This window comes from Pseudomonadaceae bacterium SI-3 (genome assembly GCA_004010935.1).
Lineage (GTDB): Bacteria > Pseudomonadota > Gammaproteobacteria > Pseudomonadales > Pseudomonadaceae > Stutzerimonas.
Genome location: CP026511.1, coordinates 4,420,398 through 4,533,226, shown reverse-complemented (window position 1 = coordinate 4,533,226; position 112,829 = coordinate 4,420,398). Strand labels below are relative to the sequence as shown.

The following is a 112,829-nucleotide window of genomic DNA, read 5'->3' as shown; positions in this document are numbered from 1 at the left end:
TGGCACCTGCTGGCGGTGGTCGACGAAACTGCCGTTTTTAGCCAGACCAACGCTTTGGCCAGTCGCTTTCAACAGATCGGTTATCTGCTGATTGCCGGGCTGGTGTTGTTTTATCTGCTGTTCTTCGGGTACATGTGGCTGCGCGCGCGCCAACTCAGCCAGGCACTGCTGAAGCCAATCGCGGGGATCTCGCAGATGATGGGCCAGATCGGTCTCGGTCGGTGGCGGCCAGATCCCGTCTCGTCAGAAATCCGCGAGCTTGACGATCTGGCACAGCACACCCAGGCCATCGGCGCCCAGCTGGAAGACAGCGAGGCCCAGCGTGCGGAGGCTCAGGAGCGTCTCGAGCTGGTTCTGGAAAGCGCGACTGAGAGCCTCTGGGAAAACGACATGCGCCGCGGGGTGATGCAGCTTCGTGGCCGTCTGCCTGCGCGCTTCGGGTTGTCTTCGGCGCAGCTGAGCGAGGCTCAGTTTCTGCAGCGTATCCATCCGCTCGATGTTGCTCAGGTGCGGGCCGAACTGGACCGGATGCATGAAGGCCAGGCGTTGCATTATGAAAGCGAGTTCCGTTTCGCGGATGCACTGGGCGAGTATCACTGGCTGCTCAGTCGCGGCCGCGTGCTCGAGCGGGATCCTCGAACAGGCGAAGCGACGCTGGTGGCCGGTACTCATGTGGATATCGATGCGATCAAGCGGGTCGAGGACGATCTGCGCCAGGCCATCCAGCAGGCGCACGCGGCCAACGAGGCCAAGACTCATCTGATATCCAGCATCAGCCATGAGCTGCGTACGCCGCTGAATGCGATCCTCGGGTTTGCCCAGCTGATGCGTATGGACTGCTCACCGGATGCGCAGCCGGAAGCCGCTGATTACCTCGATGAGATCCTCTTGGCCAGCCGGCACCTGAACCAGCTGCTCGGCGACATTCTCGACTGGTCGAGCCTACAGGCCGAACGGCCCCGGCTGACGCTCAAGCCTGTCGAAGTCACCGCCTTGATGCGTGAGTGCGCCGAGCTGGTGGCGCTTGATGTTCAGCGCCACGGGCTGCGGTTGGACTTCGATCTGCCGCCAGGGCCCGTCGAGGTGCAGGCCGAGTCACGCCGGTTACGTCAGGTGCTGCTCAATCTGCTTTCCAACGCCATCAAGTACAACAAGCCAGGCGGGCAGATTGTGCTGCGGATCGAGACGGTTGCCGGCCAGGTGAGGCTGGTGGTCGAAGATACCGGTCTCGGAATCGACGAAGGCCTGCAGGCGCAGCTGTTCGAGCCGTTTCGCCGGCTTGGCCGTGAGAGTTCGAATATTCAGGGCGCGGGAATCGGCCTATCGCTATGTCTGGAGTACGCCAAACTGATGGGCGGCAGTATCGGTGTGAAGAGCGCGCCCGGGATAGGCAGCCGCTTCTGGATAGCCCTGCCTCTGCTTGCCACGCACAGCCCACGGCCGCTTCGCCATCGGCCCCGTATTGTTTATGTCGAAGACGATCCGGCCAGCCAGCTGCTGGTACGCAAGGCGCTGGCCGATCTGGCTGAGGTCAGCGTAATCGGCAACGGGCGGATGGCGTTGGAGCACCTGCTGGCCGATCCGCCGGATTTGCTGTTACTGGACCTCAACCTGCCGGAGCTTGACGGGGAGCAGCTGCTGCGTTTGCTGCGTCAGGCCCCGGCTACCCGGTACCTGCCGGTGATCGTGCTGAGTGCGGTGAGCGAGTTGAAAGCCAAGCTCGAATGCCAGGGGTGGCTGAGCAAGCCACTGGACCTCGACGAGCTGCGCCGGCGGGTCCAGGACTGCCTCCAGGAACTCGATCTCAACCCGAGTTGAGCCACCGATCAGTCGACGCGTTCACCACAGAGGTCCAGGGCAAACCAATGGCCGACCTCGGTTTGCGACAGCCCGGCACCGAGCAAGGCAAACAACTTGCCCAGCGCGGCCTCCCGGGTCATGCCGCCGCCTGACATCAGGCCGCTGGCTTCCAGCTTGCTGCCGGCGGCGTAGATGCCGAACTCTACGTGACCCTGCGGGCATTGGCTGATGGCGGTCAGGACGATGCCGCGCTGATGGGCGTCCTGTAACGCCTGCAGCAGCTCGGTGTCATCGGCGGGGCCGGTGCCGCTGCCATAGCACTCGATCAGCACCCCCTGCACGCCACTGGACAGCAGTGCTTGCAGCTGCGCCGCCTGGATGCCTGGATAGAGGGGAAGCACCGCCAGGTTCACCTGCTGACGGGGTTGGCGATAGTCGAGCGCTGCGGGAATGCTGGGTGCGCGTTGGCCCTGACGCAGCCGCGGCAGCACCCCGAACGCATCAAGGCTGGCGGTACCCAGTTTGCTGACCCGGGCGCCGTGCATGAGTTTGCCGGCGAAGTAGAGGTGCACATCCGGCTCGACGCCAGCGTGCAATGCCTGCATCGCACCGAACAGGTTGTCCCAGGCGTCGCTATCGGGCGCACCGGCGGGCAGCATCGCCCCGGTCAGCACTACCGGCACCTCGAAGCCCAACAGCAGGAAGCTCAAGGCCGCAGCGCTGTAGGCGAGGGTGTCGGTGCCATGCAGGACCAGTACGGCGTCACAGCCATCTTGCTCGACGCCGGCCCGAATGGCCTCAACCATCGCCAGCCAGTGGGTCTGGTTCATGTTGGCGCTGTCGATGGGCGGTAGCAATTCACGGAACTGCCATTCCGGCACGGCCAGTTCGGGGTGCTTGTCCTGCTGGTCGCGCAATCTGCTGGCGAAGCCAGAAGCGGGCATCAGCCCTTCGGCGCTTTGTTGCATGCCGATGGTGCCGCCGGTGTACAGCACCAGGGTGTTTCTGGAAGCCGACATAGGGGTCTCCTATATGAAAACAGGGGCCAGCGGCCCCTGTTCAAGCGACGCGGACCAACTTAACGCTGAGGTGCCTGACTGGCGGCGGTGGCGTTCATGACCGGCGATTGGTCGCCCACTCTGGCTGGCCAGACGCTCGGGTCCAGATCCAGGTCGGCAAAGTTCTTCGGATCGAACACCGGTGACTCGACACCTGCCTTACGCTGGCTATCGTAATCGCGCATCAGGCGCAGGCCTATCTTGAACAGCAGCGCCAGGGCGATCAGGTTGCAGATTGCCAGCAGACCCATGGTGACGTCGGCAAAACCGAATACCGTACCCAGGTCCTGGATCGAGCCCCACATCACCAGACCAATGACCATGACCCGGTAGACCAGAACCGGCCAGCGCTTGCCGGTGAAGAAGCCCAGTGCGTTCTCGCCGAGGTAGTAGTTGTAGATCAGCGTGGTGAACACGAACAGCAGCAGTGCCACGCTGATGAACACCCGGCCCCACTCGCCGACGACGGCGGCGACGGCGGTTTGCGTCAGTACAACGCCGGCCATCTCGCTGCCCGGCTCGAACACGCCGGAGAGGATGATGATCAGCGCGGTGCAGCTGCACAGCACGATGGTGTCGATGAACACGCTCAGCGACTGCACGATGCCCTGCGCCACCGGATGCTTGACCTCGGCGACTGCCGCGACGTTCGGCGCGCTGCCCAGGCCGGCCTCGTTAGAGAACAGGCCGCGCTTGACCCCCATGATGATCGCCGCACCGATGCCGCCGGCGAAGGCGGGCTCAAGACCAAAGGCGCTGCGGAAAATGGTGCCGAAGGCTTCAGGAATGGCGCTGGCATTGCTGCCGATGACGAAGACGGCCATGGCGATGTAGGAAAACGCCATGATCGGCACCAGCACGTCGGCGAACCTGGCGATGCGCTTGATGCCACCAAAGATGATCAGGCCGATCACCACCATCAGCACGATGCCGCTGATATAGGTCGGCACGCCAAAGGTGTCGTTCATCGAGCTGGCGACGGTGTAGGACTGCACGGCATTGAAGCCGAAGCCGAAGGTCACCAGCAGCAGCAGCGATACCACGATGCCCAGCCAGCGCTGGCCGAGGCCGTGCTCGATATAGAAGGCCGGGCCGCCGCGATAGCCACCGTCGGTCTCGCGGCGCTTGTACAGCTGGGCCAGGGAACATTCGAAATAGCTGGTGGCCATGCCGACCAGCGCGACGATCCACATCCAGAAAATCGCACCGGGTCCGCCAAGCATGATGGCAACCGAGACACCGGCGATGTTGCCGGCGCCGACGCGACCGGCGACGCTGAGCATCAGCGCCTGGAATGAACTGAGTTGGCCCGGCTGCCGTTTGAAGGCCTCGCCGAAGATCTGAAACATGCTGCCGAAGTAGCGGAACTGGACGAAGCGCGAGGCGATGGTGAAGTACAGGCCTAAGCCAATCAGCATCACGATGAGCAGCTTGCTCCAGATGAGATCATTGAGAAGATCGAGCATGACGGAAGGGTCTCTCTTGTTGTTTTGACAAATGTTGAAACACAGGGCCGGAATGGTTGGCCAGACTCGATGGTCATGCAATTGCGCGGGTCGCGGCGATCTGGCGCGAGGTGATGCTAGAATCGCGCCGCTCGCATCACAGGGATCGACCATGCAAGACCACCTCGGCGCCAATCTCAAGCTGCTCTGCAGCCATTACCGCTCGATCGCCGAGGTCTGTCGCAAGCTCGCGATCAACCGCGCTCAGTTCAATAAATACCTGAATGGCCAGAGCCGCCCCACCGCTCACAACCTCAAGCGCATCTGTGATTTCTTCGGGGTCGAAGGCTACGAGCTGAGCCTGCCCAGCGACCAGTTCACCCAGCTGATCGGCATGCGCAGTCATGACCAGGAGCGCATCGCCGGCAGCGACCCGCTGCTCGAGCTATTCCAGCCGATGCGCGACAACGCCAACAGCCTGTCGCGTTACTGCGGCTACTACTTCGAATACGCCAACTGCATGTCCGTGCCAGGGCAGATCTTGCTGTCGCTGGTGCATTTGCGCGAGGACCGCGGCAGCTACGTGTTCGAGCGACAGGAACGTCAGGAGCAGTCGCGCCCCGACAATCCCAAGCAGGAGGACTGGGTCGTGCGCTGCCGCTACCTGGGTGCGGCGTTCTATCTTCAGGACCGTTTGTTTCTCATCGACTACGAGTCGCTGACGGGAAATGAAATGAGCCAGACCATCCTCATTCCCAGCTTCAAAAGTCGCATCAGTCGTCTTAACGGACTGAAGACTGGCGTTTCCAGCGGTGACCGCCGCACCCCGGCCTGCACCCGAGTGGTCTGGGAATACCTGGGCCGTGAGATCAACCGGGTCAATGCCTATCGGCAGGTGATGCTCTATGGCCTGGATGATCCGCGCATCGACCCTGAAATCCGCGACCGACTGGCGGCGGTATCGTTGCGGGACGGGCTGTTCGAGATCGAGTGAGGGTGGGGTGCGCTGGCGGGCGATCGATCAGGGTTGATCCAAGGCCGGCTGGAATCTGGAGCGAAGAGCGGCATGGTGGGGTGTTGCACGCTGCGATGGCGCGCCTCGCGCCATCGACCCGGTGCTGGGTTCAGCAGAGTTCAGGATGCTTGACGCAGGTGCCGTAGCCTTCGGTCTTCATCTCGTCCAGGGCGTTCTGCAGGCGGGTAACCACCTCATCCGGCGTTTCCTTGTTAAGCGCCAGGTACAGCGGTGCGGAGTTGAACACCAGCACGGTATTCAGCCCGCCCACCCCTTCCTGCTTGGCGTAGTAGCGCCAGACCGGGTCGGAGGTGGCCCAGAGGTCGATTTTGCCGCTGAGCAGCTTCTGCAGATTTTCCTGGTCACGCAGCGAGTTCACCGGCGTCAGGCCCTGCGCTTCGACGCGTTGGCTCACCGCGCTGCTCTTGTAGGCACCGATGGTGTAGTCCTTCGCTTGTTCGAGGCTGGTCAGCTTGAGGGTCGAGCCGGGTGCCGAAAGCAGGACGCTTTCGTACTGGGCGATAGGACCCACCCATTTGAACAGTGGGCGCCGGGCATCGGTCATCGACGTCGAAAACAGGCCGTGATTCGGCGAGTCCAGGGTCGCCTGGTAGATGCGATCCCACGGAAAGCGCAGTGTCATCGAGTAGGCGATGCCGGCGCGCTTGAACATTTCCTGAACGGTTACCGCGCTGATGCCCTGGATGTGCTCTTCCTTGGCGAAGTTCTTGCCACCGTCAGCCATGTTGAAAGGCGGGAAGTTCTCGGTCTGCAGTACCACTTCGTAGCCTTGCGGGAGCTCCGCATGAGCGAGCGGCGCGCCGATGATCGAGCTGAACAGCAGGGTGATGGCGAGTAGTTTGCGCATGGGGCCTCCGGGAAATCGGCGGAGTCTACGCAAGGACGGAAAACGGCGGCTTGTGCCGCATCACGCTTTGGCGGGTAGGCCTGCGCCGCTTCGTCCGAAGGCGGCGCAGGCAGTGCTGGCGGCGTTACGCCTTCAGCGGCACCAGCCGTGGCGCAATCATGTTTTCCGGACGCAGGATGTCGTCGAGGGTGGCGTCGTCCAGCAGGCGTTCTTCGCGCACCAGTTCCAGTACCCCGCGGCCGCTGAGCAACGCCTGGCCGGCGATGCGGGTGGCGTTTTCGTAGCCGATGTAGGGATTGAGTGCGGTGATCAGTCCGATGGAGCTTTCCATCAGCTGACGGCAGCGATCCTCGTTGGCGGTGATGCCGACGATGCAGTGCTCGCGCAGCATATCCATGGCGCGCTGCAGCAGGCGGATCGAGTCGAACAGTTTGAAGGCAATCAGCGGCTCCATGACGTTGAGCTGCAGCTGCCCGGCCTCGGCGGCCATGGTCAGCGCCAGGTCGTTGCCGATGACCTCGAACGCCACCTGGTTGACCGCCTCGGGGATCACCGGATTGACCTTGCCCGGCATGATCGAGCTGCCGGGTTGACGCGCTGGCAGGTTGATCTCGTTGATGCCAGTGCGCGGACCGCTGGAGAGCAGGCGAAGGTCGTTGCAGATCTTCGACAGCTTCACCGCCAGGCGCTTGAGCATGCTGGAGAAGGTGACGAAGGCCCCCATGTCGGAGGTGGCTTCGATCAGGTCAGCGGCGGGCTTCAGCGGGTGGCCGCTGATGGTCGCCAGGCGCTGCACGGCCAGCGCCTGGTAGTTGGGATCAGCATTGATGCCAGTGCCGATGGCGGTGCCACCGAGGTTGACCTCGACCAGCAACTGCGGCGCGATCAGGCGCAGGTGTTCGAGGTCTTCGCCTAGGGTGGTGGCGAAGGCGCGGAATTCCTGGCCGAGGGTCATCGGCACCGCGTCCTGCAGCTGGGTGCGACCCATCTTGAGGATGTGCGCGAACTCGGCGGATTTACCGGCGAAGGCCTGTACCAGGCTGTCCAGGCTGGCGAGCAGGGTGTCGTGGCCGAGCAGAAGGCCCAGACGAATGGCCGTGGGGTAGGCGTCGTTGGTCGACTGCGCCATGTTCACGTCATTGTTCGGGTGCAGGTGGCGATACTCGCCTTTGGGGTGACCCATGTATTCGAGCGCCAAGTTGGCGATCACCTCGTTGGCATTCATGTTGGTCGAGGTGCCGGCGCCGCCCTGAATCATGTCGACGACGAACTGGTCATGATGCTCGCCGCGGATAAGGTGCGCGCAGGCCTGGCTGATCGCGGTGTGCTTGGCATCGCTGAGATGGCCTAGCTCGCGGTTGGCGTCCGCCGCCGCCTGTTTGACCATGGCCAGTGCCACCACCAGTTTCGGAAAGTGCGAAAGCGGCACGCCGGAGAGGTGAAAGTTGCGTACGGCGCGCAGGGTCTGGATGCCGTAATAGGCGTCAGCGGGGACTTCGAGTGGGCCGAGCAGATCTTTTTCGAGGCGGAACGATGCAGCGGAGGACATGAGGGTTCTCATCCGAGAGAAAAGCGGCGATTGCCGCGAAGGCCGCTACCATAGGGGTTGAGCGGCTTTATCGGCCAATGCCGTTAAACACTGGGTCATGCCAAATCGGCATAGCCGTGGTGTGACGCGGTTGCGTTGCCGAGCGTTATTTCGCTGTGTGAGGGACCATCCCCAGGCCCGTCAGGAGTCGGCATGAACATCGAAACCAAGTGGCTGGAAGATCTGGTCGCCCTGGCGGCGACGCGCAGTTTTTCTCAAGCGGCAGAGCGGCGCTTCGTCACCCAGCCCGCGTTCAGTCGACGTATCCGTAGCCTGGAGAGCTGCCTCGGCCTGACCTTGGTGAACCGCGCCAAGACGCCGATCGAGTTGACCGAGGCGGGGCAGCTGTTTCTCGTCACCGCACGCAACATGATCGATCAGATGGGCGAGGTCGTTCAGTACCTGCACAACCTTGAAGGTCAGCGCGGCGAGGTGCTGCAGATCGCCGCCGCGCATTCGCTGGCGCTAGGCTTCTTTCCAGAATGGCTGGCGCGCCTGCGTCAGGATGGGGTGCCGGTGAACAGCCGTCTGGTCGCAACCAATGTCGGCGAGGCGGTGCATTCGCTACGCGAGGGCACCTGCGATCTGATCCTTGCCTACTACGATCCGGATGCCGCGTTGCAGATGGACCCCGAACTGTTTCCGTCCCTGTCGCTCGGGCGCACTGAAATCGTTCCGGTGTGTGGCGTCGATGCCGCTGGCGAGCCGTTGTTCGATCCGGACAGCGGCCAGAGCGTCCCGCTGCTGGCCTACAGCGCCGGTGCCTCGCTGGGACGTTCGGTCAACCTACTGCTGCGCCAGCGCGGTCTGCGCTCCTCGACGGTGTACGAAACCGCCATGGCCGACAGCCTGAAAAGCATGGCGATGCAGCGGCTCGGCCTGGCCTGGGTGCCGCGGTTGAGCGTGACGGCCGAGCTGGAACGCGGGGAGCTGGTGGTCTGTGGTGGCGAACACTGGCGGGTGCCGCTGGAAATTCGCCTGTACCGCTGCGCACTGGTGCGCAAGGCGCCGGTCCGCCTGCTTTGGCGCAAGCTGGAAGCGGGAGCGGGGCAGGGCGTGGATGGGTTGCTTGTGGAGTGAGCCGCCGTCCGCTGGCAGCGTTATGTTTACGGCGGCGATTGCCCAACCGTAGGTCGCTCAGTTGCGTTTATCGCCAGCGAGCTGGGCTCCTACAGGCTGGCGCTAGGGCCGTGCGGGCCTAGCGCGTTGCTACATGCTCATCACGATCCGGCCTTCGATGGTGCCGGCGCGCATCTGGTCGAAGATCTGGTTGATGTCGTCCAGCTTGCCGCTGTGGATGGTCGCCTTGACCAGGCCTTCGGCAGCGAAGTCCAGTGCTTCCTGCAGATCCGCGCGGGTGCCGACGATGGAGCCGGTGATACTGATCGCCTTGAGCACCACGTCGAATATCGGCGTTGGGAAGTCGCCCGGCGGCAGCCCGACCAACGCGACGGTGCCATGCCGCCGCGCCATGCCGATGGCCTGGCCAAACGCGCTGTTGGACACCGCCGTGACCAGTACGCCATGGGCACCGCCAATATCGCGCTGGATGACTTCGACCGGATCTTCCGTTCGCGCGTTGATGGTGAGACTGGCGCCCAGTTTTTTCGCCAACTCCAGCTTGGCGTCGTCGACATCGACCGCAGCCACGTGCAAGCCCATCGCCTTAGCGTACTGCACCGCAACATGCCCCAGCCCGCCAACACCGGAAATCACCACCCACTGGCCTGGACGGGCGTTGGTAACTTTCAGGCCCTTATAGACCGTCACGCCGGCGCAAAGGATCGGAGCGATCTCATCGAACGCCACTTCCTTGGGCAGGATGCCGACATAGTTGGGATCGGCCAGGACGTACTCGGCATAGCCGCCATTGACCGAATAACCGGTGTTCTGCTGCTCCGTGCACAGCGTTTCCCAGCCGGTCAGGCAGTGTTCGCAGCAGCCGCAGGCGCTATACAGCCAGGGCACGCCAACGCGGTCGCCTTCCTTGACGCGGCTGACCCCACTGCCGACGGCTGCGACATAGCCGACGCCTTCGTGACCTGGAATGAACGGCAGGGGCGGGCGTACAGGCCAGTCGCCCTCGACCGCGTGCAGGTCGGTGTGGCAGACGCCGCACGCCTCAATCTTCACCAAAATCTGTCCTGGGCCGGGTAGGGGCACCTTTACTTCTTCGATGCGCAGCGGTTCACCGTAGGCATGGGCCACGGCGGCTTTCATGGTCTGGGTCATGGCTGTCTCCTTGCGATCGGAAGGCCGAGTCTGCACCCGGTCAGACGTCGTGGCCATTGACCTCCGGCAATCCCGGAACATTTTCCAGCCGTTTCAGATGACCGGTCGCAGGTGCTGGGGGCGGGGGCCTGCGTTATACTGCGCGGCCTTTGGTCGGACCGGTTCCGACCCTGTTCCTGCACGGCCGCGCTGTTTTCAGCGCGGCCGTTGTTCCTGATGCGCCCCTAGGCGCCGAAGAGAGGCACGACGATGACCGCACTGGTAGGCGTGATCATGGGCTCCAAGTCCGATTGGTCCACCTTGAGCCACACCGCAGACATGCTGGAGAAGCTCGGCATTCCGCACGAAGTCACCGTGGTGTCCGCACACCGCACGCCCGACCTGCTGTTCCAGTACGCCGAACAGGCCGAAGCGCGCGGTTTGCGGGTAATCATCGCTGGCGCCGGCGGTGCTGCCCATCTGCCGGGCATGTGCGCGGCCAAGACGCATCTTCCGGTGCTCGGCGTACCGGTGCAGTCCTCGATGCTTTCCGGTGTCGATTCGCTGCTGTCGATCGTGCAGATGCCGGCCGGCGTACCGGTCGCCACCCTGGCTATTGGCAAGGCAGGCGCGATCAATGCCGCGCTGCTGTCGGCCAGCATTCTCGGCCACGAATTCCCTGAATATCATGCCGCGCTGAAGAAATTCCGCGACGAGCAGACCCAGACCGTGCTCGATAACCCGGACCCGAGGGACGCGTAAATGAAGATTGGCGTGATCGGTGGCGGCCAGCTGGGCCGCATGCTCGCCCTGGCGGGAACCCCGCTGGGCATGAACTTCGCGTTTCTCGACCCGGCCCCGGACGCCTGTGCCGCGGCACTCGGCGAGCATCTGCGTGCGGATTACAGCGATCAGGATCACCTGCGTCAGCTGGCCGATGAGGTCGACCTGGTGACCTTCGAGTTCGAGAGCGTGCCGGCTGAAACCGTCGCCTTCCTGTCGCAGTTCGTGCCGGTTTATCCAAGCGCCGAGGCGCTGCGTATCGCCCGCGATCGCTGGTTCGAGAAGTCGATGTTCAAGGCGCTGGCAATCCCGACGCCCGAATTTGCTGACATCCAGTCCCAGGCCGATCTAGACGCCGCGGCCGCCAGCATCGGCCTGCCGGCCGTACTCAAGACCCGCACCTTGGGGTATGACGGTAAAGGCCAGAAGGTCCTTCGCAAGCAATCCGACGTCACCGCCGCCTTCGCCGAGTTGGGCAGCGTGCCCTGCATCCTCGAAGGCTTTGTGCCTTTCACCGGAGAAGTGTCGCTGATCGCGGTACGCGGGCGTGACGGCGAGACCTGCTTTTATCCGCTGGTCCACAACACCCATGAAAACGGCATCCTGCGGTTGTCGGTGGCGAGCAGCAACCATCCGCTGCAAGCGTTGGCCGAGGATTACGCCGGGCGCGTGCTGACAGAACTGGAGTACGTCGGCGTGTTGGCCTTCGAGTTCTTCGAAGTCGACGGCGGGCTCAAGGCCAATGAGATTGCGCCGCGCGTGCACAACTCCGGTCACTGGACCATCGAAGGCGCCGAGTGCAGCCAGTTTGAAAATCATCTGCGAGCGGTAAGCGGTTTGCCGCTCGGCTCGACAGCCAAGGTTGGCGAGAGCGCCATGCTCAACTTCATCGGTGAAGTGCCCGCCGTGGCCAAGGTGATCGCCGTCGAGGACTGCCATCTGCATCATTACGGCAAGGCGTTCAAGGTCGGACGCAAGGTCGGCCATGCCACGCTGCGCTGCCCGGACCGCTCCACGCTGGATCGGCAGATCACAGCCGTTGAGTCGCTGATTGCCCGCGATTGACCGTCCGGCCGTCTGGCTTGCTGCTGTTGGCGGCGAACTGGCTGGATCGCCTCAGGTCCGAGAATATGCAACGCTTATTTTCGGACTTGAGGAGATTGCCCATGGGCATCATCGGAACCATTATCATCGGCCTGATCGTAGGCCTCATCGCTCGCTTCCTGAAGCCCGGCAACGACAGCATGGGTTGGATCATGACCATCCTGCTGGGTATCGGCGGTTCGCTGCTGGCCACTTACGGCGGACAAGCGCTCGGTCTGTATAAAGCCGGAGAAGGTGCAGGCTTTATCGGCGCGGTCGTCGGTGCGATCATCCTGCTGGTCATATACGGCATGGTCACCAGCCGTAAACACTGATTCGCCACGGGGCGGTGCCCTGCGGCCCCGTTCTATCTACTCTCGGTTGTCATGCGTACCTTAATTCTGTCCCTCCTGCTTTGCTGTGCTTCCATTGCCCATGCCGCCCCGGCGGAGCTCGACTGGCTTGAGCTGATGCCTGCTGAGGATCGCCAGGCGCTGGAAGAGATGCCGGAAATCGAGCATGACTCGCCGGAGAACGACGGTTTCAGCGATCAGGGTGGTCTCAAACAAGGGGCTGGTCTGCCCGCGGTGATGTATTCAGCCAAAACCGTGCCGTCACTCAACGGCAAGCAGGTCCGTCTGGGTGGCTACCCGGTCCCGCTGGAAACCGACAGCCAGGGCCGCAGCACTGAGTTCTTTCTGGTGCCTTATCCGGGCGCCTGTATTCATGTCCCACCGCCACCTCCCAATCAGATCGTGATGGTCCGCTACCCGGCCGGGATCATGCTGGACGATATCTACGCGCCGCTCTGGGTCGACGGCGTGCTGCAGATCGAGCCCGTGAGCAATGATCTGGCCGATGCGGCCTACGCAATCTCGGCAGCCGAGGTGAAGCTGGTGGACGAAAGCGACCTCTAGCCGATGTCCAAGCCGCTGCCCGTTAAACCGTCACTGCGCCAGGCCTTCCGCGAACTGGCAGTTGAAACCGAGGGTATCGACGAGGCGGTCTACGAGGCGTTCGATAAAGACCCACTGGAGCCGATCATCGGCCTCGGACCGGCGGACGCGCCCCTTGCGTTCTTTGGCCGCGATCCAGGGCGCGAAGAAGTGCGCCACGGTGAACCCTTCATTGGCGGCGGTGGCCAGCTGGTCCGCCGTGCTCTCTATCGGCATGTGCATGGCGACGAAATGCCGGATTTCGAGGCCAGCCGCGCCATCGGTGACGGGTTTTTCTGGATCAACACCGTGCCTTACAAGCCGCTCGGTAATCGCGCATGGTCGATGGCGGTCAAGCGTCGCTTTCATCCACTGATGCGCCAGTTGTTGCTCGACCACTGGCAGGGCCGCGACATCATCACGCTCGGCCGTGAGGCGTTTCTCTGGTTTGGCCTGGAGCAGCCCCACGACGTGCGTCAGCAACTCGAGGCGTTCTGGCGGCGAGACGATCGTTTCACAGCGCATTTCGAGCTTGAGCTGGCCGCGGAAGAGGGCGGTCAGAGAACGTTTCACCTGCATCCACTGCCGCATCCCTCGCCACGCAACCTGACCTGGTTCAAGCGTTTTCCAGAGTTGCTGGAGGCGCGTCTGCAGCAGTTACTCGGCTGACCCCTTAGTTCTCGGCGCTGTGACGGCGCACGAAGCGGCGATCGAGATGATCCTTCAGGTCACCGAGCATCCGCCCTTCGACCGCCACCCCGCCCCAGCTCAGCAGCGCGCCATGTTGGCCATCGGCCAGCAATGCGAGGCTGTGCGCCTGCGGATGATAGTGGCGCAGCGGTTGGCCGATCGACACACGAGCGAGGTTGGTGGCCAGCACGCGCGCCTGGCGCACCGCATGTACGCCGTTATGAACGGCGCCGGGTAGGCTGGCGCAATCGCCGCTGGCGAACACATGGGGGTGTGAGCGGCTCTGCAGGGATGGGCAGATCTCGATGAAGCCACGTCCGTCCACGCGCAGGCCCGACTCGCGCAGCCAACCCAGCGGGCTGGGACCTGTGGCGACGATCAGGCGTCGCCCGCGCCAACGCACCTGGCCGTCGCCGATCAGGGTACTGCCATGTACGGTCTGGATCGGGGTGTGCTCATGAACGTGCACCTTGGCATCTTGCAGGTGCCGCAGTGCCAGCCTTCTGAGGCGAGGCGGATGACCGGCAAGCAGCTCGTCTGCGCAGAACAGATCAGTCGCTGGTACACGCCTGGCCACGGCCAAAGCCAATTCGATGCCCGCCGCACCGCCGCCAACTATACCCACCGCTTCGGGAATTTCCTGCCACTGTTGCCAGCGGCGGATGAAGTCGGCGAATGGCTTGACCGAGAGCAACTCCATGCCGTCATCGGTCTGTTCCGGCAGCCAGGGCAGGGAGCCCAGGTTCAACGACAGCCAGGTGCTGCGCAGCGTCTCGCCGGTCGCCAGAAGCAATTCAGGCGTTTCGGGAAGCAGTGCGACCAAGGTGCCCTGGATGAATTCCACTTCGGCTGCGGCACACAGCTTGGGCAGCCCAACGCGGCAGTCGCGCGTCTGGTAATGCTCGGCAACCAGCCCGGGCATCATGCCTGAATACCAGGCGTGGGGTTCGGCCGAGACCAGTCCGATCCGGCCCGCTGGCCGGTCGCGGCTGGCCCACTGGCGCAGCACCCCGAGATGGCTGTGTCCGCCGCCGGCCAATAGGAAATCGAAGTCGGCGTTCATAGCGCATCAGAGCAGGGCTGATGCAGACGCGGCGCGGGCTGGCGGGGGACCGTCTTTAGCGGCGTGGCTTCCATGGCAGAAGTCCTCCAGAGCATTGCAACTGGCCGGCAGGCTTGCATCAGCGCCCCCGGTCGTCGACCGGGTGGGGATGGTGCTCGCTTGCAGTATAGATTCAATACGTCTCGTTGCCCGGATCCTTGGCCAGCCGTTCGCTGCCGGTCGGGTCAGATGCTTTCGGCGCTGATCGAGACGCTCAGCGTGTGGCTGGCGCTGGGCTCGAGCCGGATCACATCATCCATGACGTTGGCCGTCTCGATGCAGAGCATGCGTTGCCAGGCATCGTCGGCAAACTGCGACAACCGCTGTGCCTTGGCGATCCAAGGGTTCCACAGGATGGCCGAGCGTGAACCTCGCGTCTCGAGAAGGATTTGTCGCTTGAGGCCCGGGTCGCGCAGGCTCAGCCTGGAAGGCAGATTCAAATAAATGCGATCGGTCTCGCCGCCGAATACCAGGTCGCCCTGTTGCTGTCGCTGCTGCCAGTCGTCCAGGGTTTCGATATAGGGACGCCCATCCAGTCCCTCGACCGTCACCTGCTGGATGTCGCTGATGGCGAAGTAGCTGTGTAAGGCCTGAGACAACGCGATTGTCGTGTCGCCGCGGTTGTGGCTGGTCAGCGACAGGTGCAGGCCCTTGCTGTCCAGGCAGATCTTCAGGCTCAGCTCGACGGCATGCGGCCAGCCGGGCAGCTCGCGGTTGCAGGCAAACACCAGGGTGACACTCTCGTCATTGCTGTCGCTGCGTGCCATCACCCAGTCGATGTTGCGCACCAGCCCGTGGGCCGGCGCGGGCTGGCTGCCCTGGTAGGTGTCTTGAACCGGCTGCGGGTTGCGCGCCAGATCGCCAAACCAGGGCCAGCAGACCGGCACGCCGCCCCGCACCGCCTGTCCAGCTTCAAACGCCGCTTCTTCGCTGAGCCAGATGATCGGTGCCGCCTCGCCCTGTCGATAGCTAAGTACCTGGGCGCCTTGCTCGGCGACGATCACTTCGGCGTCTCCGTGACGAAGGCGCCAGCAGCTGAGTTGGTCCTTTTCGATGCGCTGAATGTCGACGGGCATGGGCTGTCTCGTTGGCTATGGGATGGTGTGTTGAGACCCTGCCGTGGCTCAGGGATTCCGCGAACGGCCGAGCGTGGCGAGCGAGGGGGCCGGGCCTGTGCCGACCGGCCCGCGGCGCAAGGCCGCGGGCTCAGGCGAGTGGGGCTGCGGGTTCAGCGCCCTTGGCAGGCGTCGACACGCAGCCAGCGCTCCAGCAGCTTGAAGCCCTGCATCAGCACGAAAGCAATGATGAGGTAGATCAGGCCGGCGGTGAGGAACATCTCTTCGTGCATGTAGGTGCGCGCAGCGATTTTGCGCGCCATGCCGGTCAGCTCCAGCAGGGTGATGGTGCTCGCCAGGGCGCTGGCCTTGAGCATCAAAATCACTTCGTTGCTATACGCGGGCAAGCCGATGCGGGTTGCCCGCGGCAAGATGATATGGCGCAGAGCCTGATAGCGCGACATGCCTAGCGCGCGGGCCGCCTCGACTTCCCCGGCCGGTACGTTCTGGATCGCCCCACGCAGGATCTCCGCAATATAGGCGGCGGTGTGCAAGGTCATGGTGATGATCGCGCACCAGTAAGGATCGCGCAGGAACGGCCACATCCAGCTTTCGCGAACGGCCTCGAATTGGGCCATGCCGTAGTAGACGAGGAACAGCTGGACCAGCAGCGGCGTGCCACGGAAGAAGAAGATGTAGCCATAGGGCAACGCGCGCACCGCCAGCAGGCGCGACGACCGTGCGATGCCCAGCGGCAGTGCGAGAAACAGGCCTGCTACCACCGAGACGCCAACCAATTGCAATGTCAGCCAGGCACCTTCGATAAAGTCGGGCAGCCACTTGATGAACAATTCCCAGCTCATGCGGCGCTCCTGATAAAGCCACGACCTGCGCGTTTTTCAAGGAAATACATGCCAGCCATGGCAATTACCGTCAGCCCCAGGTAGATGCAGGCAGCCACCACGAAAAAGACGAAGGGTTCTTTACTAGCCGTCACGGCGATTTGTGAGGTCCGCATGATCTCTTCCAGGCCGATGACTGAGACCAGCGCGGTGTCTTTCATCAGGATCATGAACAGGTTGCCCAGGCCGGGCAGGGCCAGGCGCCACATTTGTGGCAGGATCAGTCGCAGAAAAATCCGCCGTTTGCCCAGGCCCAGTGCGAGACCGGCCTCGCGATGGCCTTTGGGAATAGCCAGCAAGGCGCCACGGAACACCTCGGTGGCATAAGCGCCGAAGCACAGGCCGAGGGCGATAGTACCGGCAGCAAATGGGCTGAGAGCCAGATTCTCGATGCCGAAGAGCTCGCCGATGCCGCGTACCAAGCCGATGGTGCCGAAATAGATCAGCAGTACCCAGAGCAGTTCGGGAACGCCGCGAACGATGGTCGAATAAGTGCCGCCCACCCAGCGCAGGGTGGCGTATGGCGATGTCTTGGCAAGTGCGCCGAGCAAGCCGAGCACCAGGCCCAAGGCCAGGGATGCTACGGCCAGCTGAATGGTCATCCAGGTACCGGCGATCAGCGCCGGACCGAATCCGTGAAGGTCGGGAATCATATAGGCTCAAACACCAAAGCCCGGCCTACCATTATTGGTGGCCGGGCTTTGATTCAGACGGATCAGTAGATGTTGAAAGGGAAGTACTTGGCGTTGATCTTCTCGTAGGTGCCATCGGCTCGGATTTCAGCCAGCGCCTTGTTCAGCTTTTGGCGCAGCTCATCGTTGCCCTTGCGCACGGCGATAGCGATCTTGTCGTTGTCGAAAACCGGCTCACCCTTGAACTCGAAATCCTTGCCGGCATCGCTCTTGAGCCATTCCCACTGCACGAAAGAGTCTGCGAGGATGCCGTCGACGCGGCCCGAGGCGAGGTCGAGGTAGGCATTTTCCTGGGTGTCGTAGAGCTTGATGTCGACTACGTCGTCCATGTTGTCTTCGAGCCAGGTGCCGGCGATGGTGGCCCGCTGAGCGCCGATGGTCTTGCCTTCCAGGTAGCTTTCGTCAGTCTTGAAATCGACCGACTTCGGCGCCACGAACTGCAGCTTGTTGGTGTAGTAGTGATCGGTGAAGTCGACAGCGTTCTTGCGTTCCTCGGTGACGGACATCGAAGCCGCGAGGAAATCGAACTTGCCGGCGTTCAGGGCGGGGATGATGCCGTCCCAATCGGAGGTGACCACTTCGCATTCCACTTCCATCTTGGCGCACAGGGCGTGAGCGATGTCGAGGTCGAAGCCGACCACCTGACCGCTGGAGTCGATCAGGTTGAAGGGTGGGTAGGCACCCTCGGTACCGATGCGCAGCTTGTCGGCGGCGAAGGCGTTGGCGCCGAGCATCAGGGTGGCGGCGGCAGTCAGCAGAATCTTCTTATAGCTTTTCATGCGGTGTGTTGCTCCATTAGCGATGGCTGGACATGAACTGTTTACAGCGTGCCGATTGGGGGTTGTCGAACACCTGCTCCGGCGTTCCTTGCTCTTCGACCAGGCCCTGGTGGAGGAAGACCACCTCACTGGAGACCTGCTTGGCGAAGTTCATTTCATGAGTGACCAGCAGCATGGTTCGGCCCTCATCGGCCAGCGACCGGATCACTGCAAGCACTTCTTGTACCATTTCCGGATCGAGCGCCGAGGTGGGTTCGTCGAACAGGATTACCTGGGGCTGCATCGCCAGGGTGCGCGCAATCGCAGCGCGCTGCTGCTGGCCACCGGACAGCTGGTTCGGGTAAACGTGGCGCTTGTCGGCTATTCCCACCTTGGCCAGCAGTGCCTCGGCCGTTTCGGTGGCTTCGGCCTTGCTCTGGCCCAGGACGCGACGCGGCGCCTCGATGATGTTGTCGAGCACGCTCATGTGCGGCCAGAGATTGAAATTCTGGAACACGAAGCCCAGCTTGCTGCGCATCTGGTTGATCTGCTTGGCGTCTGCAGCGACCAGATCACCGTCTTTGGCGCGCTTGAGGCGCAGCTGCTCGCCCGCGACGATGATCTCGCCCTCGTTGGGGTTTTCCAGCAGGTTGATGCAGCGCAGGAAGGTGGATTTCCCAGAGCCGGACGAGCCGAGGATCGAGATGACGTCGCCATCGCGGGCGGTCAGCGAGATCCCTTTGAGAACTTCCAGATCGCCGTAGCGCTTGTGCAGATTACGAATTTCCAGTGCAGGTATGGCCTCGGCCATAGAGCTTCCTCTTCTCGAACCCGGTCATTGCCTGGCTCGTTTCTATGTAAATTGCGCTCCGGCCAACTGCTCGCCGTCCTGGCGAGGCGCAAACCTAGCATGCGAGGGGGCATGCGCCAAGCGCGGCGCGGCCCCGAGCGCAGTGACCGGCTGGTCACGGTATCTGCCAAGGCCAATGTGCCCTTACCTATATAGATGAAATTGACGTCACCCGCCTGATATGGCGGCAGGTTCGGGTGACAAACGGCTGGCCGGCCCCTGCTTGGTGGGCCGGCGACTAGCTGTTCGAACCCTTTAGGTCGGGTCGCTCTTCGGCAGATCGGGATCGCCGGTGAGCATCTCGTCGTGCTCGCCCATTTTCCACGGCAGGCTGCCGGGCGAGATATGCAGGAAGTGCAGGTACTTCTCGAACTGATCGAGGATGTCGCTGATGATGTCAGCCTGGTCGTACCCGTAGATGTCGTAGTGCTGACCCCCGCGGCGCAGGAACACCTCGGCGCGGTAGTACTGCTCGTCCGTGTCTGGTCCCTCGGACAGGGCGAACGCCGGCATGGCGTAACCGACCGCGCGGATCTCATAGACGAAGTCCACCTGGTCCTCCTTGATTACTTCCAGATACACCCGCGAGTTGGCTTCGTCGGTATGCACCTCGGCGTTCCACTCCTGGCCGCCAAGCTCACGCTGCACACGGCGCATGGCCTTGAGGACGGTACTGCTCATGAACGCGTCGACGTGCTCGCGATCGGGAAAGCTGACCATGCCGGCCAGACGCTTCTTCCACAGGCCCGGACCGGCATTGCTGGCCAGTCGGCTGCTCTGCATATGATTTTGCAGACTGGTTTCATGGTGCCCTTCGATTACCAGCGCGCGCCACATGCCCAGCGCCGCAATCATCATGATGATGGCAAAGGGCAGGGCACTGGCGATGGTCATGGTTTGCAGGGCGCTGAGCCCGCCCGCCAGGAGCAGCGCAGCGGCGACCACGCCTTCGATACTGGCCCAGAACACCCGCTGCCAGACCGGTGTGTGACTGGCGCCGCCTGCCGCCAGGGAGTCGATAACCAGTGAGCCGGAGTCGGACGAGGTGACGAAGAAGGTAATGATCAGCACCACCGCCAGGAACGAGGCGATCGACGTCATTGGCAGCAGCTCGAACAGCTTGAACAGCGCGATGGCGTTATCGGCCTGCACGTCAGTGATCAGTGATGTATAGCCTTCGACCATGATCAGATGCAGCGCGGTATCGCCGAATACCGAGAACCAGAGAAAGGTGAAGATGGTCGGCACGAACATCACGCCGAAGACGAACTGGCGGATGGTCCGGCCGCGGCTGATCTTGGCGATGAACAGACCAACGAAGGGCGACCAGGCGATGGTCCAGCCAAAGATGAACAAGGTCCAGTTGCCGATCCAGTCACTTCGCGAATAGGCCTGGAGGTTGAAGGTGCGTTCGATGATGTTGTTCAGGTAACTGCCGGTGTTCTGCAGAAAGGTTTCAAGGATGAAGATGCTCGGACCGACCAGAAAGACGAACAGCATCAGGCCGATCGCCAGGATCATGTTCAGCAGCGACAGGTTCTTCACGCCCTTGTCGAGACCGGCGACCACCGAGCAGATCGCCAGACCGGTGATGATCGCGATGGCGATGATCTGCACGTTGATGCTGATCGGAATCGAGGGCCAAAGGTAATTGATACCTGCGTTGATCTGAGTGACCGACAAGCCGAGCGTCGTGGCAATGCCGAACAAGGTGCCGAGAATGGCGAACACGTCCACCACGTGACCGATCGGGCCATAAATTCGCTCGCCAATGATCGGGTACAGCGCCGAGCGCATGGACAGCGGCAAGCCGTGGCGGAACGAGAAATAAGCCAGCACCAGCCCCGTCAGCCCGTAGATGGCCCAGATGTGGAAGCCCCAGTGGAAAAACGCGATCTGCATCGCCTGCTTGGCGGAGTCTACAGTCTCCGCCGCGCCAGCTGGAGGCGAGGCGTAGTGCAGCACCGGTTCGGCTACGCCGAAGAACAGCAGCGCGATGCCGTAGCCTGCGGAGAACAGCATGGCGAACCACGCCGGGAAGCTGTATTGCGGCTCTGCGTGATCCGGTCCTAGCTTGATGTTGCCCCAGGGCGTCATCGCGATGCCGACGATGAACACCAGGAAGAACGCCACCGAGAGCATGTAGAACCAGCCGAAGTTGGTGGTGATGAAGGCCAGCGTCGAGCTGAACACCTCGCCGGCCAGGTCCGGGTTGCTGATCGTGCCGACGACCAGCAGCAGGGTGACCACCACCGCTGGAATGAACACGGGAAAGAGAATGATGGACCTGGGTAGCTTTTTGTCTGCTTCCATGAGGATGCTGGCCTCCGGTTGGCGGGTGGGATGGAAAACGCGCTATGGCTCCCAAAGCGAAACTGCTATCTGAAAGGGTAGACGGCGATTTGGCTGCGAATACTCACCAGATCATGTTCATGCGGAGGAATTGTCTTGCAGATTGCAGCACTGACGACGTAGTAGGCCGGCTCGCCTGCGACGTCACGTCGTTGCATCGGCTGAGCTGCTAGGGTTTGGCTCAGTAGGCGGGTTCGAGCTGGTGACGACGCAAGATCGCGGGCACCGTACCGTCGGCAATCGCCTCATCCAGTGCTTGCTCGAACGCCTTGAACTGCGCCTCGCTTATGGTGCTGCGTGACAACCCGATGCCATAGGTGATCGGGCCCATCTCGCCAGCCTCACGCACGCCTGTAAGCTGCTCATCATCGATCAGGTGCCAGGCAACATCCTGATTGAGCACCGCCAGACCCTCCTTGCCGAAACGTCCGGACTGCAACATGCGCAGCAGGCGACGGTTATCGGCAGTGAGGTGCAGGCGTACATCAGGTACCGACTTGAGGCGCTCGGATAGCACATAGGACGTCCCGGAAGGCCCGTAGACCCCGACCAGTCGGCCAGCTAAGTCGCTCGGTTGATTGAAGACAAAGCTGCTGTCGGTGCGGGCGAAGACGCTGTAGCGTGACGTGACCAGCATCCGACTGATGTGGAAAATCTGCTCACGTTGCGGTGACCGTACCAGCGTGAAAATGCCATCCGCCTGTCCCTGCTCGGCCAGCCGCAGGGCACGCCGCCAGGGGTATAGAGCGATTGAGCAGTCCTGCTGCAAACGGGCGCAGACTGTTTGTACCACCTCCACCAGCGGGCCGCCGGCATTGGCTCCTGCAGCGGAGCTGACCGAGCCTTGCGCAGGGTAAGTAAAGGGCGGGAAGTCCTCAGTCACGAAGCGCCACTGCGCCGCACCGGTTTGAGTGGCGATCGACAGCAACCCGATCAGCAGAATCGAGAGAACCCTTTGCATGGCTTGCTCCTTGCGAGGTGTCCGGCCTTTCCTTGGCGGCTGCATGGCAGCCGGGGCAGGTTTGCGACCTGCGCTGTCGTCGCTGTTAGCCTAGCCGAGATTAAGTCGGCGCATCTATGTTTGGTGCGATACCTGCCCTCCAAGCAGGCAGCAGGCCTGAAGCAATGGGCGCAACCAAGCGGGCTTCCAGGCAAGGGTCAGCGCGAGGCTAAAGGCTGCCGCGCTAGCCAGCAGTACCCACAGGACTGTACCGAAGCCCCCGCCCTGTCCGGCTAGCAGCAGCGCCAATGCCGTGAACAAGCACAGGGTCGCGCAAAGCGCTCGCATTCGTTGGCCGCCCGCAGTCGGGATGCAAGCGCTGGGGTCGACTCCCTTGCGATGCGCCTGCTGACAGAGCGCTAACAGTGCGAAAGCGAGATAGCACAGGAAGAACGCCAGCACTGAGCCGAGCCAGTCAGGCATGCCGCTGCGCCTCAGGTTCGGGAGGACTGTTCGACTGGCGTGCCTGACAGGTCAGGCGAATTCGTCGTGCCGCCAGCAGGCAGGAGCCAGCGAGTGCCAGCAGCATCAGGTCCATGCCGGCGATGGCAGCCTTGCCGTGCCACAGGCTATGGAGCAAATGATCGCCGGTTGTGAGCCCATTCAGCAGTACGCAGGCGATGGCCAATCCGCCGACGGCCTGCAACTGACGGCGCCAAGCCTGGGCCGGGTACCACGCGGCGTGAGCCATGGTCGTGAGCCAGCTCACGAAGAACACCCAACCCTCCAGCACTGCGCGCTGATTGCCGGTTACCGGCCCGTCCAGTGGCAGCAGGCGATTGGCAACAAAAAAGGTCAGGGTGGCAATGATTAGCCCGGGGCCCGCCGTCACACTCAGTGCTTCGACCAGGCGCACCCCAATCCGTCCTTGACGCTCGTGCCTGGCCCGCCGCGAGCCGGTCCAGAACAACAGGCCGCTACCGATCAGCACACAGCCGGCCAGACCGCCGGCGAAGTACAGCCAACGCAGCGTCCAGTGATCGAACTGGATGAAATGCAGGCCCGTCAGGAAGCGTTGAACCCCGGCGATGGGCGCCGCCGAGTGCTGGTGAAGCAGCGCGCCGGTGGTCACATCGAAGGTCAGCCGGTCGGCATTCATCGTTACAGCCTGGCTATGAGCACGGCGGATCTCGACATGTCCGTTGCGATCAAAGGGATTCCGGACGCGGACCAGATAGGCCCCGCCGGGCTTGCCTTGGCTCGTCCAGATCGCCTGTGCGCTGGCCAGCATCGTGTCTAGCGACGCGATGTCAGTGGATAGGCCGGACGGCGGGCGGGAATAGGTGCCTAATGCCTCAAGCTTCAGCTGCGCCTGGTCGTTCGGGTAAAGGGCCTGAGCGACGCTGGGAAAGTAGATCAGGCAGAAAATGACCAGTCCGGACAGGCTGATCATGAAATGAAAAGGTAGTACCACTACGCCGGTGAGGTTGTGCAAATCGAGCAGGCTGCGCTGCAGTCGCTTGCGGGGGCGAAAGGTGAAGAACTCGGCAATCAGCTTTCGGTGCGCTACAACGCCCGACACCAGCAGCACCAGCATGCCCATTGCAGCGGCACCGACCAGCCAGTAGCCGACGCTGCGCCAGTTCAGATGCAGGCTGAAATGGAACGGGAAGATGAAGCGGGTACCGCCCCAGCTGCCTTGGTCGGCAATCAACTCGCCGGTGTGCGGGTTGATGTAGCGGCGCACCCGCCCATGCTGCGGGTCCTCATAATCGAGTTGCAGCACCGGTACGCGTGGGGTCGGCAGGTTAATCGTCCAGACTGGCGCGTCGGGGGCCAAGTTTTTTGCATGTGGCAGAACCAGCCGATCGAGCGACACCTGCGGTGGCGGTTCCGCCAGGCGGGTACCGGGTTGCATCCAGCGGTCGATTTCCCGATCGAACACTGACAGCGAGCCGGTCCAGAAGATTGCTAGCAGCAGGCTACCGAGCAGTACGCCCGCCCAGGTATGCAGCCAGCTCATTGATTGGCGAAAGCCTTTGCCTGGCGCCATCTCAGTACTCGACCAGCGATGGAGCCAGCCCGTAAGACAGCCCCACGCCTATCACGATGCCTACCGACAGCCAGGCCCAGACCCGCCAGACGCTAGCCTCCGTAAAGCTCCACAGCAGCAATGCGAGGTACAGGACAAACCCCAGCATGGCGACCAGGAACACCGCTTCGCTGCGCGCCATACCTCCGGCCAGCACCAGCAGTTGAGCGCCAGCGGAGGCCAGCGCTGCCGTGCAGGCATAGCCGCCACCAATCGCTGCGACGACACGTAGCATCAGCGTGCCGCGTCCGGTCCGGCGGTCCGCGGCGGTCTTCACGTTTTGCTTCTGCGTCGCTGCGCCCATGGCTTAGAAACTGACTTGGTATCCGAGCGTGAGGGTGCGCCCGCGGCCGTTGAATACGCGACCGTTGCGGGTGACTTTCGAACCGGTATTGGCGGCCTGCGAGTAGTACGTCAGATAGTCACGGTTAAGCAGGTTCTCAACCCCTAAGCTGACTTCGCCGAGCGGCAGACGATAGCCCACGTAGGCATCAACCAGCGTGTAGCCCTCGAACTCCAGGCCGGGCGTGTCGAAATCGCGGCTGGCGTAATGGTTTGCCTGCAGCAGGCTATGCAGCTCGTCGGTCCAGTTGGCCTGCCAGCTGGCGCCGTAACGGTCCGGGGAGATGTTGGCGCCGTTGAGGTCGGTATCGACCTTGCCGTCGCCATCGGTATCGGAACGGCCATCGACCTGGGCGTACATCAGCTTCAGGCGATGCGCGTCGTTGACCTGCCAACCGCCGGTGAATTCGACGCCGTCGATTTCGGTGCGCTCGCGCCGAATCTGGTAAACCCCGCCCACGCTGTCCAGACGCGATCCGAGCTCGGCGTCGGACTCGTAGGAGCTGATCTCTGCATCGAACGGACCATGGTTCAGGCGAAAGCCGATCTCGCGGTTTTCAGTGACCACTGGTTGCAGGTCGAGAAAGTTGTCGACGCTTGTGCCCGGCGTGCCGATGCCACGCAATACGCGGCCCACATCCGGCATGCCGAACCCTTCGGAGTAGTTGCCGAACAGCTGGACCCAGTCGGTTATCTGCCAGACCAAACCCGCGTTGTAGAGGGTTTCTTCGAAGGTCGGATTGCCGCCTTCAACATCCACACCTCCGAGGCCTGGGTTGGTTGAGGCGATGGTGCTGAAGCTGTCCACATCCAGATCCGCGAACTCGTGGCGAACCCCGGCGAAAAGGGTCAGGTCTTCCAGCGCCCTGATTTCCGCCTGGAGGAAGGGGGCATAGTTGCGAAAAACGGTTTCCGGCACCCACTCGCGATCGGTCAGGATCAGTTGCTGGCTGGTGGTGTCTTGCAGCACGTCGAGACCGCCGGTGAGCATCAGGTGGTTGTCGAGCAGGCCGTCACGGCTGAGCGTCAGCTTGCCGCCGATCTTGTCCGACTCGTTCTGTGATTGGTCGAACAGCGTGCCGACCGGTGCGATGCCGGCGTCCTGAAAGGTGCCGTTGGTGCCACCGCCGAAACGTGCGCGGAAGCGCTGGGTATATAACTGCAGGCCCAGCTCGTTGCCGTACAGATCGGCATGTTTGTAGGAGAGACTGGTGGCTAGCACTTCGTTCTGTGGCGCCTCGCCCTGAGGATCGCCCTTGCGCGAGGTCGCGGGAATACCGGCATCGGCATTGCCGGGCACGTTGACGTATTCGTGCTCGCCTTCGACCTCGTAGCGATTGACCATCAGGCCGATGTTCTGGTTGTCGTCGAGCCAGTAGCCGAGCTTGACCAACAGGTCGGTGCTGGTGGAATCCATCACGTCGCCCTGGGTATCGTCGACGCCGATCAGGTCGCCATTCGCGTCGTAGAACATCCCCTGGGTCTGCCAGCTGGTGCCAACCAGATAGTCAAAGTTGCCCTGTGTGCCCTCGACCCGATAGTCCAGCTTGTAGCCAAGCCCTTCTGACTCGTAATCGGTAGGCGCGGTGAAGCTGATCCCGGCGTGCTGGCGCAACGTTCCGCTTTCTGGGCGACGGGTAACGTAGTTGATGATGCCGCCGGTGGCGCCGAGACCATGCTCGGCACTGGCGCCGTGAATCACCTCGATGCGTTCTACCATCGAAAGATCAATGGTGTAGCCGTCACGCTGACTGTCACGCAGAGGCGTCGATTGCGGTACGCCATCGATTAGGATCAGCGCCGAGCGGCCACGAAAGGTTTCGCCCGCGCTGCTCATCTTCTGGCGGCTCGGCGAGTAGGAGGGAATCAGGTTGCTCAGTACTGCGCCGTGGTCCGAGGTGATCGCCAGCTGCTGTTCGATCTGCTCGCGATTGATCACAGTGATCTTTTGCGGCGTCTTTCCAGCTTCGCTTCTGGCACGTGTCGCACTGATGGTGACAGCTTCCAGCTCGGTGGCTTCATCGGCCAGCGCAGGCATCGACGAGAACGAAAGAGTCGCTAGGGATACAGACAGACACAGACAGGTTTTGCGAAACACGTGAAGGCTCCCGATGTTGGTGTTTTTCGTGGGGAGCGAGAAGTTAAACTAAATGCAAATGACTTGCATTAAGATTGTGTTGCTAGTTGTTTGCGCTGTGCGCTGGCTGTTACGCCGGTCAGTTATGAGCGATTCGTATCAGCGGCTTCTGCGTTGCTGCTCGCGCCATTCCCATGGAGGCAGCTGATCCGCTTTGGGTAACGACCACAGGCCCCGCCCAAGCTCGCGCGCGACTGCCTCCAGATTGAGAAGCGCCCGGTCATCCAGGTGGCCGCGGTTGGCCCATGCATTTCCAGTCCTGACCAATTCGGAATTGATCTCACTGTCACCGGCCCTCACCCGCGCCAATGTCCGTCCGGCATCGTCGCGACCCTTAGCTGTCAGCGTCACGGTTTTGCCGAAGATATAACTGGCAAGTGCTTGGCGCGCCTGGCTCCCATAAGGTTGTTGGAGCTCCGGGGTATCGATCTCGGCTAACTTCACCCTGACATGCTCACCTGAAGCATCAAGGCAGCTGAAGGTGTCGCCATTTGCAATACCTGTCACTCGGCAATCGAACGACGCCGCAAATGCAGGCAGGGCTGAAAAGAGCAAAGAAGTTACTAAAGCGCGCAGCATCACGGCATCCGTAGGGGTCGGGCGGGCGCGGGAGCGTAACAGTCGGATTGGTTGCCGAACCGGAGCCATGTCTCATGAACAAGCCGGAGTTACGTTCGCAAATGACGAACCGTGAACTGAATCAGGCCAAGTGCCGCTGGGATTGAGGGCTGATGGATGGGCAAGTTTTTTGGGCAACAAAAAGCCCGCACTAGGCGGGCTTCTTGTGGGCTTTCGGGTGGTTTTGGCACCACCTGAAATTAATAGATGGTGCCCAGGGACGGAATCGAACCGCCGACACGGGGATTTTCAATCCCCTGCTCTACCGACTGAGCTACCTGGGCAACGGGGCGCTATTAGACGGATTTGGCTTTTGTCTGTCAAGCGCGGCTTTGGAAATATTTAGCAAGAACGGGCATTTAGCGATGAATGCCGGCGTTTGTGGTTTAAAACGGTTGGCCTGGGTTGGGTAGGACGTCGCTGAGCGTGTCGCCCATCCCCGCCATCATTCACTTGGCGGGACGTAGCCTTCGGCCTGTGCGTACTCTTCGCCCGAAAGAAATTTGTCCATCTCGGTTTGCAAGAATTTGCGGTCTTCGGCGTTCATCATGTTCAGCCGGCGTTCGTTGATCAGCATGGTTTGATGCTTCTGCCAATCGTCCCAGGCCTTTTTCGATACGTTGTTATAGATGTCTTCGCCCTTGGCGCCAGGGTAGGGTGGGCGCTCTAGGCCGGGGAGTTCTTCTTTGTACTTGCGGCAGTTCACGGTGCGGGTCATGACATCTCTCCTGCGTTCAATTCGGCAGCGGCGCGCTTGAGCAGCGTCTTTACCGGGGCGGCAAGCCCCAGTCGCGGCGGGGTGGCGAGGTTATACCAGAGCCAGTCTGGCTCGGCCACGGCGTGGGCCTCGGACTTGACCCTGATCAGCCAAGGCTCAATGGCTAGTTGGAAGTGGCTGAAGGTGTGGGTCAGGCCCGGCAACTCGCGACGCTCTTGAAGTTGTAGGGCGTGGCGTTGGGCGAGCGGGTCGAGCGCTGCTAGGTCGTCCAGCTCCGGCAGGCTCCAGAGCCCGCCCCAGAGACCCGTCGATGGGCGACGGTAAAGCAGGATCGCGCCATCGGGATTGGCCAACAAGGGCATTAGGGTGCGCTTCTGTGGCAAAGCTTTGCGAGGTTTAGGCACCGGGAATTCGGTTTCCCGGCCCAGCAGATGAGCGCGGCAGCCTGCCTTCAGCGGGCAGAGCAGGCAGCTGGGTTTGCTGCGCGTGCAGAGTGTGGCGCCCAGATCCATCATCGCCTGTGTGTAGTGGTTGACCCGGTTCTGCGGGGTCAGCCGTTCGGCCACTTCCCAGAGTTGCTTGGCGACTTTCGGTTCGCCGGGGTAGCCCTGCTGGGCGACATAACGTGCCAGGACGCGCTTGACGTTGCCGTCCAGAATCGGTGCCCGCAGGCCCATGCTCAGGCTGGCAATGGCTCCGGCAGTGGAGCGTCCAATGCCCGGCAGTTCGGACAGCTGTTCCACGTCTCGAGGAAATTCACCGCCGTGCTTGCCGACGATCAGCTTGGCAGTCTTGTGCAGGTTGCGCGCGCGGCTGTAGTAACCGAGCCCGGTCCACAGGTGCAGTACTTCATCTTCGTCGGCATTAGCCAGTGCCTCGACCGTCGGCAGCGCATCCATGAAGCGATCGAAGTAGCCAAGCACGGTGCTGACCTGCGTCTGCTGCAGCATGATCTCCGATACCCACACGCGGTAGGGCGTGATGCCTTGCTGCCAGGGCAGATCCTTGCGCCCGTGGCGGTCGTACCAGTCGAGAACGGCAGCGCCGAACTGCTCGTCGCCCAGTGCTTGTGATGTCATCGATTGAACAGGCCTTTCAGTGCGTCCTTAAGTTCAGGACTGACTTTGTCGCCCAGCTTCTCTTCGATGGTCTGGTTGAGCTTGTCACCCGCTAGTCGGGCGGCGATTTTGCCGAGGCGGTCATTGTCGAATCGACAGGCCTTGGCGCCCAGTTCCAAAGGCCCGCGGCAGCGCAGCGGCCATTCGATACCGACGTAACGCTCGTTGACCGCACAGGCCGGGTCTGGCATCTCGCCCTTGTCGCCCTCGATGACGATGCCGACGCGGTAGTCCATGCCGAGTACGCGCAGGTCCACATCGCCGTTGCCGTTTACCGTGAGGCCGGGAATGCTGACTTTCAGGTCCGGGTTGCTGGCGACGCCATTGCGTAGGGTGAGGTTGCCTTTCAATTCGCGGAACGGCGTGTCCTTGCCGCGCGGCTCGCTGCTAAGCGGCTTGCGATTGAGGGTGGCGATGGCGCGGCAGAGCTGCTGCTCGAGGTTGGCGTCGACGAGGACGCCGTTGTCGATGATGAAGCCGATCTTGCCGTTGAGGTTGTCGATCCAGGCTTGCTGGCTGTTGCCCTGAGTGCGTAGATCGCTGTCCAGGTTAAGCAAGCCCTTGATCACCACCTGTTCGCCCTGGCTTTGCAGCAGGCCTTCGATCGGGACGTGCGCCATGCGGGTCTGGGCAGTGAGCAACGGTATCTGTGGTCGAACGTCGAGGCTTGCCGAGGCTTCCAGTCGGCCGTTGTAGAGCCCTCCGCGCAACTGCTCTAGCGTCAGCAGCCCGCCCGCAGTGCGTGCCTTGAGGGCAAAGTTATCGAGCGGCAGCTTCATTGCAGTGAGGTTGTCGATGTTCAAATTGACGCGCGTATCCAGGCTGCGCAGTGAGCCGACCGGCAGGACGGTCGCGCTGCTCCAGGCTTGCTGGGTTGGTTTGTCAGGCAGCGGAGTCGTGCCGCTGCCTATCACAGCCGCTTCGGTGGCCTTGACCTCGCTCTGGCGCGCGGCGGCAGCCGCATCATCCTTTCCTGGTGGGGGGAGGTAGCGATCGAGATTGAACTGGTCGCCACTGAGGTCGACTCGCAACGATTGCTTGGCGAAATCGCTGACTGCGATCTGGCCGGTGAAGGTGCTGCCGTCCAACTTCAGATTGAGCTCTTCGAAGGTCAGGCTAGTCGGGGTGCCGGCAAGACGGGTGACCAACTCGGCCTTGCCCAGCGCGGTGTTGTCGGCCATGGCCGGGAGCTGTTGGCCGATACTCTCGAGGAATTCGCGCAGGTTGAATTCCGCAATTGAAAGTGCCCCGCTGATCTTCGGTTGGTTCTGCAGGTCGCGGGCTTTCAGCTCGCCAAGACCGCGTAACTGGTTGGCGGTGAACTTAAGGCTGGTCCACTCGGCGATGTCGGCCGCCAGGTCGGCCAGCAGCTGGCCTTGTGCGCTAAACGAGAGAGTCTTGCCCTGTAACGGCTCGCCGGAGGCCTCACCGCTCAAGCGCAGGTCCTCCAGCTGATAGCGCTGCAATTTGGTATCGAAGCGCAACGCGCCCTGCAATTCGGTGCGAGCGCGCATCACCGGCTTGTTGCTGCCGAAAAAGGCGTTGAGCTTGACCGGAATCGAAGTGGCTTCGCGAATGGCCCCCGTGGTTAGCTCGATGCCTTCGGCGCTGAACTGCTGCCCGCTTTGCGCATCATGGTAGGTCACCCTTGCATCGCTGATGGTCAGGCTGTCGATGTCCAATTGCAGGGGACGCCTGGTGTTGTCGGACGGCTGTTCGTCGGTGGAGGGCTCTGCCGGTTGCGCTGCTGCATTGTCGGGTGGCGTTTCGCTAGTGGTTGGACGGCCCACACCTTCCCAGTTGCCGCGGCCCTTCTCGTCGCGGTTGAGCGTCAGATTGAGTCCGTTGAGCGTGATGTCGCTCATCTGCACTTCGCGGCTCAGCAACGGCAGCACCCGGACCGAAAGACCAAGCATTCGCAGGTCGGCAAAGGGTTGTTCGGGTGTTTGCACGCTGGCCAGGGTGGTGTCGTGCAATTCCAGGCCCAGCCAGGGGAACAGGCTCCAGCCGATGTCGCCGGCGATGTCCAGTTCGAGCCCGGCCTTTTCGCGAGCAAGTGCTCGGATCTCGTCCTTATAGTCGTTGGGGTCGAACAAATGCGTGAGGGCAAAGCCCAGTGCGACGATAAGGAGCAGCAACCCGAGGATTACCAGGCCCAGGATCTTGCCGAGCGATTTCATGGACAGGTCCTTTGTGTTTGGCATTTCAAAAGCAGCGAGTATAACGCCGGGCGCCATGGCTGTTTGCCGTGGCTGGCGTTGGAGTGGCTAGCGGCGCCTGGGTTCCTATGCGCGCCGGTGGCATTGGCACGCACCGTGTCGGTTGCGGCTTCGCGACGAAACGCTGATCGATCGCTAGATGGAGTCCAGCGGCAAATGTGCCCGTGCGGCCAATGCTTGAGCTTCTAGGTGATCTGCCGGTGCCGCCAGATGCAACTCTTTTCCGGCTTCCCGAGCTAGGCGCTGGCTCTCTTCGAGGATCCGCCTGCCCACGCCGCGACGTCGCGTGATCTCGCGCACGCACAGATGCGAGAGGCACCAGTGGGACCCGTCGCGCTGCAGCAGGGCGGCGCCGAGCAGGCGGTCGTTAAAGCGACCGGCGATAAGGCTGCGATCGGCCAGTCCCGCCTCGATCAATGCTGCGGCGTCTGCGTGGGGCGCGAGTAGCCAGCTCGGTGCATCGGCAAAAATTTTCACCAGATCGGTGCGGTCTTGCTGGCTGGGCTCGGTTACGGCTTCAACTGATACGGGCATGGTGACCTGCGGTGCTGATTTGGATGTCCGCAGCATAACCGTGCCGGCTTACCGGCGCACGACAGCTGCCGGCGACTGGCTGTAGCAGCCGAGCCACTGGGCGCGTATCGACGAGGGTGGGTTTGGGCCTATAATGCGGCTCATTTTTCGCCCCACGATCAGCGGAGCTGTTGATGTCCGAACGTACGGCTTGCGTAGAGCGCAACACCCTGGAAACCCAGGTCAAGGCCACCATCAACCTGGACGGCACCGGCAAGAGCCGCTTCGCCATCGGCGTGCCATTTCTCGAGCACATGCTCGATCAGATCGCCCGTCACGGATTGATCGATCTGGACATCGAATGCCAGGGCGATCTGCATATCGACGATCACCACACCGTGGAAGACGTCGGCATCACCCTCGGCCAGGCGTTTGCCAAGGCCGTTGGCGACAAAAAAGGCATGACCCGTTACGGGCATTCCTACGTTCCTCTCGATGAGGCGCTGTCGCGGGTCGTCATCGACTTTTCCGGGCGCCCAGGGCTGCAGATGCATGTTCCCTACACCCGCGCCACGGTTGGCGGCTTCGATGTCGATCTGTTTCAGGAATTTTTCCAGGGCTTCGTCAACCACGCCTTGGTCACCCTGCACATCGACAATCTGCGCGGGCACAACACCCACCATCAGATCGAAACCGTGTTCAAGGCCTTCGGCCGCGCGCTGCGCATGGCAGTGACGCTGGATGAGCGCATGGCTGGGCAGATGCCGTCGACCAAGGGTTGCCTGTAATGCAGACCGTTGCAGTCATCGATTACGGCATGGGCAACCTGCATTCGGTCGCCAAGGCGCTCGAGCACGTCGGTGCCGGGCGGGTACTGATTACCAGCGATGCGCAGGTGATCCGAGAGGCTGATCGTGTGGTCTTTCCGGGTGTGGGTGCAATTCGCGATTGCATGGCAGAGATCCGCCGCCTGGGCTTCGACGAGCTGGTTCGGGAAGTCAGTGTCGATCGGCCGTTCCTCGGTATCTGCGTGGGTATGCAGGCACTGATGGAGCGCAGCGAGGAAAACGGCGGCGTCGACTGCATCGGCCTTTTTCCCGGCCAGGTTCGCTTCTTCGGTAAGGATCTTGAGGAAGACGGCGAGCGCCTCAAGGTGCCGCACATGGGCTGGAACGAAATGGAACAGGCGATTGCCCATCCACTCTGGCACAACATTCCTGCCGATGGCCGCTTCTATTTCGTTCACAGCTATTACATCGAGGCTGGCAACCCACGGCAGGTAGTAGGTCGTGGCCACTACGGCAAGGACTTCGCTGCGGCGCTGGCCGATGGTTCGCGCTTCGCCGTGCAGTTCCATCCCGAAAAGAGTCACACCCATGGCCTGCAGTTGCTGCAGAATTTTGCCGCCTGGGATGGCCGCTGGTAATGAGCCGGGCGAAGCTCAAGGCACCGGTCCTTACGCTGGACACCGCCCAGGAGCAGGCTGCACAGCAGATCATCAAACGCTTTCTGGAGGATCGCTTCGAACTGGAGCTCGGCTCATTCGAGGCTCAGGAAGTGCTCGATCTCTTCGCCCGTGACATTGCTCCGCTGTATTACAACAAGGCGATTTTCGACGTGCAGACGCACCTGAAAGAAAGGTTCGAGAGCATCGAAAGCGACTTGTGGGCGCTCGAGAAGAGCTGACCTTAACCGACACCCGATTTGAACAGGTTCAAGCCATGCTGATTATTCCCGCGATCGATCTTAAAGACGGCGCCTGCGTGCGTCTGCGTCAAGGGCTGATGGACGACGCCACGGTGTTCTCCGATGACCCGGCGGCCATGGCCGCCAAGTGGGTCGAGGCCGGTTGCCGCCGTCTGCACCTGGTCGACCTCAACGGCGCCTTCGAGGGCCAGCCGGTCAATGGCGAGGTGGTCACGGCCATCGCCAAGCGCTACCCGAACCTGCCGATCCAGATCGGCGGTGGCATCCGCTCGCTGGAAACCATCGAGCATTACGTTCGCGCTGGCGTCAGCTACGTGATCATCGGTACCAAAGCGGTCAAGCAGCCAGAGTTCGTCGGTGAAGCCTGCCGCGCCTTTCCGGGCAAGGTGATTGTCGGCCTGGATGCGAAGGACGGCTTTGTCGCCACTGATGGCTGGGCAGAAGTTTCCAGCGTGCAGGCGGTCGATCTGGCGCGTCGTTTCGAGGCCGATGGCGTGTCCGCTATCGTCTACACCGACATTGCGAAGGACGGCATGATGCAGGGTTGCAACGTTGAGGCGACCGTGGCCCTGGCCAACGCTAGCCGCATTCCCGTAATCGCCTCCGGTGGCATCCATAACATCGGCGATATCCAGAAGCTGCTCGACACCAACACCCGCGGGATCGTCGGCGCCATCACCGGTCGGGCGATCTACGAAGGCACGCTCGATGTTGCCGAGGCCCAAGCGCTCTGCGACCTGAAATACAAGGACGAGTGAATCGCTGATCAGTGGTGGATCGGTGAAACGTGATCCACCCTACCGCTACTTGCAGCTTGAAGCCTGCGGCTTGAAGAAGCTGCTTCCGGAGATAGCCCCATGGCATTGGCCAAACGCATCATTCCCTGCCTCGACGTGGACAATGGCCGCGTGGTCAAGGGCGTCCAGTTCGAGAACATCCGCGACGCCGGTGACCCGGTGGAAATCGCCCGCCGCTACGACGAGCAGGGCGCTGACGAGATCACCTTTCTCGACATCACGGCCAGCGTCGACAACCGCGACACCACACTGCACACCGTGGAGCGGATGGCCAGCCAGGTGTTCATTCCGCTGACGGTGGGCGGCGGCGTGCGCAGCGTGCAGGACATCCGTAACTTGCTCAATGCTGGCGCCGACAAGGTGTCGATCAACACCGCAGCGGTCTTCACCCCGGATTTTGTCGGTGAGGCGGCCGATCGCTTCGGTTCGCAGTGCATCGTCGTCGCCATCGACGCCAAGCGGGTTTCTAAACCGGGCGAAACGCCACGTTGGGAAATCTTCACCCATGGCGGACGCAAGCCTACCGGGCTGGACGCGGTGCTCTGGGCGCAGAAGATGGAAGCGCTGGGCGCCGGTGAAATCCTGCTGACCAGCATGGATCAGGACGGCGTCAAGAGCGGCTATGACCTGGGCGTCACCCGTGCCATCAGCGAAGCGGTGCATATTCCGGTGATCGCCTCCGGTGGGGTCGGCAATCTGCAGCATCTGGCGGATGGGGTTCTGCAAGGCAAGGCCGATGCGGTGCTAGCCGCAAGCATCTTCCATTTCGGCGAGTACACCGTGCCGGAAGCCAAGGCGTACATGGCCAGCTGCGGCATCGTAATGCGCTGAACCGGCGCGTCGCGGAATGCTCAGAGCTGCAGTTAAAATCACACAAGGACACAGCCGCCACATACAGCGGCTGCCGCATCAAGGAACTACGCCATGTTCAAGAACACGCTGTTGACGCTGGCCGTCAGCTTGTCGCTGATTGCTTCTGCCGCACAGTCCGCGCCGGAACCGATCAACCTGCTCACCGAGAATTTTCCGCCCTATAACATGGCGGTAGACGGCAAGAACTTCGCGCGCGACGAAAACATCACTGGTATCGCCGCCGATATCGTTCGGGAAATGTTCAAGCGCGCCGGCGTCGATTACACGCTGACACTGCGTTTCCCCTGGGAGCGCATCTATAAGATGGCCCTGGACATGCCGGGCTATGGGGTATTCGTCACTGCCCGGTTGCCCGAGCGTGAGGACCTGTTCAAATGGGTGGGGCCAATCGGCCCGGACGATTGGGTGCTGCTTGCGCGAGCCGACAGCACCATCAAGGTAGACGACCTGCAACAGGCCAGTCAGTACCGCATCGGCGCATACAAAGGCGATGCGATTGCCGAGCACCTCGCGGCGCAGGGGCTGGAGCCGTCGCTGGTCCTGCGCGATCAAACCAACGTGGATAAGCTGCAGAGCGGCGCGATCGAGCTCTGGGCAACGGGCGATCCGGCTGGACGCTATTTGGCCAAGCAGCAAGGCGTGACCGGCCTTAAGCGGGTGCTCAAATTCGACAGCGCAGAGCTTTACCTGGCGCTTAACCTCGGTATTCCCGATGCAACTGTAGCCAAGCTGCAGGCTGCGCTGGAGCAGATGCGCGCTGACGGCACGTTAGACACCATCAGCGGCCGTTATCTATAGTCAGTTTGCCCACCGACAGCTCACGCCGGCGTTCCCGCTTGCAGCGTTGTGGCGCTGCGATGCCCTGTATCGGAGCGCTTTCCTGAACCTCCTCAGCTAGCGGGCAGGGCTGTCCGTCCCCTGAGCCCTTCGTTTAGCTGCGTAGCCGTCGCTGATAGCAAATTGGCTCGATCGCTTGTGCGGCTCGTCACATTGCTGGGATGGCTACACGGCGCCTGGTTCACAAGTTGCTAAACCTCATAAAGGTGGAACACACGCATGGACGCTGCTTGGCAGTTGTCAGCGCTGTGTCGCCTGGGATGTTTGCATACGGGGAGGGAGCGATGAGACGAATTCTAGTGGCCGGGCTGTTGCTGTTGATGGCTGCGTCGGCCAGGGCAGAACTGCCCGATGACTACAAAATGGTGCTGCTGACCGAAAATTTCCCGCCTTTCAACATGGCGGCGGACGGTAAGAACTACGCGGCAGACCGCAACATTAGCGGGATTAACGCCGAGATCGTGCGCGAGATGTTCAAGCGTGCCGGGATCGCCTACAGCCTGACGCTGCGTTTCCCCTGGGAGCGCATCTACAACCAGGCGCTGGAACACCCGGACCAGGGGCTGTTCTCCACCACCCACACACCCGAGCGTGAACCACTATTCAAATGGGTCGGCCCGCTGGCCAGTACCGGCTGGGTACTGCTGGCCCCGGCCGGTAGCCCGATGCGGCTGAGCTCGCTCGACCAGGCGCAGCAGTACCGAATCGGTGCCTACAAGAACGACGCGGTTAGCCAGCATCTGGAAAGCAAGGGTTTCGAGCCGATCAATTCGCTTCGCGACCAGGAAAACATCAGCAAGCTGCTCAAGGGGCAGATAGACCTATGGGCGACAACCGACCCAGTCGGGCCGTATCTGGCCAAACAGGAAGGCGTAAGCGGACTGACCACGGTTTTGCGCTTTAACGACGCGCAGCTGTTCCTTGCGCTGAACAAGCAGACGCCGGATGAAGTCGTTACGCGGTTGCAGAAAGCGCTGAACGAGATGAAGAGCGACGGCGCTATCGACGCGATCATGCGCCGTTATCTCTGATGACTTATCGATACAGGCCGTTCGCGCCATGGGCGACCATGGCGCGGTTGCCCCGGGTGGCGATCATCTGACCGATGTCCACCCAATCGATACCCTGCGCTGCCAGCTTCGGCAGCTCGCGCTCCAACAGGGCAAGTGTGGCAGGGTGTGGATGACCGATCACCACAACTGAACCTTGCTTGCGGGCCAGCTGTACGGCCGCCCGAAACTGCATGGCAACGGCCTCGGGGCTGGGGTCGTCATCGAGAAAGATGTCACGCGACAGGCTCGCCAAGCCGATGCGTTGCGCGGTCGCGGCTGCAACGGTTGCCGCATTGGTACGGCTGTCGAGAAAGAACAGGTGGCGCTGTTGCAGCTGCCGCATGAGTGACGCCATGGGCTGCTGCCGGTCGGTCATCTGGCTGCCCATGTGATTGTTCACGCCGCTGGCATGGGGCACTTTTGCCAGGGCGCTGGTCAGTCGACGGTCAAGCTCGGCTGAAGGCAGCTGCGGCTGCCAGGCGTAAGGCCCGCCAGCGGGGGCCATGGGCAGATGCAACATGACGGTCTTGCCTGCCGCTTTGGCCCGCTCGGCCAAGTCCGTGGCGTTCTGGGTATCCGGCAGAATCGCCATGGCCACTGGGCCGGGCAGGGCCAGAACGCGTGCATCCCGTGCCGCGTTCTGCCCAAGGTCATCGATTACCAGCACCAGCTTCGGCATTCGCGAGACGGTTGCCAGGTGATCTGCTGCGGCTGTTTTACTGTCGCCAGTCGTAGCCCCGCCAATTGCCGAGAGCGGGACCAAAACCCCTACTAACAGAGCTAGAGCCCAAGGCATCCGCTACTGGCCGCGGGTGAGGTTCAACCCCTTGAGCAGATTCAGTGCCTGGCCGAGTTGGTAGTCTTCGTCCTGAGGGCGTGGAGAGTCACTGACGATCGGTGCCGTAGTAGGACGTTCCGCGCCGCCGTTGCCATTGCCGAGGTGCCCGGCCAGGTCGGCCTCGCGGATGCCTTCCGCAGCTTGTTCCCGCGTCAGTTTGGCACGGGTGACCCGGATATCCGGCTCGATTCCCTGTGCCTGAATTGAGCGTCCGTTGGGTGTGTAATAGAGCGCGGTGGTGAGCTTAAGTGCACGATCGTTGTTCAGTGGAAGTACCGTCTGCACCGAGCCTTTTCCAAAGCTGTCGGTCCCCATGACTACACCACGCTTCTGATCCTGCAAGGCCCCGGCCACGATTTCCGACGCCGAGGCGCTACCACCATTGATCAGCACGACCAGCGAAACGCCTTCGCTGGCATCGGCCGCGTCTGCGTTGAAGCGCAGCTCGGAGTTGGCGATGCGCCCCTTGGTGTAAACGATCAAGCCATCAGTCAAGAAATGGTCGGACACTTCCACTGCAGCCTGGAGCACCCCGCCGGGGTTGTTGCGCAGGTCGAGCACCAGTCCGTTGAGCTTCTTGCCATTTTCCTTGCGCAAGCTCGCCAAGGCCTTACCGACTTCCTCGCCGGTATTGATCTGAAACTGGGTTACGCGTAGGTAGCCATAGCCGGGCTCAAGCAGCTGACTCTTGACGCTGTTGACCTTGATCACCGCGCGGTTGAGCTTGACGGTGAACGGCTTGCCGCCCTCACGCACCAGTGACAGCGATATATCGCTGCCTGGTTTGCCGCGCATCATGCCAACCGCATCCATCATGGACATGCCCTTGGTCGGCTTGCCGTCGATCTTGACGATCAGATCGCCAGCCTCAATGCCGGCCTTGGATGCTGGGGTGTCGTCGATCGGCGATACCACCTTGATGAATCCGTCTTCGATCCCGACTTCGATCCCCAGGCCGCCGAACTCACCGCTGGTGCTCTCCTGCAGTTCGGCAAAGGCATCAGGTTCGAGGTAGGCGGAATGGGGGTCGAGGTTGCTGAGCATGCCCTTGATGGCATTTTCCAGAAGTGTCTTGTCGTCGACCGGCTCCACGTATGCGGCCTTGATCCGGTCCAGCACTTCGGCAAAGGTCCTCAGCTCCTCCAGCGGCAACGGCGCTTTTTGGGTCGCGGCGTTCAGCTGCAGCGGTTCTGGCGCGATCTCTGCGGGCGATTGCTGCGCCCAGGCGCTACCGTACATCCCTAGCATGACGGTCAGGGCTAGGGTGGAGGGTTGGGCGAAACGGCACAGGTGCAGCATGTTTGACTCCAGTTGTGAGGGGCGCGCTAACAGCCGGCTCGGCTTATCCCTGCGCACGACACCATTGTGCCGGATCGCTCGGGCGACCCTGTTGGCGAATGGCGAAATACAGTGCGGCAGCTTCTTGCCCGCCACTGGTTCCTACGGTGGCGATCGGATCGCCCGCCTTGACGATGTCTCCTGCATCACGCAGCAGGCTCTGGTTGTGCCCATAAAGGCTCAGGTAGCCGTTGCCGTGATCGAGGATCACCAACAGGCCGGCGCCACGCAACCAATCAGCGAATACCACCCGGCCCCCGTGCACGGCTCGGACCTGGGTACCAACGTCGGCGCCGATCAGCACGCCGTCCCACTTGGTTCGAGCGTCGCCACCGCGGGGAGTGCCATAGCGTGCCACCAATCTTCCGTCTACCGGCCAGGGCAACTTGCCCTTGGCCTTGGCGAAAGGACCGCCAAAATTCCCGCCAGCGCTTGAGACTATTGGGCCGCCCGGTGCTGATGGAGTGCGGCCGGCCTGTTGCTGGCGTGCCTGTTCCTCGCGGGCCTCGGCTAACGCGCGTTGACGCGCCTGCTCGGCTTCACGCGCCTGGCGAGCAAGGGTTTCTTCGATGGTCTTGAGCACCCGCTCCAGCTGCGCCTGCTCCTGCTTGCGTGCTTTGAGCTTCTGGTCGCGGCTGGACAAGTCTTTATCAAGTTTGGCCAGCGCTACCTGACGCTCCTTGCGGACTTCGGCCAGTTGCTCGCGGCGTTGTTTGAGGCCGTCCTGCTGTTCGGCTAGTGTTGCCTGCTGCTTCTGAATGCCGGCTTCTACGCCGGCCAGTTGGCGTAGCGTCTCGTTAAAGCTTTCGAGCTGCTCGAAGCGGGCTTTGCTGAGATAGTCATAGTAGGTCAGCGTGCGGCTGAATTTTTCTGGATTCTGTTGGTTGAGCAGCAGCTTCAGGTATTCCTGGCGGCCGCTCTGATAAGCCGCGCGCGCCTGAATGCCAATCAGGCGCTGTTGTTCGAGGCGCGCACCTTCAAGCGTGGCTTTCTCGTCGTTGAGGCGTTCCAGCTCGGCTTCGCTGCGATCGATTTCCTGCTGCAAAGAGTCGACCTGTTTCTCCAGCTGGCCCATCTCGCTTTCGGTCGTCTGCAGCTGCTTCTGGACCGCGGATTTCTCCTGTTCGATCTGCTTGAGCAGCTTCTGCAATTCCGCGACGTCCTGGCGCGCCGCTTCGATCTGCTTGCGCGCATCGGCGCGCTCGTCGGCCATGGCTGGGCCAAGCAGACAAAAAAGCGCTAATACAAGAAGAATACGGGGCATGAGAGGGCGTAACCGTGAGTTCAACGACTGCCGTAGTATGCCTAAAAACCAAGCTGGAAGCTTGAACCCCATAGCTGGAGGTAACAGCCTGGCTTCCAGCTTCCAGCTTCCAGCTTCCAGCTGTCAGCTCAGCTCGACAATTGAGCGGCCGGTCATTTCTGCCGGTACCGGCATGCCAAGCAGCGTCAGCATGGTCGGTGCGACATCGGCGAGCACGCCGCCTTCTCGAATGGTCAGGTTACGCTTGCCAACATAGATGAAGGGAACCGGCTCGCAAGTATGGGCGGTGTGCGCCTGGCCGGTCATGACGTCCTCCATCTGCTCGACGTTGCCGTGATCGGCGGTGATCAGCGCTTCGCCTCCGACCTTTTCCAACGCTTCAACGATCCGTCCGACACACTTGTCCAGGCATTCCACGGCCTTGACCGCGGCCTCGAAAACGCCGGTGTGGCCGACCATGTCGCCGTTGGCGTAGTTGACGATGATCACGTCGTAACGCTGGTTCTCGATGGCCTCGACGATGCGATCAGTCACTTCGGGCGCGCTCATTTCAGGCTGCATGTCGTAAGTGGCAACTTGCGGAGACGGAATCAAGATGCGCTCTTCGCCGGCAAAGGGGTCCTCGCGACCGCCGGAGAAGAAGAAAGTGACGTGGGCGTACTTCTCGGTCTCAGCAATGCGCAGTTGGGTCTTGCCGTTGTTGGCGAGATATTCGCCGAGCACGTTGGTCAGGCCTTCCGGGGCAAACGCGCTGGGCGCCGGGATACTCGCGGCATATTGCGTCAGCATGACGAAGCCAGCCAGTTGCGGTACCCGGGCGCGCTGGAACTCGCTGAAGCCAGGCTCGACGAAGCAACGCGTCAGTTCACGTGCACGGTCGGCGCGGAAGTTCATGAACACCACGGCATCGCCGTCCTCGACACGGACCGGCTCGCCAATAGTGGTGGCCTTGACGAACTCGTCGCTCTCGCCGCGCTCGTAGGCGGCGATCAGCCCGTCAACAGCATAATCGGAGTGGTAGTCGGCTTTGCCGTCAACGATCAGGCTGTACGCCTGCTCGACCCGGTCCCAGCGGTTGTCACGATCCATGGCGAAGTAGCGGCCAATCAGGCTTGCAACGCGCCCTTTGCCCAGACGGGTGAAGGTCGCTTGCATCAATTCGATGGAGTGCTGTGCGCTCTTCGGCGGCGTGTCGCGGCCATCAAGAAAGGCGTGCAGGTAGATTTTTTCGGCGCCGCGCTTGGCAGCCAGCTCAGCCATGGCAACCAGATGATCCTGGTGGCTATGAACGCCTCCGTCGGACAGCAGGCCGAGGATATGGACGGCCTTGCCTGCCCCCACTGCCTTATCGACGGCGGTGCAGATCGTGGGGTTCTCGAAGAACTCACCGTCGCGGATGGATTTGGTGACCTTCGTGAAGTCCTGGTACACCACGCGGCCCGCGCCAAGGTTCATGTGGCCCACTTCGGAATTGCCCATCTGCCCGTCCGGCAGACCCACATCCATGCCGCTGCCAGAGATCAGTCCGTGCGGTTGGCTGGCGAGCAGGCGGTCATAGACTGGCTTGTTGGCGGCGTGGATTGCATTGAATTCAGGATTGTCGCTGTGTCCGAAGCCGTCGAGAATGATCAATACCAGGGGTTTGGGCGCGGCGGGCATGTGTCTGGCTCCTTGCACGGGGTCGCGAAAAAAGGCGGCCAGTCTAATAGTTGGCCGGTTGGGCGTCACGATTCGCAGGGTTCAGCCTGGTGGGGGGGCTGTGTATACTGGCCCGCATTTTATCCCCCGGGTACCCTTTAGATGGTCGCTAACCTGATTGAATTTGTCTCTAACCACTATGTTCTTGTCAGCATCTTCTTGGTGTTGCTGGTGCTTCTCGCCATCACCGAGGCACGCAAGGGCGGCAAGAGCCTGAGCAACCGCGAGCTGACCGGTCTGGTCAACCGCGACGAAGGCGTGGTGTTGGACGTGCGCGCGAAGAAGGAGTTCGACGCGGGCCATATTGTCGACTCATTGAACATTCCCCACGAGAAGCTGGTCAGCCGACTGGGCGAGCTGGAAAAGCACAAGGGCAAGACCATCGTGGTCGTTGATGCCATGGGCCAGCACGCCGGAACGGCCTGCCGTGAACTGCAGAAGGCGGGCTTCACTGCCGCGAAGCTGTCCGGAGGAATTTCCAGCTGGCGCGGCGAAAATCTGCCAGTGGTTAAATAATTATGTCCAAAGTCGTCATGTACACCACCGCCTGGTGCCCGTTTTGCATCAGGGCCAAGAGCCTGCTTGATCGCAAGGGCGTCAGCTACGAGGAAATCCCCGTCGACGGTAAGCCTGCGTTGCGCTCGGAAATGGCGGCAAAGGCTGGGCGAACATCCGTCCCGCAGATTTGGATTGGTGACGAACACGTCGGTGGCTGCGACGAGCTGCACGCGTTGGAGCGGGCTGGCCGCCTGGACGCGATGCTTCAGGCGTGACTCGAATAACGGCCTGTCGGTAGCGGATGAAATCCCGCTACGGGCGGCGCGACTCAAACTCGACATGCACAACAAGAAGGCTTCACATGACTGAACAAGCAAACAACGGTGCCGCCGCAGGTCAGGAAGAGCAGGGCGCGCAGTTTTCTCTGCAGCGGATCTATGTCCGTGACCTCTCTTTCGAAGCCCCGAAAAGTCCGGAAATCTTCCGCCAGGAATGGAACCCGAGCGTTGCGCTGGATCTGAACACCAAGCAGAAGTCGCTGGAAGGTGATTTCCATGAGGTGGTGCTGACGCTTTCCGTAACGGTCAAGACCGGTGAGGAAGTGGCGTTCATTGCTGAAGTGCAGCAGGCCGGTATCTTCCTGATCAAGGGCCTCGAAGCGCAGGCCATGAGCCATACGCTTGGCGCGTTTTGCCCAAATATCCTGTTCCCCTATGCGCGGGAAACACTCGACAGCCTAGTCACGCGCGGCTCCTTCCCTGCGTTGATGCTGGCGCCGGTGAACTTCGACGCGCTCTACGCCCAGGAAATGGCGCGCATGCAGCAGGGCGGCGAGAGTCCAGCTACCGCCCATTGATTCGGAGGCCGCTCGTTGCACACAGCTGTGGGCAACGAGCGAATCCTCTTTAGCGGACCTTCACGACCAGCTTGCCCACCGCCTTGCGCTGCCCCAGCGTATTGATTGCATCGGCTGCCTGCTCCAGGGCAAATGTCTGTGACACCAGTGGCTTCAGCTTGCCCTCGGCGTGCCATGCGAAAAGCTGCTTGAAGTTGGCCGCGTTGTCGTGTGGCTGCCGTTGGGCAAAGGACCCCCAGAACACACCCACAAGCGAGGCGCCTTTCAGAAGTGGCAGGTTGGCGGGAAGCGATGGGATATCTCCTGCTGCGAAACCGACCACCAGCATTCGACCATTCCATGCGATGCTACGAAACGCATCTTCGAACAGTGCGCCGCCAACCGGGTCGTAGATGACGTCGACGCCCTGGCCAGCAGTAAGCTCTTTCAGCTTTTCCTTGAGGCTGGTTTCGCTGTAGTTGATGAGTTCGTCAGCTCCTGCTTTTTTTGCCACTTCCAGCTTCTCGGCAGTCGAGGCGGCGGCAATGACTTTTGCCCCCATTGCCTTGCCGATCTCTACGGCAGCCAGGCCGACCCCGCCGGACGCGCCGAGAACCAGCAAGGTTTCGCCCGGCTGCAGGTTGGCGCGCTGCTTCAGTGCATGCATCGAGGTGCCGTAGGTCATGCTAAAAGCCGCGGCGGTCTCGAAATCCATCTCCTGAGGGATCGGCAATACGTTGTGCCCAGGTACCGCGACCTGTTCAGCGAAACTGCCCCAGCCGGTTAGACCCATGACGCGGTCACCGACCTTCAGGTGAGTAATCTTTTCGCCTACGGCCGCGACCACCCCAGCCGCCTCGCCACCTGGGGAAAACGGAAACGGTGGCTTGAACTGATACTTGCCCTCGATGATCAGTGTGTCTGGGAAGTTGACGCCCGCTGCGTGCACATCGAGCAGCACGTCGCCCTTCTTGATCTGAGGGCTGTCGCACTCTTCTACGACGAGATTTTCGGCCGGGCCGAATGCTTTGCACAGGACAGCTTTCATCGAGTTTCCTTTTATTGTCGTATCTGGACTGATGGCACTCATGGCCTGGGTTGTGTCCGGTCAGTCTAGAAGGCTGCTCGGGCGACGCAACGAGCATGTTCGGCTCTGATGGCAATTCATAAGGCTGGGCTTGGGTCCGTGCGTATCACTGGGTATGCTGGCGCCAATAGCCCTAGGAGCAGTTCTGTGAAACGCATCATTCTTCTCTGTCTGGCCCTGGGCCTCGCGCTGCCCGTATTCGCCAACTCCCCCGAGCCCGAAGAGGGCGCAGCTGCAAAGACTGTCTACTACGGGTTGGTACCCGCATTGGTCGGCAACTATGGTTCCGACGGTAAGCTCAAGTACTACAAGGCAGATATCGCGCTGCGAGTAACCGGCAGCGAAGCCGAGGCCAAGGTCAAGCACCATGAGCCGCTCATTCGGAATCAGCTGGTCATACTGTTTTCCCAGCAAACGGACGCCAGTCTCGGCTCGGTCGAAGCCAAGGAAGCGTTACGTCAGGAAGCGCTCAAACAGGTACAGGCGGTGTTGACGCAAGAAGAAGGCAAGCCCTTGGTCGACGACCTGCTGTTCAACAATCTGATCATTCAGTAGCCGTGGTTCCTGGGGGTGGCTTGCCTAGTCAACGGAGTGAAAGCACGGCCTGCCATTCCGTCTCGGTAACAGGCATGACCGAGAGCCGACTACCTTTCTTGACGAGCGGCATCTGCGAAAGCGCCGGCTGCGCCTTCAGTTGGGGCAGCGTCAATGTCACCGGAAAACGCTCGACGAAGCCTACGTCCACAGCATCCCAGGGGTTTTTGGACGTAGTTGCCTTCGCATCGTAATACGGGCTAGCAGGATCCAGTGCAGTTGGGTCCTGATAAGCGCTGCGGGTGATTTTTCCGACGCCGACGATACCCGGTACTGCGCAACTGGAGTGGTAAAAGAAGAACAGGTCCCCCTCGATCATGTTTCGTAGGAAGTTGCGCGCTTGATAGTTGCGCACACCGTCCCAACGACCGGTTTCTAGTTGCTGTAGGTTTGCGATTGAAAACTCGTCGGGTTCGGACTTCATGAGCCAGTACGGCATGGTCTTTGCTCGCTGCTATTTGCATCTTGGGTTCTCAAGCGAAACTCCCCGACAACCGGTCGCAACGCCTGTTTGCGCGGCATCGGTGCATAGCGGAGAATGCCGCGCTTGAGGTTGGCATTGTCGAGTCTGAAAAACTAAAACGATACTGACTCGAATGAAACTATTCGCCTGGCAGGGGGAGGCGAAAACTATGAAACGCAAGCCAGATATTCTTTGGATATTGGTGCTGATCTTTGGCCTCGGTGTCGTCACTACCGGCTATACGCAGGGCCTTTGGGAGCAATCAGGAGATTCGTCTTCGATGGTTCCGATCAGTCACTCTCAGCAGCTTCAGCGCTGATCGAGTCCGCCGCATGGATGCGGCTAGCGACACTCTCCGCATCACCCGTCCCGCCTCATCCCTCGTACCAACTCAGGTCCGTCACGGTAGCCTGCAGACTCACATCCCAGGGTTCTAGCGGTAGTCGGTCCACCTTCTGGCACTCATGCGCGAGCCCAAGAAGTGTCGGTTTGTGACCATTTTTGCGCCTGCCGCGATAGGCCAGACTGCGATCGTAAAAACCGCCGCCCATACCCAGGCGCCCGCCGTGTTCGTCGAACCCCACTAGTGGCATAAGCACCAGATCGAGCGTCCAGATGCGCCGTTGCCGGGCAGGGCGAAATGCGGGCTCGGCGATCCCAAAGCGATTCGGCGTGAGGCGCTCGTTCGGCATGATTCGTTGGAACACCATGCGCGTTCGCGGCCAGGCGTTGAGCACTGGTAGATAGGTCGCCTTGCCTCGTCGTTGGGCTTCTCGCAGCAGTGGCCGCGGATCGATCTCGCCATCATTGGGCAAGTACAGAGCAATATGCCGCGCGCGACGAAACACCGGGTGCTGGGCGAGTTGTCGATAGAGGTCTCGTGCTGCCCGACGTTGCTCGGTCGGAGGAAGCTGGCGGCGCGCCTGGCGCAACTGACGTCGCAGCGCAGGGCGAGAAAGGCCTTCGGCTGCAATCATGAAATGAGGCTCCCCAGCATGCCGCTGCCCGCGTAGGCCCTTGAACCCGAGAGTTCAAGGTGGCGACTACAGAGTACCTTAAGGCTTTCCGTCAGGCGGACATGCACACCGGCACTACGTGTAGCCTCCATTGTGTTGCTTATCGGGAGAGGGTCATCGCCGACTGGCGAACATGCCAGGGAGTGGGCGGGATTATAACGCAATCTGGCTGCCGTTCATCAGTTGCCGGTTGGGTTTGGATCGGCGGCCAGTGCGCTGTCGACTCGTTCTAGCAGGGAACGTACATGCTCCCGTGCGCTGTTGGCTTCGGCATCCAGTCGGTCGTGCTTATGTAGCAGCTCGTGGGTGATGTTCAGCGCGGCCATGACTGCAACGCGATCAGCGCCGATGACTTTGCCGCTGCTGCGGATCTCACGCATTTTGCGGTCCAGGTAATGGGCGGCGCCTTCCAGATTGCTGCGTTCTTCGGGTGGGCAGGAGATGCAATATTCCTTGTCCATGATGTGCACGGTAACGGTGTTCGGCTGGGTCATGAGTCCTGCTCCAGAGCTTTCAGGCGCGAAATCATTGATTCGACCTTCACGCGGGCCATTTCGTTCTTTTCGATCAGATGAGCGCGCTCCTCGCGCCACGCCTGCTCACTCTGGCGCAGGAGTCGATTCTGCGCCTTGAGTTGCTCGGTGCGCTGAATCAGCTGCTCCAGCTTGGCGGTCAGCAATTGCAGGTCGGCGTCTTCCATGGGATTCCCGGGTCAGTGGCGCGAGCGCTGGGTGGGCCGGCTTCGATGGTCTTGGCTCGTATGCCGATGCTAGGATACAAGGCCTTCATTCTAGACATTAGCGCCTCTGCGCGCCTAGCTGCCAATGCCCATTCAGAACTCGCCTTACGCTGCTTTCGCTACATTGTTGGCCAGCAGTGCCCAACCCGTCACACCCGCCGAGCTACATGGACTGTTGCTCGGGCGCAGCTGCGCAGGCGCTGGTTTCGATGCCGAAACCTGGCTGAGCGATGCTGTCGAGCTGCTTGGTGCTGAACCTGACGAGCCGGTGCGCCAAGCACTTATCGGACTGCAAGAAATGGTCAAAGGCGAACTTGCCGGCGATGACATCACCATCGTCCTGCTGCTGCCGAGCGATGAGGCATCGCTGACCGAGCGTGCGCTGGCTCTGGGTCAGTGGTGCCAGAGTTTCCTGACCGGATTCGGCTTGGTCGCCGGCGATCGTGCGCTGAGCGGCGAAGCGATGGAAGTGCTTCAGGATCTGGCGGCCATCGCGCAGATCCAGGACTCGCTGGATGAGTCCGAAGATGGCGAGAACGACTACATGGAGGTCACGGAATACCTGCGCGTAGCGCCCCTGCTGCTATTCACTGAGTGCGCCAAGCCGGTACCGCCGACGCCCAAGCCTTCCCTGCATTGAGGACCGCTCGTCCATGACCCGTATCCCCAAGTCGGAATATGCCCGCCGGCGCAAGGCGCTGATGGCTGAGATGGAACCTAACAGCATCGCCATCCTGCCGGCCGCGCCGATGTACATTCGCAACCGCGACGTCGAACACATCTACCGTCAGGACAGTGACTTTCAATATCTCTCCGGATTTCCCGAGCCCGAGGCAGTGATTGCGCTGATCCCGGGTCGAGAGCACGGCGAGTATGTGTTGTTCTGTCGCGAACGCGATCCGGCTCGCGAGTTATGGGATGGTCTGCGCGCGGGTCAGGATGGCGCGATTTCGGACTACGGCGCTGATGATGCCTTCCCCATCGGCGATATAGACGACATCCTTCCCGGTTTGATCGAAGGGCGTTCACGCGTCTACTACGCGATCGGCAGCAACCAAGAATTCGATCATCGCTTGATGGAGTGGATCAACACGATCCGCTCCAAGGCCCGTCAGGGGGCGCAGCCGCCGAACGAATTCGTCGCCCTTGACCATCTGCTGCACGACCAGCGCCTGTACAAGTCGGCGAACGAAATAAAGGTGATGAAGCACGCTGCGGAGATCTCCGCGCGCGCCCATATCCGTGCCATGCAGGCCAGTCGTGCTGGACTCTACGAATACCATCTCGAAGCCGAGCTGGATTACGAGTTCCGCAAAGGCGGAGCGAAGATGCCGGCCTACGGTTCCATCGTCGCGGCCGGAAAGAACGCTTGCATCTTGCACTACCGCGAGAATGACGCGCTGCTCAAGGATGGCGACTTGGTGCTGATAGACGCCGGCTGTGAAATTGATTGCTACGCCAGCGACATTACCCGCACCTTTCCGGTCAGCGGCCGCTTTTCGCCCGAGCAGAAAGCTATTTATGAGCTGGTCCTGGCTGCCAACGAAGAAGCCTTCAAGCATATCGCGCCCGGCAGGCATTGGAACGAGGCCCACGAGGCGACCGTTCGGGTAATCACAGCCGGATTGGTCGAGCTGGGATTGCTCCAGGGTGACGTCGATGAGCTGATTGCCGCCGAAGCCTACAAACCCTTCTACATGCACCGCGCCGGCCACTGGTTGGGCATGGACGTGCATGATGTCGGTGATTACAAGGTCGGCGGTGAATGGCGCGTTCTGGAGCCCGGCATGGCGATGACCGTCGAGCCGGGCATCTATGTCGCGGCTGACAATCAGGACGTGGCAAAGAAGTGGCGCGGCATCGGCGTACGCATCGAAGATGATGTGGTGGTCACCCGCAACGGTTGCGAAATTCTTACTGGCGGTGTGCCTAAGTCCGTTGACGAGATCGAGGCACTGATGGCGGTTTCCGCCGAGGTCGCGTAGATGGCAACGTTGGCGATCATCGGAGGTGGGCTGGTCGGCGCGAGTTTAGCGTTGGCACTGCAAAGTGGAGCGAAACAGCGTGGCTGGACGATCGAGCTGATCGAGCCGTTCGAGCCGGGCAACCACTACCAGCCCAGCTATGACGCGCGTTCTACCGCGTTGTCCTACGGGACCCGGCTTATTTACCAGCGCCTGGGCATATGGGATCAGATCGCCGAACGTGCAGAGCCAATCACCGATATCCATGTATCCGACCGCGGTCGCGCAGGTGTCACCAGGCTTGACGCCAGTAGTCAGCGTGTCCCGGCGCTGGGTTATGTCGTGGAAAACGCCTGGATCGGCCATTGTCTCTGGCAAGCACTCGATGACGACGTAGTGGTTCGCCATTGCCCTGCTGAAGTCGAGCAGATGCGAGCCGTGCCGGGCGGCTATCACCTGACATTGACTGACAGTCAGACGCTCGGCTGTGATCTCGCGGTTCTGGCCGATGGTGGTCGCTCAGGGCTGCGTGAGCAGCTCGGCATCAAAATCAAACAATCGCCCTATGGGCAAACGGCGCTGATCGCCAATGTTACGCCCGGTATGCCGCACGGGGGTCGCGCGTTCGAGCGCTTCACCGATGAGGGGCCGATGGCGTTGCTGCCGCTGCCGGATAACCGCTGCGCTCTGGTCTGGACTCGGCCGGAACGGGATGCAGCGCGTCTTGCCGCGCTCCCTGAAGCGGAGTTCCTCGAAGAGCTCCAGCAGGCGTTCGGCTATCGGCTTGGCGGTTTTCAGCAGGTTGGCGCGCGGCACCTCTATCCGCTTGTGCTGATCGAAGCTGAAGAGCAGGTTCGCTCTGGCCTGGTCGTACTGGGTAATGCTGCGCACAGCTTGCACCCTATCGCCGGGCAGGGTTACAACCTTTCCCTCCGTGACACCGAGGCCCTTGCGGTCGCGCTCTTGGGCAGTTCGGCGTCGCCGGGCGACCTGGGCGTATTGCAGGCTTACCATCAAAAGCAGCGTTCGGACCAGCGCGTCACGGTGGGTTTTTCCGATCAACTGACCCAGCTGTTCGGTGATTCGGGGCGCCTTTTCATTGCCGGGCGGAATCTTGGATTGCTGGGGCTGGATCTGCTGCCGCCCGCCAAAGCCTGGTTCGCGAGACAGGCAATGGGAATGGGCGTACGCGAGCGTTAGGGCCGCGTTAAATGCTCCGTCGATGCGCGACCGGTAGCTGCCACGCTGAGCCGTAAGGCACGATGCTCGAGCGAGCGTTAGCGCAGTCGAGCGGACCTACCAAATTTGCAGGCTAGGCGAACAGGAGAGAGCAGTAATGCAAGCGGACCTCATCATCGTTGGCGCTGGGATGGTTGGCAGTACCTTGGCCCTGGCCCTGCAGGACTCCGGCCTCACCATCAAACTGGTCGACGGCGGACCGTTGGAAGTGCAGCCGTTCAAACCCTCGGACTCCTTCGAGCCTCGCGTCAGTGCCCTGTCGGCTGCCAGTCAGCGGATTCTCCAGCGTGTGGGCGCCTGGCAGGGGATTGTTGATCGACGCGCTAGTCCCTATCTGGACATGCACGTGTGGGATGGCTCCGGCACTGGCCATATCGATTTCTCCGCGGCCGCGGTGCATGCCGATGTATTGGGTCACATCGTCGAGAATCGTGTCGTGCAGGATGCTCTGCTGGAGGCGCTGAAGAGCCGTGGTTCGGTGGAGCTCAAGGGCAACGCCCGTCTTGAGCAGCTGCAGCAGAACGATAACGGTTGGACGCTGACGATGGATGACGGTCAGCGGCTGAGCGCCGGACTTATAGTCGCTGCCGACGGCGCCAACTCTACGGTCCGCCAACTGGCCGGCTGCGAAACCCGCGAGTGGGATTATCTGCATCACGCCATAGTCACCAGCGTGCGCTGTGTTGAGCCGAATCAGCAGGCTGCGTGGCAGCGCTTCACCGACGAAGGACCGCTGGCATTCCTGCCCTTACAGCGGGAGGGCGACGCCCATTGGTGCTCCATCGTCTGGTCTGTCACGGAGGCCGAGGCGCAGCGGTTGATGGCGCTGGACAATGATGCGTTCTGTCAGGCGCTTGGTCGCGCCTTCGAATATCGCTTGGGTGAGATAGTCGAGGCCGATCCGCGCTTATGCATCCCGCTGCGCCAACGCCATGCAAAGCGTTACGTACAGCCCGGGTTGGCATTGATTGGCGACGCTGCTCACACCATTCATCCGTTGGCCGGGCAGGGCGTCAACCTTGGGTTGCTCGACGCAGCGGTGCTTGCAGAAGTGATCCAGGGCGCGGTGTCGCGTGGTGTTCGGCTGGGTGACCCGCGGGTGTTGGGGCGTTTCGAGCGGCGTCGGATGCCCCATAACCTGGCCATGATGGCGGCAATGGAGGGGTTCGAGCGCTTGTTCCAGGCCGACCCACTACCGCTGCGTTGGTTGCGCAATGCCGGGTTGAAAGGTGTTCAGGCTCTGCCCGCAGCCAAAGCGCTGTTCGTTCGCCAAGCGCTGGGCTTGAGCGGCGATATGCCGGAGCTGGCGAGGCTCTGATCGGTTAGGGGCCTGCCGCTGGATGCGCGAATTGTCGCGTTGAGAAAGTAAATGACATTCACTACTATTCAGCCTCTTGAACAAATCTAAGAGGCTGATCCATGCAGGCAAGCAAAGGTTTACTCGCCGTTCTCGCGCTCACCGCGCTGTCGAGTGCTGTACAGGCTGCCGAAGAAGTAGTGGTCTACTCTTCGCGGATCGATGAGCTGATCAAGCCGGTTTTCGATGCCTACACGGCCAAGACCGGCGTCAACGTCAAGTTCATTACGGACAAAGAAGCGCCACTGATGGCCCGCATCAAGGCCGAAGGCGAAAACACGCCGGCGGATCTGCTCCTGACGGTAGATGGTGGCAACCTCTGGCAGGCCGAGCAGATGGGCATCCTGCAGCCGATGAACTCGGCGGTAGTTAACGACAACATCCCTTCGCAGTACCGCTCCTCCACTGATGGCTGGACGGGTTTGTCGCTGCGGGCGCGGACCATCGTTTATTCACCCGAGCGTGTGGAAGAGGGTGAGCTGACGACCTACGAAGCCCTGGCCGACAAGAACTGGGAAGGCCGTCTGTGCCTGCGGACCAGCAAGAAGGTTTATAACCAGTCACTGACCGCTACCCTGATCGAAACCCATGGCGCCGAGAAGACCGAAGAAATCATCAAGGGTTGGGTCAATAACCTTGCTACAGACGTGTTTGCCGACGACACCGCGCTGGTTCAGGCAATCGATGCCGGTCAGTGTGATGTAGGTATCGTCAACACTTACTACTACGGCCGCCTGCACGCGCAAAACCCGGATCTGAAAGCCAAGCTTTTCTGGCCGAATCAGGATGGTCGCGGTGTACACGTCAACCTGTCGGGCATCGGTCTGACCAAACATGCGCCGCACCCCGAGGCTGCGCGCAAGCTGGTCGAGTGGATGACCACCCCCGAAGCGCAAAGCATCTTTGCCGATATCAACATGGAGTTTCCGGCGAACCCCGAGGTGAAGTCCTCGGCTGAGGTCTCTGCTTGGGGTAATTTCAAGGCGGACACTATCCCGGTCGAAGTTGCCGGCAAGCGCCAGGCTGAAGCGATCATGCTGATGGACCGCGCTGGTTGGCGATAAGCAGCTATCGGCTGGCCGCCTAGCCGGCCAGCCAGGCTCCGTTCATATCTGAATGCCTGGTTTTGCAGTTTGCAGTTTGCAGCTACGGCTATAATCGACGCCCCCGCATGCCGGGGGCGTCGTCTTTTCTGCTTTTGAGGCTTGCGTGTCCCACCCCGTCGAGCGCCGCTGGTATCCCATCACTTTCGCAGTTGCCGCGCTGGTATTGCTGCCGCTGAGCGTCCTGCTGTTCAGTTGGAGCGATATCGACACCAGCATTTGGTCACATCTCTGGCAGACCCAGCTGCCGCGTTTGCTGGGCAATACGTTAACGCTGGTTCTAGGTGTTTCGGTGGGTGTGACCGTGCTCGGGGTGAGCCTGGCCTGGTTGACTTCGTTGTGTGAGTTCCCGGGGCGGCGCTGGCTGGATTGGGCGCTGATGCTGCCTTTTGCCATTCCCGCCTATGTGCTGGCGTTCGTGTTCATCGGGCTACTCGATTTTGCCGGGCCGGTGCAAACACTGGCTCGGGAGTGGTTCGGCAGTGGGGTGCGCTTTCCTCGGGTCCGGTCCACCGGCGGCGTCATCACCGTGCTGGTGCTGGTTTTCTATCCTTATGTCTATCTGCTTGCTCGCTCAGCTTTCATTGCTCAAGGCAAAGGGCTGATGGAGGCCGCGCGGGTTCTGGGCAAGTCGCCCTGGAAAGCGTTCTGGACCGTTGCTTTACCAATGGCGCGACCGGCAATCGGTGCCGGGTTGGCTTTGGCATTGATGGAAACACTTGCCGATTTCGGCGCCGTGGCGGTTTTCAATTTCGACACCTTTACCACCGCGATATACAAGACCTGGTATGGGTTCTTCAGTCTCACCAGCGCCACTCAGCTGGCCAGCTTGTTGTTGTTGGCGGTGATGCTGGTGCTCTATGGCGAGCGCCGTGCGCGTGGGGCAGCCCGGCCCGCGAACGATCGGGCGCGCTCGGCGGTGCTTTATCGGCTTCGTGGCGTCAAGGCCCTAGCCGCCAGTAGTTGGTGTGGCCTGGTGTTTCTTTGTGCCTTCGTCATACCCGTACTGCAGTTGCTGGTCTGGCTCTGGCAGCGTGGGCGCTTCGATCTCGATGAGCGTTACACTGGCTTGATCCTGCATACCCTTTATCTGGGCGGCATGGCGGCGCTGATCACAGTGACTGTGGCGCTGTTGCTGGCTTTCGCCCGACGCCAGGCACCGCTGCGTCCGATAAAGATGGCAGTCGGGTTGGCGAATCTCGGTTACGCGCTGCCGGGGTCGGTGCTGGCCGTGTCGATCATGCTTGCGTTCAGCTACCTCGACCGCGAATTGGTTGTGCCGCTGTCCGGCTGGCTCGGCGGCGCAGGCAAGCCGATCCTGTTGGGAAGCCTCGGCGCATTGCTCCTGGCTTACTTGATTCGGTTCATGGCGGTGGCGTTCGGGCCGCTGGAAAGCGCGCTGGCGCGGATTCGGCCTTCTCTGCCACAGGCCTCGCGCAGCCTTGGCGTGGGCGGGCCGGCACTGTTCTTCAGGGTCTACCTGCCGTTGTTATTACCCGGAACACTGAGTGCCGCGCTGTTGGTGTTCGTCGATGTACTGAAAGAGATGCCTGCCACGCTCCTTATGAGACCGTTCGGTTGGGACACCCTGTCGGTGAGGATCTTCGAGATGACCAGCGAAGGCGAGTGGGCGCGTGCCGCGCTGCCTGCGCTGACGTTGGTGCTGGTCGGGCTGTTGCCGGTCATCTTGCTGATCCGTCGCTCAGCCCGGCGAGTCGGCTAAGCGCTCCATCGCCTCGCAGTGACCTGTCACGACCTTGAGGCTACAATGCGCGCCATCCAAAAATCGTCGGGCCTACTGCCCGGCTCTAATAAGCTCTACCCACGCCGCTTCGGCGACCTGCCCGGAAGGAGAAACCCATGGGTCAGCGTACTCCCCTCTACGATCAGCACCTCGCACTCGGCGCCAAGATGGTCGATTTCGGCGGCTGGGACATGCCGCTGCATTACGGCTCCCAGGTAGAAGAACATCATCAGGTGCGCCGCGATTGCGGGGTGTTCGACGTCTCCCACATGACGGTGGTGGACGTCCGGGGGGCAGATGCAAAGGCCTATCTGCAGCGTCTGCTGGCCAACGACGTAGGTCGTCTCGGGCAGGTCGGTAAAGCACTCTATACGGCCATGCTCAACGAGCGTGGCGGCGTGGTGGACGACCTCATCGTTTATCTCGCCGAAGAGGGTTATCGGCTTGTGGTCAACGCCAGCACCCGCGACAAGGATCTGGCGTGGATGCAGGCGCAGGCTGAGGGGTTTACGGTTGAAGTGACCGAGCGGCCGGAGCTGGCGATGCTGGCCGTCCAGGGCCCCCATGCGCGGGCGCGCACCGCTGAATTGGTCAGTCAGGCTCGAGCGGCATTGATCCACGAGCTCAAGCCCTTCAACGGCCGTGCCGCAGGGGATTGGTTCATTGGTCGCACCGGCTATACCGGCGAGGACGGCCTGGAAATCATCCTGCCGGCCGAGCAGGCTCCCGATTTCCTCAGCGAGCTGGTCGGCGCCGGCATTCCGCCGATCGGGCTGGGTGCGCGTGACACCTTGCGGCTCGAGGCGGGCCTGAATCTCTATGGCCAGGATATGACCGAGGATGTCTCGCCGCTGCAGGCCAATATGGGCTGGACCGTGGCGTGGCAGCCGGTCGAGCGTGACTTCATCGGCCGCAGCGCGCTTGAGGCACAGAAGCTACAAAGTGATCTGCCGAAACTGGTAGGGCTGGTGCTCGAGGAGCGTGGCGTGCTGCGAGCCCATCAGATCGTGCGCGTCAACGGCATGGGCGAAGGAGAGATCACCAGCGGTAGTTTTTCGCCTACGCTTGGCAAAGCCATTGCGCTCGCGCGTGTTCCGGCCGGGACGGCTGATCGTGCCGAAGTAGAAATCCGTGGTAAGTGGTATCCCGTGCGCGTGGTGCAGCCGACTTTCGTGCGTCACGGCAAAGTACTGGTGTAAATTCGGCCAACTGCAATTTTGCAACGGGCCGCAGAGCCTGCTTCGTGCCCGCAACCGACAGCTTTTTTGAGGACCTACGAATGAGCGACATCCCCAGCGATCTGCGTTACGCCGCCAGCCACGAGTGGGCCCGTCTCGAAGCCGACGGTAGTGTTAGCGTCGGTATCTCCGACCATGCCCAGGAAGCGCTGGGCGATGTGGTGTATGTGGAGCTGCCGGAGATCGGCCAGCAGCTGACTGCAGGGCAACAAGCGGGTGTGGTGGAGTCGGTAAAGGCCGCTTCGGACATTTACGCGCCAATTTCCGGGGAGGTGGTCTCGATCAACGAGCAACTCACCGATTCGCCGGAAAACGTCAACAGCGAGCCCTATGGCAGCTGGTTCTTCCGGATTCAGCCGAGCGATGCCTCGCAACTGGAGAAGCTGCTCGATGCAGAGGGTTACAAGGCCTCCTGCGACGCCGAAGCCTAAGCGATCAAATCCAAAAGCCCCGCAATGCAGGCGTGTGAAAACCGAGTGAAGTCGATTTTCATAGCAGTCCGCATATCGGGGCTTTCCTTTTTCGAGAGAAGCAGTGATGTCTCAAGTGCCGCGCCTTTCCCAGCTCCAGCAACCTGACGCCTTTTTGCGTCGCCATCTTGGCCCTGATGCGGGTGAACAACAGGCCATGCTCGATGCGCTCGGCTTGTCTAGCCGTGAAGAGCTGGTCAAGCAGACCGTGCCGCCGGCGATTCGCCTGCAAGGTGACCTGGCGCTGCCGGCCGCGCTGGATGAACAGGAAGCACTGGCGCGCTTGCGAGGCTACGCGGAACAGAACCAGCTCTGGACCAGCCTGATCGGTATGGGCTACCACGGCACCATCACGCCGCCCGTAATTTTACGCAACGTCTTGGAAAACCCGGGCTGGTATACCGCGTACACGCCTTATCAACCTGAGATCGCCCAGGGTCGTCTGGAGGCGCTGCTGAATTTCCAGCAACTGACCATCGACCTCACCGGGCTCGATCTGGCCAACGCATCGCTACTCGATGAAGCCACAGCCGCAGCGGAAGCCATGACCCTGGCGCGGCGAATGGCCAAGAGCAAGAGCAACTGCTTCTTCGTTGATGAAAACTGCCACCCGCAAACGCTCTCGGTGGTGCAGACGCGTGCTGACGCCTTTGGTTTCGATCTAGTGGTCGGTGCGCTTGAGGATATCGCTGGGCAGGAAGTATTTGGTGCGCTGCTTCAATACCCCGACACTCATGGCGAAATTCGCGATCTGCGACCGGCGATCGAAACGCTCCACGCCAAGCAAGCCCTGGCCTGCGTCGCGGCGGACCTGCTCAGCCTGCTTCTGCTGACGCCGCCTGGCGAACTCGGCGCGGATGTGGTGCTCGGTTCAACCCAGCGCTTTGGCGTACCGATGGGCTACGGTGGTCCCCACGCCGCCTATTTCGCTACCCGCGACGCCTTCAAGCGCGCCATGCCCGGCCGTATTATCGGCGTGTCCAAGGATGCGCGCGGTAACACGGCACTGCGCATGGCGCTGCAAACGCGCGAACAGCATATCCGTCGCGAGAAGGCCAATTCCAACATCTGTACCGCGCAGGTGCTTCTAGCCAACGTCGCCAGCTGTTATGCCGTCTACCACGGTCCAGAAGGGCTCAAGCGCATCGCTCAGCGCACCCATCGGCTGACCTCGATCCTGGCCAGCGCGCTGGAAATGAAGGGCATCAAGCGCACCAACCAGCATTTCTTCGACACGCTGACGCTTGAGGTGGGCGGCGCACAGACGGCGATCCTCGAAAGTGCTCGCGCGGCGCAGATCAATCTGCGCATCCTCGGTCGCGGCAAGCTAGGTGTCAGCCTCGACGAGACCTGTAACGAGCAGACCGTGGAACAGCTACTGGCGGTGTTCCTCGGTGCCGATCACGGACTGAACATCGCGACGCTGGACGCGGGTGAAATCCTCAGCGGCATCCCGAACGAACTGCAGCGCAGCAGCGCTTATCTGTCTCACCCGGTGTTCAACACCCACCACAGCGAAACCGAGATGCTGCGTTACCTTAAGCAGCTGGAGAACAAGGACCTAGCATTGAACCAGGCGATGATCCCGCTCGGTTCCTGCACCATGAAGCTGAACGCCACCAGCGAGATGATCCCGATTACATGGCCGGAGTTTGCCAACCTGCATCCGTTCGCACCGCAGGAGCAGGCTCAGGGCTACAAGCTCATGATCGATGAACTGGAAGCTTGGCTTTGTGCGATCACTGGCTTCGACGCGATCTCGATGCAGCCCAACTCAGGCGCCCAGGGCGAATACGCCGGCCTGGTCGCGATCCGCAAGTATCACGAGAGCCGCGGCGAGGGCCAGCGTGACATCTGCCTGATTCCATCTTCGGCCCACGGCACCAACCCTGCGTCGGCGCAGATGGTCAGCATGCGAGTAGTAATCGTCGACTGCGACAAGGCGGGGAACGTCGATCTCGAGGACCTCAAACGCAAGGCGGCCGAGGCGGGGGATAAGCTGTCCTGCCTGATGATCACCTATCCGTCGACCCATGGTGTCTACGAAGAAGGCGTTCGGGAAATCTGCGAAGCGATTCATGCGCAGGGCGGCCAGGTGTACATGGACGGCGCCAACCTCAACGCTCAGGTCGGTCTGGCGCGTCCAGCCGATATCGGCGCAGACGTTTCGCACATGAACTTGCATAAAACGTTCTGCATCCCGCATGGCGGTGGCGGCCCAGGCATGGGGCCGATCGGTATCAAGGCGCACCTGCAGCCCTTCGTTGCCAACCATCCGGTGATCGAGTTGCAAGGCCCGAATCCGGAAAACGGCGCGGTCAGCGCTGCGCCTTGGGGAAGCGCCAGCATTCTACCGATCAGCTGGATGTACATCGCCATGATGGGGCCGCAGCTGCGCGACGCCACCGAGGTTGCGATTCTCAGTGCTAACTACCTGGCGATGCGTCTCGGCGAGGCCTTCCCGGTCCTCTACAGCGGCCGCAGCGGCCGTGTAGCACACGAATGCATCATCGATCTGCGGCCGCTCAAGGCGCAGACCGGCATCACCGAGGAGGACGTCGCCAAGCGGCTGATCGATTATGGCTTCCATGCGCCAACCATGTCTTTCCCGGTGCCCGGCACGTTGATGATCGAGCCTACCGAGAGCGAGTCTAAAGCCGAGCTGGATCGTTTCGTCGAAGCGATGCTGAGCATTCGTGCTGAGATCGACAAGGTGGAAAGCGGTGGGTGGCCTGCCGAGGACAACCCGCTGGTACGCGCTCCGCATACGCTGGCCGACGTTACCAACCTGTGGGATCGCCCATACAGCATTGCCGAAGGCGTGACGCCGAGCGCCCACACTCAGGCACACAAGTACTGGCCCGCGGTGAATAGGGTCGACAATGTTTTTGGGGACCGAAACCTGTTCTGTGCCTGCGTGCCGGTCGAGGATTACCGCGAGTAGTGCAGCTCCGCCCGTTCTGACCCTTGGGTGAGAGCGGGCGAAGTCTCTACCGAAAACTCAGCCGTCTTGCGAAGGCTCGTCAAGAGCCTCATCGCTATCTTCGCCAATCATCCCCAGCAGTTGCGCCAGCACCAGCTGGGCTTCTTCCACGCCCTGCCGCTTCGGCGCTGAGAACAGCTGTACGCTGACACCATCTCCCCACCCCTTGCGGATGTCGCGCTGTATCGCCAGCAACGCGTTTTTGGCTGCGCCGAAGGCAAGCTTGTCTGACTTGGTCAGCAAGATGTGTAGCGGCATCTCGCTGGCGTTGGACCAGTCGAGCATCATACGGTCGAACTCTGTCAGCGGATGGCGGATGTCCATCATCAAGAACACCCCAGCGAGACTCTCGCGGCTGCTCAGGTAGGCTTCCAAATGACGCTGCCAATGCTGCTTCAGGGGAATCGGTACTTTTGCATAGCCGTAGCCGGGAAGATCGACCAGGCGATGGTGTTCATCGAGGCTGAAGAAGTTCAGCAGTTGGGTGCGCCCAGGTGTCTTCGACGTGCGGGCGAGACTGGCATGGGTGAGCGTGTTCAGCGCACTGGACTTGCCCGCGTTCGAGCGACCGGCGAAAGCGACTTCCAGGCCCTCGTCAGCCGGGCATTGATCGACCTTGGCGGCACTGGTCATGAACGTGGCTTGCTGGCAGAGGCCTAGAATCGGGTTTTTTGGGAGCATGGGCTTTCCGGTGAGTGCGCGGGGTGCGGCAATGGTTCATTTCCGTTTCAGGAGCGCCAGTATATAATGCCGCAGATTTTGTGTGCGCTTTGGTCTAAAAACGAGCCCGAGTAGCCGCTCTGCTAGCCGCTTTCGGCGACCGACCGTAAGCGAGCAAGGCATTGCTCAAGCGCCAGGTCAGACGTCACCCTGTTTATAACGAGCGTCGCCATGGCCCTAAGCGGTCGGACTGCCGAATAAGATTTCTTTAAACCCTTAGCCGTAGTTGGATGAGCTGATGAACAAAGTACTCGTGAGTCTGCTGTTGACCCTTGGCATCACCGGTATCGCCCACGCGGCTGGAAATGCAGAAGCAGGAAAAGAAAAGGTCGCCGTCTGTGGTGCTTGCCACGGAGCCGACGGAAACAGTGCCGCACCGAACTTCCCGAAACTCGCAGGCCAGGGCCCGAACTATCTGTTCAAGCAGCTGCAGGATATCAAGGCGGGCAGCAGCCCCACAGCCGAGCCTGGTGTCGGTCGCAAGGTCCTGGAAATGACCGGTATTCTCGATCCCTACAGCGATCAGGACCTCCAGGACATGGCCGCCTATTTCGCCAGCCAGAAGATGACGATCGGCACGGCCGACCCGGCTCTGGTCGCTCAGGGTGAGCAGCTTTTCCGCGGCGGCAAGCTGGAGCAGGGCATGCCGGCTTGCTCCGGTTGCCACGCGCCGGACGGCGTAGGCAACAACCTGGCGCGTTTCCCACGTTTGGGCGGTCAGCACGCGGCCTATACGGCCAAGCAGCTCACCGATTTCCGCGAAGGCGATCGCACCAACGATGGCGACGCGGCCATCATGCGCACCATCGCGTCGAAGCTGAGCAACAAAGACATCCAGGCACTGTCGAGCTACATCCAAGGCCTGCACTGATCGTTTTCCGATCAGCCTAAAAGGGGCGTTCAGGGCATGAGCCTGAACGCCTTTTTTTGTTTTCGGCCTCGCTATAATGATTGTCAAGATATTGAAAAGCGGCGGAAAGCGCTGGCGAGCAAACATGAATTGCTGCAGCCTGTGGCGCTATCGGTTAGCCGTTCATTACAAGGGAGTCATCATGCGTAAACTCGTCCTCAGTGCCCTTCTCGTTACCGCCAGTCTGTTCGGCTTTTCAGCCAGTGCGGCAGATTTCCAAGCAGGAAAGGAATACGTCGAGCTGAAGAATCCGGTCCCGGTTGCCGAGCCGGACAAGATCGAGGTGGTCGAGCTGTTCTGGTATGGCTGCCCGCATTGCTACCAATTCGAGCCGGTGATCAATCCATGGATCAAGCAACTGCCTGACGATGTCGATTTCAAGCGCATCCCGGCGATGTTTGGTGGCGTCTGGAACACGCACGGGCAGATGTTCCTCGCGCTGGAGTCCATGGGCGTCGAGCAGAAAGTCCATGACGCGGTGTTCAACGCTTATCACCGAGACGGTAACAAGCTCGACACGCCGGAAAAGATGGCGGAGCTCCTCGAGGGGCAGGGTGTCGACAAGCAAGCTTTCCTGAAGGCTTATAACTCCTTTGGCGTGAAGAGCCGTGCCGAGCAGGCAAAGAAGCTGGCGATGGCTTATCAGATCACTGGTGTTCCGGTGATGATCGTCAACGGTAAGTACCGTTTCGATATTGGATCTGCGGGTGGCCCGGAGCGGGCACTGGATGTTGCTGACTTCCTCATCGAAAAAGAACGCGCGGCCCGGTAAGCACGCGTGCTTCGTCGCTGGAGCTCACCACGCCTGGCCGGCCCCGGACAGGCGCAGGTCAATCCGCTTTGCCTGGATTCCAGCGGCCTGCCCTGTAACGGCCGGTTGCGTCTGCTGAGCTTCAACATTCAGGTCGGGATCAGCACCGAGCGCTATCACCATTACCTCACCCGTAGCTGGCAGCACTTGCTGCCACACACCGGACGCGCACGGAACTTACAGCGAATCGGCGACTTGCTCGCCAACTACGATCTCGTGGCGCTGCAAGAAGCCGACGGCGGCAGTATGCGATCGGGCTATGTCAATCAAGTCGAGCATCTTGCGCAGCTCGGGGCTTTTCCGTACTGGTACCAGCAGCTCAACCGCATGGGACGCTTCGCTCAGCACAGCAACGGCGTGCTGAGTCGACTGGAACCGCAGGGGCTGGAAGACCATCCGTTGCCAGGACCATCCGGCCGCGGCGCGATTCTGCTCCGCTTTGGCCAGGGTGAGAACGCCCTTGTCGTGGTGGTGATGCATCTGGCGCTAGGCGGTGGCGCACGCACCCGTCAACTGGCGTATATCCGTGACCTGATTGGTGGCTACCGCCATCAGATACTGATGGGCGACATGAATACCCATGCCAGCGATCTGCTGGAGCACTCACCCCTGCGTGATCTTGGCCTGCAAGCACCACAGATCGAGGCGACGTTTCCCAGCTGGCGTCCGCAACGCTGCCTGGACCACATTCTGCTGAGCCCCAGCCTGACGCTCGAGCGTGTCGATGTGCTGGCCCAGGCAACTTCGGACCACCTACCGGTTGCGGTGGAGATCCGCCTGCCTGACGCGCTGCACAATGCTGACGCACTGCCTGTACCTACGGATAGGACCTGATGAGCGACGACGCGCAACGCTGGAAAGACAAATATCTGCACCAGTTGGAACAGCAGGAGCAGCTCGAAGGGCGCTGGAACACGCGGCTGGATCTGCTGCGGCGCAGTCTGGTGCGCAGCAGTTTTGCGGTGGACGGTGCCGATCCGGCGGTTGAGCGCTGCATGCGTGAGCTACGTGATGTGCTGCGCGACGACGTGCAGGATGACCGTCTGGGTGCGCTGGTCCCGCGGCTCGAGCGCGCGGTCCTCGACACTGAGCGCACTAAACAGGAGCGCCTCGAGCGATTGACTGAGGCGCTCGACCGACTGGCCTCGCAATTGCTCGAGCTGCGGCTGCCCAACGAAATCCGCAAGCCATTGAAGCAGTTTTCACGGCAGCTTGCTAAGCGAGCAGCCCAATCGCGCGAGCTGCCCACGCTGTTGAGCGAGCTGGGTGAGTTACAGAGCCAGGCGCTGGCGGCTCAGCGACCATCCGGCACCTCCAATTCGGTGGGATTGCTTGGCCGCTTGTTCGGCCAGCGCGACAGCAACATTGAGGCCTTGGCACAGCCCGACAACGATTCGCCATTGGTTACGGCTGACCCGATGCAATCGCTGCCAGGCCAGCCGCTTTTTGAACAGGCCGAAACGCCTGAACCATTGCAAGGGTCGTCCGCTCCGGATTCTGACTCTCAGGCGGCGGAAGCGCCGCGGGCTGTGATCGACATCGCGACGCCGCATAGCGATGCGATAACCAACGTGACACCACCAGATTTGACGCCGGAGAGCCAGTCGGCCGATCCGTATCAGTTACCGCCTTCGCCCGAGCAGGCCTACAGTGCCATTGCCGAGCGTGTCGAATCGACACTGCTCGGTCTTCTCGAGAATCTGCGTCTGCCAGAGCACCAGCAGGAGCAGGTGCAGGCTATGCGCGAGCGGATTCAGCAAGGGCTGAATTGGTATGAGCTCGTACCGGTGCTTGATGACCTGGCTCAGTTGATGCTGGCCGTGGCTGACCAAGGGCAGCGAGAGTTCGAGCTCTACCTGAGTCTGCTCAACGAGCGGCTGGCCACCATGCAGGACAGTCTCGGCGCGGCCCGCGAAGGGCACGTGCAGAGCAAGGAAACCGCCCAGGCGCTTGACGAAGAGCTGCGCCAGCAAGTCGGTGGTCTGCAAGACAGCATGCTCGGCGCCAAGGACCTGCCGAGCCTGAAGCAGACTGTTCAGGCTCGGTTGGATGGGTTACTCGAAACCGTCGACGCGTATCAGCGTCAGCGTAGCGACCATGAACAAGCCTTGAGCGATCGCCTAAGCACTCTGGTCGAGCGGGTGGCAAGCCTTGAGCAGGCCGCAACGGGGATGCGCGAGCACCTCGAAGAGCAGCGGCAGAAGGCCCTGCAGGATCCGCTTACCAGCTTGCCTAACCGAGCCGCCTGGGATGAGCGCCTGGAGCTCGAGGTCGCACGTCAGCAACGCTACGGTGGTCAGCTGCTGCTCGCGGTTCTGGACGTCGATCATTTCAAGCGTATCAACGACAGTTTCGGCCATCTGGCTGGTGATCGAGTGCTGAAGATCATTGCCAACGAGCTGCGTAAGCGGCTGCGCAAGACCGATTTTATAGCCCGTTTCGGCGGCGAAGAGTTCGCGCTGCTGCTGCCTGAAACCCCTGTTGATGCGGGCCTGAAGGTGCTTGACGGTCTTCGCTCGGGTATTCAGGAATGCCCGTTTCACTTCAAGGGTGCGCGAATCGAGGTCACGCTATCGGGTGGACTTGCCAACTTCGCTGTGAAGGACGTCGCCGAAAACGTGTTCGAGCGTGCCGACCAGGCGCTCTACCGAGCCAAGGGCGCGGGTCGCAATCGGATAGAGATGGGCTGACCAGACGCTCTGGGAGCTCGCGGGTCGCCTCGCTATAATCCGCACCCTACATCTGCGCCGCGATCTAGACGTGGCCGTCCGGGCGTCTCGCCCGAATCACCTGCGCAAAGTCTGCGTCATCTTGCTGTCGACCAGAGGTGCCTAATGAAAGCCCTGATTTCCGCCGCAATCCTGTTGTTGCTTGCTGGTTGTTCCAGCGGTCCGCGTATCGATACCAGCTATACGTCGCTTGGTCAGGACAGCCGCGCCCAGTTCATCGTCATCCACTACACGTCCAGTGACCTGCAGCGTTCGCTCGACATTCTCAAGGGCGACGGCGTCAGCAGCCACTACCTAATCGGCGAAGCGCCCGCGACCATCTACCGTCTGGTCGATGAAGATCGTCGTGCCTGGCATGCTGGCGAAAGCCAATGGAACGGACGTACCTGGCTTAACTCCAGCTCCATTGGCATCGAGCTGGTTAACCGCGGTTATATCGAAAGCGCCGAGGGACGTCTCTGGTATCCCTACTCCGATGAGCAGATTGACGCTCTGATCGTGCTGCTCAAGGACATCATGCAGCGCCGCGGTCTGAAGCCTGGCGCGATCATCGGGCACAGTGACATTGCTCCGCAGCGCAAGGTCGACCCGGGCCCGCTGTTTCCCTGGAAGCGGCTGGCGGACGCCGGTCTGGTGCCCTGGCCTGACGCCCAAGCCGTAGCGCGCCAGCGCAGCCTGTTTGCGACGGCAATACCGGATGTGGCCTGGTTCCAAGCGCAGTTGGCGGAGCAGGGTTACAAGGTGCCCGATCACGGCTATCTCGATCTGGAAACCCGAAACGTCATTGCCGCGTTCCAGATGAAATACCGTCCGGCGCGCTTCGATGGCGAACCGGACGCTGAAACCGCAGCGCTGCTCGCGGTGCTGAACGCAGCAGGCTGAGGCTTCGGCTCAGCTGCGAGGCGTACAGCCGATCAGCCTCGAGTCGGCGAGTGCTGCGGTACGGTGGATCGTGGCGGCGCGGTATTCCGGGTCCGCCAGCATTGCCAGAAAGGCTTCAGGCGAGGGATAGCGCACCAGCAGCACCTCGTCCCAATGCTCCTGTTCCGGCGCAATCAGCGCGACGCGGGCGTTGGCCATGATCTCCACGTCGCCACCGGCTGAGCGTACCTTCTTGATGGCGGTGCGGCTGTAGACTGCATAGGCTTCCCTGCCGGAACAAGGCGGGTGACCGCTTTCGGCAGGGTAGGCGGCTTGATCGTTAAAGCGCAGCAAGTTGAGCATGAGGATCGGCTCGTTGGCGGGCATCTGCTCGGCGAAGCGCTTCAGCTGGTCTTGGCTGGGGTTGAGGCTGGGCATGGTGGCTCCGTTTTATTCTTCCCGCCGTGCCAGGCTCAGATGGGCAGGGCGATATAGAAGATGGTGCCGTGGCCAATGCGCGAATGCACGCCGATACGACCACCATGTAGCTGGGCGATCTCTTTGCATAAGGCAAGGCCCAGTCCGGCGCCGCCGCGGCGGCGACCGATCTGCACGAACGGCTCGAAGATGCGCGCCTGCTGGCTATAGGGGATGCCTTCGCCATTGTCTTCGACACTGAGAATGACCCGTTCGCCGTGATGCCGCGCCAGTAGGCGGATCTCACCGCCGTCAGGTGTGTGCCGCAGTGCATTGCTGAGCAGGTTGTCGAGCGTCCGGTCCATCTGCTGCTGGTCCAGCAACAGGCTTGGCAGCGGCGTCTGTAGTTCAAGCTTGATTTCGATATGGTTCTGCGCAGCACTCGCCTGGAAACGCTGCCGTGCTTGCTCGAGGAGTACGGCCGGGTCGCACGGCACGCGTTCGAGTTTTTGCTGACCGCTCTGGTAGCGCGAGAAGTTCAGTAGATCGTTGATCAGCGTGACCAAACGCTGCATCTCTTCATGCACGGTGGTGAACAGGTCGGCTTCGCGGCTATTGTCCGGATAGTGCGTTCGTTCGCGCAGCAGACTGAAGGCCATCTGCATGCCTGTCACGGGAGTGCGCAGCTCATGCGAGGCACGCAACACGAACTCGTTGCGCACCCGTTCGAAGGTTCGTTGGTCGGTCACGTCGTGAAGCACCATCACCGCGCCGCTGATGCGGCCGTCGTGATGGTTCACTGGGCTCATGCGCCATGACAGCAGCCGGCGCTCGCCGTCGGCCTCGATCACCAGATCTTCCGGCGGCGCGGATAGGGGCGTATCGGCCAGCACTTGCTGAGCGGCCTCGTCCAGCTCCGGATAGCCGAGGGCCTGGCCAAGCGTCGACCCCAAATGTTCTGTTTCCCAGGCCAGTTGGCGCTGCGCAACCGGGTTGGCATGTTCCAGACGGCCCTGGCGGTCGATGATCAATAGGCCGTCATCGATGCTGTCGAGCAATGCCTGCAGCCGTTGCTGGCCATCGACCAGCGCTTCGACATTGGTTTGCTTGAACTGGTGCAGGGCCTGCGCCATCAGACCGAAGCGACGAATCAGCGACGATAGCTCAGCGATGGGCGAGGTGGGCAGATTGATATTGAAGTCGCCGCGGCCGATCTGGTCAGCCACGCTGGACAGTTGCTCGATGGGGTCACCGAAGCGCCGGGCGAAACTGTGCGCGGTGACGAAGCCGATCAGCAGCACTGCAATACCGGTCAACCCGAGCAGCCCGGCGAGCAATTGTGCCCGTTCGCGGCTGCGAATCTCGGTGTCACGAATCTGGTTGTAGGCGGACTGTTGCATGTCCACCATCAACTCGCGAACGCGGTTGAAGGATTGGCTGAGGGGATTATCCTCGAGCAGTGTCACGTTCAGGTTGGAGGGTGTTTCCAGCTGCACGGCAAAGCGCGTATAGGCGTCGCCGATGGCTTCATAAGCCTTGCGGTCCTGCTCGTCGTTGGCGTCCGCCATACCTCGTGCCAGAGCGCCCAGAAACACTTCGCGGTATTCGTTCAGGGCTTCAACGTCGCGCTGTTCGCGGACCAGCAGCAGTAGCTGGTTTCCCAGCGCCTGGCGCAGCTGCTGGTTGACCTCGATGACACCGAAGTTATCGCGAATGAGATTTTCCTGGCTCTTTGCCATTTGCACGACGCTAACCAGCGCCAGCAGTAGCCCAAGTAAGGCCACCGTCATCAATGCCGAGAAACCCAGGAACAGCCGGGTTCTCAGCTTCATCTGGATTTTCATAGGCCGTATTGCTTACGTTTTCGATAAAGCGTCGATGCGTCGATGCCTAGAATTCGGGCGGCTTGCTCAAGCGTGTCGCTGGTGCTCAATACGCCCGAGATATGGGCTTTTTCCAGCGCTTCCAAACTGAGCGGCTCACCGATGCGTGGGGCGTTGCTGACGGCCTGATCGGCCAGGCCAAGATGGCTGACTTCGATCATGTCCTGCGGGCAGATGATGCTGGCGCGCTCGACCACGTTGCGCAATTCACGGACGTTGCCTGGCCAGCGATAGGCCTTCAATGCGGCAACCGCGTTGTCGCTGAAGCCGCGCGCTGGTCGGCCATAGCTTTTTACGAAGAACGCCAGGAAGCGCTCGGCGAGGGTCAGCACGTCTTCCGGGCGTTCGCGCATGGGTGGAAGGTTCAGGGTGATGACATTCAGACGGTAAAGCAGGTCTTCACGGAAACGCCCTTCGCGGACCATTTCCTCGAGATTCAAATTGGTGGCGGCGAGAATGCGCACGTCGGCCCGCCGGGTGACTGGGTCACCGACGCGCTCGTATTCCTTGTCTTGGATGAAACGCAGCAGTTTCGGCTGCAAAGCGAGGGGAAAGTCGCCGATTTCATCGAGAAACAGCGTGCCGCCGTCGGCTTGGTTGACGCGTCCCAGGGTGCTTTCGGTGGCCCCGGTGAAAGCGCCACGGTTGTGTCCGAATAGCTCGCTTTCCATCAGATCAGCCGACAGGGACGGGCAGTTGATGGTGATGAAGGCTTTTTTAGAGCGCCGGCTCCAGTTGTGAATCGCACGCGCCAGCTCGCCTTTGCCCGTGCCTGACTCACCGAGGATGAGAATGTTCGCGTCGGTATCGGCCACTTGGCGGGCGGTCTCCAGCACGCTCATCATCGCCGGGCTGTACGAGCCCAGCGCATCGCTGCGTTTTTGCACCTCGCCTTCCAGGGCCTCCAGGCGCGCTGCCATCTGACGGACTTCCAGCTGCTTGGCGGCCGACAGGCGCAGCTGCTCGGGGCTGCATGGCTTGACCAAGTAATCCGCAGCGCCCGCTTGCATCGCGTCCACCGCGGTGTCGACGGCCGAATGGGCGGTGACGATTACTACACGCATCCACGGCGCAAGTACGCGCATCTGCTGCAGGACATCGAGACCGTTGTCTTCACCGAGGCGCAGGTCCAGAAAGCACAGATCGAACACCTGCCGCTGCAGGATCGCTTCGGCCTGTGAAGCGCTGGCCGCCGTGACCACCGTATAACCGCGGTCCTCGAGGCAGTAGCGGAACGTGCGCAGGATCGCTGCCTCGTCGTCTACCAGTAGGATGCGGCCGCCGGTGTCGGTCGTTTGGTCCATGAATGCTCCAGTCAGGCAAAAGCGGTGAATGTTTGGCGAGTCGTTGGGGTGGAACCTGTGTGCTGCTTTGGCACGCGGTAGTTCAGCGCCTGCTTTAGTCTACGCAAAGCCTTGCAAGTTGCACGGTATACACGGGTCTTTCCTGCAGTCTGCAATCGCACATCAAGCGCAACGGCGATGCAAGCTGTTGATTATAAAGGTGCAGGGAGGTTTGTGGCGCTGGCATGGGGCTTGCGGTGGTTACTGGCAACGCGCGTGGTCGACAGCAGCCGAGGCGCATCGCAATCTGTATTTGGAGGCCCCATGAACCAGAACATGACCCAACTCAACGAGCTCATCGAGATCACCCGCGACGGTCAGCATTTCTATCAGCATGCGATTGACGAGGTGAAAGAGGTCGAATTGCAGCATCTGTTCCGCGATATGGCTCAAGCCAAGACGCACATCATCCAAGCGCTGTCGGTAAAGGTTGCGGCCAATCAGCAGCAACCCGCACAAGGCGGCACTACGGCAGGTAAGCTGCGCGAAATGTACGCCGACACCAAGGCGAGGCTCGGCGACAGCGACGCGGTCTACATCGACCAGCTTGACCAGACTGAAGAGCGCATCCTGGCGGCCTTCGAGGATGCACTGAAAACAGCTGACCCTGATGTGAAGGCATTGCTAGCCATTGAGCTGCCGAAAATCCGGGCCTGTCATGAGCGCATTCATACCCTCAATCACAGCGACAGGAACCGCAGGGATTAGTCCGTCGTGCAAATCGCCCGGCGTTCTGCATAGGCATCGTGCAATATAAATTGGCGCAGCGATGTTTGGTGTATCTAAGTTGTTGAAATTAAAGGATTAATAGGAAAACTAACGGATGGCACGAGCCCTGCAACATAACCGCTAAGACAGACATGCCCCGCATGCTTAGAAGGAGTTGAGGATGAATCGTCAAGCACGTTTCCTACTGGTTGGAAAAGGTTTTCTTACCGCCGCAGTGGTCACGTTGATCATCGGAGCCGAACAGCCAATGTCGGAACCGCTCAGCCAGACACAGCATGAGTCAGCGGAACGAATCCGCATGTACGACGCTCAACCTGTAGGGATTGTGCAAACCGGACCTGCCGAGCAGACGATTGATTATTTGCAGGAGCGGTCGGAACAACGTTGGGTTTTCTAGTTGGAGATAGGCGACCCGATCCTTGCGGATCGGTCCGCTGAAGATGTCCTGAACCGAAGAGGAGTTACACCATGCTGAGTTGGGCTATTACGTTTCTGATCATTGCCATCATCGCTGCAGTACTGGGCTTCGGTGGTATCGCGGGCACTGCAACAGGCATCGCCAAGATCCTGTTCGTAGTATTCCTGGTGTTGTTTGTTGCTTCGCTGATTTTCGGACGAGGCCGCGGCCCACGAGCCTGATGCGGAACGCCGCTCGTCAGGGCGGCTGCAATATTAGGGAAGTAACAGCGGCTGGATGCCTTTTTTCAAAGCCTTCGCAAAAAGCGAAGTGCTGGTACTGGGGTCAATCATCCTCCTGGTGATTTACCCATCAGCCCCTACAGCGGGGGAGCCAAGGGGTCGGGACGCTCTTAATGGAGCGACCTAGGGGTACAGGGAGTACCTCCGTCATGGACCGGGCTCGGCGAAAGGCGACCGAAGGTGGGATGCCACCTTCGGCTTGCGATTTCTCCACAGCAGAGCACCCCTAGCGGGAATCTCGCCCTCTCATTAGCGTACCGGCCGCTGGCAATAGCGGTTAATGCACAATCTAGTGCAGCGCCCGAGTCAGATTCGCTGCACCTTCCATAGCTTCGCCCTGTTTGGTTCATGGCCGTTCTCCAGCCGCACCGCTATCATCGCCCGCAGTCTTTCGTTGGAGAACCCCATGCTCAACGGCCTCTGGCTGGGCTTTTTTCTGATCGCTGCAGTTGCGGCGCTGGCGCGCTGGTTGCTCGGCGACGATCCGGCTGTGTTTGCCGCACTGGTCGAAAGCCTTTTCGCCATGGCCAAGCTGGCCGTGGAAATCATGATCGTGCTGTTCGGCACGCTTACCCTGTGGCTCGGCTTCCTTCGCATTGCGGAAAAGGCCGGCATGATCGAAAAGCTAGCGCGCCTGCTGGGTCCGCTGTTCAGTCGGTTGATGCCTGAAGTGCCCGCCGGGCATCCGGCGCTGGGGCTGATCACGCTCAATTTCGCGGCCAACGGACTGGGCCTCGACAATGCTGCTACGCCGATCGGCTTGAAGGCGATGCGGGCGTTGCAGGAGCTCAACCCCACGCCTCACATCGCCAGTAACGCTCAAATCCTTTTCCTGGTGCTCAACACATCAGGCCTGACTCTGCTGCCGGTGACCATTTTCATGTATCGCGTGCAGCAAGGCGCAGAGGACCCCACACTGGTCTTTTTGCCGATATTGCTGGCGACCAGCGCTTCGTCGCTGGCGGGACTGCTCGCCGTGGCGCTGGTGCAGCGTCTGCGCCTGTGGGACCCGGTGGTCCTTGCCTACCTGATACCCGGTGCGCTGTTGCTGGGTGGTTTCATGGCGTTGCTCGCAGGGCTATCGGCCACTGCACTTTCTTCTCTTTCGTCGTTGCTCGGCAATCTCACGCTGTTCGGCCTGATCATTGCCTTTCTGGTCATCGGTGCGCTGCGCAAGGTTCCGGTCTTCGAAAGCTTCGTCGAAGGCGCCCAGGAAGGTTTCGACGTCGCCAAGAGTCTGCTGCCCTATCTGATCGCCATGCTCTGTGCGATTGGCGTGTTCCGCGCATCCGGCGCACTGGATTTCGGACTCGACGGCATTCGCTGGCTGGTAGACGCGCTGGGCTGGGACACCCGCTTCGTCGATGCGCTGCCGACCGCGCTGGTCAAACCCTTCTCTGGCAGTGCGGCACGCGCGATGCTGATCGAGACGATGCAGAGCCAGGGTGTCGACAGCTTTCCAGCATTGGTTGCGGCGACAGTGCAGGGCAGCACCGAGACGACCTTCTATGTATTAGCCGTTTACTTTGGTGCGGTGGGCATCCAGCGGGCGCGGCATGCGGTGGGCTGCGCTCTGGCGGCGGATTTCGCCGGCATCGTCGCGGCGATTCTGGTCTGCTATTGGTTCTTTGGCTGAATCGGTAATTCGCAAGGTCTCGCCCAGACCGCCAGCAAGACGCAGGCGCTAAAAAGAACCCGCCAGTAGGCGGGTTAAAGCGTGGCTCGTTGCCAGAACCGGAATAGCGGTTCGGCGAGGAACATGACGAGGAACAATCGCAGCACCTGCAGTGCAGTGACCAAGGCGACCGACAGCTGCAGTGCCTCGGCCGTCAGGCACAGCTCGGTGATGCCGCCGGGCATCATCCCCAGCATCAGCGACGTCTGGTTCAGCGTGGCCGCCCAACCCAGCACTTCGGCGAGGCCCGCCGCAGCGAGCATGGCCAGCAGGGTGAACAGCAGGATGCGCAGCATGAATCGCGGCGCGCTGCGAAAGAACGGCCGATCGAAGTGACAGCCCAGCGAGCAGCCGATCAGCCATTGGCCGAACTGGCCAACGCCCTCAGGCATACCCAGATGCAGATCGAAAGCGGCGCTGGCAACGGCACAGACGGTGAGCGGGCCCAGCATCCAGGGATTGGGTTGGCCGAGCCGCTTCCATAGCAACGCCAGCAGCCCGCCCGCTGGCAACAACACTGCCAACCAAGGCCAGCTCACCGGCGCTGGTGGCGGGGCATCCACTGGCGGCAGACTCCAGGTAAACAGGGCGGGGATGATCAGCACCACCAGCAGCAGTCGCATGCTATGAGCAGCAGCGACCATCGCCGGCTGGGCGGCGTGGCGACCGGCCAGGTTGACCATCTCGCTGGCGCCGCCCGGCATGCTGGAAAAGAACGCCGTGGCGCGGTCTGTGCCGCTGCGCAGGAGAATGAAGATGCCGATCAGGCTCAGCAGCAGGGTGCATAGCGCACCGGCGAGAATCACGCCGAAATGATCAACGACCTGCTGCATGACCTCGCTGGTGAAATGCAGGCCGATGGCGCTGGCGATCAACCATTGCCCGACCTGCCGACCCTGAGGGACTTCCCTTACCAGCCAGCCACTGCAGCGCACCGCAATGACCGCCAGCAGCGAACCGACCATCCACGGCAGCGGCCAGTTCGCCAGGCTTGCCAGCCAGCCGCCGAGGGCGCCGACCAGAGGCGTCGCCCACCATCCCGGCAACTGGCGCGGCATCTCAGGCATTCGCCTCGTTCAGCTTGCCGCGACGGCGCTGGCGCCACCAGCGCAGCCCTGGCATGGCCAGCATCAGCGCAGCCATCGCCCAGAGCACCAGCGTGATCGGGCTACCCCAGAGGATGCCCAGGTCGCCTGCCGAGATCGACAACGCGCGGCGCAGGTTGTCTTCCATCATCTCGCCAAGCACGAAGCCGAGGATCAGCGATGACAGCGGGAATTCCAGCTTGCGCAGCAGGTATCCAAACACGCCAAGGCCCACCATCAGCACCAGGTCGAACGTCGTGCTGTGCACGGAGTACACGCCGACCACGCTGATCGCGGTGATGGCCGGGACCAATACCCAGTTGGGCACGCTGAGCATCTTGGAGAACAGGCCGACCAGCGGGATGTTCATCACCAGCAGGATGACGTTACCGATGAACAGCGAGGCGATCAGCCCCCAGACCACATCGGGCTGCTGCTCGAACAGCAGCGGGCCGGGGGTGATGTTGTACAGCGTCAGTGCGCCGATCATCACCGCGGTAGTGCCCGAGCCCGGCACACCCAAGGTCAGCATCGGGATCAGCGAGCCACAGGCGGAGGCGTTGTTGGCCGCTTCCGGTGCGGCCAGACCACGCAGGTCGCCTTCGCCGAACTTGCCGCTGTCGCCGGCCATGCGCTTTTCGCTCATGTAGGTCATGGCGCTGGCGATGGTCGCGCCGGCACCAGGCAGGGTACCAATGACAAAGCCGGCCAGGGCGCTGCGCACCATGGTCCAGAAGGTGAAGCAGAACTCCTTGAAGTTGAACAGCAGGCGTCCGCTGGCCTTGACCGCTTTCTGGCCGCTGTGGGTCTTTTCCAGCATCAGCAAGACTTCGCTGACGCTGAAGAAACCGATCACCACGATCACGAACTGAATGCCGTCGGACAGGCTCACGCTGCCAAAGGTGAAACGGTAGACGCCGGTTGTGGAGTCCACGCCAACGGTTGCTAGACCCAGGCCGATCAATGCGGCCATCAGGGTTTTGACCGGCTTGTCCCCGACCATGCCGCCCAGACAGGCGATGGCGAAGATCATCAGTACGAAGTATTCCGCCGGGCCGAAGGCCACCGCCCATTTCGCCAGCAGCGGGGCGAACAGCACTACACCGCAGGTGGCGATGATGCTGCCGATGAACGAGCTGACCGCCGACAACGACAAGGCGATACCCGCCTTGCCCTGGCGTGCCAGGGGATAGCCGTCGAGGGTGGTCATCACAGCCGCAGCGTCGCCGGGTACGTTGAGCAGAATCGCCGAGATCCGGCCACCGTACTCGCAGCCCAGGTACACAGCGGCCAGCAGGATCAGCGCAGTCTCCGGCGGCAGGCCTAGCGCAAAGGCGAGAGGCAGCAGCAGGGCTACGCCGTTGATCGGGCCGAGCCCAGGCAGCAGCCCAACAACGGTGCCGACAAAGGCGCCAAACAGCGCCACCAGCAGGTTCATCGGCCGCGTGGCGACGTCAAAGCCCTGCCACAAGAAATTCAAGGTTTCCATTTTCAGCTCTCCAGCAAGCGCAGCACGCCAAGCGGCAGCGGCACATCAAGCAACAGGTCGAACAGGCCAAAGAGCAGCACGCCCATCAGCACGCCGCTGATCAGGCTTGGCAACAAGCGCCCGTTGAACAGCAGGCCCAGGGCGAAGGTGGCCAGCGCGGTGGTGATGACGAAGCCAAGCTGCTCGAACAGCAATGCGTACGCCAGCAGGACCAGGACGCAGTACAGGGCGCGCCGGGCCATGGACCAATCGAACGGCGGCGTCGGGTCGCCGTGTGGTTTGCAGAGCAGCCAGAGCGCACCGCAAGCCATCAGGAACAGCAGCAATAGCGGGTAGGCGCGCGGGCCGACCGGGTCGTAGGCGAAGGGCGCCTCGAAACCCCAGGCGAGCAGCGCCAGTCCGGCGCAGGCGAGCAGCCAGGCCGCGGCAAAGACACGAACGTACATGGTGGTTACCTCGGGAGGAGCGGGTAGCGGCTGCCCTCGGGAAGCCGCTACCGGCAGGGTGTTACTTGACCAGGCCGAACTCGCCGGCGAGTTCCTTGTAGTCGGCGACCTGCTTGTTGACGAACTCGGTGAGCTCATCGCCTGTCATCGACAGCGGGAACAGATCGCGTTGTTCGCGCAGCTTGGCGAAGTCCTCGTCGGCCAGCAGCGTGTCGAACTGGGTCTTCCACCAGTTGAAGTCTTCATCGCTGACTTCTGGGCCCATGTAGAAGCCGCGGATCACCGGCCAGCTGATGTCGTAACCCTGTTCCTTGGCGGTCGGGATCTCGGACATCTTGCCCGGCAGTCGATCATCGGACAGCACCGCGAGGATGCGGATCTTGCCGGCTTCGAGCTGCGGGGCGACCTCGCCCAGGCCGCTGCTGGTGACCTGCACGTGACCGCCGAGCATGGCCGTGAGGGTTTCACCGCCGCCTTCGAACGCGACGTAGCGCAGTTTCTTCGGATCCACACCCGCGGCGCGGGCGATCAGCGCGGTCTGCATCCAGTCCTGCCCGCCAATGGTGGCGCCAGCGCCGAACACCACGCTGCTGGGGTCTTTCTTCACCGCCGCGATCAGGTCATCGAGGTCCTGGTAGGGCGCATCAGCGCGTACCGAGATGGCGCCGTAGTCGGTGCCGATGCCGGCGAGCCAGCGCACGTCGGTCTCGTCATAGCGGCCGAACTTGCCCTGCGCCAGGTTCAGCAGCGAGCCGCTGGAGAACGCTGTAATGGTCGCCGGGTCGTCGGCACGCTGGGCGATCACCGCGTTGTAAGCCACCGCGCCGACTCCGCCAGGCATGTAGGTGACGCGCATGGGCGATTCGAGCAGGCCTTCGTCTTTCAGGCCGCTCTGGGCCAGCTTGCAGGTCAGGTCGAAGCCACCGCCGGGCTTGGCCGGGGCGATGCACTCGGGACGCTTGGGCTCGGCGAACAGCTGGCTGGACAGGACCAGGCAGGACGAGAGCAGGGCGATACGACGGATTGCTGTCTTCATGGGTGTCTCCTTTGATTCTTATTGTGGACGGCTTTACCAGATGGGCAGGCTGTAGCTGACAATCAGGCGGTTTTCGTCAGCGTCACGGGCGAAATCGGAACGGAACATGGCGTTGCGCATGCGCACGGCCACGTTCTTCAGCGGACCGGTTTGTACGACGTACTTGAGTTCGATGTCGCGCTCCCACTCGCTGCCATTGCTGCCGCCGCTGTACTCGGCGTTGTCACCGGAGATGTAGCGCGTCAGGAAGGTCAAGCCAGGGACGCCGATCGAGGCGAAGTTGTAGTCGTAACGCGCTTGCCAGGAACGCTCGTCGGCATTAGCGAAGTCGTTGATCTGGACGAAGTTGACCAGGTAAGGGTTGCTGCCGTCGACGTAGGCGTAGCCGGTGTCACCGTTCATTTGCTGATAGGCGAGGCTGACCTTGTGGCCACCCAGGCTGTAGCCCACCATGCCGTTCCAGGCCTGGTTGTCGATCTTGCCGGCATTGGCTGCGCCGGTGTCATCACTGATCATCAAACGCAGGTCGGCGGTCAGCGACGAATTCTCGCTCAGCGGCTGTACAGCCTGCAGGTTGAAGAAGTGTTGACGATAGATGTCGTCTAGCTCAGCGGCGTAGTAGGTACCGATGAGCTTTTCGTTGAAGTCATAGCGCGCGCCGGCAAAGGTCAGATGATCGGCCTCGGCAGCGCTGTCGAAACGACCATTCTTGTTGTTGACCTGCAGCTCCTGAGAGTTGGTCGAAGCACGGTCGATGACCTTGTCCAGACGCCCGCCGGTCAGGGTAAGACCGGTCACGTCCTGAGACACCAACAGGGTGCCTTCGAATACCTGGGGGAGGGTTCGGCTGTCGCTGGCGGTAACCACCGGCGTTTCCGGGATGTGGCTGCCGTAGCGCAGTTCGGTTTCCGAAAATTTTGCCTTGGCCGTCAGACCGAGGCGGCTGAACTCGTCCGGGGTGCTGCCATCGTCGCGCACCGGCAGTAGATCGGTGTTGGTGCGGCCACCGCCGGAATCAAGTTTGACGCCGAGCATGCCCATGGCATCTAGGCCGAAGCCCACAGTGCCTTCGGTAAAGCCTGATTCGATGTTGAGCAGGAAACCCTGCGCCCATTCTTCACGCTTGGACTGGCCGGTGCCTTCGCGAAAATCACGATTGAGATAGATGTTTTGGGTTTGCAGGGTCGCGCTGCTGTCTTCGATGAAATCGGCCTGGGCCATGGGCGCCAGAGAGGCAGCCGCGACGGCGAGGGCAAGGCGAGCGCGTACGGGGTTTATTCTGACGGCAGTCAGCATCCTGAATCTCCACTATTGTTTTTGTTGTGGCGGCGTGAGCCGCGCCAGGTGGATCGAGCCACCTGATCCCGATCCTAGGCGGCGAAGCTTTCGCCAGGCTTTCAAGGGCGAAAGCAGCGGGCGGCGTGCCTTGTCGCTACACTGGCGGCCCGTTCCGTGTGTGGCAGAGGACAGGCGATGCGGATTCTCTTGGTCGAGGACCACCCCCAACTGGCTGAAAGCGTGGCGCAGGCGTTGCGCGCTGCGGGATGGACGGTTGACCTGCTCAACGATGGCGTGGCCGCTGATCTCGCGTTGTCGACCGAGGATTACGCGTTGGCGATCCTCGATGTAGGCCTGCCCAGGCTTGACGGCTTTCAGGTGCTGTCGCGCCTGCGTGAGCGTGGCAAGACCCTGCCGGTGTTGATGCTGACTGCCCGCGGGGAGGTCACCGATCGGGTCCATGGGCTCAATCTCGGCGCTGACGATTACCTGGCCAAGCCCTTTGAACTCTCCGAGCTGGAGGCGCGGGTCAAGGCGTTGTTGCGGCGCAGCGTGGCTGCTGGCGAGCGGCAGCAGCGCTGCGGTTCGCTGGTGTATGACCTGGATGCGCGGCGCTTCAGCCTCCAGGGGCAGCCGCTTAGCCTGACGTCACGGGAGCAGGCGGTCCTCGAGGCGTTGATCACTCGGCCCGGCCGGGTCATGAGCAAGGATCAACTGGCGGCGCAGGTGTTCGGCCTCGACGAGGACGCCAGTGCCGACGCCATCGAAATCTACATTCACCGGCTGCGCAAGAAACTCGAAGGCAGCGCGGTGCGCATCGTGACGTTCAGAGGCTTGGGCTATCTGCTGGAGGCAGCGGATGCCTGAAGCGATACAGCCGCGCGCTGGCAGTTTGCGCGGTGGGTTGCTGCGCAGGCTGGCGATGCTGCTGACCCTGCTGATGCTGTTCAGTGGTTGGAGCGCCTACTGGAACGGGCGCGCCGCCGCCGACACTGCCTACGACCGGACCTTGCTGGCTTCGGCCCGTGCCATCGCCGATGGCCTGGTTGCCAACGATGGGCAGCTCCGCGCCAATGTGCCCTACGTGGCGCTGGACACCTTTGCCTACGACAGCGCCGGGCGCATCTACTATCAGGTGCTGGATACCGAAGGCCGGTTGGTCAGCGGCTACGAGCATCTGCCGGCGCCGGGTGCCGAGATCCGTCGCACCGATGACTATCCCGCGCTGGCGCGCTTTTACGACGGGGAATTCCGGGGCGAAGGTGTCCGGCTGGTGAGCCTTCTGCAGCCGGTGAGCGAGCCGGAGCTCAACGGCATTGCTGAAATCCGCGTCGCCGAAACGCTGGGCGCTCGTGAGCGCATGGCCCGCAGCCTGCTGGTGGATACGCTGTGGCGTGTCGGATCACTGGCCATTGCTGCGCTGGTGCTGGTGTGGCTGGCAGTCAGCGCGGCGTTGCGCCCCTTGGGCAAACTCAGCGAGGCGGTCGAACAGCGCCAGCCTGACGATCTGCGGCCGCTACCGCTGGTGGCCGTGCAACGCGAGCTGAAACCTCTGGTGGCAGCGCTCAATCACTTCACCGAGCGGCTGCGCGGGCAATTCGAGCGGCAGGCGCAGTTCATTGCCGACGCCGCTCACGAACTGCGCACGCCATTGGCGGCGCTCAAGGCGCGGATCGAACTCGGCCAGCGTGAACAGCAGCCGCAGCGTTGGCAGGAGACGCTTGAAGAAGCCGGAGCCCATACCGACCGGGTGATTCATCTAGCCAACCAGTTGTTGTCGCTGGCGCGTATCGAAACCGGCGCGCAGTCGATTGCTGAAGGCGGTGCCCAGCGCCTGGACCTCAGCCAGCTGGCGCGGGAACTGGGCCTGGCCATGGCTGCGCTGGCCCACAAACGGGGCGTCGCGCTGGCGCTGGAAGCAGAGCAGCCGGTATGGATCGACGGCGAGCCGACGTTGTTGACGGAGCTGCTCAGCAATTTGCTCGACAATGCACTGGCGCATACGCCAATTGACGGCAATGTGGTGCTGAGAGTGAGGGAAGAGGGCGTGCTGGAGGTCGAGGATGACGGTCCGGGGATTCCCGAGGCGGAGCGCGCCAAGGTCTTCGCCCGTTTCTATCGTGTGCACCAGCAAGGGCAGGGCGCCGGGCTTGGTCTTGCCATCGTTGGCGAAATTGTTCGTGCCCACCGGGCGACTATCGAACTGGATCAGGGCGCCTTGGGCGGGCTGCTGGTAAAGGTGCGCTTCCCGCCACCGGTTCCCGATTCAGTTGACTGACGGCTCGAGAGCCTCGTCGGCTTCGGCAATTGCCACCTGATTGCGACCGTTGTGTTTGGCCCGATAAAGCGCCGCATCGGCACACGCCAGCAATTGTGAAGGGGAGCAGTTCGCAGGCGGCTGCAGGGTCGCCACGCCGATGCTGATGGTCAGTTCCAGCCGCTGCTCGCCATGAGCGGGCCGTAGCGCTGCCACGGCTGCGCGGACTCGTTCGGCCTGTTCGCCGGCTTCGCGGCTGTTCATGCCAGGCAGCGCGATGACGAACTCTTCGCCGCCATAGCGCGCCACCACGTCGCCGGCCCGTTGGCCGTGTTGCTTGAGCGTATCGGCTACCAGCCGCAGGCAGTCGTCACCGAACGCATGCCCGTAGGTGTCGTTGACCCGCTTGAAATGATCGATGTCCAGCAGCAGCACCGACAATGGCGTCTCGGTGCGTTGGGCGCGGCGGATTTCTTCGTCGATCATCAGGTCGAAATGCCCTCGGTTCGACAGCTGGGTCAGCGCATCGGTAACACTCATGCGGGTCAGTTGCTCGTTGACCCTCTCCAGGCCGCGCTTGGCCTCTTCCAGCGCCCGAGTCCGTTCGTAGACCCGCGCCTCGAGCGCCTCGTTGTTGCGGATCTGCATCTCTAGCGCCTGCTGTTGCGCCTGGAGGCGTGACTCACGCTCCTGCGCCAATGCATCGGAGGCTTGCAAGGCACTCTGCTGCGCCAGGATCCGGCGGTCACGCTCGTGATTGATGCGCTCGGCCAATGCCATCGACAAAAGCACGAACTCAGCGAACATACCGATCAGCTGGCCATGTAGGGTCAGTGCATTCAGCGGCAACAGCCCCTCAAGCGCCAGCAGGTGGGCGATGGTAGCGATCAACAATGTCGACCAGGCGATGGCGAATAGGCGCGCTGAACGGTTGCCGCGAATCCACAGGTTGATGATGGCGGCCATCGTCAGGATGCAGTGGATCAGGGCGACCGGTTCGGCCATCAAGTAACGACCCAGCGAGGGTGCGAACAAGGTGACCAGAATCACCACGCCCCAGTAGCCCATCAGCACCCAGGTGACCAGCCAGGGCCAGCCGCCATAACTTCGGACCTTGAGAAAGCGACTGGCGAACAGCAACGGGGTGAAAAAACACAAGGCTGCCGACAGCGCATAGAAGCGGCGGGCGAAAACAGGCGTGTCGGGCCACAGGAATAGCTGGCCGAAGCCGGTTATCGTGAGTACGTAAAACAGCGCGCTGAGAAGATAGGCAACATAGAGCAGATAGGCCACGTCCCGAGTGAACACGAACAGGCTGCTGTTGTAGAGAAGAATCACCAGCATGCCGCCGAAGAACAGGCTGATCATCGCGACGTCGGTAATTTTTTCCGCTGCGAACGCCGTTTCATCGTAAATGCTCAACGGCAACGCCATGAGTTCATGGGCTTGTACCTGCATGTACACCACGGCGCGTTCATTGCCACGCAACTCCAGCGGGAAGACCAGGTTGTGGTCTGCTAGCGGTTGATCACGCTTGGGAATGTGATCACCAGCCTGCATCAAGGGACCCCACTCGCCTTCGGCCGGGTAGAACAGACGTACACGCACCTTATCCAGGACAGGCCATTTCAGGCTCAGGTACCAGCGCTCGGCGCTTGTGGCATTGCTATCAACTTCGAAGCGCACCCATGCGCCGTCACGCTGTTTCTTGAGATTGGGCTTGGCTAACGGCTGCCACTGCCAAGGGGCAGTGTGAGCGGTTGCGAAATCGGCATCGGGATGCCCGGGTAGCCACTCCACCGCGCCCATGTGGAGTTCCGCACCGCTTTTGCTGACCACGCTTGGAACAAAAGCCGCGATGGCCTGGCCCGACATGAGGCCGGCAAAGGCGGTTAACAGGCAGCAGAGCAAGAGCCGGCGGAATCGCATCAGGTGAGAGGTCTCGTCTAACGACCCATCGCGACGCATAGGCAGCCGTGAGGGTCAGGCAGTGGTTTGGCTATCGAAACGATACGGGTAATGTCGTTTTGATACCACTGCTAGGCTACTAACGGCTCGCCCATCCATCGGAACGTCAATCGGAGCCTTCTTGATCGGCTAACCGCGTCGCCGTGTCCAGAATTGCTGCACCAGCATTTCCAGGCTGTCAGCCAACTGAGCGACACCCGAAGCGGTCTCCCGGCTGCGCAGGCCACTTTCTACATGCTGATCGGAGCCGCTACGAATGCTCACGATGTTCTGATTGATGTTCTCGCTGACGGCACTTTGCTGCTCGACGGCCGAGGCAATCTGCATGCTCATGTCGCTGATCTCGTTCACTCGATTGTTGATGTCCTGGAGCGAGCGTGCCGCTTGCTCAGCCTGCTCGACACTTTCCATGGCCTGATCTCGGCTACGTTGCATCACCTGCACCGCTTGACGTGCACCGCCCTGCAAAGCCGCGATCATCGAGTTGATTTCCTGGGTGGACTGCTGGGTTCGAGACGCCAGGCTACGAACCTCGTCAGCAACTACAGCGAAGCCACGCCCTTGTTCGCCGGCGCGGGCGGCTTCGATGGCAGCATTAAGGGCGAGCAGGTTGGTCTGCTCGGCGATGCCGCGGATGACATCCAACACCTTGGTTATGTCGTTGCTGTGCGCTTCCAGTTCGAGAATGACATCACCGGCGTGCTGAATATCCTGAGCTAGCCGGCCGATAGCTGCCCCCGTCTTATTGACGACATCCGTACCGGTTGCAGCTTCGCTGTTGGCTCGGCTGGCTGCCTCGGCGGTGCGCTGGGCGTTGTTGGCGACTTCCTGCACGCTCATCGCCATTTGATTGATTGCGGTAGCAACCTGATCGGTTTCGCTCTGCTGACGCGATGCGCTCTGTGCGCTGCTGTCCATGGCACCCACCAGCTCCCGTGCATGCATGCTCAGCTGGCGTGAGGCATCGCCGATTCGGCCAACCATGGCCCCGGCTTCGGTTTCGAGCAGTTTCATGGCATAGCTAATCTGGCCGAACTCGTCGCGGCGCCCCGTGTAGACCAGCTGACCGACCGCATCATCCCCCACCTGCCGAGCCTGTGCAGCAAGACGTTGCAGAGGCGCAAGCGCCATGTAGGCAAAGACGCTCGCGCTCAAGGCAGCTGCAGCTGCAGCCGCTACCGCCGCTACTAGGCTTGCTCCACCTAACAGTGCCCCCCCGATAGCGCAGGGAGCAGCACCCAGGGCGACGAGCAGGGCGACACGGCTACGCACGCCCAAGGTGGAGCGGCGCAGAGCGGCAGGTGGCCGCTTTTCGCGCAGTTGCGCATACAACGTTTCGGCTGCCGCTACCTGTGCGGCCTGCGGCTTGGTCCGCACCGATTGGTACTCGACCACTTTCCCGTTGCGGCTGATGGGGGTGACAAAGGCGCTGACCCAGTAGTGATCGCCGTTCTTGCAACGGTTCTTCACCATTCCCATCCATGACCTGCCTGCACGAACGCTGGACCAGAGGTCACCGAATGCTTCGGGGGGCATGTCGGGATGGCGGACTATATTGTGATGCTGACCGAGCAACTCACGCTCTTCGAAACCGCTGATCTTTATGAAGTCGGGGTTTACATAGGTGATATCGCCGTTGAGGTCGGTGGTGGACAGTATGTTTGCTGTCTCACTGAAGGACACGTCGCGTCCGGTGACCGGTACGTTCAAGCGCATGGTGGAATTCTCTCAAACTAGATGATTTTTCCGCCACGGACGTCTTGACCGATGCCCAGGCTGGACATCGCGCAACCCTGCTATTCACCTTGCGGTGAAATCCTCGGACTTCCAAACGGATCCTATTCGGTCTTGCTAAACCGAGCCTTCAAACGGCCTTGTTGGTGCTTCGGCCAGCACATTGCTCTGCTTGTAGTGCGCACTCGCATTACATCGAGTGATGGCATCGTGATATCGGCTGCTTTGGTCAGCCATCCGACCAAAAGACCTACCCCTTTAGTCGGGTGATGGCTCTGTGCTATTAGGCGATCTTATACATATAAATATTTATGTACAGATATTTGTATAGGTATTTCAGGTTTATTCCGCAGACGAGCAACCCCCCATCCCCAAATGGGTCATAGCCATAGTCACAGGACGCCCATTAGCCGTGAGGTTGAGGTCCGAGCTGTTACCAAGGCAGCGGCCTGCTAGACTCCAAACTTCCCGCGTGGCTCACGAGGCCTGCAGGACAATTCCAAAACAACCAATAAGGAGTGGATCCATGAAAGGCAAATCCTTGGCATGGATATTTTCCGCCGCATTGGCGGGGACTGGTCTGAGCGGTATGGCTCAGGCGCAAGAGCAATTCGTCACTATCGGTACCGGCGGCCAGACGGGCGTCTACTACGTTGCCGGTCAGTCAATCTGCCGCTTCGTTAACCGTAACGCCGAGGACCTGAAGTGCAACGCGCCAGCCAGTGGCGGCGGCGTGGCGAACGTCAACGGCCTGCGCAGCGGCGAATTCAACTTCGGCATCATGCAGTCGGATCACCAGTACAAGGCGATGAAAGGCCTGGAGCCGTTCAAGAGCGAAGGCGCCATGGAAGACATCCGTGCCGTGTTCTCGCTGCAGAGCGAGGTTTTCACCGTCCTGGCGCGCCGTGATGCCAACATCAAGAGCCTGGATGATCTGAAAGGCAAGCGCGTCAACATCGGCAACCCCGGTTCCGGTCAGCGTGACACCCTCGAAGAGATCATGAACGAGAAGGGCTGGGACAAGTCGGCCTTCGCACTCGCCGCCGAACTCAAGCCGGCCGAGCAGGCCAGCGCTCTGGGCGACAACAACATCGATGCCATGACCTACTTCGTCGGTCACCCCAATGGCGCGATTCAGGAAGCCACCACTACTGTCGACGCTGTTCTGGTACCGATCACCGGTCCTGAGATCGATAAGCTGTTGTCCGAGAAGAGCTACTACACCAAGGCTGAAATCCCAGGTGGCATGTACAAGGGCAACGACAGCGCCACTCAGTCGATTGGCGGCAAGGCCGTGCTTTCCACTACGTCCAAGGTCGATGACGAAGTGGTCTACAAGCTGGTCAAGTCGGTGTTCGAGAACATCGAGCGCTTCCAGCGCCTGCATCCTGCATTCAAGGACCTGAAGCCGGAAGACATGATCAAAGTCGGTCTGTCTGCGCCGCTGCATGACGGTGCCGTGCGTTACTACAAGGAACGGGGCTGGATGTAACGGCCTTTACGGCTCGCTGCATCGCTGTGGACGGTTATCCGTCCACAGCATTTGCCTGAAAACCCGTGTGCTTCGTGCCGCGGGTTTTCGCGGTTTCCGTTCCCTGAAAAAACAGGCCAGATTTCATGCAAGACAACCATCCTTCTACTGAAGATCTGATTGCCAAGGACGTCGGTGCTCGGCTGCCCAGCGGCGCAATGGCCAAGCTGATCGCCAGCCTTGCGCTGCTCTGGTCGCTGTTCCAGCTGTGGATCGCCTCGCCGTTGCCCTTCATGCTGCGCATCGGCGTGTTCAATAACACCGAGGCGCGTTCGATTCACCTGGCGTTCGCCCTGCTGTTGGCATTCCTCGTTTATCCCGCATTCAAGCGCTCGCCGCGCGACCGGGTGCCGCTGATCGACATCGCGCTCGGATTGATTGCCGCCGCGAGCGCAGGCTATCTGTTCATCGTTTATGAGCAGCTGGCCCAGCGTCCTGGCAACCTCACCACCATGGACCTGATCACGGCGTGCATCGGTATTCCGCTGTTGCTGGAAGCGACCCGCCGCGCACTCGGCCCTGCCTTGGCGGTGATTGCCCTGATCTTCCTCGGCTACAGCCTGGCTGGCCCATACATGCCAGGGCTGCTGGCGCATCGTGGCGTCAGCTTCACAGCGCTCGCCAACCACCAGTGGATCACCACCGAGGGTGTGTTCGGCATCGCCCTGGGTGTCTCCACCAGCTTCGTGTTTCTCTTCGTCCTCTTTGGCGCGCTGCTTGAGCGTGCGGGCGCCGGGCATTACTTCATCCAGCTGGCGTTCAGCATGCTTGGCCATTTCCGCGGTGGCCCGGCCAAGGCGGCGGTGGTTGCCTCCGGCATGACCGGCCTGATCTCGGGCTCGTCCATTGCCAACGTGGTGACCACCGGGACCTTTACCATCCCGATGATGAAGCGCACCGGGTTTTCGGCCGAGAAGGCCGGCGCGGTGGAAGTGGCCTCATCTGTCAACGGGCAGATCATGCCTCCGGTGATGGGCGCGGCGGCGTTTCTGATGGTGGAGTACGTGGGCATCCCCTACGTCGAAGTGATCAAGCACGCCTTTCTGCCGGCATTGATCTCCTATATCGCGCTGGTCTACATCGTTCATCTGGAGTCGCTCAAGCTCGGTCTCACGGCGCTGCCACGGGCCAACGTAGCCAAGCCCTGGATGCAGCGGCTGATCGGCTTCGTCTTTGGCGTTGCGCTGATTTCCGGCGTTTCGCTCGCCGTCTACTACGGCCTCGGGTGGCTCAAGCCTGCGCTGGGCGACGCAGCGATTTGGGTGATCGGGGCACTGCTGGTGGCGGTCTATCTAGGTCTGCTGAAAATCGCCGCGAGCAATCCGCCGCTGCCGGCCGAAGACCCCGACGCGCCGCTGGAAAAACTGCCGCAGACTCGGCCGGTGCTGCTGTCCGGGCTGCACTTCCTGCTGCCGGTGGTGGTACTGGTCTGGTGCCTGATGATCGAGCGCCTGTCGCCGGGCCTGTCCGCATTCTGGGGATCGGTCATCCTGGTCATCATCCTGCTGACCCAGCGACCGCTTCTGACCTGGATGCGCCGCGACGGTGCTCATGCGCACGGCAACTTCATGGACGGCGTGATCGACCTGCGCGAAGGGCTGATCGCCGGTGCACGCAACATGATTGGGATCGGCATCGCCACCGCAGCGGCGGGGATCATCGTCGGCGCCGTCTCGCAGACCGGCGTGGGCCTGGTGCTGGCCGATCTGGTCGAACTGCTGTCCATGGGCAACCTGATGCTGATGCTGCTGCTCACGGCATTCCTCAGCCTGATCCTTGGCATGGGCCTGCCAACCACTGCCAACTACATCGTGGTGTCCAGCCTGCTGGCACCGGTGATCGTGGCACTGGGGGCACAGAGCGGATTGATCGTGCCGCTGATCGCGGTGCATCTGTTCGTCTTCTACTTCGGCATCATGGCTGACGTGACGCCGCCGGTGGGGTTGGCCTCGTTCGCCGCGGCTGCCGTGTCCAAGGGTGACCCGATCAAGACGGGTGTGGTGGCCTTCTACTACAGCCTGCGTACTGCCGCGCTGCCGTTCCTGTTCATCTTCAACACCGACCTGTTGCTGATCGATGTGTCGTTCTGGCACGGAATGGTGATCTTCGTCATCGCGACACTGGCCATGCTGATCTTTGCAGCCGGTACCCAGGGCTACTTCCTGGTGCGCAGCCGCTGGTACGAAAACGTGCTGCTGCTGTTGATCGCCTTCACGCTGTTCCGTCCGGGTTTCTGGATGGACATCGTGCATGACCCCTACCGTGACATTCCGCCTACGCAGTTGGTCCAGGCGCTGGAAGCAGTTGAGGAAGACAGCCAGCTGCGCCTGCGCATCCGGGGTGAAGACGCCGTGGGTGACATGCGTGAGTTCAGCCTGCTGATCGCCATCCCGAACGGCGAAACCGGCGCGGAGAAGCTGGAGAAGCTGGGCGTGATGACCTATGAGGAAGACGGCAAGGTGCTGATCGACAGCGTGACCTTCGGCAGCCCTGCCGCCGAGCTCGGATTGCAGTTCGATCAGGAAATTCTGGCCGTGCGCGCGCCTACCGACCGCTGGGCCAAGGAGTGGATGTGGCTACCCGCTCTGTTGCTGTTCGGACTGGTGGTGTGGATGCAGAGGCGTCGGCAGCGGGACTGACCCGTTCGCGACGCTGACTTCAACCCCGGCCATGCTCTGCATCGTCGGGGTTTTTCTTGCCCGCACCGACCATCGGACCGGTCGGGATCAGGCTGGCTTGCCCGGCGGCAGCTGCTGCTTGATCCGCGTTTCTCGCACTGCCTGGCTTTCGCCCGAGACGCGCGGCTTTCCGCTGCCGGAGCCCTCCAATGCCGGGTACGCCGCGCTGCAGAACAACGAGTTCAGTCGCTTCATGTCGGCAATCAGCTCCAGATGGGCGGCGCTGGTCTCGATGCTTTCCACCACCTGCTGGTGCAGCCGATGAACATGGGCGTGGGCCAGTTCGCGCTCACGCTTGCGGAACTGACGCTTCTGCTGCAGCAACTGGCGCGCACTGTGAGAATCACCGGAGAGAAACACCGACAGACCCAGGCTCAGGTTGGCGCTGAGCAGGCTGTGCAGCTGGCCGAGCTCGTCCAGCCCGCTGTCGGAAAACGAGCGCCGCTTGGAAATCTTGAGGTTCTGCACCTTGCCCAGCATGTGCTCGATGATGTCGCCGGCCTGTTCCAGGTTGATTGCCAACTCGATGATTTCGGCCCAGCGCCGGCTTTCCTGTTCGGCCAGGTCCTCGCGCGGCATTCGCGCCAGGTAGAGCTTGACGCCGCTGTAGAGCGCGTCGACATCGTCGTCCAGGCGGCGGATGTCCTCGCCCGGCTCCGGACGGTCTTCACGCAGGGCTTCGAGCAGGCGTGCCAGCATGGTTTCCACCAGATCGCCGATGCGCAGCGTCTCGCGTGTGGCGTTGGCCAGGGCCAGCGAGGGGGTGTCCAGCGCAGTGGGGTCGAGATGGCGCGGCTGCGCAATGCCGTTATCCAGCGACCGCTCCGTCAGCACGCGCTCGCAGAGCCTGGCCATCAGGCCGACCGTTGGCAGTAGCACCAGGCAACGTAGCGAGTTGTAAGCCAGGTGGAAGGCGATGACTTGGGTTTGCGCACTGAAGCCGAGCGTTGCCATCCATTCCACCGTCATCGGCAAGAACGGCAGCACCACGAGGCCGGCGAGCTTGTACAGCAGATTGCCCAGCGCTACCCGACGGGCCGGCACCGGTTGCGGCGTCGCATTGAGCCAGGCCAGCACACCGCTGCCGACGTTCGCACCTATGACCACACCCAGCGCCACCGGCAGGCTGATCAGCCCGGCACTGGCCAGCGTTGCGGTGAGCAGAACGGCGGCGAGGCTGGAATACGACAGCACCGCGAACAACGCACCGACTACCACCGCCAGCAAGGTATCGCCGGCTAGAGTGGAGAACAGCACACGCATGCCGCGCGCTTCAGTGATGGGTTCGGCGGCGCCAACGATCAGCTGCAGCGCCAGAATGATCAGGCCAAGGCCGATCAGCACGCGCCCGAGCTGGCCGGCACGGGTCTGTTTGCGCGAGAGGAACAGGCTGACCCCGACCAGAGTGAACAGCGGGGACAGCCACGACAGGTCCAGGGTCAGCACGCGGGCCATCAATGCAGTGCCGACGTCCGCGCCAAGCATGATCGCCAAGGCGGTCGGCAGCGCCATCAAGCCCTGCGCCACGAACGAGATGGCCAGTAGGGCCGTGGCGTTGCTGCTCTGCACCAGCGCGGTGACGCCGATTCCAGCCGTGAAGGCCATGGGCGCGTTGGCCATGCTGTGGCCGAGCAACCTGCGCAGGTGCGAGCCATACACCCGCATGATTCCGGTGCGCACGATATGCGTGCCCCAGACCAGCAGCGCGATGGAGGACAGCAGATGCAACAGCGTCAACATCGGGCAGGGTCTCCGGCGACAGGATGATCAACAGGCACAGCCAGTCTCGCCAAAGGCGGGAGGTCGGCTGTGGGTTATATTCGGTTGACCATGGTCGGCAGCCGCCCGTTCACGAGATCGTCATGAACCGCTGCGCTTGCATCAGTTGGGCGAGTAGTAGCCCACGCCTAGCAGCACGTCGTCGACCCGACGGATCAGCGAGTGCTTTTTCTCCACCGCATTGGTCGCCGGATTGCGCCAGACATAGTCGACGGTTCCGCTGCCCTTGTTCTTGGCCAGTTCGATCATCTGCTTGAACAGCGGCGTACCGGCGGCATCGGTGACTTCGCGAACATCGACACCCACCAGGTTGGGGGAAGCGCCACTGGCGCGGTACTGGCCGTCTTCCAGGCCGATAACGAACACATACTCGTCATTCATCACGAAGCCGCCCTGGGGGTCGTTGAAGGCCTTGAACGCAGCCTCGCCACCCGAACGTTTCATCAGCGCTACGGCTTCATCCAACATTTTCTGCGCGTGCTCGGCAGAAGAGCGCGGGATGTAATACCCCACCGCGAGGATCTGATCGCCCACCTTGCGGAACAGGCTGGTCTTGTTCTCGACTTTATTGTCGGCCGGGTTCAGCCAGTGGTAGTCCACCTGGCCGCTGTCAGCGGTGCGGGCACCGTCGACGATCTGGCGGATGAAGGGTTTACCGGCGGCGTCCTTGAGGTCCATCACGTTGAGTCCAACCAGCGCGCGCGACGCACCGTTACTGGCCAGCATGGTGCCGTTCGGGTCCAGCACGAACACATAGTGTTGGCCGTCGACGAAGCTGCCCTGGCGGTCATTGAACGCGGCCAACGCCTGCTCGGGTCCGTTCGCCTTCAGGTGAGCGGTGGCGCGCTCAAGCAGCGCGCTGGCCTGGCGCGCATGGCTGCGCTCCACTGAGCCTTTGGCTGGCGCGTTGTCGGTCACTGCGTAGACTAGCGGGCTCGCGCTGATGGCCGCGCCCAACATGAGAGTCAGCAGGTTCCGGTTGTTCAATTTCATCGATTGCTCCTAGCCTGAGGCAGGCGACAGGTTGCTGGGGGCATTGGGACTGCCTGTCATGGAATATCCTATGGCGGGTAGGGGATTGATATTGAACACAAGAACCGTTGAGTTCCTGCGAAAGGAGTAGGAAGGAACGCCGCACCGGCTATCTACGCATGCCTTTGCAGCACCGCTGCGCAACCGGAACTTGTTACCCTTGGCCGCTGATCCAGTCGAAGCCGCCGCCATGCTCAGCCTCTACCACGCCCCTGACCTCGAAACCCTCGGCGAACTGGCCACGCGCCTGCTCGCACAGCCGCTCAGCGACCCCTTCGCCCCGGCATTGGTGATGGTGCCGAGCCAGGGCATGGGGCGCTGGCTGACCCTGGAGCTGGCGCGCAAGCAGGGCATCGCCATGCAGCTGGAGATGCAGTTGCCAGCCAAATTCGTCTGGGACCTGAGCCGCACCGTGCTCGGCAGCCTGCCCGAACAATCGGCGTTCTCCCCGACCACCCTGACCTGGCGTCTTTACGGCTGGCTCTGCGAGCCGGCCAATCTCGAGCTGGCGCCGCGTCTGGCGCAGTACCTCGACGGCGGCGATGAGCGCCGGCGGCTGTCGCTGGCGGCTAAGATCGCCGACGTCTTCGACCAATACCTGCTTTATCGCGACGACTGGCTGGCCGCCTGGGAGCGTGGCGATACCTTCGATCTCGGCCCGGACGAAGGCTGGCAGGCGCTGCTCTGGCGCGAGCTGACCAAGGACGGCCATCCGCACCGCGCCCGGCTGCTCGACGATCTGCTGCAGCGGCTCTACAGCGACGAACCCTTGCCCGGCCTGCCCGAGCGTCTGCTGGTGTTCGGCATAAGCAGCCTGCCACCGCACCACCTGCGCGTGCTCGATGGTCTGGCGCGACATATCGACGTGGTGGTCTGCGCGCTCAACCCGAGCCGCGAAGCCTGGGGCGAGATTCGCGATATCCGCGAACTGGCACGGCAACCTGAGAGCGGAGCTGACGACTGGTATCTGGACGTTGGCCATCCGTTGCTGGCGAGCCTCGGCAAGCAGGGCCGCGACTTCTTCGACTCGCTGTTCAGCCTGACCGCCAGCGAAGGCAGTCAGGAGTTCGGCCTGTACTCGGAAGACGAGGACCTGCGTGACGACAGCCTGCTGCATGCGCTGCAGAACGACATCCTGCGCCTGCGCACCCGGCAGCCAGAGGAGCGCATCACCCTCGCTGAGGATGATCGCTCGCTGGAAGTGCACATCGCTCATTCGCCGCTGCGCGAGGTGGAGATCCTGCATGACCAGCTGCTGGCGCGTTTCGCTGCCCATCCGGGCCTGACGCCTGATCAAGTGGTGGTGCTGACCCCGGATATCGAGCGCTACGCGCCCTTTATCGAAGCCGTGTTCGCGCCGCGCGAGGGCAGCCCGCGGATTCCCTACAGCCTCGCTGACCGCAGCCTGCGCGCCGAGATGCCGCTGATTGAGGCCTTTCTTGAACTGCTGATGCTGGCGCAGAGCCGTTTCGCCGCCGAGGAAATCCTCGCCTGGCTGGAACAGCCGGCCATCGCCCGCCGTGCCGGGATCGAAAGCGAAGACCTACCGCTGCTGCGCGACTGGTTGCGTGAAGCGGGCGTGCGCTGGGGTCGTGATGGCAGCCAGCGGGTACGTCTCGGGCTGCCGGACGAATCGGCCTTCACCTGGCGTCAGGGGCTCGACCGGCTGCTGCTGGGTTTCGCCGCGCCGCCACAACTTGCTGGCGACAACGCGCCACTGCTCGGCGAACACTGGCCGCTGGATACCCTGGAAGGTGCGCGCGGGCAGTTGCTGGGGCGGCTGGTGGAATTCGTCGAGCGGCTCGGCACGTTGGCCGATCAGCTGGCGCGGCCGCGTCCGTTGGCCGAGTGGGCGGATGACCTGCAAGTGCTGATCGACACCCTGTTCGACGAGCGCGAAGCCGGCGACACGCTGCTCTTGTTATCCCAAGCCTGCGCGGCATTGCGCGATCAGGCCCAGGCCGCGGTCCTGACGCGCCCCATCGAGCTAGAACTGGTGCACCAGCAGCTCAGCGCCGTTTTGCAGCAGGGCAGCGGCGCCTCGGGCTTTCTTACCGGCGCGGTGACCTTCTGCACCATGGTGCCGATGCGCAGCTTGCCGTTCCGCGTGGTCTGCCTGCTTGGGCTGGACGATGGCGCGTTCCCGCGGCGCACACCGCCGTCGGGCTTCGATCTGATCGGCCGGCATCCGCGCCGCGGCGACCGTGCGCGACGCCTCGATGATCGCTACCTGCTGCTGGAAACCCTGCTTTCGGCGCGCGAGGCGTTGTACCTGTCCTATGTCGGCCGCGACCCGCGCGACAACGCCGTGCTGCCGCCTTCGGTGCTGCTCAGCGAAGTGCTGGAAGCGGCGGACATGACCGCTGCCTGTAGGAGCGAGCTTGCTCGCGATCCCGCCAGCCGCGATACCTCGCAGCCGAAAGCGCCCAAAGCCAGCGAAAAGATCCTTATCGCGCACCCGCTGCAGCCGTTCTCACCACGCAACTTCGGCGCTGCCGCCTGCGCCGGTTTCTCGCTGCCCTGGTTCCGCGCCGCGCAGCGCCTGGCCGAGCCGCCGCAGACCCAGCCGCAGCCATTCGCCTGCCTGCTCGCCGAGCCGGACGAAGCCTGGCTGACCATCGAGCCGTCGCAGCTGCTGCAATGCTTTCGCCACCCGGCGCGCTTTCTCCTCGAGCAACGCCTTGGTCTGCGTCTGGCCGATGAACAGGAATCGCTGGCCAGCGACGAGCCGTTCGACCTGGAGATGCCAGCCTGGAATGGCCTGCGACGTCTATCCCTACAGGCGATGGAGCATGGCTGGAGTGACGAAGATGAACGGCGCATGGCCTGTGCGGCCGGCTGGCTGCCGGCGGGCGAGCTAGGCCAGGCGCTGTGGGGCAAGCTGCGCGGGCCGGTGCGTGCATTCGCGCCGCGCCTGTTCGAACTGCGCCCGGACGCCGTGCCCGAGCCGCTGCCGGTGGATATCACCCTGGCCGGCGTGCGCGTGCATGGCTGGCTCGACGGCGTGACCCCGGCCGGGCTGTTTGGCTGGAAGCTCGGCCGCCTCGGCGAATGGGACCTGCCACCATTCTGGCTGCGCCATCTGCTGCTCAACCTGTCGGCTACGGCGGGTATCGAGCGCAACAGCCTGATGCTCTCGCCTGCCGGCGATTGGCAGCTTGGGCCGCTGGCCAATGCCGCCGAGCTGCTGGAGCCCTGGCTTGAGGCCTATCGCTGCGCCATCCGCGAGCCGCTGCCGTTGCTGCCGCGTAGCAGCCATGCCTTTGCCAAGGGCTACCGCAAGCCGGCCCGTGGCAGTGAGCCGCTCGACTGCGGCCGCAAGCGCGCCCGCGAAGCGTGGCTCGGCGCCGAGTTCAGCCCCATTGCCGCCGAGTCTGAAGATCCCTGGAACAGGCTCGCCTTCCGTGACCGCGACCCGCTGGATGAGCGTTTCGAAACCCTGGCCCAGCAATTGATCGGCCCGGCCTTGGATGCCTTAGCCGATGAGGAGCAAGAAGAATGAAACTCGACCTCCTCGACTCCCCCTTCGACGGCCGCTCACTGATCGAGGCCAGCGCCGGCACCGGCAAGACCTGGACGCTCACCGCGCTGTACGCCCGCCTGCTGCTGGAGCGGCAGTTGTCGGTGGGGCAGATTCTGGTGGTCACCTACACGACCGCGGCCACCGCCGAGCTGCGCGAGCGCATCCGTGCGCGGCTGGCCGATCTGCTGGCGGTCTATGACGGCACGCCGAGCGAGGATGACTTCCTCAACCGCCTGCATGCGCGCTACCCAGACGAAGCCTCGCGGCGGCGCCTGTTGCTGGCGGTCCATGGGTTCGACGAGGCGGCGATTTTCACCATTCACGGTTTCTGTCAGCGAGCCCTGCAGGACGCCGCCTTCGAAGCTGGCGGTGATTTCGACAGCGAGCTGACCGCCGATGACCGCGAAATCATCGATGCGCTGCTCGCGGATGCCTGGCGTAGCGAGCTGGCCGATGCCGATCCGGCCTGGGCGCGCTTCCTGGCCAAGAGCCGCATCACACCCGTGTGGCTGCGCCAACGGCTGCGCAGTCATCTGGGCAAGCCCTACTTGCGCGTGGAACCGCAGGGCGCGCCGATCGCCGCCGATCTGCGCACGGTCGAAGCCGCCTGGCAGCGCGCCGCTGAGTTGTGGAAGCAAGCGGGTACCGCCTGGATCGCCGAGCTCCAGGCCCACGGTGGGCTCAGCCAAAGCACACACAAGAGCATCAAGTTCGCGCCGTGGCAGGTTGAACTGGACGCCTACTTCGCCGACCCGGCGGTGATGTTCGATCTGCCCGATGGCGCCGCTAAATTCGGCGTACGGGCTTTGAATAAGGCTTGCAAGAAGGGTCATGACGCGCCGGTGTGCGAACTGGCCCATGCGCTGGACGCGCTGGCCGATCAGGTCGCCGAGGCGCTGCCAGCGGGCAAGCAACGGCTGATCGCCTTGCAAGTCGCGCTGCTGGAACAGCTCAACCGTGAGCTGCCCGAGCGCAAGGCGGCGCAGCGGCTGCTGGCCTTCGACGACCTGCTCAACCGGCTGGATCTGGCACTGAAAGGCCCTGTCGGCGAGGACCTGGCTGCTTCGCTTCGCGCCACTTATCCGCTGGCGCTGATCGACGAGTTTCAGGACACCGATCCGATTCAGTACGCCATCTTCAATCGCATCTATGCCAAGGCCAGCGAGGCGTCGTTGTGTTTCGTTGGCGATCCCAAACAGGCCATCTATGCCTTCCGCGGCGCGGACCTGGCAACTTACATGACGGCCAAGCAGCAGGCCGATCGCGAGCCTTTCAACCTGCCGACCAACTACCGCTCGACGCCGGCGCTGATCGCCGCGCTGAACCAGCTGTTCGATCATCCACAGCCGTTCGCCCAATCTGACCTGCGCTACCCAGCAGTAGGCGCGGCCGACAAGCCGCGTGCGAGCTTGCGGCTGGTGGAGGAGGGCGAGGCGGCGTCGCTGTCACTGGTCTGGCTCGGTGACGATCCGCTGGGTAAGGGCGAGGCTGCGCAGCTAGCGGCAAGCGACACCGCCCGGCGCATCGCTCTGCAGCTGGCGGGCGCCGCGGAAGGGCGCGCCGGTTTCGACAAGGACGGTGTGTTTACTCCGCTGAAAGGTGGCGACATTGCCGTGCTGGTGGCCAACCATCGCCAGGCCGGGATGATCGCCGATGAGCTGGCGGCGCGCGGTGTGCCCAGTGTGCGCCGCGGGCGTGACAGCGTCTGGCGCAGTGAGGAGGCGGCTGAGCTGGCCGCGGTGCTGGCCGCCTACGCCGAGCCCGGCCGCGAAGGGCTGCTGCGCTATGCGCTGGCCACTCGCCTTCTGGGCCGCAGCGCTGCCGATCTGGCCCGCTGCCAGGACGATCAGCAGCAGTGGGACGCCGAGCGCGAAGCCGCCGAACGCTATCACCAGCTCTGGCAGCAGCAGGGCTTTATGCGCGTGTTCCGTGCCTGGCTTGATGAGCAGGCGGTGGCCGAACGGCTGCTGGCGCGGGTCGATGGCGAACGTCGGCTGACCAACCTCCTGCACCTGGGTGAACTGTTGCAAGCCGAAAGCCTGCTGCGCCCGGGTCTTGAGCCGCTGCTCGCCTGGTTCAACCTGCAGCGCGGCAGCGAAGGTGCTGGCGAGGAAGCGCTGCTGCGCCTGGAAAGCGATGCCGAGCGGGTGCAAATCGTCACCATCCACACCAGCAAGGGCCTGGAATACCCGCTGGTGTTCTGCCCCTTCCTCTGGGACGGCAAACTGCTCGGCAAGAACCGCGACAGCGCCCGCTGCCACGATGCTAATGGCCAGCCGCTGCTGGATCTCGGCAGCGACACGCTGGAAGACAACCTCGAACGCGCCCGCCAGGAGGTGTTTGCCGAGCAGCTGCGCCTGGCCTATGTCGCCCTGACTCGCGCGCGCGACCGGCTCTGGTTGCACTGGGGGCCTGTGAATCTCTGCAAGCCAAAAAAGGATGGCAGCCTAGCGGACGAAGGTCTGCACAGCAGCGCCCTGGCCTGGCTGCTACACGGCCGCGAACTGCCTGGCGAGCAACCGTTGAGTGAGCTGGGCAATCATCTGGCTGACCTCAACGGCGGCAGCCTTCGCCTAGCCATCGAGCGACTGGTGCAGGGAAGCGACGGCCTTGTGGCCTGCCTGCCGCTGGAGTCGCGCGAAGCCAATGCACAGGGTCCCGGCCGCGCCGCGCTGCCTCAGCAGCTGTCGCAGCTCAATCGCAGCCTGCACAGTGCCTGGCGGATCGGCAGCTTTTCCGGTCTTGCAGCAGGCATGCATATGGAAGCACCCGACCGCGACGCCCTGGCCATCCCCGATGCGGGCGAGCCGGGCAGCGGCTTCTTTGCTTTCCCCCGCGGTGCGCGGGCCGGTACCTGCCTGCACGCGATTCTCGAAGACTGGGCGCGAGGCAAAGGCGAGCTGGAGGCTCTGGTCGAACCCGCTTTGCAGGCCTACGGTCTGCCGCTGGAGTGGAAGGAAATCGCCATCAGCCATCTGCAAAAGGTGCTCGACACCGATATGGATGGCGCCGGCCTGACGCTCGCTGCGTTGCAGTCGGCCAGACGCCTGCCCGAACTCGGCTTCACCTTCCCGGTACGGGACCTCGACGTGACGCGGCTGCGCAGCCTGTTGGTCGATCCGGCCAACGGCCTTGCCGAGCCCTTGCGCGAAGCGGCGGCGCGGCTGGAATTCGACAGCCTCAAGGGCTTTCTCAAGGGCTTCATTGACCTCACCTTCGAGCACGATGGCCGCTGGTACATCGCCGACTACAAATCCAACTGGCTCGGCCCGGATGCGAGCTACTACGGCGGCGAACGGCTGCTGCAGGCGTTGGCAGGCGAGCATTACTACCTGCAATACCTGATCTACCTGGTGGCGCTGCGCCGCTTCCTGCGCCAACGCCTGGCCGATTTCCGCGACGAGCAGCTGGGTGGTGCCTTCTACCTGTTCCTGCGCGGCATGCCGGAAGCCGGCGTGTATTTCGCGAGGCCGGACGATGCGCTGCTCGATGCGTTGGATCGATTGTTCGAGGAGGGACGGTGATGCACGTGAGCTTTGTAGGAATCGTCGGATTGCAGTTTGGGTCAGTTCAGCGCGCTTATCCAACTGAGCATATCGGTGGGCTGAAGCTCACCGTACAGGCTAGTCCTGCGGGGGATGCCCGAGGCGGGCATGTGTACTTCGCGAGGCCGGACGATGCCGTGCTCGATGCATTGGACCATCTGTTCGAGGAGGGGAGATGATGCGCCTTAGATTCGCAGTAGCCCTCTCTCGCTATGGGAAATTGCCCGCTTTTGTAGGAGCCAGCTTGCTGGCGATCCGGGGGAATGGACAAAGCATCGCCAGCAAGTTGGCTCCTACGGTCAATATCAGCGCTGTAGGGTGGGCTTCAGCCCGCCACTTTAACGATGGCCTTGATTGGCTGAGGCGGGCCGCTGTCTGCTCCATGCTGAAGTGCTGCCTGACCCCGCCCGCGTGGAGGGATGTGTGATGGCATTGCTTTCAGACTTGCCGTTCGGCCCAATGGAGCGCGCTTTCGTCGCCAGCTTGCAGCGCCTCGAGCCGGACACGCCTGACATGGTCCTGCTCGCCGCCGCGCTTTGCTGCGAAGCTCTGGCCTCCGGCGACGTCTGTCTGCCGCTCGAACGCCTGGCGGGCAAGCGCCCCTGGCCCGAAGTCGACCTAAGCCTGCCGCCGCTCGCAACTTGGCGCGAACAGCTGGAAGCCTCTCCCCTGGTCGGCGCGCCGGGCGATTACGCGCCCTTGATCCTTGCAGGCAACCGACTCTATCTGGCCCGATATCAGGCATATGAACAGCAACTGGCTGAACAGCTGCTGGAGCGAGCGTCAGATGCGCCGGAGGTGAATGAACAGCAACTGAGCGACAGCCTGGCGCGCCTGTTCGCCTTTAATCAGCAAAGCCCCGATTGGCAGCGCCTCGCGGCAGCCCAGGCGGTACGCCGCCGCTTGGCAGTAATCTCCGGTGGTCCCGGTACCGGCAAAACCACCACCGTGGTGCGCCTGCTGGCGGCACTGCTGGAACAGCCCGGTGGCGAGCGCCTGGCCATCGGCCTAGCCGCGCCCACCGGCAAAGCAGCCGCACGCATGGCCGAAGCGATCCGCAACGCCAAGGCCGAGTTGCCGGTCAGCGATGCCGTCAAGGACGCCCTGCCGGACGAGGCGCGCACGTTGCATCGTCTGCTCGGCAGCCGCGGCGACAGCCCCAAGGTACGCCATGACGCGGCGAACCCGCTGGCGCTGGATGTATTGGTGGTGGACGAGGCATCGATGGTCGACCTGGCGCTGATGGCCAAGCTGGTCGCAGCGCTGCCGCCGAAGGCAAGGCTGATCCTGCTCGGCGACAAGGACCAGCTGGCCGCCGTGGAAGCTGGCGCGGTGTTCGCCGAACTCTGTGAAGGCCGAGGGTTCGATAGCCAGGCCGCGGCCGATCTGCAACGCATTACCGGGCAGCATGTTCCCATCGAGACGCCGCGCTCGCGCCTGGGCGATGCGGTGCTGCTGCTCACCCACAGCCACCGCTTCGCAGGTGACAGCGGCATCGGTGAGCTGGCGCGGCGAATCAACGGCGGCGACGCCAAGGGCACGGTCGCGCTGCTACAAGAGGGTCGTCCAGACCTCGCCTGGAACGCCACGCCCAGCCCCACGGGGCTGATCGATCGACTGGAGCAGGGCTACGCGCCCTATCTGCAGGCTGCACGGCAAGCCGATCCGGCGGCCGCCTTCGAGGCCTTCAACGGCTTTCGGGCGCTGACCGCCCAGCGCGATGGGCCTTTCGGCGTGACCGGCATCAACGAGGCACTGGAAGCGCGCTTCAAGCGTCGCCTCGGCGTGCCGGCGCGCGAACGCTGGTACCCCGGCCGCACGGTGATGGTCCGGCAGAATGACTACGCCCTGGGGCTGTTCAACGGCGATATTGGCCTGTGCCTCAAAACCGAGCAGGGCCTGCGCGTGTTCTTCGAAGGCGACGAGGGCTATCGCGGCTTTGCCCCGGCGCGCCTGCCCAGCCATGACAGCGCATTCGCCATGACCGTGCATAAAAGCCAGGGCTCGGAATTCACTGAAGTGCTGCTGGCGCTGCCCGAGCAGCCCAGCCCGCTGCTGACCCGCTCGCTGTTCTACACCGGCATCACCCGTGCCAAGCGCAAGGTGGAGATTTGGGCGCTGCCGGTGCGTCTGGGTGAGGCCGTAAGCACCCGCGCCGAGCGCGCGGCCGGGCTTGCTGAAAGGCTGAGCCTAGGTGACACGAAGCGCACAAGCGAGGGGGCTAGCCTGCCGAAGCCGGCCAGCGAGCCGGCGGGCGATCAGCTCAGCTTGTTCTGATGCGTGCGCCGCTGCTCGTAGCGGGCATGATCGCTGCGCATCGCAGCCAGTTTCGTGAAACGGTTGCGCGTATCCACTACCGGTTTCTGTTCCGATGTGGATTCGCCGTCAACCGATAACCGACAACCGGAACATGCGATGAAAATCTTCTTTCTTCTGGTCTGGGGCCTGCTCAGCTTGTCGCTCACTGGAGTCATGGTGCGTGAACTCTGGATTGCCCCATCCTGGAGTGGCGCGTTCGTCTTGTTGCTAATCGCCTACTACAGCTTCTGTTTCTTCCAGCTGATCCGCGCGGCCTACCGGCCCTGGGGGCTGTTGGGGCCAAGGCGGCGCAGCGGCTACTGGGTGTGCCTGGTGTTGCTGCCACTGACGCTGTTGCCGCTGAGGTCCGCCTATGACATTTGGCTGGCGGGCGCCTACCGGCTCGATGCGGACGCAGCGGGGCCAAGCCTGAACCTGCTCATCGTTCGCCAACTGCTCGCCTGGCTGCAGGAACTGGTCGGCTATCTGGGCCCGACGCTGGTGCTGATCGCCGCTGGAGTGGGCATGGCATTGCTGCTGTTGCGATTGTCGCGCGGCCAAGTCGTCCGCTAGCGGCACCCGATGCGCTGATGGTTGCTGACTTTGATATTCGCTAGGTTGCGCTTCACTCGTTTTCGCAAGGATGACAAAGGTGGTGATGAAAGGATTTTGTAGCCGAGGCGCTCTGCTGAGCCTGGCGGTCAGTCTTGGCGCACATGCCGCGGATGTGCGCCTGGTGACGGGCGATGACTACGCCCCGCTCACTGATCGCGCACTGCCTCGAGGCGGCATGCTCTCGGCGGTCGCACAGGCTGCGCTCGAGCGCAGCGGATTAGCGTCGTCGCTTGCCTGGCAGCCCTGGAATCGGGGCTATCTGATGACCCTTCGCGGCGAATACGACGCGACTTTTCCCTATATCCGTGCGGAGCAGCGCGAGCATGATTTCCTCTACTCGGCGCCGCTTTATATTTCCGAGCAACACCTGTTCAGTCGCGCCACGGATTCAGTCGAAGTCAATGACCTTGCCGGCATCAGCGGCAGGCGGCTGTGCCACCCGCTGGGCTGGCAGCTGCCTGCCGGAGTCCAGGCACTGGTTGATCGGGGTGTACTGGTCCGGCATTCGCCGCCGAGCCTGAGCGAGTGTGCGTTGTTGCTACTGCTTGGCCGAGATGATGTGTTTCTGGCTGATCGTCTGCTGGGCGTCCACGCCGTGCAATCAACCGAAGTGGATCGGCAGCGTTTTCATGTTTCCGATTCGGTGTTGAGCCGTCAGACGATTCACCTCATCGTCCCGCGCAGCCGACCCGACGCCGGACAGCTGATCAAGCGGTTCGACCGAGGACTCAGAACCCTTCAGGAAAGTGGCGATTATCAGCGCTTGATCGAGTCGTTCGCTGCCGACAACGTTCCAGTGGACCGCCGCACCAAGACAGCGCAATAACGGCCGCGATGGCTGGCGCTCGGTCACGGTTTTCAGCGTTCGAGCAGTGTCAGCACCAGCGGCAAGCTGGCCGCAGCGAGCAGTGTTTGCAGGGTGATGATGCCGGCCATCAGGTGGCTGTCACCACCGAGCTGCCGGGTTAGCACGTAGGCGGTAGGCGCTGTGGGAAGGGCAAAGAACAGGACGATGATGGTCGTTTCCATGGCAGGCAATTGGAGCAATTGAGCGACGGCGTAAGCCAGTAGCGGCACTGCCAGAAGGCGCACAGCACTGTTCCAGCCCAGTGCAGGAATTTCGCCTCCGAGTTCCTTCGGCTTCAAGGCGGCGCCGACGCATAGCAAACCCAAGGGCAAACTGGCTGCGGCCAGCAGACCCAGCAGTCGGTCAGTGCCGCCAGGCAGGCCGAGCCCGGACAGGTTGACCAGGGCGCCCGTGACGCAGGCGACGATCAAGGGGTTTTTCGCGATCGGCAGCAGCAGGCCGCGCGCGCTGACGCCGCGTTCAGCGGTCAGCGCCCAGACCGACATCACGTTAACGGTTGGCACCATCAACGCCAGCATCAGCGCGGCCATGGCCAGGCCTTCCTGGCCGAACAAGCTGCCGACAGCCGCAAGGCCCAGGTAGGTGTTGAAACGCAGGGCACCCTGGGCAAAGGCGCCGAAGCGCGCCGCCGACCAGCCGCGCAGGCGCTTCATGATCAGCAGTACGATCCACGCCAATCCCAGGGCCAGCAACACGGCCGCAGCCAAGCGGGGCAGCGCCGGGTTGTCCAAAGGTGCGGTGGCCAGACTGCTGAACAGCAGCGCCGGGAACAGCACGAAGTAGTTGATCCGCTCGGCGCCAGGCCAGAAGGCTTCGTTGGGGAAGTCGCGCAGGCGCAGAAAGTAGCCGGCAATGATCAGGGCAAACAGAGGCCATAGGGCGAGCAGAAGGCTGGTCACGCGATACATCCAACAGTGCAGGTGACTCGATAGTGGAGTCTCGTGAAGGCGTCGGCAAGAGACGAGCGATGCGGATGGAGCTGCACAGAGCGGTTGCTTGCACGTTCATCGGGAAAGCCGTCGGGGTAATGTCTAAGTGATATCATTGCCCGCGCCATGACCTGAGCAACGTCGATGCAGCCCCTAGAACAGCAGTCTGCCGAAGATTTCCGCGATACCCCGCATGGCAGGCAGCTGCTGGCAGGCTTTCGTGGCCTGCTGTTTGCGCCTGACCTGGAAAGTGAATTTCGCCGTTATCTGGGGCGTCAGGCGCGCTTTGCGCAAGTGCTGGGTGCCTGCCTTTTGCTGTTGGTGGTGGCCGGTTATCACTATGCCGAACGGCAGCTATATGCCGGGTCTGACCCGAGGTGGCTGCGCGAGTTGACCCTGCTGCGTTTGGTGGAAATGGCGCCGGGTGTAGCGATCCTGCTCATGTCGGTCTTTCACCGGCGGGTCCGGCTGGTTGCCAACCGACTGTTTCCGTTGCTGCTGGTGCTGGTTGGGATCGTTGCGGCGCGCATCGATATCCATTACGAAGTCTCCCAGACGGAACTGGCGTTCCGCTACGGTGCTGGGCTGTTGATCGTCTGTTCGTTCTTCTTTCTCGGCATCACCTTCTGGCGAGCGCTGATTAGTGCGGCGTCGATCATCCTGATCGATATCTTGATGGCCGCGCTCATCCTCTCCTCCAGCGAAATGCAGGTGCATTGGATCTCGGTCAGCTATTACGTGTTGCTGTTGACGATCGGAGCAATCAGTCGCTACATCCATGAATACTCGCAGCGTGAGCAATTTCTGGTACGCCAGCTGCTCGGCTGGGTCGCGCAACACGACTCGCTGACTGGCTTGGCGAACCGCCGTAGCTTTGATGCAGCTCTGCGGCAAACGCTGTTGCAAGCCCGTCGGGACCGCCAGCCGCTCGCGCTGCTACTCCTGGATCTGGATAACTTCAAAGCCTACAACGACAGCCTGGGGCACCCGGCTGGCGATGCGCTGATCCGCGATTTCGGCGACTTACTGGGCCGTTTCTCCCGGCGGCCGATGGATCTGGCGGCCCGGGTCGGGGGGGAAGAGTTCGCGTTGTTGCTGCTCAATTGCGATGAGAGCTCAGCGCAGGCCATCGCGGCGCAGCTTCTCTCTGAACTCGCTGAACGAGCCATCCCTCATCCGGCATCGGCCCAGAGCGCATGCGCCACAACGAGCATTGGCATTGCGATGTGGCAGCCAGGGCAGACCGCCGAACAACTCTATCAGGCCGCCGACGCGGCGTTGTACCAAGCCAAACAGGCCGGAAAGAACCGCTACGTGGTGCGCTGATCGGCTTTCAGCGGCGTGGCGTGACCGGGCGGGTGCGGCCGCTGCCATCAATGGCGACAAAGACGAATACCGCCTCGGTGACCTTGCGCCACTCGCTGGACAGCGGGTCATCACTCCACACTTCCACCAGCATGCGGATCGAGCTGCGGCCGACATCCAGCGTCTGGGTGTAGAACGAAAGCTGCGCGCCGACTGCCACCGGCACCATGAAGGCCATGCGGTCGATGGACACCGTTGCCACACGACCGGCGGCGACGCGGCTGGCCATGGCGGTGCCGGCCAGATCCATCTGTGATACCAGCCAGCCCCCGAAAATATCGCCGAAACCGTTGGTCTCACGCGGCAGGGCGGTCAGCTGCAAGGCCAGGTCGCCCTGCGGGATTGGATCTTCCTGTTCGTATTCGTTCATCGGTCGGACTCGCGGCGCGTTTGTTTTTCTTGCGCGAAAAGCCCGCAGCAGTGCGGGCGGGGGCGAGTATAGCGGCTGTAGATAGTCACAGCGACCGGGCAGGCCTAAAGTTCAGTATCGTCACCAGATTGTCATATTCAGTTCATAGAGTGTTCACACGGCCTGCAGACAATGGCCCCCGTTCCAAACACTGACACACCCCTGCTAGGAGCATGGAATGAAACTGAATCGTTTGATGGCGGCCCTGACCTTTGTTGCCGCTGGTGTAGGCGCTGCCAACGCAGTGGCCGCGGTTGATCCAGCACTGCCGACCTATGAGAAGACCTCCGGCGTATCCGGCAACCTGTCCAGCGTCGGTTCCGACTCCCTGGCCAACCTGATGACCCTGTGGGCTGAAGACTTCAAGCGTGCCTACCCGAACGTCAACATCCAGATTCAGGCCGCCGGCTCCTCCACCGCACCGCCCGCGCTGACAGAAGGCACGGCCAACCTCGGCCCGATGAGCCGTCCGATGAAGGACAACGAAATCCAGGCCTTCGAAGAGAAGTACGGCTACAAGCCGACTGCTGTGCCGGTCGCTATCGACGCCTTGGCCGTGTTCGTCCACAAGGACAACCCGATCAAGAGCCTGGATATCGAGCAGGTCGACGCGATCTTCTCCAGCACCCGCCTGTGCGGTGGCGAAAAGGACATCACCACCTGGGGTGACGTCGGCCTGACCGGCGAGTGGGCGAGCAAGCCGATCCAGCTGTTCGGTCGTAACTCGGTTTCCGGTACCTATGGCTACTTCAAGGAAGAAGCGCTGTGCAAGGGTGACTTCAAGCCTAACGTCAACGAGCAGCCGGGCTCCGCTTCGGTGGTGCAGTCGATCTCCAGCACCCTGAACGCCATCGGTTACTCAGGCATCGGCTACAAGACTTCCAGCGTCCGCGCTGTGCCCCTGTCCAAGGGTGGCGAAGCCTTTGAAGCCAACGAAGAGAACGCTCTGGCTGGCAAGTTCCCGCTGGCACGCTTCTTCTACGTCTACGTCAACAAGGCGCCGAACAAGCCGCTGAGCCCGATCGACGCCGAGTTCCTCAAGCTTGTGCTGTCGAAGCAGGGCCAGGACGTCGTGGTCAAAGACGGCTACATCCCGCTGCCGAAGAAAGTGGTCGACAAGACCCTTAGCGACCTGGGTCTGCAGAACGACTAAACCCAGCAGCGTTCAGGCCTGCAGCGACCGCTGCAAGGCTTGAGTTCGACGCCCGCCACGCTTCTTGCGCCGGTGGGCGTTGTCACGTCACCTCGCTGTAATTTTTCTGTCACACAGCTGCATTAAATTAGGCGCCCGACCGGCCATCAAGCCAGGAAACGACTCGCGCCAACGGCGCAGCAGTTTAAGCGGCCTGAGTGGCCAGGAACCTTCGCATGAACGATATCGAGACCATGAGCGCGAATTCCGATGTGCAGCGGCTGGATTTCAACACCCCGGCCCTGCAGCGCAAGCGCCGTATCCGCGCATTCAAAGACAAGCTGGCGCGCTGGTATGTCTCCATTGGCGGCCTCGCCGTGCTTGGCGCCATCACCCTGATTTTCTTCTATCTCGCGCAGGTCGTAGCGCCCATGTTTCAGGGCGCCGAACTGGAGGCGCGTGAAGTGCAGCAGCCGGCCTGGCTGGCCGATGCCGGCGAGCCGCTGTTGCTGGCCGTGGAAGAGCAGAACAAGGTGGCGATGCGTCTGGGCAGCGACGGAGCCGTTCGTTTCTTCAGCGTACCCACTGGCGACCTGCTGCGTACCGTAGAGTTGCCGCTGCCGGCTGGCAGCCAGATCGTCTCGGTCGGCCAGGACACGCCCGGCAACCGCCGTATGGTGCTGGGGCTGAGCAACGGCCAAGTGCTGGTTGCAGAGCACAATTACAAAGTCAGCTACCCGGAAGGCAAGAAGACCATCACGCCGCGGCTGGACTACCCCTTCGGTGAACAACCGCTGAACCTTGATCCGCAAGGGCGGCCCATCGAGCATGCAGGCATCAGTCTCAACGGCTCGACATTGATGGTCGCAGGCGCTACGAATGGCGCGTTGCATGCCTTGAAAATCGTCTCCACTGAAAATTTGATGACCGGTGAAAAAAGCCTTGAAGAGGAGCGGATGGATCTGCCGCAACTCTCCGAGCCAATCAAGGCGCTGCGCATCGACCCGCGGCACATGTGGTTGTTCGCCGTGAGCGGTCGCGCCAGCGTTGATGTCTTCGATCTGCGCCGCAAGCAACTCAACGGTCGCTACAAGCTACTTGGCGGCAAAGGCGAGATCACCACGGTAGCCTCGCTGCTGGGCGGCATCTCGCTGATGGTCGGCGACTCGAATGGCAGCATCGGTCAGTGGTTCATGGTGCGCAGCAACGACGGTCAGCCTGAACTGAAGAACGTGCGCAACTTTCAGCTGGCCGATCAACCGATCACACAGATTCTTCCCGAAGAGCGTCGCAAGGGCTTCCTTGCCCTCGACAGCGCCGGCACTCTGGGCATCTTCCACAGCACGGCCCATCGCGAGCTGCTGACCGAGCAGGTCGCAGAGGGCGCTGCCGTCGCCGCCATGTCGCCTCGGGCCACGCGCCTGTTGGTCGAATCAGGTGACCAGCTACAGCGTTTCGTGATCGACAATCCGCACCCGGAGATTTCCTGGAGCGCGCTCTGGGGCAAGGTCTGGTACGAAAGTTACCCGGAGCCGGACTACGTTTGGCAGTCCACGTCGGCTACCGGTGACTTCGAGCCCAAGCTGAGCCTCTCGCCACTGGCGTTCGGTACGCTCAAGGCGGCGTTCTACGCGATGCTGCTGGCCGCTCCGCTGGCGATCTGCGCCGCGCTGTATACCGCGTATTTCATGGCGCCGACGCTACGCCGCAAGGTCAAGCCGGTGATCGAACTGATGGAAGCGCTGCCAACGGTCATCCTCGGCTTCTTTGCCGGCCTGTTCCTCGCGCCCTATCTGGAAAACCACCTGCCCGGCATTTTCAGCCTGCTGCTGCTGATGCCAGTGGCGATTCTCTTCGCCGGTTGGTTCTGGAGCCGGCTGCCGGAAAACATTCGCCTGAGCGTGCCGGATGGTTGGGAAGCGCTGTTGCTGATACCCGTGATCCTTGTGGTGGGCTGGGGCTCCCTGGCCATCAGCGGATACCTGGAAAACTGGTTCTTCGGTGGTGACATGCGCCTGTGGCTGTCCAACGACATGGGCATCCCCTTCGACCAGCGCAACGCGCTGGTGATTGGCATCGCAATGGGCTTCGCGGTGATCCCGACGATCTACTCGATTGCCGAAGACGCCGTGTTCAGTGTGCCGCGCAGCCTCACGCTAGGCTCACTGGCACTCGGTGCCACGCCCTGGCAGACGCTGACCCGCGTGGTGCTGCTGACCGCCAGCCCCGGCATCTTCTCCGCACTGATGATCGGTATGGGCCGCGCCGTGGGCGAAACCATGATCGTGCTGATGGCCACCGGCAACACGCCAATCATGGAAGCCAACATCTTCGAAGGCATGCGCACCCTGGCGGCCAACGTCGCAGTGGAAATGCCCGAATCGGAAGTGGGCAGCACTCACTATCGCGTGCTGTTTCTCGCCGCGATGGTGCTGCTGATGTTCACCTTCGTGATGAACACCCTGGCCGAGCTGATCCGCCAGCGCCTGCGCCTCAAGTACGCCAGCCTGTAATAAAGAACGCAGCCGGTGACGGCTGCGACAAGTTTTCGACAAAGGTATCGATCCGTGAAAAAGGATTCGCTGAAAACCTGGATCAAGAGCGGCAGCCCCTGGGTCTGGATGAACGCGGGCGCCGTGGCGATCGCCGTGATCATGACACTCGGCCTGCTGGCGGTAATCGCCGTGCGCGGCCTCGAGCATTTCTGGCCGGACGACGTGATCGTGGCCGACTACCAAGTGCCGGGATCGCAGCCGCGGGTGATGGCTGGCGAAGTGGTGCAGGCTGAAGAAGTGCCGCGTGCACGTCTGGCGGCCAGTGGGCTGCCGGTGGACGTCGAAGGCGGCGAGTTCATGACCCGTGAACTGCTCAAGGTCGGTAACCGCGAGGTCTACGGTGCGGACTTCTCCTGGGTCGTCGGCGAGTGGCTGAGCAATCAGCGCAAGCCGGCCGATCTGGTGGCGCTGGAGCGCCGCGAGTGGGGCAACTTCTATGGCGAGCTGTTGAACGTCAAAGAAGGCGGTCAACTGGTGGCCGAGGGCGATGCCGCATGGCCAGAGCTGCAAAAGCGCATTGACCGCATCGACGACCTGCATGCCGGGATCGCCAAGCTGGAAAAGGTCGACATCGGTCGCATCAATCATGGCCTGGAACGCCTGCGTCTGAAGACCCGCAAGCTGGAGCTGGACGATAAGCTCGATGCGGCCGCACAGGCCGAACTCGATGCCGAGCGGGCGCAGTGGGACGCCGAATACAAGGCGCTCGAGAGCGAGCTGGTCGCGCTCTACACAGGCTTCAATCGCGACAGCATCACCATGCGCACCATGGACGGTCAGGAAAAGGAGATCAGCCTCGGCAAGATCGTCCGTGCCTACCGTCCGAACGCCATGTCGACGCTCGACAAGCTAGGCTTCTACTTTGCCAAGGTGTGGGAGTTCGTCAGTGACGAACCACGTGAGGCGAACACCGAAGGCGGCATCTTTCCGGCAATTTTCGGCACCGTGCTGATGACCATCATCATGGCGGTGATCGTCACCCCGTTCGGCGTGATTGCAGCGGTCTACCTGCGTGAATATGCCAAGCAAGGCGTGCTGACCCGCATCATCCGCATCGCGGTCAACAACCTCGCCGGGGTGCCCTCGATCGTCTACGGCGTGTTCGGCCTCGGCTTCTTCGTCTACGTCCTGGGTGGTTCGCTTGATCAGATCTTCTACCCCGAAGCAGCTCCGGCGCCGGTGTTCGGCACTCCAGGCCTGATGTGGGCATCGTTGACCCTGGCGATCCTGACGCTGCCGGTGGTCATCGTGGCCACCGAGGAAGGCCTGGCCCGTATTCCGCGTATTCTCCGCGAAGGCTCGCTGGCGCTGGGTGCGACCAAGTCCGAGACCCTGTGGAAAGTGGTCCTGCCGATGGCCAGCCCGGCGATGATGACCGGCCTGATTCTCGCCGTGGCCCGTGCCGCCGGCGAGGTCGCACCCTTGATGCTGGTGGGTGTGGTCAAGCTGGCGCCGAGCCTGCCGCTCAACGGTAACTACCCCTACCTGCACCTGGATCAGAAGATCATGCACCTGGGCTTTCATATTTATGACGTCGGCTTCCAGAGCCCCAACGTCGAGGCGGCGCGGCCGCTGGTCTATGCAACGGCGCTGCTGCTGGTGCTGGTGATCGCGACGCTGAACCTCACGGCCGTCGTGATCCGTAACCATCTGCGCGAAAAATACAAAGCGCTCGACCACTAATAGCCGACAGACCCGCTGGTGGCCCGGCGCTGCAACGATCGCAGCCCGAGCTTCTAGCCTCCAGCGATACGGAGACATCCATGTCACAAGCAAAGACGCATTCCATCGACATCTCGGCGCTGGGTCGCGACAAGCGCGCGCTGAGCCTGGCCAACGAAGCCGTGGCCATCGAAGTGCCTGACCTGAGCCTCTACTACGGCGAAAAGCAGGCGCTGTTCAACGTCAGCATGAACATCCCGCGCCAACGTGTGACGGCCTTTATCGGCCCGTCCGGTTGCGGCAAGTCAACTCTGCTGCGCTGCTTCAACCGCATGAATGATCTGGTCGACGGCTGCCGTATCGAAGGCGCCATCAACCTCGATGGCCACAACATCTACCGCAAGGGTGAGGACGTCGCCGACCTGCGTCGTCGCGTCGGCATGGTGTTCCAGAAGCCGAACCCGTTCCCCAAGAGCATCTACGAGAACGTCGTCTACGGCCTGCGCATCCAAGGCATCAAGCAGAAGCGCGTGCTGGACGAGACCGTCGAATGGGCGCTCAAGGGCGCCGCGCTGTGGGAAGAAGTGAAGGACCGCCTGCACGAATCGGCCCTCGGCCTTTCCGGTGGTCAGCAGCAGCGTCTGGTTATCGCCCGTACCATCGCCGTGCAACCCGAAGTGCTGCTGCTGGACGAGCCGAGCTCAGCGCTGGACCCGATTTCCTCGTTGAAAGTCGAAGAGCTGATCTACGAGCTCAAGGCCAAGTACACCATCGTCATCGTCACCCACAACATGCAGCAGGCCGCGCGGGTGTCCGACTACACCGCGTTCATGTACATGGGCAAGCTGATCGAGTACGGCGACACCGATACGCTGTTCACCAATCCCGAAAAGAAGCAGACGGAAGACTACATCACCGGCCGCTACGGCTAGTCTGGCCATGTCAGAGCGCGCCAGGCGGCGTCGGCGGAACTTGCCGTACAAATCGTACTGTCTGCGCTCCGCCTCCTTGCCTGACACACTCTGCCAAAGCCCAGACGGGTTTGGGTGGAATCCAATTTACAAGGGTGCGCTGCGCACCAGAGCCGCCTAGCGGCAGCCTCCTCGGAGCGAAACAGATGATCAGCAAAGACAGCCACACCCAACACATCTCCCAGCAGTTCAACGCCGAGCTGGAAGAGGTGCGCAGCCATCTCCTGGCCATGGGTGGCCTGGTGGAAAAGCAGGTCAACGATGCGGTTACTGCGCTGATCGATGCCGATTCCGGGCTCGCGCAGCAGGTGCGCGACGTGGATGACCAGATCAACCACATGGAGCGCGACATCGACGAAGAGTGCATTCGTATCCTCGCGCGCCGCCAGCCAGCGGCCTCCGATCTGCGCCTGATCATCAGCATCTCCAAGTCGGTCATCGATCTGGAGCGCATCGGTGACGAAGCGACCAAGATCGCCCGTCGTGCCATCGAACTGTGCGAAGACGGCGAGTCGCCACGCGGCTATGTCGAGGTCCGCCATATCGGTGATCAGGTACGTCGGATGGTGCAGGAGTCGCTGGATGCCTTCGCCCGCTTCGACGCCGAGCTGGCGCTGTCGGTGGCGCAGTACGACAAGACGGTCGACCGCGAATACAAGACTGCGCTGCGTGAACTGGTCACCTACATGATGGAAGACCCGCGCTCGATTTCTCGCGTACTCAGCGTGATCTGGGTGCTGCGCTCGCTGGAACGTATCGGCGACCACGCGCGCAACATTGCTGAAATGGTGATCTACCTGGTGCGCGGCACCGACGTGCGCCACCTGGGCCTGACGCGCATGGCCGAGGAAGTCGCCAAGCGCGACTGATCCTTTTTGGGGAAACGCCGGGCGCTGTGACTGCCCTTGGCGGGCTGAAGCCCACCCTACGGGAGCTCGTTTTCCAGATTGTAGGGTGGGCTTCAGCCCACCAAGAGCCAAAGGCCGCTCGGCGCTCTGGCTACCTTTGCGCTAGAGGCGGCACGCCGCAGTAGCCGTCACATATCGGTATGGTGCTTAGCTCGTGGTCAGCGCCTCGCTTAGGTAGTCAATTAGCACCCGCTGCTTCGGCGGCAGGTGCAGGTTCGGTCGCCACAGGAGCCAGGCCGCGCCCTGATACGAGCCGGTGTAGCGCCACTGCGGCAGCACTTCGCGCAAGCGCCCCTCCGCCAGCGCTTGCGCCGCCGTGAATTGCGGCAGCACCGTGATACCGATATCCCCTACCGCTGCATCCAGCCGCGCTTCGCTGTGATTGCTGATATAGCGGCCACGCACCGTCACTACCTCCTGCTGATCGCCGTTGCTGAAATGCCAACGGTTGTCGCCAGCGTTTTCACCCAGAAACATGCAGCTGTGTCTGAGCAATTCCTGCGGATGCTGCGGCGTGCCTTGCTGTTGCAGGTAGTGCGGGCTCGCGCAGAGCAGCTGGCGTACCGGCCCAAGCGGCTTGCCGGCCAGGCCTTCGGGTGGTTGATCAGTGACCTTCACCAGCAGGTCGAAGCCATCTTCGATCAGGTCCGGGCTCTGATCGCTGATCTGCAACTGCACATCGACATCGCCGTAGCGCCGGAGGAAACCTGGCATCAACGGACTGATGACAAACTTTCCGTAGGCTTTTGGCACGCTCAGGCGCACAAGCCCGCGGGGGCGGCTCATCAGGCGTTCGCCGATGGCCAGCGCCTGCTCGGCAGCGTCGAGCATTGCCCTGCAATGGGCGTAGAACTCACTGCCGGCTTCGTTCAATCGCAGCTGCCGTGTTGTGCGCTCCAGCAACCGCAACGACAACTCCTGCTCCAGCCGCGCGACCTGGCGGCTCACTGCCGAAGCGGTGGTGCCAAGCTGCCGGGCGGCGGCGGAGAAGCTGCCGGCTTCCACCACGCGCACGAACACCGCCATTCCCGGTAACAGCGTTGTCTTGTAATTCGTTCTCATGGCGAACAAGTCCTTTGCTGAATCACTTGATTATCGACCTCAGCGTATCAATGGACAATCGCCTCGATCTGAGAAGAGGGGTGATGGGCATGCACGACTGGCGCGGTGTCACACAACGCAATCTCTGGCTGGCCGATGCCATGCTACTGATGGTGGCGATCATCTGGGGCAGTAGCTATGCGGTGGCCAAGCAGGCGCTATGGTTTTATCCGGTGCTGGGGTTTCTGGCAATTCGCTTCGGACTGACGTTCATCCTGCTGCTGCCACAGCTGCGCGGTG

Annotated in this window: 103 protein-coding genes, 1 tRNA gene and 1 other RNA gene (2 of these 105 cut by a window edge); 56 read left to right on the top strand and 49 right to left on the bottom strand. The window is 62.0% G+C overall.

Features of this window, described 5'->3' with window-relative positions; all coding sequences use genetic code 11:
• Nucleotides 1-1,818 carry the 3' portion of a histidine kinase gene (locus C1896_21080; protein ID AZZ47203.1) on the top strand. 1,047 nt of this gene lie to the left of the window's left edge, so the window shows 1,818 of its 2,865 coding nt (coding positions 1,048-2,865); the start codon falls outside the window, past its left edge; its stop codon occupies nucleotides 1,816-1,818.
• An 8-nt stretch (nucleotides 1,819-1,826) separates the two neighbouring features.
• Here C1896_21080 and C1896_21075 read toward each other — a convergent pair whose 3' ends face one another.
• Nucleotides 1,827-2,819, bottom strand: a complete 993-nt coding sequence (locus C1896_21075; GenBank protein AZZ47202.1) for an asparaginase — start codon at nucleotides 2,817-2,819, stop codon at nucleotides 1,827-1,829.
• Nucleotides 2,820-2,878: 59 nt separating this feature from the next.
• A complete protein-coding gene (locus tag C1896_21070; GenBank protein AZZ47201.1) occupies nucleotides 2,879-4,324 on the bottom strand; it encodes a sodium:alanine symporter in 1,446 nt (481 codons plus the stop codon).
• 151 nt (nucleotides 4,325-4,475) lie between these two features.
• Here C1896_21070 and C1896_21065 point away from each other — a divergent pair, with 151 nt between their 5' ends.
• Nucleotides 4,476-5,297, top strand: coding sequence for a Cro/Cl family transcriptional regulator (locus C1896_21065; protein AZZ47200.1), 822 nt, complete (start codon nucleotides 4,476-4,478; stop codon nucleotides 5,295-5,297).
• A 130-nt stretch (nucleotides 5,298-5,427) separates the two neighbouring features.
• On the opposite strand, the gene C1896_21060 is transcribed toward C1896_21065, so the two are convergent.
• Together C1896_21060 and aspA are read right to left on the bottom strand one after the other, a co-directional pair.
• A complete protein-coding gene (locus C1896_21060; protein ID AZZ47199.1) occupies nucleotides 5,428-6,186 on the bottom strand; it encodes an amino acid ABC transporter substrate-binding protein in 759 nt (252 codons plus the stop codon).
• 124 nt (nucleotides 6,187-6,310) lie between these two features.
• Nucleotides 6,311-7,735 carry an aspartate ammonia-lyase gene (aspA, locus tag C1896_21055; GenBank protein AZZ47198.1) on the bottom strand — a complete coding sequence of 475 codons (1,425 nt, stop codon included), beginning with the start codon at nucleotides 7,733-7,735 and terminating at the stop codon, nucleotides 6,311-6,313.
• A 192-nt stretch (nucleotides 7,736-7,927) separates the two neighbouring features.
• Between aspA and C1896_21050 the strand changes: the two genes are divergently transcribed.
• The gene (locus C1896_21050; protein ID AZZ47197.1) at nucleotides 7,928-8,854 is read left to right on the top strand and encodes a LysR family transcriptional regulator; all 927 of its coding nucleotides are present in this window, start codon (nucleotides 7,928-7,930) and stop codon (nucleotides 8,852-8,854) included.
• A 129-nt stretch (nucleotides 8,855-8,983) separates the two neighbouring features.
• On the opposite strand, the gene C1896_21045 is transcribed toward C1896_21050, so the two are convergent.
• Entirely contained in the window at nucleotides 8,984-10,006 is a 1,023-nt protein-coding gene (locus C1896_21045) for an alcohol dehydrogenase AdhP (GenBank protein ID AZZ47196.1), read from the bottom strand.
• A 249-nt stretch (nucleotides 10,007-10,255) separates the two neighbouring features.
• On the opposite strand from C1896_21045, the gene purE reads away from it, so the two are divergent.
• The 5 genes from purE to C1896_21020 all read left to right on the top strand — a co-directional run bounded on the left by purE (nucleotide 10,256) and on the right by C1896_21020 (nucleotide 13,455).
• Nucleotides 10,256-10,747 carry a 5-(carboxyamino)imidazole ribonucleotide mutase gene (gene purE / locus C1896_21040; GenBank protein ID AZZ47195.1) on the top strand — a complete coding sequence of 164 codons (492 nt, stop codon included), beginning with the start codon at nucleotides 10,256-10,258 and terminating at the stop codon, nucleotides 10,745-10,747.
• On the top strand, nucleotides 10,748-11,833 hold the full coding sequence (locus C1896_21035) for a 5-(carboxyamino)imidazole ribonucleotide synthase (protein ID AZZ47194.1): 1,086 nt from the start codon (nucleotides 10,748-10,750) through the stop codon (nucleotides 11,831-11,833).
• Nucleotides 11,834-11,934: 101 nt separating this feature from the next.
• Nucleotides 11,935-12,186, top strand: coding sequence for a GlsB/YeaQ/YmgE family stress response membrane protein (locus C1896_21030; GenBank protein ID AZZ47193.1), 252 nt, complete (start codon nucleotides 11,935-11,937; stop codon nucleotides 12,184-12,186).
• A 51-nt stretch (nucleotides 12,187-12,237) separates the two neighbouring features.
• Complete coding sequence (locus C1896_21025) at nucleotides 12,238-12,768, top strand: DUF3299 domain-containing protein (GenBank protein ID AZZ47192.1); 531 nt, start codon at nucleotides 12,238-12,240, stop codon at nucleotides 12,766-12,768.
• A gap of 3 nt (nucleotides 12,769-12,771) precedes the next feature.
• A complete protein-coding gene (locus tag C1896_21020; GenBank protein ID AZZ47191.1) occupies nucleotides 12,772-13,455 on the top strand; it encodes a uracil-DNA glycosylase in 684 nt (227 codons plus the stop codon).
• Nucleotides 13,456-13,459: 4 nt separating this feature from the next.
• Here C1896_21020 and C1896_21015 read toward each other — a convergent pair whose 3' ends face one another.
• The 18 genes from C1896_21015 to panM all read right to left on the bottom strand — a co-directional run bounded on the left by C1896_21015 (nucleotide 13,460) and on the right by panM (nucleotide 31,905).
• Nucleotides 13,460-14,539, bottom strand: a complete 1,080-nt coding sequence (locus C1896_21015; GenBank protein ID AZZ47190.1) for a pyridine nucleotide-disulfide oxidoreductase — start codon at nucleotides 14,537-14,539, stop codon at nucleotides 13,460-13,462.
• A 224-nt stretch (nucleotides 14,540-14,763) separates the two neighbouring features.
• A complete protein-coding gene (locus tag C1896_21010) occupies nucleotides 14,764-15,654 on the bottom strand; it encodes a D-hexose-6-phosphate mutarotase (GenBank protein AZZ47189.1) in 891 nt (296 codons plus the stop codon).
• Between the two features lie 152 nt (nucleotides 15,655-15,806).
• On the bottom strand, nucleotides 15,807-16,496 hold the full coding sequence (locus tag C1896_21005; GenBank protein AZZ47188.1) for an ABC transporter permease: 690 nt from the start codon (nucleotides 16,494-16,496) through the stop codon (nucleotides 15,807-15,809).
• Complete coding sequence (locus C1896_21000; protein AZZ47187.1) at nucleotides 16,493-17,188, bottom strand: ABC transporter permease; 696 nt, start codon at nucleotides 17,186-17,188, stop codon at nucleotides 16,493-16,495. Before C1896_21000 ends, C1896_21005 begins: the two co-directional genes overlap by 4 nt.
• Before the next feature lie 62 nt (nucleotides 17,189-17,250).
• On the bottom strand, nucleotides 17,251-18,006 hold the full coding sequence (locus C1896_20995) for an amino acid ABC transporter (GenBank protein AZZ47186.1): 756 nt from the start codon (nucleotides 18,004-18,006) through the stop codon (nucleotides 17,251-17,253).
• Between the two features lie 16 nt (nucleotides 18,007-18,022).
• On the bottom strand, nucleotides 18,023-18,796 hold the full coding sequence (locus C1896_20990; protein ID AZZ47185.1) for an ATP-binding protein: 774 nt from the start codon (nucleotides 18,794-18,796) through the stop codon (nucleotides 18,023-18,025).
• A gap of 294 nt (nucleotides 18,797-19,090) precedes the next feature.
• Nucleotides 19,091-21,148 carry a choline transporter gene (locus C1896_20985; protein AZZ47184.1) on the bottom strand — a complete coding sequence of 686 codons (2,058 nt, stop codon included), beginning with the start codon at nucleotides 21,146-21,148 and terminating at the stop codon, nucleotides 19,091-19,093.
• Nucleotides 21,149-21,368: 220 nt separating this feature from the next.
• Nucleotides 21,369-22,148 carry an amino acid ABC transporter substrate-binding protein gene (locus C1896_20980; GenBank protein AZZ47183.1) on the bottom strand — a complete coding sequence of 260 codons (780 nt, stop codon included), beginning with the start codon at nucleotides 22,146-22,148 and terminating at the stop codon, nucleotides 21,369-21,371.
• A gap of 114 nt (nucleotides 22,149-22,262) precedes the next feature.
• On the bottom strand, nucleotides 22,263-22,610 hold the full coding sequence (locus C1896_20975) for a DUF3325 domain-containing protein (protein ID AZZ47182.1): 348 nt from the start codon (nucleotides 22,608-22,610) through the stop codon (nucleotides 22,263-22,265).
• Nucleotides 22,603-24,180 carry a PepSY domain-containing protein gene (locus C1896_20970; protein ID AZZ47181.1) on the bottom strand — a complete coding sequence of 526 codons (1,578 nt, stop codon included), beginning with the start codon at nucleotides 24,178-24,180 and terminating at the stop codon, nucleotides 22,603-22,605. Before C1896_20970 ends, C1896_20975 begins: the two co-directional genes overlap by 8 nt.
• A gap of 1 nt (nucleotide 24,181) precedes the next feature.
• Nucleotides 24,182-24,523: a hypothetical protein gene (locus C1896_20965; GenBank protein ID AZZ47180.1), complete on the bottom strand. Its 342-nt coding sequence runs from the start codon at nucleotides 24,521-24,523 to the stop codon at nucleotides 24,182-24,184.
• Nucleotides 24,524-24,526: 3 nt separating this feature from the next.
• A complete protein-coding gene (locus tag C1896_20960) occupies nucleotides 24,527-26,659 on the bottom strand; it encodes a TonB-dependent receptor (GenBank protein AZZ47179.1) in 2,133 nt (710 codons plus the stop codon).
• A gap of 138 nt (nucleotides 26,660-26,797) precedes the next feature.
• Nucleotides 26,798-27,277 carry a nuclease gene (locus tag C1896_20955; GenBank protein AZZ47178.1) on the bottom strand — a complete coding sequence of 160 codons (480 nt, stop codon included), beginning with the start codon at nucleotides 27,275-27,277 and terminating at the stop codon, nucleotides 26,798-26,800.
• 247 nt (nucleotides 27,278-27,524) lie between these two features.
• Nucleotides 27,525-27,600 (bottom strand) — tRNA-Phe (locus tag C1896_20950).
• A 161-nt stretch (nucleotides 27,601-27,761) separates the two neighbouring features.
• Entirely contained in the window at nucleotides 27,762-28,034 is a 273-nt protein-coding gene (locus C1896_20945; protein ID AZZ47177.1) for an oxidative damage protection protein, read from the bottom strand.
• The gene (locus C1896_20940; GenBank protein AZZ47766.1) at nucleotides 28,031-29,098 is read right to left on the bottom strand and encodes an adenine DNA glycosylase; all 1,068 of its coding nucleotides are present in this window, start codon (nucleotides 29,096-29,098) and stop codon (nucleotides 28,031-28,033) included. Before C1896_20940 ends, C1896_20945 begins: the two co-directional genes overlap by 4 nt.
• 11 nt (nucleotides 29,099-29,109) lie before the next feature.
• A complete protein-coding gene (locus tag C1896_20935) occupies nucleotides 29,110-31,332 on the bottom strand; it encodes an AsmA family protein (GenBank protein AZZ47176.1) in 2,223 nt (740 codons plus the stop codon).
• Between the two features lie 174 nt (nucleotides 31,333-31,506).
• Nucleotides 31,507-31,905 (bottom strand): aspartate 1-decarboxylase autocleavage activator PanM, encoded by a 399-nt coding sequence (panM, locus tag C1896_20930; protein AZZ47765.1) that lies wholly within the window; start codon nucleotides 31,903-31,905, stop codon nucleotides 31,507-31,509.
• 173 nt (nucleotides 31,906-32,078) lie between these two features.
• Here panM and C1896_20925 point away from each other — a divergent pair, with 173 nt between their 5' ends.
• The 7 genes from C1896_20925 (at nucleotide 32,079) to C1896_20895 (ending at nucleotide 37,129) form a co-directional block, all read left to right on the top strand.
• Entirely contained in the window at nucleotides 32,079-32,672 is a 594-nt protein-coding gene (locus C1896_20925; GenBank protein AZZ47175.1) for an imidazoleglycerol-phosphate dehydratase HisB, read from the top strand.
• A complete protein-coding gene (locus C1896_20920; GenBank protein AZZ47174.1) occupies nucleotides 32,672-33,310 on the top strand; it encodes an imidazole glycerol phosphate synthase subunit HisH in 639 nt (212 codons plus the stop codon). The genes C1896_20925 and C1896_20920 overlap by 1 nt, the downstream gene beginning before the upstream one ends.
• The gene (locus tag C1896_20915; GenBank protein ID AZZ47173.1) at nucleotides 33,310-33,570 is read left to right on the top strand and encodes a DUF2164 domain-containing protein; all 261 of its coding nucleotides are present in this window, start codon (nucleotides 33,310-33,312) and stop codon (nucleotides 33,568-33,570) included. Before C1896_20920 ends, C1896_20915 begins: the two co-directional genes overlap by 1 nt.
• 35 nt (nucleotides 33,571-33,605) lie before the next feature.
• Nucleotides 33,606-34,349: a 1-(5-phosphoribosyl)-5-[(5-phosphoribosylamino)methylideneamino]imidazole-4-carboxamide isomerase gene (gene hisA / locus C1896_20910; protein ID AZZ47764.1), complete on the top strand. Its 744-nt coding sequence runs from the start codon at nucleotides 33,606-33,608 to the stop codon at nucleotides 34,347-34,349.
• 99 nt (nucleotides 34,350-34,448) lie between these two features.
• Complete coding sequence (locus tag C1896_20905; protein ID AZZ47172.1) at nucleotides 34,449-35,219, top strand: imidazole glycerol phosphate synthase subunit HisF; 771 nt, start codon at nucleotides 34,449-34,451, stop codon at nucleotides 35,217-35,219.
• A gap of 93 nt (nucleotides 35,220-35,312) precedes the next feature.
• Nucleotides 35,313-36,059, top strand: coding sequence for an amino acid ABC transporter substrate-binding protein (locus tag C1896_20900; GenBank protein AZZ47171.1), 747 nt, complete (start codon nucleotides 35,313-35,315; stop codon nucleotides 36,057-36,059).
• 323 nt (nucleotides 36,060-36,382) lie between these two features.
• Complete coding sequence (locus C1896_20895; GenBank protein AZZ47170.1) at nucleotides 36,383-37,129, top strand: amino acid ABC transporter substrate-binding protein; 747 nt, start codon at nucleotides 36,383-36,385, stop codon at nucleotides 37,127-37,129.
• Nucleotides 37,130-37,133: 4 nt separating this feature from the next.
• On the opposite strand, the gene C1896_20890 is transcribed toward C1896_20895, so the two are convergent.
• The 4 genes from C1896_20890 to C1896_20875 all read right to left on the bottom strand — a co-directional run bounded on the left by C1896_20890 (nucleotide 37,134) and on the right by C1896_20875 (nucleotide 42,249).
• Entirely contained in the window at nucleotides 37,134-37,946 is an 813-nt protein-coding gene (locus C1896_20890) for a hypothetical protein (protein ID AZZ47169.1), read from the bottom strand.
• Nucleotides 37,947-37,949: 3 nt separating this feature from the next.
• A complete protein-coding gene (locus C1896_20885; GenBank protein ID AZZ47168.1) occupies nucleotides 37,950-39,287 on the bottom strand; it encodes a peptidase S41 in 1,338 nt (445 codons plus the stop codon).
• Between the two features lie 43 nt (nucleotides 39,288-39,330).
• The gene (locus C1896_20880) at nucleotides 39,331-40,590 is read right to left on the bottom strand and encodes a peptidase M23 (GenBank protein ID AZZ47167.1); all 1,260 of its coding nucleotides are present in this window, start codon (nucleotides 40,588-40,590) and stop codon (nucleotides 39,331-39,333) included.
• A 123-nt stretch (nucleotides 40,591-40,713) separates the two neighbouring features.
• Entirely contained in the window at nucleotides 40,714-42,249 is a 1,536-nt protein-coding gene (locus C1896_20875; protein AZZ47166.1) for a 2,3-bisphosphoglycerate-independent phosphoglycerate mutase, read from the bottom strand.
• 141 nt (nucleotides 42,250-42,390) lie between these two features.
• Between C1896_20875 and C1896_20870 the strand changes: the two genes are divergently transcribed.
• The 3 genes from C1896_20870 (at nucleotide 42,391) to C1896_20860 (ending at nucleotide 43,642) form a co-directional block, all read left to right on the top strand.
• Complete coding sequence (locus C1896_20870; GenBank protein AZZ47165.1) at nucleotides 42,391-42,804, top strand: rhodanese-like domain-containing protein; 414 nt, start codon at nucleotides 42,391-42,393, stop codon at nucleotides 42,802-42,804.
• Between the two features lie 2 nt (nucleotides 42,805-42,806).
• Nucleotides 42,807-43,061 carry a glutaredoxin 3 gene (grxC, locus tag C1896_20865; protein AZZ47164.1) on the top strand — a complete coding sequence of 85 codons (255 nt, stop codon included), beginning with the start codon at nucleotides 42,807-42,809 and terminating at the stop codon, nucleotides 43,059-43,061.
• 86 nt (nucleotides 43,062-43,147) lie between these two features.
• Nucleotides 43,148-43,642: a protein-export chaperone SecB gene (locus tag C1896_20860; GenBank protein ID AZZ47163.1), complete on the top strand. Its 495-nt coding sequence runs from the start codon at nucleotides 43,148-43,150 to the stop codon at nucleotides 43,640-43,642.
• Between the two features lie 49 nt (nucleotides 43,643-43,691).
• Here the strand turns inward: C1896_20860 and C1896_20855 are convergent, their stop codons facing one another.
• Complete coding sequence (locus tag C1896_20855) at nucleotides 43,692-44,669, bottom strand: NADPH:quinone oxidoreductase (GenBank protein AZZ47162.1); 978 nt, start codon at nucleotides 44,667-44,669, stop codon at nucleotides 43,692-43,694.
• A 186-nt stretch (nucleotides 44,670-44,855) separates the two neighbouring features.
• Here C1896_20855 and C1896_20850 point away from each other — a divergent pair, with 186 nt between their 5' ends.
• Entirely contained in the window at nucleotides 44,856-45,263 is a 408-nt protein-coding gene (locus C1896_20850; protein ID AZZ47161.1) for a flagellar basal body-associated protein FliL, read from the top strand.
• A 28-nt stretch (nucleotides 45,264-45,291) separates the two neighbouring features.
• Here C1896_20850 and C1896_20845 read toward each other — a convergent pair whose 3' ends face one another.
• The gene (locus C1896_20845) at nucleotides 45,292-45,741 is read right to left on the bottom strand and encodes an EVE domain-containing protein (GenBank protein ID AZZ47160.1); all 450 of its coding nucleotides are present in this window, start codon (nucleotides 45,739-45,741) and stop codon (nucleotides 45,292-45,294) included.
• A gap of 157 nt (nucleotides 45,742-45,898) precedes the next feature.
• On the opposite strand from C1896_20845, the gene C1896_20840 reads away from it, so the two are divergent.
• The gene (locus tag C1896_20840) at nucleotides 45,899-46,084 is read left to right on the top strand and encodes a hypothetical protein (protein AZZ47159.1); all 186 of its coding nucleotides are present in this window, start codon (nucleotides 45,899-45,901) and stop codon (nucleotides 46,082-46,084) included.
• Between the two features lie 55 nt (nucleotides 46,085-46,139).
• Here C1896_20840 and C1896_20835 read toward each other — a convergent pair whose 3' ends face one another.
• The 4 genes from C1896_20835 to C1896_20820 form a co-directional block, all read right to left on the bottom strand.
• On the bottom strand, nucleotides 46,140-46,742 hold the full coding sequence (locus C1896_20835; protein AZZ47763.1) for a 5-formyltetrahydrofolate cyclo-ligase: 603 nt from the start codon (nucleotides 46,740-46,742) through the stop codon (nucleotides 46,140-46,142).
• Nucleotides 46,743-46,748: 6 nt separating this feature from the next.
• Nucleotides 46,749-46,927, bottom strand: a non-coding RNA gene (gene ssrS, locus C1896_20830) — 6S RNA.
• Between the two features lie 33 nt (nucleotides 46,928-46,960).
• Nucleotides 46,961-47,275 carry a cell division protein ZapA gene (locus C1896_20825; protein AZZ47158.1) on the bottom strand — a complete coding sequence of 105 codons (315 nt, stop codon included), beginning with the start codon at nucleotides 47,273-47,275 and terminating at the stop codon, nucleotides 46,961-46,963.
• A complete protein-coding gene (locus C1896_20820; GenBank protein ID AZZ47157.1) occupies nucleotides 47,272-47,481 on the bottom strand; it encodes a TIGR02449 family protein in 210 nt (69 codons plus the stop codon). The genes C1896_20825 and C1896_20820 overlap by 4 nt, the downstream gene beginning before the upstream one ends.
• Before the next feature lie 124 nt (nucleotides 47,482-47,605).
• Between C1896_20820 and C1896_20815 the strand changes: the two genes are divergently transcribed.
• The 9 genes from C1896_20815 to C1896_20775 all read left to right on the top strand — a co-directional run bounded on the left by C1896_20815 (nucleotide 47,606) and on the right by C1896_20775 (nucleotide 59,579).
• The gene (locus C1896_20815) at nucleotides 47,606-48,160 is read left to right on the top strand and encodes a hypothetical protein (protein AZZ47156.1); all 555 of its coding nucleotides are present in this window, start codon (nucleotides 47,606-47,608) and stop codon (nucleotides 48,158-48,160) included.
• 13 nt (nucleotides 48,161-48,173) lie between these two features.
• Nucleotides 48,174-49,505 carry a Xaa-Pro aminopeptidase gene (locus C1896_20810; protein AZZ47155.1) on the top strand — a complete coding sequence of 444 codons (1,332 nt, stop codon included), beginning with the start codon at nucleotides 48,174-48,176 and terminating at the stop codon, nucleotides 49,503-49,505.
• Entirely contained in the window at nucleotides 49,506-50,684 is a 1,179-nt protein-coding gene (locus C1896_20805) for a 2-octaprenyl-6-methoxyphenyl hydroxylase (protein AZZ47154.1), read from the top strand.
• Between the two features lie 136 nt (nucleotides 50,685-50,820).
• Complete coding sequence (locus tag C1896_20800) at nucleotides 50,821-52,041, top strand: 2-octaprenyl-3-methyl-6-methoxy-1,4-benzoquinol hydroxylase (GenBank protein AZZ47153.1); 1,221 nt, start codon at nucleotides 50,821-50,823, stop codon at nucleotides 52,039-52,041.
• Nucleotides 52,042-52,142: 101 nt separating this feature from the next.
• Nucleotides 52,143-53,144, top strand: coding sequence for an iron ABC transporter substrate-binding protein (locus C1896_20795; GenBank protein AZZ47152.1), 1,002 nt, complete (start codon nucleotides 52,143-52,145; stop codon nucleotides 53,142-53,144).
• 145 nt (nucleotides 53,145-53,289) lie between these two features.
• Nucleotides 53,290-54,906 (top strand): iron ABC transporter permease, encoded by a 1,617-nt coding sequence (locus tag C1896_20790; protein AZZ47151.1) that lies wholly within the window; start codon nucleotides 53,290-53,292, stop codon nucleotides 54,904-54,906.
• Between the two features lie 137 nt (nucleotides 54,907-55,043).
• Nucleotides 55,044-56,126: a glycine cleavage system protein T gene (gcvT, locus tag C1896_20785; protein ID AZZ47150.1), complete on the top strand. Its 1,083-nt coding sequence runs from the start codon at nucleotides 55,044-55,046 to the stop codon at nucleotides 56,124-56,126.
• Between the two features lie 80 nt (nucleotides 56,127-56,206).
• Nucleotides 56,207-56,596: a glycine cleavage system protein H gene (gene gcvH, locus C1896_20780; GenBank protein AZZ47149.1), complete on the top strand. Its 390-nt coding sequence runs from the start codon at nucleotides 56,207-56,209 to the stop codon at nucleotides 56,594-56,596.
• 106 nt (nucleotides 56,597-56,702) lie between these two features.
• The gene (locus C1896_20775) at nucleotides 56,703-59,579 is read left to right on the top strand and encodes a glycine dehydrogenase (aminomethyl-transferring) (protein ID AZZ47148.1); all 2,877 of its coding nucleotides are present in this window, start codon (nucleotides 56,703-56,705) and stop codon (nucleotides 59,577-59,579) included.
• Between the two features lie 57 nt (nucleotides 59,580-59,636).
• Here the strand turns inward: C1896_20775 and C1896_20770 are convergent, their stop codons facing one another.
• Nucleotides 59,637-60,299 (bottom strand): YihA family ribosome biogenesis GTP-binding protein, encoded by a 663-nt coding sequence (locus C1896_20770; GenBank protein ID AZZ47147.1) that lies wholly within the window; start codon nucleotides 60,297-60,299, stop codon nucleotides 59,637-59,639.
• A gap of 277 nt (nucleotides 60,300-60,576) precedes the next feature.
• Between C1896_20770 and C1896_20765 the strand changes: the two genes are divergently transcribed.
• From C1896_20765 to C1896_20745, 5 genes are all read left to right on the top strand, one after another.
• Nucleotides 60,577-61,209 (top strand): cytochrome c4, encoded by a 633-nt coding sequence (locus C1896_20765; protein AZZ47146.1) that lies wholly within the window; start codon nucleotides 60,577-60,579, stop codon nucleotides 61,207-61,209.
• Between the two features lie 181 nt (nucleotides 61,210-61,390).
• Entirely contained in the window at nucleotides 61,391-62,020 is a 630-nt protein-coding gene (locus C1896_20760; protein ID AZZ47762.1) for a thiol:disulfide interchange protein, read from the top strand.
• A gap of 6 nt (nucleotides 62,021-62,026) precedes the next feature.
• On the top strand, nucleotides 62,027-62,893 hold the full coding sequence (locus tag C1896_20755; GenBank protein AZZ47145.1) for an endonuclease: 867 nt from the start codon (nucleotides 62,027-62,029) through the stop codon (nucleotides 62,891-62,893).
• Entirely contained in the window at nucleotides 62,893-64,749 is a 1,857-nt protein-coding gene (locus C1896_20750; GenBank protein AZZ47144.1) for a GGDEF domain-containing protein, read from the top strand. Before C1896_20755 ends, C1896_20750 begins: the two co-directional genes overlap by 1 nt.
• Nucleotides 64,750-64,893: 144 nt before the next feature.
• Nucleotides 64,894-65,670 carry an N-acetylmuramoyl-L-alanine amidase gene (locus C1896_20745; GenBank protein AZZ47143.1) on the top strand — a complete coding sequence of 259 codons (777 nt, stop codon included), beginning with the start codon at nucleotides 64,894-64,896 and terminating at the stop codon, nucleotides 65,668-65,670.
• A 9-nt stretch (nucleotides 65,671-65,679) separates the two neighbouring features.
• Here C1896_20745 and C1896_20740 read toward each other — a convergent pair whose 3' ends face one another.
• Genes C1896_20740 through C1896_20730 form a run of 3 tightly spaced genes read right to left on the bottom strand, consistent with a single transcriptional unit; the run spans nucleotide 65,680 to nucleotide 69,253 of the window.
• A complete protein-coding gene (locus C1896_20740; GenBank protein ID AZZ47142.1) occupies nucleotides 65,680-66,087 on the bottom strand; it encodes a DUF1330 domain-containing protein in 408 nt (135 codons plus the stop codon).
• Between the two features lie 35 nt (nucleotides 66,088-66,122).
• A complete protein-coding gene (locus C1896_20735; GenBank protein AZZ47141.1) occupies nucleotides 66,123-67,910 on the bottom strand; it encodes a PAS domain-containing sensor histidine kinase in 1,788 nt (595 codons plus the stop codon).
• Nucleotides 67,907-69,253, bottom strand: coding sequence for a sigma-54-dependent Fis family transcriptional regulator (locus C1896_20730; GenBank protein ID AZZ47140.1), 1,347 nt, complete (start codon nucleotides 69,251-69,253; stop codon nucleotides 67,907-67,909). Before C1896_20730 ends, C1896_20735 begins: the two co-directional genes overlap by 4 nt.
• A 303-nt stretch (nucleotides 69,254-69,556) precedes the next feature.
• Between C1896_20730 and C1896_20725 the strand changes: the two genes are divergently transcribed.
• The 4 genes from C1896_20725 to C1896_20710 all read left to right on the top strand — a co-directional run bounded on the left by C1896_20725 (nucleotide 69,557) and on the right by C1896_20710 (nucleotide 72,356).
• Nucleotides 69,557-70,000: a DUF2383 domain-containing protein gene (locus C1896_20725; GenBank protein ID AZZ47139.1), complete on the top strand. Its 444-nt coding sequence runs from the start codon at nucleotides 69,557-69,559 to the stop codon at nucleotides 69,998-70,000.
• 181 nt (nucleotides 70,001-70,181) lie between these two features.
• Nucleotides 70,182-70,418, top strand: a complete 237-nt coding sequence (locus tag C1896_20720; protein AZZ47138.1) for a hypothetical protein — start codon at nucleotides 70,182-70,184, stop codon at nucleotides 70,416-70,418.
• A gap of 71 nt (nucleotides 70,419-70,489) precedes the next feature.
• Complete coding sequence (locus tag C1896_20715) at nucleotides 70,490-70,660, top strand: DUF1328 domain-containing protein (protein AZZ47137.1); 171 nt, start codon at nucleotides 70,490-70,492, stop codon at nucleotides 70,658-70,660.
• Between the two features lie 466 nt (nucleotides 70,661-71,126).
• Nucleotides 71,127-72,356 (top strand): hypothetical protein, encoded by a 1,230-nt coding sequence (locus C1896_20710; GenBank protein AZZ47761.1) that lies wholly within the window; start codon nucleotides 71,127-71,129, stop codon nucleotides 72,354-72,356.
• Between the two features lie 74 nt (nucleotides 72,357-72,430).
• Here the strand turns inward: C1896_20710 and C1896_20705 are convergent, their stop codons facing one another.
• From C1896_20705 to C1896_20685, 5 genes are all read right to left on the bottom strand, one after another.
• On the bottom strand, nucleotides 72,431-73,453 hold the full coding sequence (locus tag C1896_20705) for a hypothetical protein (GenBank protein AZZ47760.1): 1,023 nt from the start codon (nucleotides 73,451-73,453) through the stop codon (nucleotides 72,431-72,433).
• A gap of 1 nt (nucleotide 73,454) precedes the next feature.
• A complete protein-coding gene (locus C1896_20700; GenBank protein AZZ47136.1) occupies nucleotides 73,455-74,969 on the bottom strand; it encodes a tripartite tricarboxylate transporter permease in 1,515 nt (504 codons plus the stop codon).
• 2 nt (nucleotides 74,970-74,971) lie between these two features.
• Complete coding sequence (locus tag C1896_20695) at nucleotides 74,972-75,415, bottom strand: tripartite tricarboxylate transporter TctB family protein (GenBank protein ID AZZ47135.1); 444 nt, start codon at nucleotides 75,413-75,415, stop codon at nucleotides 74,972-74,974.
• Between the two features lie 61 nt (nucleotides 75,416-75,476).
• On the bottom strand, nucleotides 75,477-76,451 hold the full coding sequence (locus tag C1896_20690) for a tripartite tricarboxylate transporter substrate binding protein (protein ID AZZ47134.1): 975 nt from the start codon (nucleotides 76,449-76,451) through the stop codon (nucleotides 75,477-75,479).
• A gap of 33 nt (nucleotides 76,452-76,484) precedes the next feature.
• Nucleotides 76,485-77,747, bottom strand: coding sequence for an outer membrane porin, OprD family (locus C1896_20685; protein AZZ47133.1), 1,263 nt, complete (start codon nucleotides 77,745-77,747; stop codon nucleotides 76,485-76,487).
• 177 nt (nucleotides 77,748-77,924) lie between these two features.
• On the opposite strand from C1896_20685, the gene C1896_20680 reads away from it, so the two are divergent.
• Together C1896_20680 and C1896_20675 are read left to right on the top strand one after the other, a co-directional pair.
• A complete protein-coding gene (locus C1896_20680; protein ID AZZ47132.1) occupies nucleotides 77,925-78,596 on the top strand; it encodes a DNA-binding response regulator in 672 nt (223 codons plus the stop codon).
• Nucleotides 78,589-80,007, top strand: coding sequence for a histidine kinase (locus C1896_20675; protein AZZ47131.1), 1,419 nt, complete (start codon nucleotides 78,589-78,591; stop codon nucleotides 80,005-80,007). Before C1896_20680 ends, C1896_20675 begins: the two co-directional genes overlap by 8 nt.
• Here C1896_20675 and C1896_20670 read toward each other — a convergent pair.
• Nucleotides 79,996-81,915 carry a GGDEF domain-containing protein gene (locus C1896_20670; GenBank protein ID AZZ47130.1) on the bottom strand — a complete coding sequence of 640 codons (1,920 nt, stop codon included), beginning with the start codon at nucleotides 81,913-81,915 and terminating at the stop codon, nucleotides 79,996-79,998. The two genes, C1896_20675 and C1896_20670, sit on opposite strands and share 12 nt — an antisense overlap.
• 168 nt (nucleotides 81,916-82,083) lie before the next feature.
• A complete protein-coding gene (locus C1896_20665) occupies nucleotides 82,084-83,670 on the bottom strand; it encodes a chemotaxis protein (protein ID AZZ47129.1) in 1,587 nt (528 codons plus the stop codon).
• 544 nt (nucleotides 83,671-84,214) lie between these two features.
• Here C1896_20665 and C1896_20660 point away from each other — a divergent pair.
• On the top strand, nucleotides 84,215-85,180 hold the full coding sequence (locus tag C1896_20660; GenBank protein ID AZZ47128.1) for a C4-dicarboxylate ABC transporter substrate-binding protein: 966 nt from the start codon (nucleotides 84,215-84,217) through the stop codon (nucleotides 85,178-85,180).
• Nucleotides 85,181-85,305: 125 nt separating this feature from the next.
• A complete protein-coding gene (locus tag C1896_20655; protein ID AZZ47127.1) occupies nucleotides 85,306-87,858 on the top strand; it encodes a C4-dicarboxylate ABC transporter in 2,553 nt (850 codons plus the stop codon).
• A gap of 87 nt (nucleotides 87,859-87,945) precedes the next feature.
• On the opposite strand, the gene C1896_20650 is transcribed toward C1896_20655, so the two are convergent.
• Both C1896_20650 and C1896_20645 read right to left on the bottom strand, forming a co-directional pair.
• The gene (locus C1896_20650; protein AZZ47126.1) at nucleotides 87,946-89,637 is read right to left on the bottom strand and encodes a hypothetical protein; all 1,692 of its coding nucleotides are present in this window, start codon (nucleotides 89,635-89,637) and stop codon (nucleotides 87,946-87,948) included.
• A gap of 141 nt (nucleotides 89,638-89,778) precedes the next feature.
• Complete coding sequence (locus C1896_20645) at nucleotides 89,779-90,669, bottom strand: chemotaxis protein (protein AZZ47125.1); 891 nt, start codon at nucleotides 90,667-90,669, stop codon at nucleotides 89,779-89,781.
• A 229-nt stretch (nucleotides 90,670-90,898) separates the two neighbouring features.
• On the opposite strand from C1896_20645, the gene recC reads away from it, so the two are divergent.
• From recC to C1896_20610, 7 genes are all read left to right on the top strand, one after another.
• The gene (recC, locus tag C1896_20640; protein AZZ47759.1) at nucleotides 90,899-94,210 is read left to right on the top strand and encodes an exodeoxyribonuclease V subunit gamma; all 3,312 of its coding nucleotides are present in this window, start codon (nucleotides 90,899-90,901) and stop codon (nucleotides 94,208-94,210) included.
• Complete coding sequence (gene recB / locus C1896_20635; protein AZZ47124.1) at nucleotides 94,207-97,755, top strand: exodeoxyribonuclease V subunit beta; 3,549 nt, start codon at nucleotides 94,207-94,209, stop codon at nucleotides 97,753-97,755. Before recC ends, recB begins: the two co-directional genes overlap by 4 nt.
• Nucleotides 97,755-97,955: a hypothetical protein gene (locus C1896_20630; protein ID AZZ47123.1), complete on the top strand. Its 201-nt coding sequence runs from the start codon at nucleotides 97,755-97,757 to the stop codon at nucleotides 97,953-97,955. Before recB ends, C1896_20630 begins: the two co-directional genes overlap by 1 nt.
• Nucleotides 97,952-98,203, top strand: a complete 252-nt coding sequence (locus C1896_20625) for a hypothetical protein (GenBank protein AZZ47122.1) — start codon at nucleotides 97,952-97,954, stop codon at nucleotides 98,201-98,203. Before C1896_20630 ends, C1896_20625 begins: the two co-directional genes overlap by 4 nt.
• The gene (gene recD / locus C1896_20620; protein ID AZZ47121.1) at nucleotides 98,203-100,053 is read left to right on the top strand and encodes an exodeoxyribonuclease V subunit alpha; all 1,851 of its coding nucleotides are present in this window, start codon (nucleotides 98,203-98,205) and stop codon (nucleotides 100,051-100,053) included. Before C1896_20625 ends, recD begins: the two co-directional genes overlap by 1 nt.
• Before the next feature lie 138 nt (nucleotides 100,054-100,191).
• A complete protein-coding gene (locus C1896_20615; protein ID AZZ47120.1) occupies nucleotides 100,192-100,647 on the top strand; it encodes a hypothetical protein in 456 nt (151 codons plus the stop codon).
• An 85-nt stretch (nucleotides 100,648-100,732) separates the two neighbouring features.
• Nucleotides 100,733-101,515 carry an amino acid ABC transporter substrate-binding protein gene (locus tag C1896_20610; protein ID AZZ47119.1) on the top strand — a complete coding sequence of 261 codons (783 nt, stop codon included), beginning with the start codon at nucleotides 100,733-100,735 and terminating at the stop codon, nucleotides 101,513-101,515.
• Nucleotides 101,516-101,547: 32 nt separating this feature from the next.
• Here C1896_20610 and C1896_20605 read toward each other — a convergent pair whose 3' ends face one another.
• Nucleotides 101,548-102,456: a transporter gene (locus C1896_20605; GenBank protein AZZ47758.1), complete on the bottom strand. Its 909-nt coding sequence runs from the start codon at nucleotides 102,454-102,456 to the stop codon at nucleotides 101,548-101,550.
• 174 nt (nucleotides 102,457-102,630) lie between these two features.
• Here C1896_20605 and C1896_20600 point away from each other — a divergent pair, with 174 nt between their 5' ends.
• The gene (locus tag C1896_20600; GenBank protein AZZ47118.1) at nucleotides 102,631-103,812 is read left to right on the top strand and encodes a GGDEF domain-containing protein; all 1,182 of its coding nucleotides are present in this window, start codon (nucleotides 102,631-102,633) and stop codon (nucleotides 103,810-103,812) included.
• 7 nt (nucleotides 103,813-103,819) lie between these two features.
• Here C1896_20600 and C1896_20595 read toward each other — a convergent pair whose 3' ends face one another.
• Complete coding sequence (locus C1896_20595) at nucleotides 103,820-104,221, bottom strand: acyl-CoA thioesterase (GenBank protein AZZ47117.1); 402 nt, start codon at nucleotides 104,219-104,221, stop codon at nucleotides 103,820-103,822.
• A 217-nt stretch (nucleotides 104,222-104,438) separates the two neighbouring features.
• Between C1896_20595 and C1896_20590 the strand changes: the two genes are divergently transcribed.
• From C1896_20590 to phoU, 5 genes are all read left to right on the top strand, one after another.
• A complete protein-coding gene (locus C1896_20590; protein AZZ47116.1) occupies nucleotides 104,439-105,413 on the top strand; it encodes a phosphate-binding protein in 975 nt (324 codons plus the stop codon).
• Between the two features lie 215 nt (nucleotides 105,414-105,628).
• Complete coding sequence (locus C1896_20585) at nucleotides 105,629-107,905, top strand: phosphate ABC transporter permease (protein ID AZZ47115.1); 2,277 nt, start codon at nucleotides 105,629-105,631, stop codon at nucleotides 107,903-107,905.
• 54 nt (nucleotides 107,906-107,959) lie between these two features.
• Complete coding sequence (gene pstA, locus C1896_20580) at nucleotides 107,960-109,630, top strand: phosphate ABC transporter, permease protein PstA (GenBank protein AZZ47114.1); 1,671 nt, start codon at nucleotides 107,960-107,962, stop codon at nucleotides 109,628-109,630.
• An 80-nt stretch (nucleotides 109,631-109,710) separates the two neighbouring features.
• Nucleotides 109,711-110,541 carry a phosphate ABC transporter ATP-binding protein gene (locus tag C1896_20575; GenBank protein ID AZZ47113.1) on the top strand — a complete coding sequence of 277 codons (831 nt, stop codon included), beginning with the start codon at nucleotides 109,711-109,713 and terminating at the stop codon, nucleotides 110,539-110,541.
• A 185-nt stretch (nucleotides 110,542-110,726) separates the two neighbouring features.
• A complete protein-coding gene (phoU, locus tag C1896_20570) occupies nucleotides 110,727-111,449 on the top strand; it encodes a phosphate transport system regulatory protein PhoU (protein AZZ47112.1) in 723 nt (240 codons plus the stop codon).
• Nucleotides 111,450-111,635: 186 nt separating this feature from the next.
• Here phoU and C1896_20565 read toward each other — a convergent pair whose 3' ends face one another.
• The gene (locus C1896_20565) at nucleotides 111,636-112,550 is read right to left on the bottom strand and encodes a transcriptional regulator (protein ID AZZ47111.1); all 915 of its coding nucleotides are present in this window, start codon (nucleotides 112,548-112,550) and stop codon (nucleotides 111,636-111,638) included.
• Nucleotides 112,551-112,639: 89 nt separating this feature from the next.
• On the opposite strand from C1896_20565, the gene C1896_20560 reads away from it, so the two are divergent.
• Nucleotides 112,640-112,829, top strand: the 5' portion of a protein-coding gene (locus C1896_20560) for an EamA family transporter (protein ID AZZ47757.1). 749 nt of this gene lie beyond the right edge of the window; 190 of the gene's 939 nt are visible here — the first part of the coding sequence; it begins with the start codon at nucleotides 112,640-112,642; the stop codon falls past the right edge of the window.

What these genes read in the sequence shown, in the direction of transcription:
- C1896_20995 (AZZ47186.1), bottom strand. Translation starts at nt 18,006, where the DNA reads ATGAAAAGCTATAAGAAGATTCTGCTGACTGCCGCCGCCACCCTGATG.
- C1896_20870 (AZZ47165.1), top strand. Translation starts at nt 42,391, where the DNA reads ATGGTCGCTAACCTGATTGAATTTGTCTCTAACCACTATGTTCTTGTC.
- C1896_20880 (AZZ47167.1), bottom strand. Translation starts at nt 40,590, where the DNA reads ATGCCCCGTATTCTTCTTGTATTAGCGCTTTTTTGTCTGCTTGGCCCA.
- C1896_20980 (AZZ47183.1), bottom strand. Translation starts at nt 22,148, where the DNA reads ATGCAAAGGGTTCTCTCGATTCTGCTGATCGGGTTGCTGTCGATCGCC.
- gcvT (AZZ47150.1), top strand. Translation starts at nt 55,044, where the DNA reads ATGGGTCAGCGTACTCCCCTCTACGATCAGCACCTCGCACTCGGCGCC.
- C1896_21065 (AZZ47200.1), top strand. Translation starts at nt 4,476, where the DNA reads ATGCAAGACCACCTCGGCGCCAATCTCAAGCTGCTCTGCAGCCATTAC.
- C1896_20665 (AZZ47129.1), bottom strand. Translation starts at nt 83,670, where the DNA reads ATGCGCTTGAACGTACCGGTCACCGGACGCGACGTGTCCTTCAGTGAG.
- C1896_20585 (AZZ47115.1), top strand. Translation starts at nt 105,629, where the DNA reads ATGAACGATATCGAGACCATGAGCGCGAATTCCGATGTGCAGCGGCTG.
- C1896_20740 (AZZ47142.1), bottom strand. Translation starts at nt 66,087, where the DNA reads ATGCCCAGCCTCAACCCCAGCCAAGACCAGCTGAAGCGCTTCGCCGAG.
- C1896_21070 (AZZ47201.1), bottom strand. Translation starts at nt 4,324, where the DNA reads ATGCTCGATCTTCTCAATGATCTCATCTGGAGCAAGCTGCTCATCGTG.
- recC (AZZ47759.1), top strand. Translation starts at nt 90,899, where the DNA reads ATGCTCAGCCTCTACCACGCCCCTGACCTCGAAACCCTCGGCGAACTG.
- C1896_20855 (AZZ47162.1), bottom strand. Translation starts at nt 44,669, where the DNA reads ATGAAAGCTGTCCTGTGCAAAGCATTCGGCCCGGCCGAAAATCTCGTC.
- C1896_20765 (AZZ47146.1), top strand. Translation starts at nt 60,577, where the DNA reads ATGAACAAAGTACTCGTGAGTCTGCTGTTGACCCTTGGCATCACCGGT.
- C1896_21025 (AZZ47192.1), top strand. Translation starts at nt 12,238, where the DNA reads ATGCGTACCTTAATTCTGTCCCTCCTGCTTTGCTGTGCTTCCATTGCC.
- C1896_20595 (AZZ47117.1), bottom strand. Translation starts at nt 104,221, where the DNA reads ATGAACGAATACGAACAGGAAGATCCAATCCCGCAGGGCGACCTGGCC.
- C1896_20600 (AZZ47118.1), top strand. Translation starts at nt 102,631, where the DNA reads ATGCAGCCCCTAGAACAGCAGTCTGCCGAAGATTTCCGCGATACCCCG.
- C1896_20925 (AZZ47175.1), top strand. Translation starts at nt 32,079, where the DNA reads ATGTCCGAACGTACGGCTTGCGTAGAGCGCAACACCCTGGAAACCCAG.
- C1896_20685 (AZZ47133.1), bottom strand. Translation starts at nt 77,747, where the DNA reads ATGCTGACTGCCGTCAGAATAAACCCCGTACGCGCTCGCCTTGCCCTC.
- C1896_20675 (AZZ47131.1), top strand. Translation starts at nt 78,589, where the DNA reads ATGCCTGAAGCGATACAGCCGCGCGCTGGCAGTTTGCGCGGTGGGTTG.
- C1896_20690 (AZZ47134.1), bottom strand. Translation starts at nt 76,451, where the DNA reads ATGAAGACAGCAATCCGTCGTATCGCCCTGCTCTCGTCCTGCCTGGTC.
- C1896_20915 (AZZ47173.1), top strand. Translation starts at nt 33,310, where the DNA reads ATGAGCCGGGCGAAGCTCAAGGCACCGGTCCTTACGCTGGACACCGCC.
- C1896_20700 (AZZ47136.1), bottom strand. Translation starts at nt 74,969, where the DNA reads ATGGAAACCTTGAATTTCTTGTGGCAGGGCTTTGACGTCGCCACGCGG.
- C1896_20655 (AZZ47127.1), top strand. Translation starts at nt 85,306, where the DNA reads ATGCAAGACAACCATCCTTCTACTGAAGATCTGATTGCCAAGGACGTC.
- C1896_20815 (AZZ47156.1), top strand. Translation starts at nt 47,606, where the DNA reads ATGCCCATTCAGAACTCGCCTTACGCTGCTTTCGCTACATTGTTGGCC.
- panM (AZZ47765.1), bottom strand. Translation starts at nt 31,905, where the DNA reads ATGCCCGTATCAGTTGAAGCCGTAACCGAGCCCAGCCAGCAAGACCGC.
- C1896_20970 (AZZ47181.1), bottom strand. Translation starts at nt 24,180, where the DNA reads ATGGCGCCAGGCAAAGGCTTTCGCCAATCAATGAGCTGGCTGCATACC.
- C1896_20695 (AZZ47135.1), bottom strand. Translation starts at nt 75,415, where the DNA reads ATGTACGTTCGTGTCTTTGCCGCGGCCTGGCTGCTCGCCTGCGCCGGA.
- C1896_20735 (AZZ47141.1), bottom strand. Translation starts at nt 67,910, where the DNA reads ATGAAAATCCAGATGAAGCTGAGAACCCGGCTGTTCCTGGGTTTCTCG.
- C1896_20630 (AZZ47123.1), top strand. Translation starts at nt 97,755, where the DNA reads ATGCACGTGAGCTTTGTAGGAATCGTCGGATTGCAGTTTGGGTCAGTT.
- C1896_21045 (AZZ47196.1), bottom strand. Translation starts at nt 10,006, where the DNA reads ATGACCCAGACCATGAAAGCCGCCGTGGCCCATGCCTACGGTGAACCG.
- C1896_20710 (AZZ47761.1), top strand. Translation starts at nt 71,127, where the DNA reads ATGCTCAACGGCCTCTGGCTGGGCTTTTTTCTGATCGCTGCAGTTGCG.
- C1896_20900 (AZZ47171.1), top strand. Translation starts at nt 35,313, where the DNA reads ATGTTCAAGAACACGCTGTTGACGCTGGCCGTCAGCTTGTCGCTGATT.
- C1896_20750 (AZZ47144.1), top strand. Translation starts at nt 62,893, where the DNA reads ATGAGCGACGACGCGCAACGCTGGAAAGACAAATATCTGCACCAGTTG.
- C1896_20615 (AZZ47120.1), top strand. Translation starts at nt 100,192, where the DNA reads ATGAAAATCTTCTTTCTTCTGGTCTGGGGCCTGCTCAGCTTGTCGCTC.
- C1896_20810 (AZZ47155.1), top strand. Translation starts at nt 48,174, where the DNA reads ATGACCCGTATCCCCAAGTCGGAATATGCCCGCCGGCGCAAGGCGCTG.
- C1896_20730 (AZZ47140.1), bottom strand. Translation starts at nt 69,253, where the DNA reads ATGGACCAAACGACCGACACCGGCGGCCGCATCCTACTGGTAGACGAC.
- C1896_21030 (AZZ47193.1), top strand. Translation starts at nt 11,935, where the DNA reads ATGGGCATCATCGGAACCATTATCATCGGCCTGATCGTAGGCCTCATC.
- C1896_20575 (AZZ47113.1), top strand. Translation starts at nt 109,711, where the DNA reads ATGTCACAAGCAAAGACGCATTCCATCGACATCTCGGCGCTGGGTCGC.
- grxC (AZZ47164.1), top strand. Translation starts at nt 42,807, where the DNA reads ATGTCCAAAGTCGTCATGTACACCACCGCCTGGTGCCCGTTTTGCATC.
- C1896_20590 (AZZ47116.1), top strand. Translation starts at nt 104,439, where the DNA reads ATGAAACTGAATCGTTTGATGGCGGCCCTGACCTTTGTTGCCGCTGGT.
- C1896_20840 (AZZ47159.1), top strand. Translation starts at nt 45,899, where the DNA reads ATGAAACTATTCGCCTGGCAGGGGGAGGCGAAAACTATGAAACGCAAG.
- purE (AZZ47195.1), top strand. Translation starts at nt 10,256, where the DNA reads ATGACCGCACTGGTAGGCGTGATCATGGGCTCCAAGTCCGATTGGTCC.
- C1896_20770 (AZZ47147.1), bottom strand. Translation starts at nt 60,299, where the DNA reads ATGCTCCCAAAAAACCCGATTCTAGGCCTCTGCCAGCAAGCCACGTTC.
- C1896_20660 (AZZ47128.1), top strand. Translation starts at nt 84,215, where the DNA reads ATGAAAGGCAAATCCTTGGCATGGATATTTTCCGCCGCATTGGCGGGG.
- C1896_20885 (AZZ47168.1), bottom strand. Translation starts at nt 39,287, where the DNA reads ATGCTGCACCTGTGCCGTTTCGCCCAACCCTCCACCCTAGCCCTGACC.
- C1896_20825 (AZZ47158.1), bottom strand. Translation starts at nt 47,275, where the DNA reads ATGACCCAGCCGAACACCGTTACCGTGCACATCATGGACAAGGAATAT.
- C1896_20985 (AZZ47184.1), bottom strand. Translation starts at nt 21,148, where the DNA reads ATGGAAGCAGACAAAAAGCTACCCAGGTCCATCATTCTCTTTCCCGTG.
- C1896_20670 (AZZ47130.1), bottom strand. Translation starts at nt 81,915, where the DNA reads ATGCGATTCCGCCGGCTCTTGCTCTGCTGCCTGTTAACCGCCTTTGCC.
- recB (AZZ47124.1), top strand. Translation starts at nt 94,207, where the DNA reads ATGAAACTCGACCTCCTCGACTCCCCCTTCGACGGCCGCTCACTGATC.
- C1896_20705 (AZZ47760.1), bottom strand. Translation starts at nt 73,453, where the DNA reads ATGCCGCGCCAGTTGCCGGGATGGTGGGCGACGCCTCTGGTCGGCGCC.
- C1896_20805 (AZZ47154.1), top strand. Translation starts at nt 49,506, where the DNA reads ATGGCAACGTTGGCGATCATCGGAGGTGGGCTGGTCGGCGCGAGTTTA.
- C1896_20725 (AZZ47139.1), top strand. Translation starts at nt 69,557, where the DNA reads ATGAACCAGAACATGACCCAACTCAACGAGCTCATCGAGATCACCCGC.
- C1896_20795 (AZZ47152.1), top strand. Translation starts at nt 52,143, where the DNA reads ATGCAGGCAAGCAAAGGTTTACTCGCCGTTCTCGCGCTCACCGCGCTG.
- C1896_21015 (AZZ47190.1), bottom strand. Translation starts at nt 14,539, where the DNA reads ATGAACGCCGACTTCGATTTCCTATTGGCCGGCGGCGGACACAGCCAT.
- C1896_21020 (AZZ47191.1), top strand. Translation starts at nt 12,772, where the DNA reads ATGTCCAAGCCGCTGCCCGTTAAACCGTCACTGCGCCAGGCCTTCCGC.
- C1896_20625 (AZZ47122.1), top strand. Translation starts at nt 97,952, where the DNA reads ATGATGCGCCTTAGATTCGCAGTAGCCCTCTCTCGCTATGGGAAATTG.
- C1896_21075 (AZZ47202.1), bottom strand. Translation starts at nt 2,819, where the DNA reads ATGTCGGCTTCCAGAAACACCCTGGTGCTGTACACCGGCGGCACCATC.
- C1896_20905 (AZZ47172.1), top strand. Translation starts at nt 34,449, where the DNA reads ATGGCATTGGCCAAACGCATCATTCCCTGCCTCGACGTGGACAATGGC.
- C1896_21005 (AZZ47188.1), bottom strand. Translation starts at nt 16,496, where the DNA reads ATGAGCTGGGAATTGTTCATCAAGTGGCTGCCCGACTTTATCGAAGGT.
- aspA (AZZ47198.1), bottom strand. Translation starts at nt 7,735, where the DNA reads ATGTCCTCCGCTGCATCGTTCCGCCTCGAAAAAGATCTGCTCGGCCCA.
- C1896_20835 (AZZ47763.1), bottom strand. Translation starts at nt 46,742, where the DNA reads ATGATTGCAGCCGAAGGCCTTTCTCGCCCTGCGCTGCGACGTCAGTTG.
- C1896_21035 (AZZ47194.1), top strand. Translation starts at nt 10,748, where the DNA reads ATGAAGATTGGCGTGATCGGTGGCGGCCAGCTGGGCCGCATGCTCGCC.
- C1896_20955 (AZZ47178.1), bottom strand. Translation starts at nt 27,277, where the DNA reads ATGCTGCGCGCTTTAGTAACTTCTTTGCTCTTTTCAGCCCTGCCTGCA.
- hisA (AZZ47764.1), top strand. Translation starts at nt 33,606, where the DNA reads ATGCTGATTATTCCCGCGATCGATCTTAAAGACGGCGCCTGCGTGCGT.
- C1896_21060 (AZZ47199.1), bottom strand. Translation starts at nt 6,186, where the DNA reads ATGCGCAAACTACTCGCCATCACCCTGCTGTTCAGCTCGATCATCGGC.
- C1896_21050 (AZZ47197.1), top strand. Translation starts at nt 7,928, where the DNA reads ATGAACATCGAAACCAAGTGGCTGGAAGATCTGGTCGCCCTGGCGGCG.
- recD (AZZ47121.1), top strand. Translation starts at nt 98,203, where the DNA reads ATGGCATTGCTTTCAGACTTGCCGTTCGGCCCAATGGAGCGCGCTTTC.
- C1896_20965 (AZZ47180.1), bottom strand. Translation starts at nt 24,523, where the DNA reads ATGGGCGCAGCGACGCAGAAGCAAAACGTGAAGACCGCCGCGGACCGC.
- C1896_20990 (AZZ47185.1), bottom strand. Translation starts at nt 18,796, where the DNA reads ATGGCCGAGGCCATACCTGCACTGGAAATTCGTAATCTGCACAAGCGC.
- C1896_20890 (AZZ47169.1), bottom strand. Translation starts at nt 37,946, where the DNA reads ATGCCTTGGGCTCTAGCTCTGTTAGTAGGGGTTTTGGTCCCGCTCTCG.
- C1896_20645 (AZZ47125.1), bottom strand. Translation starts at nt 90,669, where the DNA reads ATGAAATTGAACAACCGGAACCTGCTGACTCTCATGTTGGGCGCGGCC.
- C1896_20650 (AZZ47126.1), bottom strand. Translation starts at nt 89,637, where the DNA reads ATGTTGACGCTGTTGCATCTGCTGTCCTCCATCGCGCTGCTGGTCTGG.
- C1896_20745 (AZZ47143.1), top strand. Translation starts at nt 64,894, where the DNA reads ATGAAAGCCCTGATTTCCGCCGCAATCCTGTTGTTGCTTGCTGGTTGT.
- gcvH (AZZ47149.1), top strand. Translation starts at nt 56,207, where the DNA reads ATGAGCGACATCCCCAGCGATCTGCGTTACGCCGCCAGCCACGAGTGG.
- C1896_20875 (AZZ47166.1), bottom strand. Translation starts at nt 42,249, where the DNA reads ATGCCCGCCGCGCCCAAACCCCTGGTATTGATCATTCTCGACGGCTTC.
- C1896_20800 (AZZ47153.1), top strand. Translation starts at nt 50,821, where the DNA reads ATGCAAGCGGACCTCATCATCGTTGGCGCTGGGATGGTTGGCAGTACC.
- C1896_21010 (AZZ47189.1), bottom strand. Translation starts at nt 15,654, where the DNA reads ATGCCCGTCGACATTCAGCGCATCGAAAAGGACCAACTCAGCTGCTGG.
- C1896_20820 (AZZ47157.1), bottom strand. Translation starts at nt 47,481, where the DNA reads ATGGAAGACGCCGACCTGCAATTGCTGACCGCCAAGCTGGAGCAGCTG.
- C1896_20680 (AZZ47132.1), top strand. Translation starts at nt 77,925, where the DNA reads ATGCGGATTCTCTTGGTCGAGGACCACCCCCAACTGGCTGAAAGCGTG.
- C1896_20945 (AZZ47177.1), bottom strand. Translation starts at nt 28,034, where the DNA reads ATGACCCGCACCGTGAACTGCCGCAAGTACAAAGAAGAACTCCCCGGC.
- C1896_21000 (AZZ47187.1), bottom strand. Translation starts at nt 17,188, where the DNA reads ATGATTCCCGACCTTCACGGATTCGGTCCGGCGCTGATCGCCGGTACC.
- C1896_20920 (AZZ47174.1), top strand. Translation starts at nt 32,672, where the DNA reads ATGCAGACCGTTGCAGTCATCGATTACGGCATGGGCAACCTGCATTCG.
- C1896_20860 (AZZ47163.1), top strand. Translation starts at nt 43,148, where the DNA reads ATGACTGAACAAGCAAACAACGGTGCCGCCGCAGGTCAGGAAGAGCAG.
- C1896_20760 (AZZ47762.1), top strand. Translation starts at nt 61,391, where the DNA reads ATGCGTAAACTCGTCCTCAGTGCCCTTCTCGTTACCGCCAGTCTGTTC.
- phoU (AZZ47112.1), top strand. Translation starts at nt 110,727, where the DNA reads ATGATCAGCAAAGACAGCCACACCCAACACATCTCCCAGCAGTTCAAC.
- C1896_20935 (AZZ47176.1), bottom strand. Translation starts at nt 31,332, where the DNA reads ATGAAATCGCTCGGCAAGATCCTGGGCCTGGTAATCCTCGGGTTGCTG.
- C1896_20895 (AZZ47170.1), top strand. Translation starts at nt 36,383, where the DNA reads ATGAGACGAATTCTAGTGGCCGGGCTGTTGCTGTTGATGGCTGCGTCG.
- C1896_20610 (AZZ47119.1), top strand. Translation starts at nt 100,733, where the DNA reads ATGAAAGGATTTTGTAGCCGAGGCGCTCTGCTGAGCCTGGCGGTCAGT.
- C1896_20775 (AZZ47148.1), top strand. Translation starts at nt 56,703, where the DNA reads ATGTCTCAAGTGCCGCGCCTTTCCCAGCTCCAGCAACCTGACGCCTTT.
- C1896_20720 (AZZ47138.1), top strand. Translation starts at nt 70,182, where the DNA reads ATGAATCGTCAAGCACGTTTCCTACTGGTTGGAAAAGGTTTTCTTACC.
- C1896_20845 (AZZ47160.1), bottom strand. Translation starts at nt 45,741, where the DNA reads ATGCCGTACTGGCTCATGAAGTCCGAACCCGACGAGTTTTCAATCGCA.
- C1896_20715 (AZZ47137.1), top strand. Translation starts at nt 70,490, where the DNA reads ATGCTGAGTTGGGCTATTACGTTTCTGATCATTGCCATCATCGCTGCA.
- C1896_20975 (AZZ47182.1), bottom strand. Translation starts at nt 22,610, where the DNA reads ATGCCTGACTGGCTCGGCTCAGTGCTGGCGTTCTTCCTGTGCTATCTC.
- C1896_20565 (AZZ47111.1), bottom strand. Translation starts at nt 112,550, where the DNA reads ATGAGAACGAATTACAAGACAACGCTGTTACCGGGAATGGCGGTGTTC.